At 45.1% G+C, this 115,343-nt stretch carries 100 protein-coding genes, 1 pseudogene and 3 riboswitches (2 of these 104 running past the window's edge); of the genes and pseudogenes, 71 read left to right on the top strand and 30 right to left on the bottom strand.

Annotation, left to right across the window (positions count from 1 at the left end; translation table 11 throughout):
- The 4 genes from ACINLD_RS10510 to ACINLD_RS10525 form a co-directional block, all read left to right on the top strand.
- Window positions 1-389, top strand: the 3' end of a protein-coding gene (locus ACINLD_RS10510; RefSeq protein WP_077735914.1) for an acyltransferase family protein. Its footprint begins 697 nt before the window's first position; 389 of the gene's 1,086 nt are visible here — the last part of the coding sequence; its start codon lies beyond the left edge, outside the window; it ends in the stop codon at window positions 387-389.
- A 163-nt stretch (window positions 390-552) separates the two neighbouring features.
- Complete coding sequence (locus tag ACINLD_RS10515) at window positions 553-780, top strand: ferrous iron transport protein A (protein ID WP_077735915.1); 228 nt, start codon at window positions 553-555, stop codon at window positions 778-780.
- Window positions 777-2,789, top strand: a complete 2,013-nt coding sequence (feoB, locus tag ACINLD_RS10520) for a ferrous iron transport protein B (RefSeq protein ID WP_077735916.1) — start codon at window positions 777-779, stop codon at window positions 2,787-2,789. The genes ACINLD_RS10515 and feoB overlap by 4 nt, the downstream gene beginning before the upstream one ends.
- A 17-nt stretch (window positions 2,790-2,806) precedes the next feature.
- Entirely contained in the window at window positions 2,807-2,956 is a 150-nt protein-coding gene (locus ACINLD_RS10525; protein ID WP_026589391.1) for a FeoB-associated Cys-rich membrane protein, read from the top strand.
- A 22-nt stretch (window positions 2,957-2,978) separates the two neighbouring features.
- Here the strand turns inward: ACINLD_RS10525 and ACINLD_RS10530 are convergent, their stop codons facing one another.
- Both ACINLD_RS10530 and ACINLD_RS10535 read right to left on the bottom strand, forming a co-directional pair.
- The gene (locus tag ACINLD_RS10530) at window positions 2,979-3,347 is read right to left on the bottom strand and encodes a VOC family protein (RefSeq protein ID WP_077735918.1); all 369 of its coding nucleotides are present in this window, start codon (window positions 3,345-3,347) and stop codon (window positions 2,979-2,981) included.
- 600 nt (window positions 3,348-3,947) lie between these two features.
- The gene (locus ACINLD_RS10535) at window positions 3,948-4,880 is read right to left on the bottom strand and encodes an iron-hydroxamate ABC transporter substrate-binding protein (protein WP_372708924.1); all 933 of its coding nucleotides are present in this window, start codon (window positions 4,878-4,880) and stop codon (window positions 3,948-3,950) included.
- A 194-nt stretch (window positions 4,881-5,074) separates the two neighbouring features.
- Here ACINLD_RS10535 and ACINLD_RS10540 point away from each other — a divergent pair, with 194 nt between their 5' ends.
- The 4 genes from ACINLD_RS10540 to yidA all read left to right on the top strand — a co-directional run bounded on the left by ACINLD_RS10540 (window position 5,075) and on the right by yidA (window position 8,317).
- Window positions 5,075-5,536 carry a DUF3052 family protein gene (locus tag ACINLD_RS10540; RefSeq protein WP_077735920.1) on the top strand — a complete coding sequence of 154 codons (462 nt, stop codon included), beginning with the start codon at window positions 5,075-5,077 and terminating at the stop codon, window positions 5,534-5,536.
- Window positions 5,537-5,664: 128 nt separating this feature from the next.
- Complete coding sequence (locus ACINLD_RS10545; RefSeq protein WP_077735921.1) at window positions 5,665-6,315, top strand: MtnX-like HAD-IB family phosphatase; 651 nt, start codon at window positions 5,665-5,667, stop codon at window positions 6,313-6,315.
- Window positions 6,315-7,364 (top strand): iron-containing alcohol dehydrogenase family protein, encoded by a 1,050-nt coding sequence (locus ACINLD_RS10550; protein ID WP_026589386.1) that lies wholly within the window; start codon window positions 6,315-6,317, stop codon window positions 7,362-7,364. The genes ACINLD_RS10545 and ACINLD_RS10550 overlap by 1 nt, the downstream gene beginning before the upstream one ends.
- A 140-nt stretch (window positions 7,365-7,504) precedes the next feature.
- On the top strand, window positions 7,505-8,317 hold the full coding sequence (gene yidA / locus ACINLD_RS10555) for a sugar-phosphatase (protein WP_077735922.1): 813 nt from the start codon (window positions 7,505-7,507) through the stop codon (window positions 8,315-8,317).
- 32 nt (window positions 8,318-8,349) lie between these two features.
- Here yidA and ACINLD_RS10560 read toward each other — a convergent pair whose 3' ends face one another.
- A complete protein-coding gene (locus ACINLD_RS10560; protein WP_410206986.1) occupies window positions 8,350-9,888 on the bottom strand; it encodes an ABC-F family ATP-binding cassette domain-containing protein in 1,539 nt (512 codons plus the stop codon).
- 415 nt (window positions 9,889-10,303) lie between these two features.
- Between ACINLD_RS10560 and htpG the strand changes: the two genes are divergently transcribed.
- On the top strand, window positions 10,304-12,184 hold the full coding sequence (htpG, locus tag ACINLD_RS10565; protein WP_409444416.1) for a molecular chaperone HtpG: 1,881 nt from the start codon (window positions 10,304-10,306) through the stop codon (window positions 12,182-12,184).
- Between the two features lie 97 nt (window positions 12,185-12,281).
- On the opposite strand, the gene ACINLD_RS10570 is transcribed toward htpG, so the two are convergent.
- The 5 genes from ACINLD_RS10570 to ACINLD_RS10590 form a co-directional block, all read right to left on the bottom strand.
- On the bottom strand, window positions 12,282-12,452 hold the full coding sequence (locus ACINLD_RS10570; protein WP_163170541.1) for a putative holin-like toxin: 171 nt from the start codon (window positions 12,450-12,452) through the stop codon (window positions 12,282-12,284).
- Window positions 12,453-12,792: 340 nt separating this feature from the next.
- Window positions 12,793-14,154 (bottom strand): glycerol-3-phosphate transporter, encoded by a 1,362-nt coding sequence (gene glpT, locus ACINLD_RS10575; protein ID WP_409444415.1) that lies wholly within the window; start codon window positions 14,152-14,154, stop codon window positions 12,793-12,795.
- A 21-nt stretch (window positions 14,155-14,175) separates the two neighbouring features.
- Window positions 14,176-15,066, bottom strand: a complete 891-nt coding sequence (locus ACINLD_RS10580; protein ID WP_409444414.1) for a glycerophosphodiester phosphodiesterase — start codon at window positions 15,064-15,066, stop codon at window positions 14,176-14,178.
- A 253-nt stretch (window positions 15,067-15,319) separates the two neighbouring features.
- Window positions 15,320-16,255 carry an aldo/keto reductase gene (locus ACINLD_RS10585; RefSeq protein WP_077736137.1) on the bottom strand — a complete coding sequence of 312 codons (936 nt, stop codon included), beginning with the start codon at window positions 16,253-16,255 and terminating at the stop codon, window positions 15,320-15,322.
- 80 nt (window positions 16,256-16,335) lie between these two features.
- On the bottom strand, window positions 16,336-17,091 hold the full coding sequence (locus tag ACINLD_RS10590; protein ID WP_026589379.1) for a DeoR/GlpR family DNA-binding transcription regulator: 756 nt from the start codon (window positions 17,089-17,091) through the stop codon (window positions 16,336-16,338).
- A 467-nt stretch (window positions 17,092-17,558) separates the two neighbouring features.
- Here ACINLD_RS10590 and iolA point away from each other — a divergent pair, with 467 nt between their 5' ends.
- From iolA to ACINLD_RS10665, 15 genes are all read left to right on the top strand, one after another.
- The gene (gene iolA, locus ACINLD_RS10595; RefSeq protein ID WP_026589378.1) at window positions 17,559-19,022 is read left to right on the top strand and encodes a methylmalonate-semialdehyde dehydrogenase; all 1,464 of its coding nucleotides are present in this window, start codon (window positions 17,559-17,561) and stop codon (window positions 19,020-19,022) included.
- Between the two features lie 81 nt (window positions 19,023-19,103).
- Window positions 19,104-19,919 carry a 5-deoxy-glucuronate isomerase gene (gene iolB, locus ACINLD_RS10600; protein WP_026589377.1) on the top strand — a complete coding sequence of 272 codons (816 nt, stop codon included), beginning with the start codon at window positions 19,104-19,106 and terminating at the stop codon, window positions 19,917-19,919.
- A gap of 27 nt (window positions 19,920-19,946) precedes the next feature.
- Window positions 19,947-20,924: a 5-dehydro-2-deoxygluconokinase gene (gene iolC, locus ACINLD_RS10605; RefSeq protein WP_026589376.1), complete on the top strand. Its 978-nt coding sequence runs from the start codon at window positions 19,947-19,949 to the stop codon at window positions 20,922-20,924.
- A gap of 28 nt (window positions 20,925-20,952) precedes the next feature.
- Window positions 20,953-22,866, top strand: coding sequence for a 3D-(3,5/4)-trihydroxycyclohexane-1,2-dione acylhydrolase (decyclizing) (gene iolD, locus ACINLD_RS10610; protein WP_026589375.1), 1,914 nt, complete (start codon window positions 20,953-20,955; stop codon window positions 22,864-22,866).
- 13 nt (window positions 22,867-22,879) lie between these two features.
- On the top strand, window positions 22,880-23,782 hold the full coding sequence (iolE, locus tag ACINLD_RS10615) for a myo-inosose-2 dehydratase (protein WP_409444413.1): 903 nt from the start codon (window positions 22,880-22,882) through the stop codon (window positions 23,780-23,782).
- 12 nt (window positions 23,783-23,794) lie between these two features.
- A complete protein-coding gene (locus tag ACINLD_RS10620) occupies window positions 23,795-25,099 on the top strand; it encodes an MFS transporter (protein WP_410206987.1) in 1,305 nt (434 codons plus the stop codon).
- Window positions 25,100-25,123: 24 nt separating this feature from the next.
- A complete protein-coding gene (locus tag ACINLD_RS10625) occupies window positions 25,124-26,158 on the top strand; it encodes a Gfo/Idh/MocA family protein (protein ID WP_026589372.1) in 1,035 nt (344 codons plus the stop codon).
- A gap of 23 nt (window positions 26,159-26,181) precedes the next feature.
- A complete protein-coding gene (locus ACINLD_RS10630) occupies window positions 26,182-27,048 on the top strand; it encodes a sugar phosphate isomerase/epimerase family protein (protein ID WP_026589371.1) in 867 nt (288 codons plus the stop codon).
- A 65-nt stretch (window positions 27,049-27,113) separates the two neighbouring features.
- Window positions 27,114-27,950, top strand: a complete 837-nt coding sequence (iolI, locus tag ACINLD_RS10635; protein WP_409444411.1) for a 2-keto-myo-inositol isomerase — start codon at window positions 27,114-27,116, stop codon at window positions 27,948-27,950.
- 21 nt (window positions 27,951-27,971) lie between these two features.
- Window positions 27,972-28,850, top strand: a complete 879-nt coding sequence (gene fba / locus ACINLD_RS10640) for a class II fructose-1,6-bisphosphate aldolase (protein WP_409444410.1) — start codon at window positions 27,972-27,974, stop codon at window positions 28,848-28,850.
- A 202-nt stretch (window positions 28,851-29,052) separates the two neighbouring features.
- Complete coding sequence (locus ACINLD_RS10645; protein ID WP_026589368.1) at window positions 29,053-29,991, top strand: DMT family transporter; 939 nt, start codon at window positions 29,053-29,055, stop codon at window positions 29,989-29,991.
- The gene (locus ACINLD_RS10650; protein WP_077735932.1) at window positions 29,948-31,219 is read left to right on the top strand and encodes an ATP-grasp domain-containing protein; all 1,272 of its coding nucleotides are present in this window, start codon (window positions 29,948-29,950) and stop codon (window positions 31,217-31,219) included. The genes ACINLD_RS10645 and ACINLD_RS10650 overlap by 44 nt, the downstream gene beginning before the upstream one ends.
- Before the next feature lies 1 nt (window position 31,220).
- Complete coding sequence (locus tag ACINLD_RS10655; RefSeq protein ID WP_077735933.1) at window positions 31,221-31,781, top strand: prephenate dehydratase domain-containing protein; 561 nt, start codon at window positions 31,221-31,223, stop codon at window positions 31,779-31,781.
- Complete coding sequence (locus tag ACINLD_RS10660) at window positions 31,775-33,016, top strand: DUF6421 family protein (RefSeq protein ID WP_026589365.1); 1,242 nt, start codon at window positions 31,775-31,777, stop codon at window positions 33,014-33,016. Before ACINLD_RS10655 ends, ACINLD_RS10660 begins: the two co-directional genes overlap by 7 nt.
- Window positions 33,013-34,296 (top strand): valine--pyruvate transaminase, encoded by a 1,284-nt coding sequence (locus tag ACINLD_RS10665; protein ID WP_409444409.1) that lies wholly within the window; start codon window positions 33,013-33,015, stop codon window positions 34,294-34,296. Before ACINLD_RS10660 ends, ACINLD_RS10665 begins: the two co-directional genes overlap by 4 nt.
- Before the next feature lie 30 nt (window positions 34,297-34,326).
- Here ACINLD_RS10665 and ACINLD_RS10670 read toward each other — a convergent pair whose 3' ends face one another.
- From ACINLD_RS10670 to ACINLD_RS10700, 7 genes are all read right to left on the bottom strand, one after another.
- The gene (locus ACINLD_RS10670) at window positions 34,327-36,444 is read right to left on the bottom strand and encodes a cellulose biosynthesis cyclic di-GMP-binding regulatory protein BcsB (protein WP_409444408.1); all 2,118 of its coding nucleotides are present in this window, start codon (window positions 36,442-36,444) and stop codon (window positions 34,327-34,329) included.
- Between the two features lie 5 nt (window positions 36,445-36,449).
- On the bottom strand, window positions 36,450-37,712 hold the full coding sequence (locus ACINLD_RS10675) for a glycosyltransferase family 2 protein (RefSeq protein WP_077735935.1): 1,263 nt from the start codon (window positions 37,710-37,712) through the stop codon (window positions 36,450-36,452).
- Complete coding sequence (locus ACINLD_RS10680; protein ID WP_410206988.1) at window positions 37,705-39,435, bottom strand: DUF2334 domain-containing protein; 1,731 nt, start codon at window positions 39,433-39,435, stop codon at window positions 37,705-37,707. Before ACINLD_RS10680 ends, ACINLD_RS10675 begins: the two co-directional genes overlap by 8 nt.
- The gene (locus ACINLD_RS10685; RefSeq protein ID WP_026589360.1) at window positions 39,425-40,276 is read right to left on the bottom strand and encodes a diguanylate cyclase domain-containing protein; all 852 of its coding nucleotides are present in this window, start codon (window positions 40,274-40,276) and stop codon (window positions 39,425-39,427) included. Before ACINLD_RS10685 ends, ACINLD_RS10680 begins: the two co-directional genes overlap by 11 nt.
- Window positions 40,257-41,339: a lipoprotein YdaJ gene (locus ACINLD_RS10690; RefSeq protein WP_077735937.1), complete on the bottom strand. Its 1,083-nt coding sequence runs from the start codon at window positions 41,337-41,339 to the stop codon at window positions 40,257-40,259. The genes ACINLD_RS10685 and ACINLD_RS10690 overlap by 20 nt, the downstream gene beginning before the upstream one ends.
- Window positions 41,340-42,076: 737 nt before the next feature.
- The gene (locus ACINLD_RS10695) at window positions 42,077-42,208 is read right to left on the bottom strand and encodes a Phr family secreted Rap phosphatase inhibitor (RefSeq protein ID WP_142246065.1); all 132 of its coding nucleotides are present in this window, start codon (window positions 42,206-42,208) and stop codon (window positions 42,077-42,079) included.
- A complete protein-coding gene (locus ACINLD_RS10700) occupies window positions 42,205-43,314 on the bottom strand; it encodes a Rap family tetratricopeptide repeat protein (protein ID WP_179115676.1) in 1,110 nt (369 codons plus the stop codon). Before ACINLD_RS10700 ends, ACINLD_RS10695 begins: the two co-directional genes overlap by 4 nt.
- Before the next feature lie 203 nt (window positions 43,315-43,517).
- Here ACINLD_RS10700 and ACINLD_RS10705 point away from each other — a divergent pair, with 203 nt between their 5' ends.
- From ACINLD_RS10705 to ACINLD_RS10760, 12 genes are all read left to right on the top strand, one after another.
- Entirely contained in the window at window positions 43,518-46,280 is a 2,763-nt protein-coding gene (locus ACINLD_RS10705; protein ID WP_077735938.1) for an AAA domain-containing protein, read from the top strand.
- A gap of 150 nt (window positions 46,281-46,430) precedes the next feature.
- Window positions 46,431-47,369 carry a sugar-binding transcriptional regulator gene (locus ACINLD_RS10710; protein ID WP_026589355.1) on the top strand — a complete coding sequence of 313 codons (939 nt, stop codon included), beginning with the start codon at window positions 46,431-46,433 and terminating at the stop codon, window positions 47,367-47,369.
- A gap of 126 nt (window positions 47,370-47,495) precedes the next feature.
- Window positions 47,496-48,167, top strand: coding sequence for a deoxyribose-phosphate aldolase (gene deoC, locus ACINLD_RS10715; RefSeq protein ID WP_077735939.1), 672 nt, complete (start codon window positions 47,496-47,498; stop codon window positions 48,165-48,167).
- 82 nt (window positions 48,168-48,249) lie between these two features.
- Window positions 48,250-49,431, top strand: coding sequence for a NupC/NupG family nucleoside CNT transporter (locus tag ACINLD_RS10720; RefSeq protein ID WP_026589353.1), 1,182 nt, complete (start codon window positions 48,250-48,252; stop codon window positions 49,429-49,431).
- A gap of 28 nt (window positions 49,432-49,459) precedes the next feature.
- Entirely contained in the window at window positions 49,460-50,761 is a 1,302-nt protein-coding gene (locus ACINLD_RS10725) for a pyrimidine-nucleoside phosphorylase (RefSeq protein ID WP_409444402.1), read from the top strand.
- Window positions 50,762-51,025: 264 nt separating this feature from the next.
- Window positions 51,026-51,265 (top strand): hypothetical protein, encoded by a 240-nt coding sequence (locus ACINLD_RS10730; protein ID WP_077735940.1) that lies wholly within the window; start codon window positions 51,026-51,028, stop codon window positions 51,263-51,265.
- A 121-nt stretch (window positions 51,266-51,386) separates the two neighbouring features.
- Complete coding sequence (locus ACINLD_RS10735) at window positions 51,387-51,983, top strand: hypothetical protein (protein WP_409444401.1); 597 nt, start codon at window positions 51,387-51,389, stop codon at window positions 51,981-51,983.
- A 254-nt stretch (window positions 51,984-52,237) separates the two neighbouring features.
- On the top strand, window positions 52,238-53,686 hold the full coding sequence (locus ACINLD_RS10740) for a DEAD/DEAH box helicase (RefSeq protein WP_077735942.1): 1,449 nt from the start codon (window positions 52,238-52,240) through the stop codon (window positions 53,684-53,686).
- A gap of 115 nt (window positions 53,687-53,801) precedes the next feature.
- On the top strand, window positions 53,802-55,208 hold the full coding sequence (locus ACINLD_RS10745; protein ID WP_026589348.1) for a glycoside hydrolase family 43 protein: 1,407 nt from the start codon (window positions 53,802-53,804) through the stop codon (window positions 55,206-55,208).
- A gap of 254 nt (window positions 55,209-55,462) precedes the next feature.
- Window positions 55,463-56,581 (top strand): hypothetical protein, encoded by a 1,119-nt coding sequence (locus tag ACINLD_RS10750; protein WP_077735943.1) that lies wholly within the window; start codon window positions 55,463-55,465, stop codon window positions 56,579-56,581.
- Between the two features lie 150 nt (window positions 56,582-56,731).
- Window positions 56,732-57,721: a choloylglycine hydrolase family protein gene (locus tag ACINLD_RS10755; RefSeq protein WP_409444400.1), complete on the top strand. Its 990-nt coding sequence runs from the start codon at window positions 56,732-56,734 to the stop codon at window positions 57,719-57,721.
- A 17-nt stretch (window positions 57,722-57,738) separates the two neighbouring features.
- Window positions 57,739-58,275, top strand: a complete 537-nt coding sequence (locus tag ACINLD_RS10760) for a hypothetical protein (protein WP_026589345.1) — start codon at window positions 57,739-57,741, stop codon at window positions 58,273-58,275.
- 36 nt (window positions 58,276-58,311) lie between these two features.
- On the opposite strand, the gene ACINLD_RS10765 is transcribed toward ACINLD_RS10760, so the two are convergent.
- Together ACINLD_RS10765 and ACINLD_RS10770 are read right to left on the bottom strand one after the other, a co-directional pair.
- Window positions 58,312-59,568, bottom strand: coding sequence for an MFS transporter (locus ACINLD_RS10765; RefSeq protein WP_077735945.1), 1,257 nt, complete (start codon window positions 59,566-59,568; stop codon window positions 58,312-58,314).
- Between the two features lie 29 nt (window positions 59,569-59,597).
- Complete coding sequence (locus tag ACINLD_RS10770; protein WP_026589343.1) at window positions 59,598-60,635, bottom strand: ThiF family adenylyltransferase; 1,038 nt, start codon at window positions 60,633-60,635, stop codon at window positions 59,598-59,600.
- Window positions 60,636-61,399: 764 nt separating this feature from the next.
- On the opposite strand from ACINLD_RS10770, the gene ACINLD_RS10775 reads away from it, so the two are divergent.
- From ACINLD_RS10775 to ACINLD_RS10800, 6 genes and pseudogenes are all read left to right on the top strand, one after another.
- The gene (locus ACINLD_RS10775) at window positions 61,400-63,244 is read left to right on the top strand and encodes a beta-glucoside-specific PTS transporter subunit IIABC (protein WP_026589342.1); all 1,845 of its coding nucleotides are present in this window, start codon (window positions 61,400-61,402) and stop codon (window positions 63,242-63,244) included.
- A 64-nt stretch (window positions 63,245-63,308) separates the two neighbouring features.
- Window positions 63,309-64,715: a glycoside hydrolase family 1 protein gene (locus ACINLD_RS10780; RefSeq protein WP_026589341.1), complete on the top strand. Its 1,407-nt coding sequence runs from the start codon at window positions 63,309-63,311 to the stop codon at window positions 64,713-64,715.
- A 114-nt stretch (window positions 64,716-64,829) separates the two neighbouring features.
- Window positions 64,830-65,519 (top strand): response regulator transcription factor, encoded by a 690-nt coding sequence (locus ACINLD_RS10785; RefSeq protein WP_026589340.1) that lies wholly within the window; start codon window positions 64,830-64,832, stop codon window positions 65,517-65,519.
- On the top strand, window positions 65,519-66,523 hold the full coding sequence (locus ACINLD_RS10790; RefSeq protein WP_026589339.1) for a sensor histidine kinase: 1,005 nt from the start codon (window positions 65,519-65,521) through the stop codon (window positions 66,521-66,523). Before ACINLD_RS10785 ends, ACINLD_RS10790 begins: the two co-directional genes overlap by 1 nt.
- 102 nt (window positions 66,524-66,625) lie before the next feature.
- Window positions 66,626-67,385, top strand: a pseudogene (locus ACINLD_RS10795) (ABC transporter ATP-binding protein); the annotation flags it as partial.
- Window positions 67,378-69,318 (top strand): FtsX-like permease family protein, encoded by a 1,941-nt coding sequence (locus ACINLD_RS10800; protein WP_026589337.1) that lies wholly within the window; start codon window positions 67,378-67,380, stop codon window positions 69,316-69,318. The pseudogene ACINLD_RS10795 and the gene ACINLD_RS10800, both read left to right, overlap by 8 nt.
- Window positions 69,319-69,362: 44 nt before the next feature.
- On the opposite strand, the gene ACINLD_RS10805 is transcribed toward ACINLD_RS10800, so the two are convergent.
- Window positions 69,363-71,462, bottom strand: a complete 2,100-nt coding sequence (locus ACINLD_RS10805; RefSeq protein WP_410206989.1) for an ArnT family glycosyltransferase — start codon at window positions 71,460-71,462, stop codon at window positions 69,363-69,365.
- 179 nt (window positions 71,463-71,641) lie between these two features.
- The gene (locus ACINLD_RS10810; protein WP_018705594.1) at window positions 71,642-73,000 is read right to left on the bottom strand and encodes an IS1182 family transposase; all 1,359 of its coding nucleotides are present in this window, start codon (window positions 72,998-73,000) and stop codon (window positions 71,642-71,644) included.
- 233 nt (window positions 73,001-73,233) lie between these two features.
- On the opposite strand from ACINLD_RS10810, the gene yhfH reads away from it, so the two are divergent.
- From yhfH to aceA, 3 genes are read left to right on the top strand one after another with little or no spacing between them, the layout of a single operon-like run.
- Window positions 73,234-73,371, top strand: a complete 138-nt coding sequence (yhfH, locus tag ACINLD_RS10815; RefSeq protein WP_077735948.1) for a protein YhfH — start codon at window positions 73,234-73,236, stop codon at window positions 73,369-73,371.
- Between the two features lie 46 nt (window positions 73,372-73,417).
- The gene (aceB, locus tag ACINLD_RS10820) at window positions 73,418-75,007 is read left to right on the top strand and encodes a malate synthase A (RefSeq protein WP_077735949.1); all 1,590 of its coding nucleotides are present in this window, start codon (window positions 73,418-73,420) and stop codon (window positions 75,005-75,007) included.
- Window positions 75,008-75,025: 18 nt separating this feature from the next.
- Complete coding sequence (aceA, locus tag ACINLD_RS10825; RefSeq protein WP_410206990.1) at window positions 75,026-76,303, top strand: isocitrate lyase; 1,278 nt, start codon at window positions 75,026-75,028, stop codon at window positions 76,301-76,303.
- Window positions 76,304-76,354: 51 nt separating this feature from the next.
- Here the strand turns inward: aceA and ACINLD_RS10830 are convergent, their stop codons facing one another.
- On the bottom strand, window positions 76,355-76,516 hold the full coding sequence (locus ACINLD_RS10830; RefSeq protein WP_179115677.1) for a hypothetical protein: 162 nt from the start codon (window positions 76,514-76,516) through the stop codon (window positions 76,355-76,357).
- Between the two features lie 181 nt (window positions 76,517-76,697).
- Window positions 76,698-76,802: riboswitch (TPP riboswitch) on the top strand.
- Window positions 76,803-76,915: 113 nt separating this feature from the next.
- On the opposite strand from ACINLD_RS10830, the gene tenA reads away from it, so the two are divergent.
- The 9 genes from tenA to ACINLD_RS10875 all read left to right on the top strand — a co-directional run bounded on the left by tenA (window position 76,916) and on the right by ACINLD_RS10875 (window position 87,951).
- Window positions 76,916-77,602: a thiaminase II gene (tenA, locus tag ACINLD_RS10835; protein ID WP_077735950.1), complete on the top strand. Its 687-nt coding sequence runs from the start codon at window positions 76,916-76,918 to the stop codon at window positions 77,600-77,602.
- A complete protein-coding gene (locus tag ACINLD_RS10840) occupies window positions 77,599-78,198 on the top strand; it encodes an ECF transporter S component (protein ID WP_026589331.1) in 600 nt (199 codons plus the stop codon). The genes tenA and ACINLD_RS10840 overlap by 4 nt, the downstream gene beginning before the upstream one ends.
- Complete coding sequence (locus tag ACINLD_RS10845; RefSeq protein ID WP_410206991.1) at window positions 78,173-79,762, top strand: ABC transporter ATP-binding protein; 1,590 nt, start codon at window positions 78,173-78,175, stop codon at window positions 79,760-79,762. The genes ACINLD_RS10840 and ACINLD_RS10845 overlap by 26 nt, the downstream gene beginning before the upstream one ends.
- Window positions 79,759-80,493 (top strand): energy-coupling factor transporter transmembrane component T family protein, encoded by a 735-nt coding sequence (locus ACINLD_RS10850; RefSeq protein WP_077735952.1) that lies wholly within the window; start codon window positions 79,759-79,761, stop codon window positions 80,491-80,493. Before ACINLD_RS10845 ends, ACINLD_RS10850 begins: the two co-directional genes overlap by 4 nt.
- Window positions 80,494-80,687: 194 nt before the next feature.
- Window positions 80,688-81,521, top strand: coding sequence for a BglG family transcription antiterminator LicT (licT, locus tag ACINLD_RS10855; RefSeq protein ID WP_026589328.1), 834 nt, complete (start codon window positions 80,688-80,690; stop codon window positions 81,519-81,521).
- 299 nt (window positions 81,522-81,820) lie between these two features.
- Entirely contained in the window at window positions 81,821-83,629 is a 1,809-nt protein-coding gene (locus ACINLD_RS10860; RefSeq protein WP_026589327.1) for a beta-glucoside-specific PTS transporter subunit IIABC, read from the top strand.
- Between the two features lie 18 nt (window positions 83,630-83,647).
- The gene (locus tag ACINLD_RS10865) at window positions 83,648-85,066 is read left to right on the top strand and encodes a glycoside hydrolase family 1 protein (RefSeq protein WP_026589326.1); all 1,419 of its coding nucleotides are present in this window, start codon (window positions 83,648-83,650) and stop codon (window positions 85,064-85,066) included.
- A 148-nt stretch (window positions 85,067-85,214) separates the two neighbouring features.
- The gene (locus tag ACINLD_RS10870) at window positions 85,215-85,667 is read left to right on the top strand and encodes a GyrI-like domain-containing protein (RefSeq protein ID WP_026589325.1); all 453 of its coding nucleotides are present in this window, start codon (window positions 85,215-85,217) and stop codon (window positions 85,665-85,667) included.
- Between the two features lie 199 nt (window positions 85,668-85,866).
- On the top strand, window positions 85,867-87,951 hold the full coding sequence (locus tag ACINLD_RS10875) for a catalase (protein ID WP_277692031.1): 2,085 nt from the start codon (window positions 85,867-85,869) through the stop codon (window positions 87,949-87,951).
- Window positions 87,952-87,985: 34 nt separating this feature from the next.
- Here the strand turns inward: ACINLD_RS10875 and ACINLD_RS10880 are convergent, their stop codons facing one another.
- The 3 genes from ACINLD_RS10880 to ACINLD_RS10890 all read right to left on the bottom strand — a co-directional run bounded on the left by ACINLD_RS10880 (window position 87,986) and on the right by ACINLD_RS10890 (window position 89,888).
- Window positions 87,986-88,360, bottom strand: a complete 375-nt coding sequence (locus ACINLD_RS10880) for a hypothetical protein (protein ID WP_410206992.1) — start codon at window positions 88,358-88,360, stop codon at window positions 87,986-87,988.
- 20 nt (window positions 88,361-88,380) lie between these two features.
- The gene (locus tag ACINLD_RS10885) at window positions 88,381-88,578 is read right to left on the bottom strand and encodes a helix-turn-helix transcriptional regulator (RefSeq protein WP_026589322.1); all 198 of its coding nucleotides are present in this window, start codon (window positions 88,576-88,578) and stop codon (window positions 88,381-88,383) included.
- Between the two features lie 116 nt (window positions 88,579-88,694).
- Window positions 88,695-89,888 carry a NupC/NupG family nucleoside CNT transporter gene (locus tag ACINLD_RS10890; protein ID WP_026589321.1) on the bottom strand — a complete coding sequence of 398 codons (1,194 nt, stop codon included), beginning with the start codon at window positions 89,886-89,888 and terminating at the stop codon, window positions 88,695-88,697.
- A 134-nt stretch (window positions 89,889-90,022) separates the two neighbouring features.
- Window positions 90,023-90,124, bottom strand: a riboswitch (purine riboswitch).
- 522 nt (window positions 90,125-90,646) lie between these two features.
- Here ACINLD_RS10890 and ACINLD_RS10895 point away from each other — a divergent pair.
- From ACINLD_RS10895 to ACINLD_RS10910, 4 genes are all read left to right on the top strand, one after another.
- Window positions 90,647-90,805: a DUF4176 domain-containing protein gene (locus tag ACINLD_RS10895; RefSeq protein ID WP_236251186.1), complete on the top strand. Its 159-nt coding sequence runs from the start codon at window positions 90,647-90,649 to the stop codon at window positions 90,803-90,805.
- Window positions 90,753-91,169 carry a hypothetical protein gene (locus ACINLD_RS10900; RefSeq protein WP_410206993.1) on the top strand — a complete coding sequence of 139 codons (417 nt, stop codon included), beginning with the start codon at window positions 90,753-90,755 and terminating at the stop codon, window positions 91,167-91,169. The genes ACINLD_RS10895 and ACINLD_RS10900 overlap by 53 nt, the downstream gene beginning before the upstream one ends.
- A 10-nt stretch (window positions 91,170-91,179) precedes the next feature.
- On the top strand, window positions 91,180-92,298 hold the full coding sequence (locus ACINLD_RS10905; protein ID WP_410206994.1) for a hypothetical protein: 1,119 nt from the start codon (window positions 91,180-91,182) through the stop codon (window positions 92,296-92,298).
- A 109-nt stretch (window positions 92,299-92,407) separates the two neighbouring features.
- Entirely contained in the window at window positions 92,408-93,505 is a 1,098-nt protein-coding gene (locus tag ACINLD_RS10910) for a hypothetical protein (RefSeq protein WP_410206995.1), read from the top strand.
- A 105-nt stretch (window positions 93,506-93,610) separates the two neighbouring features.
- On the opposite strand, the gene galE is transcribed toward ACINLD_RS10910, so the two are convergent.
- The 4 genes from galE to ACINLD_RS10930 form a co-directional block, all read right to left on the bottom strand.
- The gene (galE, locus tag ACINLD_RS10915; RefSeq protein ID WP_410206996.1) at window positions 93,611-94,591 is read right to left on the bottom strand and encodes a UDP-glucose 4-epimerase GalE; all 981 of its coding nucleotides are present in this window, start codon (window positions 94,589-94,591) and stop codon (window positions 93,611-93,613) included.
- A gap of 29 nt (window positions 94,592-94,620) precedes the next feature.
- On the bottom strand, window positions 94,621-95,619 hold the full coding sequence (locus ACINLD_RS10920) for a glycosyltransferase family 2 protein (RefSeq protein WP_077735956.1): 999 nt from the start codon (window positions 95,617-95,619) through the stop codon (window positions 94,621-94,623).
- Complete coding sequence (locus ACINLD_RS10925; protein ID WP_409444396.1) at window positions 95,619-97,823, bottom strand: glycosyltransferase family 39 protein; 2,205 nt, start codon at window positions 97,821-97,823, stop codon at window positions 95,619-95,621. The genes ACINLD_RS10920 and ACINLD_RS10925 overlap by 1 nt, the downstream gene beginning before the upstream one ends.
- Before the next feature lie 141 nt (window positions 97,824-97,964).
- Window positions 97,965-99,125, bottom strand: coding sequence for a 5-methyltetrahydropteroyltriglutamate--homocysteine S-methyltransferase (locus ACINLD_RS10930; protein WP_372708759.1), 1,161 nt, complete (start codon window positions 99,123-99,125; stop codon window positions 97,965-97,967).
- Window positions 99,126-99,169: 44 nt separating this feature from the next.
- A riboswitch (SAM riboswitch) is annotated at window positions 99,170-99,279 on the bottom strand.
- A 580-nt stretch (window positions 99,280-99,859) separates the two neighbouring features.
- On the opposite strand from ACINLD_RS10930, the gene ACINLD_RS10935 reads away from it, so the two are divergent.
- The 8 genes from ACINLD_RS10935 (at window position 99,860) to ACINLD_RS10970 (ending at window position 106,627) form a co-directional block, all read left to right on the top strand.
- A complete protein-coding gene (locus tag ACINLD_RS10935) occupies window positions 99,860-101,914 on the top strand; it encodes a BglG family transcription antiterminator (protein ID WP_051290444.1) in 2,055 nt (684 codons plus the stop codon).
- A complete protein-coding gene (locus tag ACINLD_RS10940) occupies window positions 101,911-102,378 on the top strand; it encodes a PTS sugar transporter subunit IIA (RefSeq protein WP_051290443.1) in 468 nt (155 codons plus the stop codon). The genes ACINLD_RS10935 and ACINLD_RS10940 overlap by 4 nt, the downstream gene beginning before the upstream one ends.
- 5 nt (window positions 102,379-102,383) lie before the next feature.
- Window positions 102,384-102,659 carry a PTS sugar transporter subunit IIB gene (locus ACINLD_RS10945; protein ID WP_026589314.1) on the top strand — a complete coding sequence of 92 codons (276 nt, stop codon included), beginning with the start codon at window positions 102,384-102,386 and terminating at the stop codon, window positions 102,657-102,659.
- A gap of 15 nt (window positions 102,660-102,674) precedes the next feature.
- A complete protein-coding gene (locus ACINLD_RS10950) occupies window positions 102,675-104,036 on the top strand; it encodes a PTS galactitol transporter subunit IIC (protein ID WP_026589313.1) in 1,362 nt (453 codons plus the stop codon).
- Between the two features lie 13 nt (window positions 104,037-104,049).
- Window positions 104,050-104,997: a 1-phosphofructokinase family hexose kinase gene (locus tag ACINLD_RS10955; protein WP_026589312.1), complete on the top strand. Its 948-nt coding sequence runs from the start codon at window positions 104,050-104,052 to the stop codon at window positions 104,995-104,997.
- On the top strand, window positions 104,984-105,631 hold the full coding sequence (locus tag ACINLD_RS10960) for a class II aldolase/adducin family protein (protein WP_409444395.1): 648 nt from the start codon (window positions 104,984-104,986) through the stop codon (window positions 105,629-105,631). The genes ACINLD_RS10955 and ACINLD_RS10960 overlap by 14 nt, the downstream gene beginning before the upstream one ends.
- Before the next feature lies 1 nt (window position 105,632).
- On the top strand, window positions 105,633-105,806 hold the full coding sequence (locus ACINLD_RS10965; protein WP_163170542.1) for a hypothetical protein: 174 nt from the start codon (window positions 105,633-105,635) through the stop codon (window positions 105,804-105,806).
- A gap of 137 nt (window positions 105,807-105,943) precedes the next feature.
- Complete coding sequence (locus ACINLD_RS10970; protein WP_026589310.1) at window positions 105,944-106,627, top strand: DUF3298 and DUF4163 domain-containing protein; 684 nt, start codon at window positions 105,944-105,946, stop codon at window positions 106,625-106,627.
- Window positions 106,628-106,705: 78 nt separating this feature from the next.
- On the opposite strand, the gene ACINLD_RS10975 is transcribed toward ACINLD_RS10970, so the two are convergent.
- Both ACINLD_RS10975 and ACINLD_RS10980 read right to left on the bottom strand, forming a co-directional pair.
- Complete coding sequence (locus ACINLD_RS10975) at window positions 106,706-107,236, bottom strand: chorismate--pyruvate lyase family protein (RefSeq protein ID WP_026589309.1); 531 nt, start codon at window positions 107,234-107,236, stop codon at window positions 106,706-106,708.
- Between the two features lie 196 nt (window positions 107,237-107,432).
- Entirely contained in the window at window positions 107,433-108,407 is a 975-nt protein-coding gene (locus tag ACINLD_RS10980; protein WP_026589308.1) for a LacI family DNA-binding transcriptional regulator, read from the bottom strand.
- 230 nt (window positions 108,408-108,637) lie between these two features.
- Between ACINLD_RS10980 and ACINLD_RS10985 the strand changes: the two genes are divergently transcribed.
- The 5 genes from ACINLD_RS10985 to ACINLD_RS11005 are packed head-to-tail and all read left to right on the top strand — an operon-like array spanning window position 108,638 to window position 114,494.
- Window positions 108,638-109,936: an ABC transporter substrate-binding protein gene (locus ACINLD_RS10985; protein WP_026589307.1), complete on the top strand. Its 1,299-nt coding sequence runs from the start codon at window positions 108,638-108,640 to the stop codon at window positions 109,934-109,936.
- Between the two features lie 11 nt (window positions 109,937-109,947).
- Window positions 109,948-110,886 carry a carbohydrate ABC transporter permease gene (locus ACINLD_RS10990; RefSeq protein ID WP_035428566.1) on the top strand — a complete coding sequence of 313 codons (939 nt, stop codon included), beginning with the start codon at window positions 109,948-109,950 and terminating at the stop codon, window positions 110,884-110,886.
- Window positions 110,883-111,731, top strand: a complete 849-nt coding sequence (locus ACINLD_RS10995) for a carbohydrate ABC transporter permease (RefSeq protein ID WP_026589305.1) — start codon at window positions 110,883-110,885, stop codon at window positions 111,729-111,731. Before ACINLD_RS10990 ends, ACINLD_RS10995 begins: the two co-directional genes overlap by 4 nt.
- Before the next feature lie 34 nt (window positions 111,732-111,765).
- Window positions 111,766-113,001 (top strand): MFS transporter, encoded by a 1,236-nt coding sequence (locus ACINLD_RS11000; protein WP_077735961.1) that lies wholly within the window; start codon window positions 111,766-111,768, stop codon window positions 112,999-113,001.
- Window positions 113,002-113,015: 14 nt separating this feature from the next.
- Window positions 113,016-114,494: a glycoside hydrolase family 32 protein gene (locus tag ACINLD_RS11005; RefSeq protein WP_077735962.1), complete on the top strand. Its 1,479-nt coding sequence runs from the start codon at window positions 113,016-113,018 to the stop codon at window positions 114,492-114,494.
- Window positions 114,495-114,632: 138 nt separating this feature from the next.
- Here ACINLD_RS11005 and pepT read toward each other — a convergent pair whose 3' ends face one another.
- Window positions 114,633-115,343, bottom strand: partial view of a peptidase T gene (gene pepT, locus ACINLD_RS11010; protein ID WP_409444394.1) — the 3' portion only. The gene runs 522 nt beyond the window's last position; 711 of the gene's 1,233 nt are visible here — the last part of the coding sequence; its start codon lies beyond the right edge, outside the window; its stop codon occupies window positions 114,633-114,635.

A 115,343-nucleotide genomic window follows, 5' to 3' on the forward strand; every position in this document is an offset into this window, starting at 1 on the left:
TTGCGATATCCTATTTCAGCGAAAACATCGCGATTACATCCAAGCGCCCGGATATTTTATTTTACTCAATAAGCATCATTTTCCTATGCTTCCATCTGTTTTCAAAGCTGACTGCAGTGCCGAGACTAATCATGTTCATCAGCAACTATTCTTTCTCTATTTATTTGCTGCACGCTTTTTTTCTGATTATCGGAATGGCCGTCTTAAGCGGGATCAACAGCATCAGTCCGGTGCCGGCTGTGGCGCTGCTTTTCTTTGGCGGCACAGGTGCAGCCATTTTCGTGTCCTGGTCTGTCAATAAATTGAAATATGGATATATGTTTGTCGGAAAAATATATCAGCCGAAGCGGCAGAGAACAGAGCCAAAAGTGCAGCACCATGCAGGCTAGGGGGGAAAGATCAGAGCCGGAAAAATACCCGGAGCTGATCTTTCGCTTTTTTGATTGGAAAAATTGTTCTGATTTTGACATATGTTCGTTTGGTGAAAAGGAAACTTATTACCTATAATCATAGTATGATAACGATTATCATTTTCAGACGGAGGCATCGATGATGGTTTTAGCCGATTTAAAACAAAAAGAGAGAGCAAGAATGATAGATTTTTCAGAGGTCAATGAATTGGTTCAGCGCCGGCTTATTCATCTCGGCATGAAAGAAAATGCTGAAATCTGCATCAAGCGGAAGCTGCCGTTTGGCGGCCCGTTCATGTTTGAGACAGACGGGCAGTCGGTCGGCATCCGGCTGCAGGATGCAAAAAAGATAAGGGTTGAAAAACTATGACCCGTCAGGAAATCGCACTTTTCGGGAATCCGAATACAGGTAAAACATCGCTGTTTAATGCATTAACAGGTTCCTATGAATACGTAGGAAACTGGAGCGGAGTGACCGTAGAGAAAAAAGTGGGAATGCTCCGCCATACAAAAGGAATGATGATCGACCTCCCGGGAGTTTATACGTTAAGCCCTCTATCGCGTGATGAAGGGGTCGTCACCGACTTTTTATTGAAGGAATCGTTTACAGAAATATTAAATATTGTCGATGCATCACAGCTGAAGCGCAATTTGCATTTGACGGTTCAGCTGCTTGAATTTGGACAGCCACTCACGATCGGTTTAAACATGACGGATGTAGCCAGACAGCGCGGCATGTTGATCAACCATGAGAAATTGTCGGAAGCGCTTGGCGTTTCGGTCATTCCAATTGTGGCCCGTAGCGGCAAAGGGTGTGATGAGCTGAGCCGCCATCTGTCAGCAAGCAAAGGGGAGCCGCCAAAGCCGCTGATGATCAACTACGGCGGTACACTGGAACAAGCGATCACCCGGATTGAAGCCGTCATTCCGGACCGCCCCGGCGTGCCGAAGCGCTGGATGGCCCTGCAATATTTAGAGGGCAACTCAAAAATGAAAGAACAGCTGGAAGCAACAGCTGACCGAACGAGATTACAAGACATTTCCAAGGAAGCCGAAGAGCGCCTTCAGCAAGAAGAAGCCGCCAAATCGCTGCATCAGCATATTTACAATGTCAGGGAGCAGTACATCGATCATGCTTTGTCATCTTCTGTGCAGCTTCGCTCAGGACAAAAACAGACTTTGACCGACCGCGTGGATGCGATTGTGACACATAAGGTGCTGGGGATTCCGATTTTTTTGGCGTTTATGTATCTCATGTTTATGCTGACATTTGACTGGCTCGGTGTACCGTTGTCTGATGCGCTTGACGGATTGATCGGCGGACCCGTGACAGATTGGACGACTTCAGCGTTGACGGCCATGGCTGCCAGTCCGTTTATCAAGGCGGTGATTCTTGACGGCATTATTGCCGGTGTAGGCGGTGTTTTAGTCTTCGTACCGCAAATCTTTATTTTATTCTTCTTTATTTCGCTGCTTGAAGATTCCGGATATATGGCGCGGGTGGCGATGGTAATGGACAGGCTGATGGAGGCGATCGGGTTAAACGGCAAAGCCTTTATTCCGCTGATCATCGGCTTTGGCTGCAATGTGCCTGGGGTTATGGCGGCCCGGACCGTTGAACAGCCGAAAGAACGGCTGCTGACGATCATGCTGACGCCTTTTATGTCTTGTTCGGCAAGGCTGCCGGTCTATGCGCTGTTTGCAGGCGCCTTCTTTGCGGCGCACCAGGCGCTGGTCGTGCTGTCATTATATGTTCTGGGGATCGCTGCGGCATTGGTGCTGGCAAAATTTTTGTCATCGTCGAAGCTGAAAGAAGAAACATCGTTTTTTGTGATTGAGCTGCCGCCGTACCGTTTGCCTCAAGCCCGTACATTATGGCGCTCGACTTGGGAAAAAGGAAAAGGATTCGTCCGCAAAGCCGGAACCTACATTTTTGGCGGATCTGTTCTCATTTGGCTTTTATCTTATACAGGGCCGGGCGGAACGGGCGTTGACATGGATGACAGCTTTTTGGCAATGATCGGCGGTGTGATCGCTCCGTTATTGATGCCGCTCGGATTTGGCACATGGCAGGCCGCCGCCTCGCTCTTAACAGGCTTTCTAGCAAAAGAAGTCGTCGTCGCTTCCATGAGCATTATTTATTTTGTACCTGAATCCCAGCTGCAAGGCATGATGGCACAGCAATTTACACCGCTGGCCGCCTACGGATTCATGGCGTTCGTTCTGCTATACGTTCCTTGCCTGGCAACGGTAGCCGTGATTAAAAAAGAAACGAACTCGAAAAAATGGATGTTCCTGTCGATTGTTTATGGGTTAATGATTGCTTATGCGATCACGTTCCTCATCTATCAGGGCGGGAAATTACTCGGATTATCATAAGGAAGGATGTGGCGGAGTTGTTTAATCTGATCATCGGGGGGCTCATCTTTGGCTATGCGGCATGGACGCTTGTTAAGCTTGTCAAAAGAAGCCGGAAGGGGAAATGCGCCGCCTGTGAACTCAATCGTTCTTGTCAATCCGCTTGTGAGAATGTGAAAAACAGCTGAGGTGTTCAGCTGTTTTTGTCTTTTAGACTTGCACTTCACTCATCAAAGCGAGGGTATTTCCTTCGGTATCTTCAAAGAAAGCCATCCAGGTTTCCGTTTGCTCCATTTTCGCCACCATATGCGGTTCTATCGGAAAAGAAACGCCTTTTGTTGCGATTTCATCATATACTGCCGGCAAATCTTCCACTTGAAAATAAATGACGGAGCTTTCATGAGCAAATTCGTCTTTTTCCGGGAGGCTGAGAAGAAGCCGCAGCCCACCGCATTCAAAGAAGGCCATGCGATCTGTCCGAAATAAAAGGGACAGGCCCAATACATCCTGATAAAATGCCGCAGCCCGCTCTAAGTCTTGAACCGGCACCCCGATTTGTCCAACCTTTTCGATTCCCATCATCATCTCTCCCTTTTTGTTATTATTGTTATTTTACACAATGAATCCCAATATATCGATTTTTTCGGTTTTTGTTTCACGTGAAACGGGAGCGGCGGTGTTCTTGTTCAATCATTGTTTTCATGGATGTTTATTGGTAATATGACTTCTATTGGCGTAAATGGAAAACAGTAGAAAGTGGGCGGAAGTCAGAGAGATCAGCAAAAGGCTGAGCAGGAACGAAAAATAGGAATGGAAGGGTTTGTGCTCCTTCTCTCACTGATCTTTATTTCCATCTTTATCACGACTGCATACGAGATATCGAAATCCTTTTTTTCATTGGCAACGGCTATTATTCTGTTAGACTCGTGAGTAAAGGTTTGTTAAGAAAGAAGAGGGGGCTTGGCTTAAAAGCGGTGTTTCCTATCTTTATCGTGTGGATGATGTTATCTTTTCTCCTTGGTGACATGTCATATCCATTTACTTTGAAAGGATTATTAAATCAAATATTGATGTTTATTCTATTCTTCGTTCCTTTCTGTTTCATCTTTAATTTTGCTTTTAAGTTGTCGAACATCCAGGACAGAAAACAATAAAAAAAGCTGGGATTCCCAGCTTTTTTTACTTATTCTCCTCTGCGCGCTTCACCAGCATCTCCGTGATCAAATCAACTTGCTTGCTGACAGAGATCGGATCGTATGGATAGTAGGTGTCGAAATCATTGATGAAGACGCGGTTGTTTTTGACGGCGTCTAAGTTTTTCCAGATGGAAGATTCCTTCAGTTTGTCGAGTGTTTTGCTGTCGCCGTTCGGGTTATAATCTGTGACGAACATGTAGTCGGCGGCATACTCAGGCAGGACTTCCATGGAGATTTCTTTCATTTCTCCTGTTTGAATAATGTCTTTTTCGATTTTTTCCGGCGCTTTTAAGCCGAGTGCGTTATAAATGGCTTGACCGCCGCGGCCGCCGTTGTCGTTGAATACCCACAGCTTGCCTTTGTCCGTGTTTTCATAAATGCCGAATGTGGCGTCTTTGTCGATCACCTTGGCGATTTTTTCCCTTGCGGCTTTTGCTTGCTCTTCAAAGTCGGCGAGGAATTGGTCGGCTTCTTTTTTGGCGCCTGCCACATCGCCGAACATCTTCACCGTTTCCTGCACATTTTTCCCCGTGTTATAAGGAATCACAACGGTTGGCGCAATTTTCGAGAGCTTATCGTAATTGTCATCTTTCATAACGACGATTAAATCAGGCTTGAGCTTCATGACTTTTTCCACATTGATCGGATCGCCCAGATCGGTGACATCTTTCAGCTTATCCTGCAAAAACGGATTGGTGAAACTCCATGAACCTGAACCGACCACATTTGCTCCGACAGTTAACAATTCACCGGCGTAATGGTCTGTCACGATGCGTTTTGGATGTGTCGGGATCTTCACGTCTCCGCGCGTCGACTTGTACGTTCTTGTCGTTTCTTCGGACGCTTTTTCATTGCCGCTGTTTCCGCTTGATTGCGATGCACTGCTGCATGCGCTGACCAATAAACATAACATCATAACAAAACCTATAATAAATGATCGTTTTTTCACTTGACCCTCCTGTGTATGTAAAGCATCTAGTTGATAATGATTCGCATTATCAAAGCAAATATAGCAAAAAAGCCCTCATTCGTCTATCACTTTTTTGCTTTGTATGATTACGGCTGCTTTGGATAATTTGTTACTATAAACATAAAAAGGACTGATAAGAGATGGCAGAAACACATCCGGTGATCAAAAAATTGCAGTTTAAGGACTTCGGGCAGCCCGTGCTCATTTTAAATGCGCCCGACTCTTACGGTGACATCACGGCAGCATTTCAAGGCGAAGTCCATCTGCAGGCTGAAGACGGAAAATATGACTTTGTTCAAGTTTTTGGCGTGACAAATGAAAAGCTCCAGGACTCCGCTATAAAAGCAGAGCAGCATCTGGCGGAGGATGGCTTGTTTTGGCTTTGCTATCCGAAAAAATCGTCCAAGGCTTACCATTCAGACTGCAGCCGTGATACGGTAGCCGGTCTGCTTGCCGATCAAGGCTATGAGCCCGTCCGTCAAATCGCCATTGATGAAGATTGGTCAGCGCTCAGGTTTCGGAAAGCGGAAAACATCAAGACAATGAAACGAACTTTTGCAGTAACGAAAAAAGGTAAACAGCGCACAGAGAAAGAATCATAACAAGGAAAAGGCATTTTTAAAATAATGTTCATCTTGTGTACACAAAAAAGAAATATTATTATGTTCAACACTTCACAAACTTTCTGTATAATGAATCTAATCTTTTAAATAGAAAAGAGGTATGCAGCATGAAGAAATGGGCATTTGTATCAGACTTTGATGGGACGATTTCCAAACAGGATTTTTACTGGATGGTGATTGATAAATATTTTCCTGAAGGCCGTGAATTGTATAAGAAGTGGAAATCCGGCGAATTGAAAGATATTGAATTTCTCAGCACCGTTTTTGCTTCAATCAATCAAAACGAACAAACCATCATTCATGACATCCACTCCATTCCGATTGACGAGTATGTGCCAGACTTCATTCAGCATGTCCAGGAAAACGGGGGCGACTTTTTCATCCTGAGCGCCGGCACCGATTATTATATTCATTATATTTTACAGAAATACGGCATTAAAGATGTCGAGGTGTATTCAAACAAAGGCTTTTTCCAAGAAGACAATGTTCATATGACCATTGATGAAAACCATTGGCACTACTCTGAACGCTACGGCATTGATAAATCAAAGGTGATCCGGAAGCTGAAAGAAGAGTATGAGACGATTTATTTTGCGGGTGACAGTGAACCGGACTCCCATCCGGCGAAGTTTGCGAATGTGACGTTTGCAAAAGATGCGCTTCAAGATCTTTTGGGGGATCAGGGTGTGCCGTTTGTAGCAGTTGATACATTTGCAGATATCGAGCAATATTTGAAAGAAAAGGGGCGCATCGTCTGATGCCGCGCCAAGTTACCAGTATAGCCATTCCCGCTGTATTGGACATTAGCGAAGGTGTGCTCGGCCGTTTGGATGAGATTCTGGAAAAGCAGCAATTTCAAAAGGCGATCATGTTTTTTGACGATTTTTCCTATCAGCAGTATAAGCATTCATTAAAAGCGACTTTTCAAAAGGTCGAAATCGAAGCCGTTCTGCTGGCTCCAAACCTGGACATCAAGGAGCTCTTAGAGCAGGCATTTTCCATTGGGAATGATGATGTCATCATTGCCATGGGCGGGGGATATGTCGTCGATTGCGGAAAATACATCGCGTTTTCCAAGCGTATCCCGTTTATCAGCATTCCGACGTCGGCATCCAATGACGGTTTTGCGAGCAGCAATTGTTCGCTTCAGGTTGAAGGGAAAAAAACGACGGTTCCGGCGCGGGTTCCATATGGAATTATTGCCGATTTAAAAATCATTCAACAGGCGCCGGAATGCTTTATTTTAGCAGGCATCGGCGACTTGATGTCCAATATTACTGCCCTTTATGACTGGGAGTTTGAAGAACGGCACGGTGTCGGCGATGTCAATGCTTTTGCGTCCATGCTCAGCAAGAAGGCGGTGAACAGCTTTGTCAGAACGCCGATGCAGGATATTAAACAGCCGATCTTTTTAAAAGAATTGGTCAGTTCATTGACGATGGGCGGCATCGCGACGGAAATCAGCGGAAACAGCGCGCCTATCAGCGGTTCTGAGCATCTCATCTCCCATGCGCTCGACAAAATTTCCAAAAAACCGCAGATGCACGGCATTCAAGTGGGAGTCGCCACCTACATCATGGCCCATGTCCAGAATCACCGCGCTGAGAGGATGGAAAAGGTGTTTACAAGGACAGGCTTTTTCCATTATGTGAAGTCACTTCAGCTTGATAAACAAGAGTTTCGCGAAGCGATCCGTCTTTCCCACACGATCAAGCCAAACCGGTTCACTTACCTGCATGAAGAGGCATATCGCGAAAAAGCGCTCCGCCTGCTTGATGAAGATCCGATTCTCCAGGACATATTTTAAGTGAAAACAGTCTCAAAAGAGACTGTTTTTTTAATGGGCAAGCCTTGAAGAAAAATGAAAGTGTCCAGCTGTGGTAAAATAGGGGTGAAATGGCCCAGATACATGAACGAAGTCACGAATTTAACCAGGGAGAGTGGAACATGTACAAACTAATCGCGATCGATATGGATGGAACATTATTGAATGACGTTCATGAAGTAACAGATGAAGTACGGAATGCGCTTCAAGAGGCGAAAGCGGAAGGCGTGAAGATCGTCCTTTGCACAGGGCGTCCTCTCGGCGGAGTGAGCCGCTACCTGGAAGAACTGAATTTAAATGAAGACGGCGATTATGTCATTGCCTATAACGGTGCATTTGTTCAAAATACGCATACACAGGAGGTTGTCTCAGAGCTGACGCTTGGCTATGAAGATCTCACATCTCTATATGAGCTCAGCGAAAAGCTGGATACGCCGATGCACTTTTTCGATTCGGCTTATCTCTATACGCCGAATCGGGATATCAGTCCGTATACCGTATATGAATCATATGTCACCCAAGTCCCGCTCCGTTTCCGGACGATGGAGGAGATACCGGAAGACATCATGGCGCCAAAAGCGATGTACATTGATGTGCCGGAAAAGCTGGACAGAACGATCGCCGCTATTCCGGCTGATGTCAAGGAGCGCTACACGATGGTCAAAAGCTCCCCGTTTTTTTATGAAATCCTTCATCCTGCCGCAAGTAAAGGAAACGCCGTTCAGCAGCTTGCCAACATATTAGGCATTGCGCAAGAAGAAGTGATTTGTATTGGAGACAACGGAAATGACATGTCCATGATCGAATGGGCGGGATGCGGAGTTGCTATGGGGAATGCGATCCCTGAGGTAAAAGCTTCGGCCGATTATGAAACGCTTACGAATAATGAAAACGGCGTTGCCCACGCCATTCATGAGCTTGTATTGTCCAAATAAAAAAGCCGGCCCTTCGAAAGGCCGGCTTTTACCTATTTGCGACACCATGCTTCAATCTGCCAGATATGAGTCACCCAGTCTTCATAAAAAGACGGTTCATGGGAAACGAGCAAAATCGTTCCCTTATAGTCGCAGAGCGCTTGCTTTAACGCATGCTTTGCCAATGCGTCAAGGTGATTTGTCGGTTCATCAAGAACGAGCAGATTGCTTTTGGTCAGCATCAGCTCCGCAAGGCGAACTTTTGCCTGTTCGCCTCCGCTCAGAGTGGAGAGCGGCTGTGCGATATATTCTCTTGTCAAGCCGGCTGCCGCAAGCTTGTGGCGAATGTCTTTTTCCGACGCATCGGGAAAGCGCGTCCGCATTTCTGTAAGCGGTGTGTTGGACGAACCGCTGCTTTCCTGTCTGAAATATGCGGCTCTTATATGCTGTCCGGCTGATACAGTGCCGCTTAAAGGCTTGAGGCCGCCGAGCAGCGTGTTGATCAATGTCGACTTTCCGCCGCCGTTTTCACCGATGACGGCGATTTTATCGCCCCGCTTCACGGTGAGGGAAAGCGGCATAAGCAACGGCTCAGCGTAGCCAATCTCCAGCTGTTTTGTCTCAAGAACGGTCATAGAAGGGTTGTTTTCCGTCCGGAATTCAAAGCGGGGGGCCGGACGGTCCTCCGGTTTTTCGATGCGTTGGATTTTGCTTAACGCTTTTTCGCGGCTTTTGGCCTGTTTTGCTTTCCGCACCCGGTTGCGATCAATGAAGGCCTCCAACTTCTCGATTTCTCTGCTCTGTTTGTCATAAGCCGCTTTGATCTGCGCTGTGTTTTGTTCATATTCCTTCAGGAAAAAACGATAGCCGCCGGAATACCGCTTAATGGTCTGATGTTCCAAGTGAAACGTAACATCTGTAATCTCGTATAAAAAGCGTTCGTCATGGGAGACGACGACAAAGGCATGCTCGTAATTTTTCAAATAGCCGGTCAGCCAGTCGATATGTCCGCGATCCAAGTAATTCGTCGGTTCATCCAATAAAAGAACTTCTGGTTCTTCCAGCAGCAGTTTGGCCAGAAGGAGCTTTGTTTTCTGGCCGCCGCTTAAATGTGAGACATCCCGGTCAAGTCCAATCTCAGTCAAGCCGAGGCCTTGTGCGGTGTCCTCAATTTTTGCGCCGATTTGGTAAAATCCCGACTTCTCCAATTCAGCCTGGAGATCACCGTACCTTTTCAGCAGGCCATCCAGGTTGCAAGCGGCATCTGCCATTTGTTCTGCTAGCAGATTCATTTCTATTTCCATGGCAAATAGGTGATGAAACGCCTTTTCCAAGTATTGAAGAACGGTCATGCCCTTCGTCAGTCCGGCATGTTGTTCAAGATAGCCGGGCCGTACGCTTGGCAGCCATTCAATGTTTCCCTTGTCGGGCAAAAGGCTTCCTGTCAAGAGGCGGAGAAAGGTCGACTTGCCGGCTCCGTTTCGACCGACGAGTCCGGCGTGTTCACCCCTCAGCAGGCGAAATCTGACGTTTTGAAGAATGATGCGATCCCCGTGCATATAAGTGAGATTCGCAGCTTGAACAATACTCATGATGATTCTCTCCTTTTGGCTTTTATAAGCCATCTAAAGAGAACAGCGTGAACCATCAATATCCTGTTGTATAAAAAAGCGGGTAAGGCGAATACACCTTACCCACTACATATCAAATATAGCAAGAAAGGATTTGAAACCGTATCAAACTGTTCACGAGATGGCTTTCTAAAAAAGGGCAGACTTCTCCCGTCTTAAGCCAAATCTCTAATAAGAACAGTTGATAAGATTTCCATTCCTTTCCACCTCATTTTAGTTAACATTTCCTTCACATCAAATTATATGAAGAAGGAGGCGGGATGTCAATCCGGCATACCTATATATTGACAACCGCTATGCGGTGTGATATTTAAGATGTGAACAAAAGAGCAACCATTGATCTACATATTCTTCAATTAAAAAGGAGAGAGAACAGGTGGCTAAAAAAGAATTTAAAGCAGAGTCTAAAAGATTGCTGGACATCATGATCAACTCGATTTATTCCCAAAGGGAGGTCTTCTTAAGAGAGCTTGTTTCAAATGGGAGCGATGCCATCGACAAAATTTACTATAAAGCGCTCACAGACGACGCTTTGACGTTTAACAAAGATGATTATTACATTAAAATCTCGGCCGACAAACAAAACAGAACACTGACCGTATCGGACACCGGGATCGGCATGACAAAGGAAGAGCTCGAGGAGCACCTTGGAACGATCGCCAAAAGCGGCTCCCTTGCGTTTAAACATGAAAATGAACCGAAAGACGGGCACGATATCATCGGCCAGTTCGGCGTCGGCTTTTACGCCGCTTTTATGGTGGCTGATGTTGTCACTGTCATCACAAAGGCGCTCGGCAGTGATGAGGCGTATAAATGGGAGTCCGCCGGGGCGGACGGCTACACGATTGAGCCGTGCACAAAGGAATCGGTCGGAACAGATGTCATTTTGAAGCTGAAAGAGAACACTGAGGATGAACAATATGATGAATACTTGGAAGTCCATCGGCTGAAAAACATCATCAAAACATACTCTGATTTCATCCGCTATCCGATCAAGATGGATGTCACCGTCAACAAGCCGAAAGAGGACGCCGAAAATGAATTTGAAGAAGTTCAGGAAGAACAGACGGTCAACAGCATGGTGCCGATTTGGCGAAAGAATAAAACCGAGCTGACAGATGAGGATTATGAAGCGTTTTATGCGGAAAAGCACTACGGATTTGACAAGCCTCTCGCCCATATCCATACGAGCGTCGACGGTGCGGTGAGATACCAGGCGATCCTGTTTATTCCGGAAAACATTCCGTTTAACTACTATTCAAAAGAATTCGAGAAGGGCTTGGAGCTGTACTCAAACGGCGTGTTGATCATGAACAAATGCCCGGAACTGCTTCCGGATCATTTCAGCTTTGTCAAGGGTATGGTCGATTCAGAGGATTTATCCCTCAACATCTCAAGAGAGATGCTCCAGCATGACAGGCAGCTGAAGCTGATCGCCAAAAACATCAGCAAGAAAATCAAAAACGAGCTGAAAAGCCTGCTGAAAAACAACCGCGACAAGTATGAGGCTTTTTACCAATCATTCGGCAGACAGCTTAAGTTCGGCATCTACAATGATTTCGGCGCCAACAAAGACGTGCTGAAGGACCTCTTAATGTTCTACTCGTCCAAAGAGAAAAAGCTTGTGACGCTTGATGAGTATGTGTCAAGAATGCCTGAGGATCAGAAATATATTTATTATGCGTCAGGCGAATCGTATGAGCGGATTGAAAAGCTTCCACAGACAGAGCTTGTGTCTGAGAAAGGCTATGAAATTTTATATTTCACGGAAGATATCGATGAATTTGCCATCAAAATGCTGGCGAATTACGAAGAAAAAGAATTTAAATCCGTATCAAGCGGAGACCTTGGTATTGAATCAGAAGATGATCAAAACCAATCAGATGCAGATGAGAACCAATATAAAGAGCTGTTTGAGGAAATGAAAAACATTTTATCAGGCAAGGTGAAAAACGTCAGGCCGTCAAAACGATTAAAAACCCATTCCGTATGTCTCGCGGCTGACGGCGAAGTCACCATTGAGATGGAAAAAATTCTAAATGCGATGCCTGATAATCAGCATGTCAAAGCGGATAAAGTGCTTGAGATCAATACAAATCACGAGGTATTTGACACATTGCAGGCCGCGTTTGAAAACGATAAAGAAAAGTTCAGCTTATACACCGGTCTTCTCTACAACCAAGCGCTGCTGATCGAAGGCCTGCCGATCGACGACCCTGTCGAGTTTACGAATGATATATGCAAAGTGATGGCCTAAAACGGCTGACCGGTTTTCTAAAATTCACGACAGCCTAATTTTGTTTTTGAACCTTATATATTGAATATGCTCCTGAGCATTATAGTAGCGGGAACATCTAACCGATCGACAATAGAATAGCTCCTGTAAAGGAGTCAGCTTCAGCCTGAAAGTAAGATCGTCTTCGTTTAGCGGCCAGGACGGTCTTACTTTTTTTGTCTGATGACATGATCGCCGCAATCAAAATGCCGAAAATAAGCATGAGTTGGATTGCGCTTTCAACTGCCATACTCTCACCCCCGCCCTTACGAAGCTGAATCTATTGTTCGTTTTACTTTGCTCGTATTCAGCAGAACATCCCAGAAGGAAACAATGAGCAGTCATTGCTTTCGTTTTTTATCGGCTGGGTGTACCGGGGCTGCTGCTGTCACCGGTGACTGATCCTTACGACAAAATGACTGTTCCAAGAAAAAGATATGGTCCAAGGGGAGAACGGCAAGTCCACAAGGAACAAAACAAGAACTGACTTAAATTGGTTGTCTTAAATAGCATGAATAAACCATAGAAACCATGGAAAGCACAAAAAAGATCCGTCTCAGGAGTTCAGAGACGGATCTTTTTTTGTGAAATTAATGTTTGACGACTTCTTGACCCCTTACATTCCAAGTCATGGCGAAGATGATGGCCGCGATGGCGCATGAAGCTGTGAGCAGAGTGAATCCCGCATCCCAGCCGGATGCATCAACGATAACCCCCATTAAGGCGTTTGCTGTCAGGGTTCCGCCCAAGTAGCCGAACAGGCCGGTTAATCCTGCCGCAGTCCCGGCGGCTTTTTTCGGAACAAAGTCAAGCGCCTGCAGACCGATCAGCATGACCGGGCCGTAGATGAGGAAGCCGATGGCAATTAATGAAGCCATGTCGATCATCGGATTGCCCGCCGGATTGAACCAGTAGACAAGCACGGCGATCAATACCCCGAGCATAAAGACAAAGCCAGCAGGCCCCCGGCGCCCCTTAAACCATTTATCCGAAATCCAGCCGCAAAGCAGGGTGCCCGGAATGCCTGCCCACTCATACAGAAAATAGGCGACACTGGATTTGCTCATATCAAATCCTTTTTCTTCGCTTAAATAGGTCGGCGCCCAGTCTAAGACGCCGTAGCGGACGAAGTAGACAAAAATGTTTGCGAGCGCGATCGCCCATACCCATTTGTTATTGAGCACATATTTGAAAAGGATGTCTTTTGTCGATAATTCCGTTTCAAACGTTTTTTTCTCTTTGCTTGAATAATCATTGCGATATTCTTCGATCGGCGGCAACCCGGCCGATTGCGGAGTGTCGCGAATCAGCAGGTAACTAATCAAGGCAACGACAATGGCGACGAGTGCCGGCAGAATAAAGACCCCTTCATAGCCTGTCACAGAGTTCCCCGCGATTCCGGAGAAGGCAGCCACGCCTGCGACGGCGATTGGCGCCATCAGCCCTCCGCCGACATTGTGGGCGACATTCCAGATCGCCGTTTTATTTCCCCTTTCACTGACACTAAACCAGTGAACAAGGACGCGTCCTGATGGCGGCCATCCCATTCCCTGAAACCAGCCATTTAAAAACAGCATGATAAACATAATGGCGATGGATGAGGTAAAGAACGGAACAAACCCCATCAGCAGGCTGATAACGGCGGAAAGAATCAGTCCCGCCGGCAGAAACATTCTCGGATTGCTTCTGTCCGATATGGTGGCCATCACAAATTTGCTGAGCCCGTAGGAAATCGAAAGTGCGGATAAAGCAAAACCGAGCGCCGATTTTGAAAATCCTTCTTCAATCAAATAAGGCATGGCAAGCGAGAAGTTTTTGCGAATCAAATAGTACGCCGCATAGCCAATGAAAATACCGAGAAACACTTGCAGTCTGAGTTTCTTGTATTCAGGATCAATTCTTTCTTCCGGCAATCTTTCAATCGGCGGAGCAGGTTTAAACAGTTTAAGCATGGTCTTTCTCCTTCTTATCGATTACTGGTTGTCATTTAAAACCTCTTGAAGACGGTCGGGGAAATTGGTGAACATTCCCGTCACGCCCCAATCGAGCAGTCTCTTCATGTCCTCTTTTTCATTCACGGTATACGGATGGATCAACAACCCGTGGCTCCGTACTTTTTGAACATACGCTTGATCGATGCGGTCATAGTTCATGCCGAGGCCGACGCTGTATGATTGATATGCCTCCAGTTCAGCATCCGTGATGGAAGCGGGTTTGTCATACCACAACAATTGCACAAGCGGAATGTTGGGGTTTGCTTGATGAATGATTTTTAAGCTTTCCGGACTAAAGGATTGTATGATGACTTTGCTTGAACGAAGATTAGGTCCTGTTAATTTGTACTGATCAAGGATATCCAGCAATTTTTCTTCCATGTGGTCGTAGACTTCGGGCGATTTCGTTTCAATATAATAACGCGCGCTTTTGCCGAACCTTTGGATCACTTCCTCGAGAGTAGGAACTTTGAGCCCGGCATATTCCGGCTTGGCCAGTTCAGGATACTTTTCATTAAACCAGGAGCCGGCATCAAGCTTTTTGATTTCCTCCAGCGTATAGTCTTTGACATACCCGGTTCCATTGGTGGTACGGTCCAATGTTTCATCATGCATCGCAACCAGTTCGCCGTCTTTTGTCATTTGCAGATCGATTTCTATGTAATCGCCTTTCATTTTTTGCCCAAGCTCATAAGCCAAGAGGGTATGTTCAGGCGCGTGCCCGGATGCACCGCGGTGGGCGACATTTAAAATGTGATTCGGGTTAAGCTGCTTGTGGGCCGGTGCGGCTGCTTCAGCATGAATCCCGGCGCCGAAACCCGCTCCAATCAGCGCGGCCGTCATGACAGCATTTCGGAAAAATCGTTTCATGATATCATCTCTCCTTTCAGATTGTTTTGCTGTTTGCACGTGAATTTGCTTTTTTACATGGCCGACTTCCCTCCTCTTCGGACAAAGAAAAAAGATCCACAAAAAAACCTCTCAATCTAAGGTTCTTGTAGTGGATCTCCTGTTTTCTCCGTCACTCTTATTAACTTCTTTCCTATCATATCAGAAATGGAAGCGCTGTCAATTGTTTTCGTGAAAAAAACCTATCTTAGCAGATAGGTTTTTTAACAGTGGTTTAGCGCGCAAACAATTGATCGATAAAGGCAAAATCATCTTCGGAAAGGTTGATTTTCGCCGTTTTTAAGTTGTTGATCAACTGATCGGCCCGTTTCGCACCAGGAATTAAAATATCGATTTCCGGTCTTGCCAAGTACCAAGCCAGCACGACATGAGCGATGCCGACATTGTGTTTTTCAGCAATTGGAGCGAGCTGATTCACTTTTTTGATGTTTTCTTTAAAACGGTCACCTTGGAAATTTTCCATTTCTCTTCGAAGGTCGCCTTCAGGGAATGTTGTATTTTCGGTGTATTTTCCAGCCAATAAACCGGATACGAGCGGGAAGAACGGAACGAACGAAATGTTGTGCTCCTGTGTATACGGGAAGAATGTCGTTTCAGCTTCCCTGTTTAGCAGGTTGTATTCACCCTGCAGAACATCGACCAGTCCGTCCTTGTTCGCTTCTTTCAGCTGTTCGAGTGAGAAATTGGAGACGCCGATCGATCTGATTTTTCCTTCCTGCTTCAGCTCGTGAAGGGCTCCGACGGCTTCGTCTTTCGGTGTTTTTTCATCAGGGAAATGGATATAGAAAAGGTCAATGTAGTCTGTTTGCAGACGTTTTAGGCTTTCGTCCACGGATTTCTTCAAAAATGCCGGAGAGTTGTCAAAGACAAAGTCGTCCCCTTCTTTTCTATGAGCGGCCTTTGTGGCGATGACCACATCTTCGCGGTTAAATTCGCGCAGGACTTCACCGATGAGCTCTTCAGAGCGGCCGATTCCATATATGTAGGCGGTGTCCAGGAAATTCACGCCATTCTTGATCGCTTCCCGCACCAGCTCTTTGCCCGTTTCTTCATTGAGATTCGGGTAAAGGTTGTGGCCTCCTACTGCATTCGTGCCTAAACCAATCGGAAATACTTGAAGATCTGACTTGCCAATTCTTACTTTTTGCACTTTTTTCCCCTCCTGAAAGATAAATGATTGGCCGGCCGTTTTCATCATGCCGGCCAAGCAGCTCACTTTTACTATAAATGCTACGCCAGATGAATTTCAATTTTATGCTCTTTGCAAAATTTGTTATATTCTTCATCGAGCGGTTTTGATGTTACAATGCAATGCAGCCTTTCGAAATGCGCATATGTCAGCAAAGTGGATTTGCCGAATTTGGTGTGATCGGCCAATAAATACACTTCTTTTGCTTTTTCGGAAATCTTTTTTTTGATTTCATATTCAAGCAGGTCGGAATTTGTCAGACCGTGGGTAAGTGTTGCTCCGGTGGCTGACATAAAAGCTTTGTTAATATTGTATTTATCCAAAGTGCTGGGGTCATCCATTCCCACAAACGACTGCGTTTTCCGTTTATAGTTGTTTCCGATGATGATCAAGTTGATGTTTTTCATGGCAGCGGCGGCATTGATGATATCCAGACTGTTCGTTAAAACGGTTACATTTTTATTTGGGTCAAGAGTTTCCAAAATAGATTGTGTCGTTGTTCCGGAATCGATGAAAATCAGGTCATGGTCCTCGATAAAACGGGAAGCATAGTGCGCTATTTTTGTTTTCGCATCTTTGTTTTGGATCGTCCGGTTTTCAAAAGGGACCAACGCCGTTTTTTCAATAGCTGTTACGCCGCCGTATACTTTTTTAATGACTCCTTTTTCGGTCAATTTGTTGATATCGCGTCTGACCGTGTTTTTAGAGACATTGAAGACCTGGCACAGTTCATCTAATGAAACGGTGCCATTAGTCAAAATGTATTCTTCCATCTCCTTTATCCGCATTAATTTCATATCAAAAATCTCCTTCTAGAAACTTTAATTTAGGTATGAAAAAACCAAAAGTTGACCAATAATTGCTTAAGAAATGATAACATTGGTGGTTATACTTTGCAAGATTTACCCTATTCTTTTTTATTATACAATGTTTATATAAATAGTTTTAAGGTTTTCTTCAAATATTATAAAAGAAAAAATTTATTTATTTGTGATTGACTTATGGGTAGGATCAGATTAGAATATAACCAAGAAATGACCAAAACGTGATAATATTAATCAAAACTTTTGGGGCCAGATAAAACGTCATGACGTTGCGGTTCTTTTGACGAAGCTGTATTGGTCAAGTTTTTGTAAGCGTTTAATTTAACTCTTTTTCAAAAAATCGGTTATGTAATGAAGGGATATTCCCGAGTTCATTCATAATGATTGGATCCTGCCCCATCTGTACCAGTGGATGTTTAATATTCAAGGAGGTTATAAGAATGGCAGAAGTCAGAAAGTTAAAAAACTATATCAATGGAGAATGGGTTGAAAGCAAAACCGATAAATATGAAGATGTTGTCAATCCTGCGACAAAAGAAGTGCTGTGTCAAGTGCCGATCTCGACGCGCGAGGATATAGAATATGCAGCGGAGAAAGCGGCTGAAGCGTTTAAAACATGGTCGAAGGTAGCCGTGCCGCGGAGAGCGAGAATTTTATTTAACTTTCAGCAGCTGTTGACTCAGCATAAAGAAGAGCTTGCCCGCCTCATTACAATTGAAAATGGAAAAAACACAAAAGAAGCGCTGGGCGAAGTGGGACGCGGAATCGAAAACGTCGAGTTTGCTGCGGGCGCTCCGTCTTTGATGATGGGCGATTCACTCGCGACGATTGCAACTGATGTCGAAGCTGCGAACTACCGCTACCCGATCGGAGTCGTCGGCGGAATCGCGCCTTTCAATTTCCCGATGATGGTTCCGTGCTGGATGTTCCCAATGGCCATCGCTTTAGGAAACACGTTTATACTGAAACCTTCCGAGCGTACACCGCTTTTGACGGAGAAGCTTGTTGAGCTGTTTGAAGAAGCCGGGCTTCCAAAAGGCGTATTTAATGTGGTATACGGCGCGCATGATGTGGTGAACGGCATTCTCGAACACCCTGAAATTAAAGCGATTTCATTCGTCGGCTCCAAACCGGTCGGAGAATATGTCTATAAAAAAGGAAGCGAAAATCTGAAACGCGTTCAATCGCTGACAGGCGCTAAAAACCACACCATCGTTCTGAACGATGCCAATCTTGAAGATACGGTAACAAATATCATCGGCGCGGCTTTCGGCTCTGCCGGCGAACGCTGCATGGCCTGTGCGGTTGTCACCGTGGAAGAAGGAATTGCCGATCAATTCATGGAGAAATTGCTTGAAAAAGCGGGCGAGGTCAAAATCGGAAACGGCCTTGATGACGGCGTCTTCTTAGGGCCGGTCATCCGCGAAGACAACAAAAAACGCACGCTCGGCTACATCCAAAAAGGAATTGAAGAAGGTGCGAGACTTGTTTGCGACGGGCGTGAAAACGTTACGGATGATGGCTATTTCGTCGGGCCGACAATCTTTGACAATGTCACAACAGATATGACGATTTGGAAAGATGAAATCTTTGCTCCGGTACTGTCCGTGATTCGTGTGAAAAACTTAAAAGAAGCTGTTGAGATCGCCAACCAATCCGAATTTGCAAACGGCGCGTGCCTTTTCACATCTAATTCGAATGCGATTCGCTATTTCCGCGAAAACATCGATGCGGGCATGCTCGGCATCAACCTGGGTGTACCGGCTCCGATGGCCTTCTTCCCATTCTCAGGCTGGAAGTCATCGTTCTTCGGTACATTGCATGCCAACGGAAAAGACAGCGTAGATTTCTACACGCGCAAAAAAGTCGTGACCGCAAGATATCCGGCGCCTGACTTTAACTAAAAGTGAAAACGTCCGAACGGCGTGGCCATCACGCTGTTCGGCCTATGTTTGAAAGATCGATTGAAAAAAGGAGGCTTTTCAATGAGTCATTTGTTGCGCAAACCGCAGGCGAATGAGCTATCAGAAGGCGTAAAACTTGTCCATGAAGTGAAGAAATCAAACTCCGACCTGAACTATGTTGAATTTAAAGTCATTGACCTTGCACCGGGTGCCCGTTATGAGGAGGCTTTAAGTAAACAGGAATGCTGCATCGTGGCTGTGACCGGGAAGATTACCGTCTCCGATCATGAACAGACGTTTGAAAATATCGGCACACGAGAAAGCGTTTTCGAGAAAAAACCGACCGACAGTGTTTATGTGTCAAATGACCGTTCTTTTGTGATCACCGCGCCTGCACAGGCAAGGGTTGCCCTTTGCTATTCTCCATCTGAAAAACAGCTGCCGACGAAGCTGATCAAAGCGGAAGACAACGGTGTTGAACATCGCGGGAAATTCAGCAACAAACGAACCGTCCATAACATTCTTCCGGACTCAGATCCTTCAGCGAACAGCCTTTTAGTCGTCGAAGTTTATACAGAAAGCGGAAACTGGTCCAGCTATCCGCCGCATAAACATGACCAAGACAATTTGCCTGAAGAATCCTTTTTAGAAGAAACGTACTATCATGAACTTGACCCTGCCCAAGGCTTTGTATTTCAGCGCGTCTACACAGACGACCGTTCAATTGACGAAACGATGACCGTCGAGAACGAAAACGTTGTGATCGTGCCGGCTGGATATCATCCGGTAGGCGTGCCTGACGGATACACGTCCTATTATTTAAATGTGATGGCAGGTCCGACGCGGAAGTGGAAGTTTCATAATGATCCTGACCATGAGTGGATCCTGGAACGCTAACAATTAGGTGAGGAGTGGCTGTTTAAGATGAAGTATACATTTAATGAAGAAAAAGAATTTGACATTGTGGCAATCGGCCGCGCATGCATTGATTTGAACGCGGTTGAATACAACCGGCCGATGGAGCAGACAATGACATTCTCAAAATATGTCGGCGGCTCGCCGGCCAATATCGCTATCGGCAGTTCAAAATTGGGTTTGAAAGCCGGTTTCATCGGCAAAATTCCTGATGACCAGCATGGAAGATTCATAGAAAGCTATATGAGAAATACGGGTGTCGACACATCGCAAATGGCGGTTGACAAAGAGGGGCATAAAGCAGGGCTTGCCTTTACGGAAATTTTAAGCCCTGAAGAATGCAGCATTTTAATGTACAGAGACGATGTTGCAGACCTATACCTTGAGCCTTCTGAAGTCGATGAAAATTACATTGCCAAAGCCAAAATGCTTTTAGTCTCAGGTACGGCGCTGGCTAAAAGCCCGTCCCGTGAAGCGGTGTTGAAGGCCGTACAGCTGGCAAAGAAGCATCAGGTGAAAGTGGTCTTTGAACTCGATTACCGTCCATATACGTGGACGTCTGCAGATGAAACAGCTGTTTACTACAGTCTCGTTGCCGAGCAATCCGACATTGTCATCGGGACCCGTGATGAATTTGATGTGATGGAAAACCGCACAGGCGGTATCAACAAGGAATCGGTTCAGCATTTGTTTGCGCATTCCGCAGATCTCGTCGTTATCAAACACGGTGTCGAAGGTTCATACGCATACAGCAAATCCGGGGACGTCTTCCGGGCTAAAGCATATAAGACGAAAGTGTTGAAAACATTTGGAGCAGGCGATTCATACGCTTCGGCCTTTTTATACGGGCTTGTCACAGGCAAACACATTGAAACGGCGTTGAAATATGGAAGCGCTTCAGCATCGATTGTTGTCTCCAAGCATAGCTCATCTGAAGCCATGCCTACTGTCGCTGAGATTGAAGAACTGATTGCGGCGCAGTCTTGAATGAAAACGAATAAAGGTGGGATCGTTTGTGGGCAAGAAAATACGGTTAACAACAGCACAAGCGTTAATCAAATTCTTAAATCAGCAATACATCCATGTTGACGGGGAAGAAACTCCATTTGTCGAGGGGATCTTCACAATTTTCGGGCACGGAAACGTCGTTGGAATCGGCCAGGCGCTTGAACAGGATGCCGGCCACTTAAAGGTGTTTCAAGGCAAGAATGAGCAAGGAATGGCGCATGCAGCAATGGCTTACAGCAAGCAGATGCTGAGAAGGAAGATCTATGCCGTCTCGACATCGGTCGGACCGGGAGCGGCCAATCTTGTGGCCGCTGCAGGTACAGCGCTTGCGAACAACATTCCCGTCCTCCTGATTCCGGCTGATACATTTGCGACAAGACAGCCTGATCCTGTTCTTCAGCAAGTGGAGCAAGAATACAGCGCGGCAATTACGACGAACGATGCATTGAAGCCGGTTTCGAGGTATTGGGACCGCATCACACGTCCTGAACAGTTAATGAGCAGTCTGATCCGCGCCTTTGAAGTGATGACAGATCCTGCAAAAGCGGGTCCGGCAACGATTTGCATTTCCCAAGACGTTGAAGGTGAAGCCTTTGATTTTGATGAAAGCTTCTTTGTGAAGCGCGTTCACTACATCGACCGCAAGCACCCGAGCGAGCGTGAACTTGAAGGTGCGGCTAAGCTGATCAAGTCAAGCAAAAAACCGCTCATCTTAGTCGGCGGCGGTGCGAAGTATTCCGGTGCGCGCGACGAATTAATCGCGATGTCTGAAGCTTACAACATTCCGCTGGTGGAAACCCAGGCCGGGAAATCAACGGTTGAAGCCGATTTTGCCAACAATTTGGGCGGTATGGGCATCACCGGTACGCTGGCAGCAAACAAAGCCGCCCGCGAGGCTGATTTGATCATCGGAATCGGCACGAGATACACCGATTTTGCAACATCCTCCAAAACGGCTTTTGACTTTGACAACGCAAAGTTTTTAAACATCAATGTCAGCAGAATGCAGGCGTATAAGCTGGATGCTTTCCAGGTTGTCGCGGATGCGAAAGTGACGCTCGGCAAGCTGCACGGCTTATTGGAAGGCTATAAGAGTGAGTTCGGTTCAACCATCAAGGAGCTGAAAGACGAATGGCTTGCTGAACGCGACCGCTTGAGCAAAGTCACATTTAAGCGCGAAAACTTCACGCCTGAAATTAAAGATCATTTTTCTCAGGAAGTGCTTAACGAATATGCGGATGCATTGAAAACGGAACTGCCGCAAACAACGGCATTGCTGGCCATCAATGAAACAGTTGATCCAGACAGCGTCGTCATTTGTTCAGCAGGCTCTCTTCCGGGCGACCTGCAGCGGCTCTGGCATTCCAACGTACCGAATACGTACCACTTGGAATACGGTTATTCCTGCATGGGATATGAAGTATCGGGAACGCTCGGCCTGAAATTGGCTCATCCGGACAGAGAGGTCTATTCACTGGTTGGGGACGGAAGCTTCCTGATGCTTCACTCCGAGCTGATTACAGCTATCCAGTACAACAAAAAGATCAATGTGCTGCTCTTTGACAACTCGGGCTTCGGCTGCATCAACAATCTGCAAATGGACCATGGAAGCGGCAGCTACTATTGTGAATTCAGAACGGATGATAACCAAATCCTCAACGTCGACTACGCAAAAGTTGCCGAAGGATACGGAGCCAAAACTTATAAGGCCAACACGATTGAAGAATTGAAAGCCGCGCTTGAAGATGCGAAGAAACAGGATGTTTCAACATTGATCGAAATGAAAGTGCTGCCGAAGACGATGACGGACGGCTATGACAGCTGGTGGCACGTTGGTGTTGCAGAGGTTTCAGAACAGGAAAGCGTTCAAAAAGCTTATGATGCAAAAGAAAAAATGCTGGAATCTGCAAAGCAGTATTAAAGGAGGCACCAGGATGGGCAAGGCGGAAATTCTATGGGGCATCGCCCCCATAGGATGGCGAAATGACGACATTCCGGAAATCGGAGCTGGCAACACGCTTCAACATTTGCTGAGCGATATCGTTGTTGCCGGCTTTCAAGGCACAGAGGTTGGAGGTTTTTTCCCGGAACCGGCGATTTTAAATAAAGAGCTTAAGTTAAGAAACTTAAAGATTGCAGGAAAGTGGTTCAGCAGCTTTATTCTCCGGGACGGCATCGAAGAAACCGCCAAAGAATTCAAGGCTCACTGTCAGTACCTGCAAGAGGTCGATGCGGATGTTGCGGTCGTGTCTGAACAAACGTACAGTGTGCAGGGCCTTGATAAAAATGTATTTACAGAAAAGCCGCACTTTACAGATGAGGAATGGCGAAAGCTTTGCGAAGGATTGAATCAGCTTGGCAAAATCGCAGACCAGTATGATCTGCAGCTGGTCTATCATCACCATCTGGGAACAGGGGTGCAGACGGAAGAAGAAGTCGACCGGCTTATGGCCGGGACTGATCCGGCATGTGTGCATCTCCTTTATGATACAGGGCACGCCTACATCTCTGATGGCAACTATATGAACATTCTGAAGAAGCATATCGGCCGAATTAAACATGTTCATTTTAAAGATGCGCGTCTTGATATCATGGAAAAGTGCAAAGCCGAAGGAAAATCGTTCAGGCAGGCGTTTTTACAAGGCATGTTCACGGTTCCCGGCGACGGCTGCATCGACTTTACGGAAGTGTATCAAACACTTTTACAGCATGACTATTCCGGCTGGATTGTTGTGGAAGCCGAACAGGATCCCGAAGTGGCAAACCCTCTAGAATACGCGCTGATCGCCAGAACATATATCGACCGTCACTTGTTGAATCCCGCAGCAACCAATTAAGGGGGGTTTACATTGAACAATGGAAATGCAGCAGTCTCACCATTCAATAAACGAACCATAGCAGCAGCATTGGCAAATTACATCGACGCGGGTTCCATTGTAGCAGGGGCAGCTGGTTTATCTTTATGGGTCAGTTATTTAAAGCTTTCGGATACACAGATCGGACTGCTCGGCGCCTTTAGCGCAAACGCCATCTCAGCCGCAATCGGCGCGCTGCTCGGAGGCTTTTTGGCCGACAAAATTGGCCGAAAGGCTGTCTATACGAACAGTATGCTGGTTTATGCACTGGGGATTTGTTTAGTATTGTTCGGCACCAGCTTTCCCTTTTTGTTAAGCGGTTACATTATTATCGGTTTATCGGTAGGAGCTGATATTACGGCTTCCTGGACGATCATCGCAGAGAACGCACCTAAGAAAAACAGGGCGCGTCATTGCGGAGTTGCACAGGTCGCATGGGCTGCGGGGGCGGTTGTGGTCCTGCTGCTGTCGGTCCTCCTTGGTGATTTAGGCTTATTGGGCAATAAAATCGTGTTTGGGCATTTGCTCGTTATCGCATTGATCACCTATGTTCTGCGGAAAAGGCTGCCGGAATCCGATGCCTGGCAGGATCAATCCGAAACGGCTCAAGCCGTTAGGAAGCCGAAGACGTCTTATCTCGATTTGCTTCAGCCTAAGTATTTGAAAAGCATTTTATTCTTAATGGGCGTGTACTTGGTTTGGAATCTGGCTGCAGGTGTCATGGGGTTTTTTATGCCTTACATTTATCAGCAGGTCGGCGGTGTATCAGCGACCATGGCAAACGTTTTGCAGATGGGGCTGTTTATTTTCACCGGGCTTGGCGTCGCTTTTATCTTCATGCCGTTTGCAGACAAATACAGGAAGACAGTGTTTGGGATCTCCGCGTTTGCGGCGGTGATCGGCTGGTCATTGTTTCTGCTTCCGGCAGAGGGCATGCCGATTCTCATCCTCTTTATCGTGATGATCGGCATAAACAACGGGGCAGGGCAACAGGCCAATTATCAACTATGGGCGAGTGAAATTTTCCCGACGGAATATCGTGCATCTGCACAAGGGTTGATGTTCTTCCTCGTTCGTATCTCAATCGGGGCTTGGAGCCTTTTCGTTCCAATGATCATCTCGAATTTTGGAATTGCATTCATGGCGGCCATACTCCTTGGATGTGTAACGGCCAGCATGCTGATCGGGCTCTTTTTTGCACCGAATACATCCGGTAAGTCGCTTGAACAAATTCAGGAAGAGTTGTATGGAACTCCTCCGGCTCAAGCGGGGCAAGTGCAAACAAGAAAAATTATGTAACTACATTTGAAGGAGTGGCTATCAATGAATTTACGCATAGGTGTTATTGGTACAGGAGCAATCGGAAAAGAACATATCAACCGCATCACAAATAAATTAGCCGGCGGCGAAATTGTCGCGGTTACCGATGTGAACCAGGAAGCAGCTCAGCAAGTCGTAACGGACTTCAGCTTGAATGCCAAAGTCTATCCGGACGACGACAGCCTGATCGCAGCGGAAAATGTCGACGCGGTGTTGGTCACAAGCTGGGGACCGGCTCATGAATCAAGTGTTTTGAAAGCGATTAAAGCAAACAAATTCGTATTTTGTGAAAAGCCTCTGGCGACGACTGCGGAAGGATGCATGCGGATCGTCAATGAAGAAATCAAAGCGGGCAAACGTCTCGTGCAAGTCGGCTTTATGCGCCGTTATGACAGCGGTTACGTACAGCTGAAAGAAGCGATCGACAACCGCGTCATCGGCGAGCCGCTCATGATCCACTGTGCGCACCGCAACCCGGCTGTCGGCGACAACTACACAACAGATATGGCTGTTGTCGATACCCTTGTCCATGAAATAGACGCCCTGCACTGGCTGATCAATGATGACTACGAATCTGTTCAGGTCATTTATCCGAAAAAATCGAAAAACGCGCTTCCTCATTTGCGTGATCCGCAAATCGTCATCATCGAAACGAAAGGCGGAGTCGTGATCAATGCGGAAATCTATGTCAATTGCAAATACGGATATGACATTCAGTGTGAAATCGTTGGTGAAGACGGCATCGTGAAGCTTCCTGAACCGTCCAGCATTTCTTTGAGAAAAGACGGAAAATTCTCTACAGATATCCTGATGGATTGGCAGCGCCGCTTCGTGGACGCCTACGATGTAGAAATCCAAGATTTCATTGACTCAATCCAACAGAAAGGCGAGGTCAGCGGGCCGACTGCATGGGACGGCTATATCGCCGCCGTAACGACGGACGCCTGTGTGAAAGCTCAGGAATCCGGACAGAAAGAACCTGTGGCGCTTCAGGAGAAACCGGAATTCTATCAAACGTTCACAACTGTTAAAAAATAAAAACTTTCCGAGGAGTGAAAAGTGTGAAATTAGCATTGGATCCATCGATGTATCGTGATGATTTAACTTTGGAGGAAACGGTCTATAAAACGGCGGAGCTTGGCTACGAATATATCGAACTATCGCCGCGCGAAGATTTTTGTCCATTCTATAAATATCCGAAAGTCGATTCAGCAAAAATCAAACAATTAAAGCGGCTTTTAAGAGATACCGGTGTTAAGCTTTCATCGCTCCTTCCGCTTTACCACTGGGCAGGTCCTGATGAAGATCGCCGTCAGGCAGCTGTGCGCAACTGGAAAAGGGCGATCGAAATTGCGGTCGAGCTTGAAGTCGATTTGATGAACAGCGAATTCAGCGGTTCAAAATACGATCCTTTAACAAGTGAAGAAAAATTTATCAAATCCATGGATGAGCTTCTGCCAGTCTTTGAAAAAGAAGGCATTAAACTCAATCTTCAAGCCCATCCATACGATTTTATCGAAACGCACAAAGGTGCGATGGATATGATCCGCGCGCTTGACAAGGATTGGATCAATCTTGTCTACTCGACTGCGCATACATTCTTCTATGATGACGGCAAAGGCGACATCGAGACAATGTTTGACGAAGCCGGCGACCGCCTCACACATGTTTTATTTGCAGATACCTATAATCATAAAGCGGCTCATGGCCTTCGCTACATTGTCAATCCGCCTGACGCGAAAGTAACGGTTCACCAGCATTTAGATATTGGTCAAGGCGAGGTCGATTTTGATACGATCTTCAGAAAGCTGAGAGAGATGAAGTTCGACGGAATTGCGACGAACGCCGTTTTTGCTTGGGTCGACGAAAGAGCGGATGAATCAAGCAGATTCATGCTTGAAAAATTGAAACAGGAACTATTAGGATAAGCCCCTGAGTTCGGCGCCAGGCCGAACTCTCTCTTCACAAGAATATCAGATAAGGAGAATCTAATATGAAGCTATGCTTTAATGAAGCAACGACGTTGGAAAATTCAAACCTTGCAAAGGATCTCGAATACTGTGAGAAGCATGGATACGATTATATCGAAATCCGGACGATGGATAAGCTGCCTGAGTATTTAAAAGACCATTCTCTATCAGAATTGGCCGAGTATTTTCAAACACTTCATATTAAACCGCTTGCATTAAATGCCTTAGTTTTCTTCAATAACCGTGATGAAGAGGGGTACAAGAGCATCATCACCGAATTCAAAGGCATGATGGAAACGTGCAAGGCGCTTGGCGTGAAATACGTAGTCGCCGTTCCGCTCGTTACAGAAGAGAAAATATTGAAAGAAGACATCAAAAAAAGCTCTGTCAGCGTCTTGACTGAGCTGTCCGATATCGCCGAGCCATACGGCGTGAAGATTGCTGTTGAATTTGTCGGGCATCCGGAATGTACCGTCAATACGTTCTCACAGGCTTACGATATCGTAAACACGGTCAACCGCGATAATGTCGGGCTTGTGTTTGACAGCTTCCACTTCCATGCTATGGGCTCAAATCTTGAAGACTTGAAGCAGGCGGATGGAAAGAAAATTTTTATTTATCACATTGATGATACGGAAGATTTCCCGATCGGCATTTTAAGAGATGAAGACCGTGTATGGCCGGGACAGGGAGCGATTGACTTGGATGCTCACCTATCCACTTTAAAGGAAATCGGTTTTTCAGACGTTGTGTCTGTTGAATTGTTCAGACCTGAATATTATAAGCTCAGTGCGGAAGAAACGATTAAAAAGGCAAAAGAAACAACGGTTGACGTTGTGTCAAAATACTTCAAGATGTAACACGAGATAGGAGGGGTGAACGTGGCTTTCGTTTCCATGAAGAATCTTCTTCGAGAAGCAAAGAAACAGCATTATGCAATCGGCCAGTTTAATATAAACGGCCTTCAATGGACAAAGGCGATTTTACAAGCGGCGGAAGAAGAGCGGTCACCTGTCATTGCGGCTGCCTCTGACCGGCTCATTGATTATTTGGGCGGATTTAAAACGGTTGCCGCCATGGTGGATGCACTGGTCAAAGAAATGTCAATCACCGTTCCGGTTGTCTTGCACCTCGACCACGGAAGAAGCCCTGAGCGCTGTAAAAAAGCGATTGACGCAGGCTTTAGTTCAGTGATGATTGACGGCTCCCACTCCCCGATTGACGACAATATCGCCATGACAAAAGAGGTCGTAGCTTATGCGCGGGCACACAATGTGTCTGTTGAAGCAGAGGTGGGCACAGTAGGCGGTATGGAAGACGGGCTCGTCGGCGGCGTGAAATACGCCGATATCGAGGAATGTGAACGCCTTGTCAAAGAAGCCGATATTGATGCGCTGGCTGCAGCTCTCGGCTCTGTCCATGGTAAATATCAAGGTGAGCCTAATTTAGGATTTAAAGAAATGGAAGAAATTTCACGGGTGACAGATATTCCGCTTGTTCTTCATGGGGCTTCGGGAATCCCGACTGACCAAATCGAAAGGGCGATCCGGCTCGGTCATGCAAAAATCAACATTAATACCGAATGCATGGTGGCCTGGACTGAGAAAACCCGCAGCATGTTTAAAGAAAATCCGGATCTGTATGAACCGCACGCCTATATGACGCCTGGGATCGAAGCCGTCAAGGAAACGGTCAAGCTGAAAATGAGAGAGTTTGGGTCCTCCGGAAAAGCCGCATACACCCAAGAAATCAAAGTCTGATTGAGATATAAAAACCTGCCGGCACTCACTTTCGATAGTGAGTGTTTTTTTATTGTAAAGGAATACTAAAAGTTCCAAATTTATATTGACTGTAATTGATATAATAGTTATAATTTCCTTCATAATCCATTTGGGTCAGAAAAGAGTATATTTTCTGACGAATCTGCACAGCAAGACGATAACAAAATAAGGTGAAGTGAATATGCTAGCAAACGTTTTGAAGTTTCGGGTTCACATTTTATTTGGCGTTTTATGTTTAATCGGCGGAACGACCTGGGCTTTTCAAAAGGTCGGGCTGAGCGACAGCCTTCCGTTTTGGTCCGCAGGCATGAGATTTATGATCGCAAGCGTCATCATTGCCATCGTTCTTTTCATGCGCCGACAATTTGTGTTTTCAAAAGAATTGCTTGTGCTCTCGGTTTTCAACGGCATCATGTATTTTTCCATCCCTTTTGGTTCGGTTTACTGGGCTTCTCTTTATTTGCCAAGCGGTTTGGTTTCCATCTTGGCAGCCAGCATCTCCGTTTTTGCCCTGATCATCAATCGTTTAGTCAAAGGAACGCCGGCAACCAAATTGCAAAAATGGGGGATATGCCTCGCTTTGCTAGGCATCACGGTTGTTTTTGGCAATCAGCTGTTGATTCAAGTCGATTTGATTGAAATCATTGCCATGGTCGTGATTTTGTGTGCGATGTTCGGCTCGGCTTTTATTCAAATTAAAGTGCAGCAGAAAATCCAGTCACTGCCGATTTTGAGTTTTAACTCTCTGTCGATGTTAAGCGGCGGAGTCATTTTACTCCTTAGCAGTTTAGTGCTGGAAAGCGGCACAAGGACGTTTTCCGGTGTCAGCCTGATTGCCTTGTTGTATTTGGCGGTTGTCGGTTCGATATTGGGATTTTGGATCAATATTTATTTACTGAAAAAGTGGCACATTTCAAAAGCGACTTCCCACCTGTTTATTTCCCCTGTCATCGCTCTCTATATCGGATTTTTATTTTTGGATGAAAAATTGAATGCCAATATTTATTTAGGGACATTGCTTGTTATATTCGGCGTGATGTTCATTAATCTAAAAAAAGAAGAGAGGATCGCGAAAATTGACGAAACGAAACAAACACTTGGCCATCATCTGTCAAAATAAGCACTTGCCTTTTATTTTTGAAGAAGCGGAAAGCTTAGGTGTCAAGATTACGTTTTTTTACAATGCCGCCGAAGACCATCCGGGAGCTCTTCCGGCTGTTGATCGCTGCATCGCCATTCCGCTGTTTGAAGACGAGCCGGCGGCCATGAGAATCGTTCGGCAGACATATATCGAATCTCCGTTTGACGGTGTGATGACATTGTTTGAGCCGGCATTGCCTTTCACGGCGAAAGCCGCGGCGGCCTTGAATCTGCCGGGCCTCCCATTAGAAGCGGTTGAAAACTGCCGCAACAAAAACCGAACGCGCAGCATCCTGAAGGAGAACGGGCTGAATACGCCGCTCTTCTATGAAGTGGATCAGCTTGACGACCTGGAAGGTGAAAAGCTCTCATACCCTTTAGTCGTCAAACCGATCAACGGCTTTTCCAGCCAGGGCGTCGTCCGGGTCGATGACTGGGAACAGCTCAATGCAGCTGTTCAGAAGGTCGAAGCGATTAACCGGGGGGATCTCAGCAAATTTGTTCGGGAACACAGCGGCATCGTCGTGGAGCAATTTATCGACGGCCCCGAATTCGTTGTGGAAACATTGTCGATTCAAGGAAAGGTGCATGTTTTGTCGATCGGCTATAAAGGGGACGGCAAAGGCCCGTTTTTTGAAGAAGGCGTCTATATCGCCCCGGCCAGACTGGATGAAGAGCAGCGGCTATCGATTATCAAGGAAGTCACGGGCGCCGTATTGGCGCTTGGCATTCACCAAGGTCCGGCCCATACGGAGTTGAGACTGAACGAGGACGGCAAGCCTTATGTCATTGAGGTGGGCGCAAGAATCGGCGGCTCTGGCGTTTCCCATTTTATTGTCAAGGAAAGCACAGGAATCAACTTTATGCAGTTGGTCATACAAAATGCTTTTCAACCGTTAGAACAATTAAAGAACGACATTCACCCGAAAAGGACAGCGGGCAATTACATCATTCCTGTTCAAGGATCGGGCGCTTTTGAGAAAATTGACGGACTTGAAGAGGTGAAAGAAAAACCGGAAGTCAAACGGGTCTTTCAATTTTTCGAATCCGGCGCCGAGGTTCTCCCATATCCGCATTTCTCCGGTTATCCGGGGTTTATTTTAACAAGCCATGACACCTACGGGGACTGTGAGGCATTTTATCGGGAGCTGGATGATGAACTGACCATCATATATCAACCTAATCCAACAGGTACAATAGGAGGCTAAGATGATTCCGAATCAAGTGCAGGAAGAGCAGGCAGTCATGATCGTCCACACACTGGGACCGCAGGGCACGAATTGCGAAAAAGCCGGTCTGCTGTGGCTGAAGAACCAGGGGCTCCGCGGAGAAGTCAGACTGTATGAAACGCTGGAAGAGGCTTTGCTTCAAGTGAAAATGACGGAAAATTCAGTCCTTTTGGGCTGTGCCGTTTATCCGTATTTGCATAACATCGTATTCGAGAATCTAGTGGATTTAAAAATTATCGACAGCTTTGTCATGCCTACATACAACATGGTTTTTGCCGCAAAACAGGGCGCGGAAAAATCGAAGATTCAAACAGTCGCTTCCCATCCTGCGCCGGCTCATCTTGCAAAGCTCTTCAGCGACGATGTCCAATTGGTCACCAGCAACGCCAAAGCTGCGCTGGCCTGTGCCTCAAATGAGGCTGACGGCTGTATCACGACGATAAAAGCAGCTGATGAACACAACTTGCAAGTCATGAAAGATTTCGGCGAAGTGCCGATGTGTTTTACCATACACGGACTTAAAGGAGGAAGCCAATGCTGACTTTGACGCGCGACATTGTAAACCTGGTGAACGAACAAATCGTACCGCAGATTCATGAATTGCAAACATACCAAAATGATAAAGGACAGGTTGTGGAACAGCAAAATAGAGCGGAAGAGCTGCTTTTGCACTTGATGAAGGATGTGAGGGTGATATATGAGGCGGTTCATTTACAAGAAGCCGCGGCCGCTTTTGAACAGGATGTTTTGGACTGGCTCAGCCGCGGATTGGCAGAGACGCCGTATTTTGACCGGTTATTGACGGCTTACCGTGCGCCGGAAAACGGGGATGTCACCTTTTTTGCCGCTCCGATCGTGACACCGAACGGCCCGCATGCCAAAGGCTGTTTTTTTGAAGCCTTTTTAGCTGTTCGAGAAGAGCCGTCTATGATGAAGCCGATCGAAGCAGAGATGCCGCACCCGGAAAACGGCTGCCAATCGCTGAAGCTGCTCGCCGGAACAAAAGGGTTTACAGAAGAGAAGTGCATCGTCTTTTTTCCGGAAAATGTGAAAACGAAAGAAAAAGTCACAACCCAGACATTTGCGATTTTCTACTTTAATAAGTTTTATCAAATCTATCATGAGGACACGCTGAAGAGAGCGCAGGCGATTTTTGAAAACGTTCCTTTTAAGTCTCGCCATCTGCACCCGGATCGGACATATGAGGCGAGGGTCCTTTGGGGTTATTTGCACGACTATTACCACCATTGCGGGAAAAAGCCGTTCCATGAGCACATTCAAGCGAAAATGAATTTTTTTGCGGGCATTCTCGAGGAAGTAAAAGTCGATTGCCAGTCGATCCTGGCTCTTGCGGAAAGACAGTACGACTATTGGGAAGAAATTATCGAGTTCGTGCTGTTTGAGCGGCTTTTACGGTATCCGAGCCAGCACAATGCCACACAAAACTTTGATTCAGGAACCGGGTTTTTCCTGTTTAGCTGGATCATTGAAAACGGCCGTTCCCTGCAAAGGGGAAGCGAGAAGCCTGTAGCGCTTGATCTTGCATTGTGCATGGAAGATTTGAAAAAGCTTGTTGCCGAAATCGAAAAACTGGAAGAGATAGAAGACGATTTGGCTTATAAAAAAGCGGCTGAGCATTATGTGAGGCGGTATTTGCCGCCCGGAAGCGAAGGTGAGCGCTTCAGCGTACCTGTTCAATATTTTATTCATGATCTCAACAACGGTATTGAAACATCCTATTTGCGATTTCAACACGATGAGGAGCTGAAACATTGAATCCGAAGCTAAGCAGCATTGGAGAGAAAATGAGTGAGAAGACAGGGGTTAGAGCGGTGATGGGGGACATTCAGGAAGTGCTGGCCGGGGGAAAGCGGCAATACATCAATTTAAGCGCGGGCAATCCTTTGATTCTTCCGGAAGCGGCTGCCATGTGGAAATCCGCTTTAGCAGGCTTATTAGAGGACGAGCGTTTTCCTTCAATCATCAGCCAATACGGGTCAAGCTACGGAACGGACGAACTGATTGAAAGTGTAGTCCGTTTCTTTTCCGAGAGGTATCATTTTGACATTCAAAAAGAAAATGTGCTGATTACGGCGGGAAGCCAGCAGTTATTTTTTCTGGCCGTCAATTCGTTTTGCGGAACCGGAAGCGATTCCGCCAAGAAGAAGGTCTTGATTCCCATGCTTCCGGACTATTCGGGATACAGCGGTGTCGCGCTTGAGAAAGACATCGTCCAAGGGATTCCTCCGATCGTTTCAATATTAGATGAACACACCTTCCGATACGAACTTGACCGGGAGCGATTTTTGCAAAGGATGGAGGCTGATCCGCACATCGGCGCTGTCATCCTCTCGCGCCCAAACAACCCTTGCGGAAATATTCTGTCTGCCGAGAATGTATTATTGATCTCAGACGCCTGCCGCAAAGCCAATGTGCCGCTGCTCATTGATTCCGCCTATGCTCCGCCGTTTCCGGCGATCAACTTCATCGACATGGAGCCTGTTTTCAATGACCAAATCATCCATTGCATGAGCCTTTCAAAAGCCGGGCTGCCCGGTGAAAGAATTGGCATCGCCATCGGCCCGTCCCGCTATATACAGGCAATGGAGGCGTTTCAGTCAAATGCGGCGATCCATTCTTCAAGGCTGGGGCAGTATATGGCGGCATCTGTTTTAAATAGCGGGCGTCTCGTTTCCATATCGGAAACGTGTGTGAGGCCATACTATAAGAGAAAATTTTCACTGTTGAACAGACTCCTTCACGAAAATATGGCGGATGGAATCAAGTGGTATATCCATAAAGGAGAGGGGTCGCTTTTTGGGTGGCTTTGGCTTGAAGGTTTCCCGGCGGCCGATCAAGAGCTGTATGAACATTTGAAAGCGAACGGTGTCATCATCGTTCCCGGCTCATCCTTCTTTCACCATGACATACGGCATATGCCTCATACGCACCAATGTATTCGGATCAGCCTTACGGCAGCGGATGAAGATCTAACAAGGGGAGTCGCTGTTTTGGCCAGCGTTGTGAAAGAAATGTGTCAGCAGAAAGTTGACTAAAAAAAGACAGGGGCTTAAATAACCCCTGTCTTATTCTTCAGCTCTTTCGGCGTCCGTTTTTCTCTTTCTGCGCCTTACCGTTATTAAAATCAGAATGACAGCTGCTGCGATGATTAAGACGAGAATTCCGAGATACAGCGTATTCTGCTGGCTGCTTTTCTTCGTCTTACTTGTTTCTGTTCCGCTCGTTTTGGATGCGAGCTGCTGGTGATTGGTGAACAGCTGCTGGCTGTCCGTTTCATTGATCACGGTCGCTGTGTTGTCATTGTTCTCCAAAAAGCTGATCATTTCTTTTGTGACTGCAGTGCCTTTTCCATGAAGCGGAGTGAAAACCGCCATCGAGTAATTTTCATCCCACAGCGATGTCTGGGTAAAAGCGACTCGTTTGCTTGTTTCATTCAGCATTTGAAAAGAAGATACATCCAGCGAGCTTTTCGTCATCGGTACTTCCAGTTCCGATGCTTTCTCCTGCAGAAGTGCAAACTGACCTATGCCTCCGATAAAAATGATGTTCCGGCCTTTTGCGTCTTTTGCATTCACTTCAGATGATTTTCTTACTGTGAATGACTGACCTGCTTCACCGCCGAGGGAATTCGTCACAAGCGACAGTTCTTGAAGCTTCGCCTGATCTGCGCTGTCGGGAAGGATGATCAGTGTTGCTTTGTCCTGGTTTCCCGCGTATGGAAGCGGCCAATCTTGAAAATCGGCAGCGGCTGACGCGCTTCTGACAGGATAAGACAGTGTGCTGCTTTTATCAATAAAAATCCATTTGTCTTCGTCCGTCGCATAGCATGGATTGTTTTCCTTCAAGCCTGATGCGGTAAATTGAATATCGATGTAGCGGTTTTTTTGCAAAAGCTTCGGATCGACTTTTAGTGTGACATGATAAAAGCCGTTTTTGTCTTCTTTTTCTAAAGCATCAACCGTGACGGAATGAGGCTGTCCATTGATCATGATCTTCAGCTCTGCCTTTTTGGCAGACATATCGCTTTGATCGGCGGATTTTTCAATCGTTTTTGATTTTTTCAATACAAGCGACAGCTTTGCAGATTGAGTCTTGTCCAAAATCGCCGGAGCAGGATAATAATAATGCTCTGAAGAGGTTTGATCAGAGCCGATCGTCAAATCCCCCGCCCCGAAATCCTCAAGTGACAGCTTATGGCGATCGCGATTTTGCCGCTGTTGAAGCTTGTCGATGGCCAGTGTTTCACCGCTCAGCTGGCCGGTGTACGTTTTATCGGTGATCACGCTGATTTTCTCTGACAGGATGTCATCCGATTTGGCGGTGACAAACAGTACAGGCTGCTCTCTGTCCTTTGCTTTAAGGACCCGTTCCGCAAGCAATAGCTGATCTTCTTGCGCTTCAAGGTTATCCTGTTTCAAAAGCTTTTTCACCTTGCCGTTCCAATGGTGCTGAACCCCGATCAAAATCGTCGGCTTGTCGATCTGCTTTACGTCGGATTCGTTCAAGTATGAAACGGTTATGCTGTTATCAACCGTCTTAAGATAGCTTTCCGTTTTGACCGCTGCTTCGATTTCCGCAGAACTCGGGTTATCCGGAATAACGATTGCGGTTTCTTCCGAGGTGTTTCCTGCTTGTGCGAAAGGATAAGGGTAATGTTCAAGTGCGGCCCCTTTTGCCAAGCTTTTGCTTCCCAATGTCAGACGGCTGTCCGGATAAATTTTGATCCAGTTGCCGGATGAGTCCTGTCTGACGCAGACGCCTTCTTTCACCACGCCGTAAAACTTCAAAGACAAGCTGTGGAAGCCTTGAGATGACTGGCTTTTGTTCAGCGAAAGCTTCAATTTCTTCCGTTTGGCATCCCCTTCAAGCTTTACCGTTTTAACCGGTTCACCATCAATCTCAACCGTCAGAGAGGAGGGGGCAATTAAAAGGTCTGACGCCTCATATTCAAGCACAAGCTGCTGAAGGGAAGAAGCGCCTGCAGGGATTTGATATGTCAGCTCTGATGAGTCTTTTGCGCCGTACATTGTGATGAGATCGTTCGTGAGCATTTGCTCTTTGGATTGTTTGCCGCTGTTTTCCCCCAGAATCGAGCCGTCTACTTCGATGTCCTTAGCCAAGGCCGCTTGTCCGGTCATCGCCGCCAGCATGAAACTTAAGAGACATATAAATGCATGTTTCAAAAAAGTCACCCGCTTTTCTTTTGATTATATCGCTCTGTTTTGTACCATTTCACTTCTTGCTTGAACAGACGGTGCTTGATTTCTACGAATAAAGAATAAATCACAAGGACGATCCACGCCTGCGAGTATGTAAAGTACATCAGAAAAACGATGAAAACGTTTTGCTTGTTCATTTCTGTTTTTTCAATGCTCAGTGTAATCATGACTTCTGTCATGAAGAGGAAGAAAGCCAAAATCCACAGGATCATTGACAAAAAACCAACCGAGAGATGCAGATCATAAAATAAATTGATAACAAAAATCGCATTTGACATGATCACGCCGAAGAAAAACAAAAAATACGTAAAGAAGAAATAAAACAGGTCAAAGATAATCCGCTTCCGTTTCAGCTTGAAAAACTGGGCTAAAAACTTCAGGACGACATATTGATTGCCGCGCGCCCATCTTGTCCGCTGGCGCCACCACACCTTCCACGTTTCCGGCTCCTGTTCCCATGTAACGGCGGCCGGAAAGAAACGGATGTGGTAGCCGAGGTTGTATACGCGGATCGTCAGCTCGGTATCTTCGGCCAGCGCATTATCATCCCATCCGCCGAGCTGTTCGATAATGCTCCGGCGGATGGCAAAGTTGGTGCCGGGGATCGTGGCGATTTTGAACCATTTCCATCTTCCGCCCTGCGCCATCCATTGAAAGCAAATGGTCTCAATGTTAATAAACTTTGTCAGCAATGTTTTCGCCGCATTGATGACGCGGAATTTTCCCACCACGGCACCCGCTTTCCGGTCGTTCATCAGACCGAGAACAAGGTAGTAAACAGCCATTTTCTCCGGTGTGTTGTCAGCATCATATACACAAATGACATCCCCGTTCGATTCGGCAAACCCGGAATTGAGCGCGGAGGATTTGCCTTTTCCCGCATGCGGCGGTTTGGTGACCACCATCTTAATGAAATCGTATTGTCTGGAAAACTCACCCACGATGTCACCCGTCCGGTCGGTCGAATTGTCGTTGATGACGATGATCTCCAGCCGGTCCTTCGGGTAATAGAGGTTGACCATCGCTTTCAGCGTCTGCCGAATCACGACTTCTTCATTGTGGGCTGGAATCAGAACGCTGACCTTCGGAAGGTCTTTCAAGTTCTCTTTCCACTTCGGGATGTTCAGCTCGTAGGTCATGTAGTGGCGAAATCCGCCCTGCATCAGAAACATGTGGTACAGCAGCATCACCCATATTAAGCTTAATGAGATAAAGAACAGAACATTACCCACGGCTTTTTCTCTCCTTAAAGATGCGTTTTTTTAATGTGGCTCTCAAGTAAAGGGTGTAGCTGAAAAACATGACGACAAATAAGAGCACGATGCTTGAGAGAATCCAAAGCGCCTTTTCCAGCGGGCTTTGCTGATGATGGTCGAAAAACTCTTCCATGGCATTCACCTTGCTATTGACGTGAATGGTGCCGTCTCCGCTCGTGCGAATGGTCACTTTGTCTGTTTGAACCGTTTGCTTTGTTTTCTTTAAATCAAGCCATTCGCTGTTCGGAATGTGTTCCATTTGATCAACCAGCTCGGGCAAATATTCCATGCCGAGATAGGGGTGGTAAAATGCTCCGGCTACTCCGCCTTCAAAATCGATCATTTGCGAGATATGGTCTTCGATATTGCCGAGCGGATTCGCATCTGACGCATCGACATAGCCCAGAGTTTCAGGATACAGCGTCATTCCATGCAGCATGGCTGGCTTCGTCACAAACGGTCCCGTACCGGAGGTTTTCCATGTTTCATCACTAAGCTGGACCTGGCCGACGATGCTTGAGAAATACTGTGAAGTGATCTGGTAACCATGCTCTGACATCGTGTAATGCGGCGCTTCAAATGCCAGCGGGTACAGTCCTTCCGCGGTTAAATCCTCAATAGCGTGCGTCAGCTTTTGTCGCGTATAGGTCTCTTCATTTTCTCTGAACGGCTTCAAATAACGGTTATAAGCCGCTTCATTCGGAAAATCCGCTTCTTTTTTTAAGAGGGACGGGTCATCCTCCGCATTTTGCGATGTGATCGGCTGATCAGCCTTGGCATCCCAAAATTCGAAGCCTTCCCCGGTTTCATCGTAGCGGTAGGCATGGGTATATCCATGAACAACCACACTGCCTCCCATGCTTTGCAGCTTCCGCAAAGCTTTGACCAGCTTCGGCTTGTCAGACAGATAGACCTTTTCGCCTGTTTTCGGGTTCAAATAAACCGGAATAACAGCCAAGATAAAAGGGATGTTTCTCTCATGCAGATAAGAACCCGCCTGCAGCAGCAATTTTTCATCTGACATCGGGCTGATGTCTTCCAGCCGCAAATATAAGAGTGTGTTCCCCCCCGCTATCCCGAATGCTTGTCTGAGCTGTTTGGCCAAGAGCAGGTTGTTGTTTAACAGGTTGGTTAAGCCGATATACACATTTGCCTTATCGGTTTCCCATACAAAAGGGTGTGCCTTCCCATCATCTGATGTGTATGTATACAATGCTTTCCCCTTCAAACCTGATACGCCGAGGACATTGAGCCCGCTTTTCAATGAGGCCGCACTGTTTTCACTCGTGCTGCGGACTTGGAAGACATTTTCTTCGTTTGTTAAAGAAAGGCCGGAAAATTGGCTGAATTGCCCGGCGTTAAAACCGATCGCAATCACGGGCGTTTCGCAGGCATTGATCTGTGACACAAGCTGCTTATTCAGCTTTCTTTTGGTTTGGCCGTAATAGATGATATGCTTTTTCTCTGCGAGATCCGTTTGCTTTATATCAGCATCTTTTTTGACAGTGACACGGGACGAGAAATGACCTGCGATCAGATCGAGCATTTTCACTTCTGACGATTCTTTTCCATCCAAGGTCGAATAGATGATGAGAATTCCGCCATTCTCCTGCGTCGCTGCCGCCGCGTCCGGGCGATAAAAAACGGCTGAGAGTATGAGTACAGCTGCGTATAGAAGAAAGCTTCGCTTACAGTTCATTCATCATCATCTCATTCTCCAGTTCTTCTAAAAATTGATCCGCCGTCTGCAAATCTTTGCGATATGTTAAGTAACATACGTGAAAGGTTAAGGTGATATATTTGCCATTTTGCAGCTGGTACGTGTCCAGTTGTTTTTTCAGCTTTGCCAGGACAGCGGGCATATGTTCAGCCGGCGTGTGGGTCAGAACGATCCCGAATCGTTCTTCAGAAGGACGGAATTTTTTGTCCGTTTCCCGTACACAGGATCTGATTTGGCTGCTGACAAATTGAAAGAGCCGATCGGTTTCTTTTTCTCCATACAAGGATTTAAACTCTTTGAAATAATGCATCTGCAGCAGCAAGAAAACAAATGAATTACCGTACCGCTCCGCGCGCTTCATTTCTTCTGACAGCTCCAGCTTCATTCTCTCTTTATTATCAAAGCCCGTCACTCTGTCAATCGCGACAAAGCTTTTGATTTCAGACTGAAGTCGTTTGACTGAATGCTGAAGTTCAACTGCAATATCGTGAATTCTTCCTGAGAAAAAGGAAAAGAGCAAGAGGGCCATTCCCCAGACGACGAGCATTTTCATGCCTTCTTCAGGCGGAAAAACCGCGGCCTGGCTCGCTTGCAAAACCATCATTAAGGTTCCGAGAACAAATAAAACGACGATGGTTCCCGCCAGCGCGTAAATCGGTCCAAGCCATATTCCCGCTCCGATGACGGCAAATGAAATACAAATGATCAAAACGGCTTCGGACTGCTCGGCTGAGACATAATAAATAAACAGAGAAAGAGCCGCTGCAAGCCCAGTCATGTAGGCAAACATTTTCTGTAAATCAGTGAATGATATTTTCATCAAAAAGCTTCCTTTCCGCCAGTAAAGGCAGCAGGTTGTCAAAAGAGTGCGTATTATCGCCGCTCATATATCCGCCATAATACGTTTCAGACGAATCAAGAATTTCAAACTCGATCATCTTTTCATAAAGCGCTTTGACCACGGCTTTGTCTTCATCTTGATTTATGAAAAACAAAATGGTCAAAGCGTAAACGGATGGCGACTCGTATTGAACGGCCGGTTTTTTCGTATCCGCCCAATACCGTCCATACAGCTTTCCATTCGCTTGAAACTCCTGTTTGATCCAATCCGCCAAAACAGCGGCTTTTTGATCCCCCTGCTGCAAATGCCATGCCGCATACAGCTGATCGATGAGGTTAATCTCGTTGTCATAGCTGTATTCCTTTGTCTCTGTGTTGTACAATTTCGGCAAAAAACCGTTTTTCAAAGGAGCGGTATAAAGAATATTGACATTCCGCTCTACGGTCTCTTCATCGATGGTTCCATTCTTTTTCAATACGGCTAACGCATCAGGCATAATATACGAAAGGGTGATATCCTTTGACGCCGCTTTGGAAGAAGAGTCATAGAAATCGGTAAAAATCCCGTTGTTCATGTTGTATGTTTTTAAAGCAGCGCCGATTTGTCGTGCTGTTTTCTTATACTTCCGGTTTCCCCACAGATCGGCTGCCTGATCCAGGGTCAGCATGATTCTGAGATCATCTATCAGGGCGTTCGCCCCGCTCGCTTGTCCATTTTCAATTTTCCATGTCACCAGGCCGCTGTTCATGAGAAACGATTCGGTCAAGTGCTGATATTGCTCTTGAAAATGAGTTCCGTCCTTTTTGTCAACTAAAAATTCCATCCACAAGCCGAGTGATTCGGATAAGTAAACAGGCTGATCCGAGAGACTTGTTTTCATAAGCCCCTCATCACTTATTAAATGATGAAAAATGAAATGCTCGGCAGGCTGCCGCGATTCATTGTCCTGCTCCGCGCTATGCTTGTTTCCGGCTTGGATAAAGCCGATGGAAAGACCAATGGTTAAAGCGCATAAGATGAAACCGATCAATACATACCTCACGGGGCGCCCCCCTCCTTTACATCACCTGAATGTCCAGCTTGCTGGGAAAAACCATGACATATTTCATTAATTATAAATGAAAAAATGGAGATTGCTAGGGGTTTTTTAATCTTTTTGAACTATTTTTATAAGGGGCTAAAGACTGCCGTTCGATTTTTTTAGCTATAGATATCATCTCATCATTTCCCTTTCATTTGGGAATGTAAAAATAACCAATTGGAGCGCCAGGGGTGAGGGAAGGAGGGCATCTTCTTTGGAAGACATTCGAAAAATTAAGGAGATCATCACGAGAGGCAAAAGGAAGGGGGGGCCCTTTATTTTCCTTGAGTGCATATTATATTTAAGTTTTTACAAATATCATAATTTTTATAACAGCCTATTAATCATCTTGATGTTTAATAGGAAAAAAATGAAAAAAGAAGTGTTTGAGTATGGGGAAATTCAAAAAGTCAGTGGGAACGGTTGCTGTTACAGCGGCAATTCTCTTCTCAGCGCTGCCTGCAAGCGCAGCTGAGTACGTGTGGGTCAGGGATGCATATCCAAACATGTACGATTATGTTTATGACTCAGTACACAAAAGAGTCCAAATTTGGAGAGACTCTAAAAACTACTTTTATGTGGATTGTGATTTAGTTGAATATGGAAAATGTTTTGTGAAAAGATAGTCAAATGTGGCAGAGAAAGTTGGGTGGCCGCCAACTTTCTCTGGTTTTTAACAGTTTGGTGCAATTCGTGGATTAACCGAACCAGCAGTTTTCAGTTGTTTTGAATTCACCTGCTGCAAATTCGGCATCGCCATGCGGAGCAAATTGGAGAGCGCCAGTGATGACAACGCCTGCAATCGCCAGGCCTAAAAGCCATTTCTTCATGGGGCAAGTTCCTCCTTTCTTGTTTGAATGTGGTCGAAGGCAATAATGCCTTCGTCAAAGTACTTTGCCGCTTGATTAAGACAATTCTTGCTTTTGAAGTATCTGGCCGCATTGATGGCCAGGTCTGCCGCGTCTGACCAAAGATTCTTGCTTCTAAGCATATCCAAGCCTTTGTCGAGCAGTGCTTCGTCTTGCTCTTTATAAATGGAATGAATCACCAGAAGCTTGGCTTTATATGTTTTTTCATCCAACTCTGCTGCAAGGCCGGCCGCTTTTTTGTACCATCCTGTTGCTTCTTCGATCAGACCTTTTTTGAATAAAACCCTTGCCAACATGTAGGAAGTTCTGAGTGTGGAGAGTTTGGAGTGAAGCTGTTCTAAGATGCCGAAGGCTGATGCGAACGCTTTTAGGGCCGGATCAAGCTTTTCCTGTCTTTCATAGCAGATTCCAAGGTTATGATATCCAAGGGCCTCTGCATACAGCTGCTTGGTGTCCGCCGCCATGTTGATCGCTTTTTGAAACAGCGCTTCAGCCGATTCATACTTGAATAGATCCAGCTTGTTCGCCGCGATGATCATTTGGGTGGAGGCGGCCCTGTGCTCGTAATGTTCAATCGCCAAAAAGCTTTCCAGCGCTTTTTCCGCGTGATTGATCGAGAAGAAGTTTTGTCTGATTTCATAGTAAGCAATGGACAGTTGATAGTGAAATTCGGCTATTTCGATTTCATCAGGGATTTTGTGGAGCGACTGCTCGGCGATTTTGTAAAAGTTAATGGCAGTGGTGAAATTTTTTTGATAAAACTCGTACATACCGCCGAAAAAGTAGAAATAGTATTGGAGCATATTGTCCGTTCCGATTTCTTCCGGTGTTTTTCTCATGTTTTGCAAAAGCGTCCCGGATTCCTCGTATCGTTCAGTCAACAGCTTAAATCGCGAATCAATGAGATTGAAGTACAAAAGCACATCCTGATTTTCTTCCATCGTTTCCAGCGTTCTTTTGATTTCTTCCCTCATCGCGGCCGCTTCGGCAATATGATTCTGCCTGATCAGCCCATACCATTGATTTAAGCTGTTTCCCACTGCTTCGAATGCAATTTTTGCCGCCACTCTAATACCCTCCGTTCACCAATATCATCTCCGTCCTACAATATCCATTTTATCATAATATTGGTATGTTGATAGTTATAAAGAGTACAAGTTTACTGTAGTCAACAAGTTACAGAAATAAGTTTGATGGGAAATTATGATCATTCAACTTAAATTTATAATATAATAGAGAATACCAATGAAAGGGAAAGATGGAGGGTTTTATGGAGATATCCACAACAATAATTAAAGACCATCAAGATTGGACAGATCGAATATCAGATTGGAAATTGGTTATACATCAAGAGAATAATGAACTCTACATTAAAGTGACTTTAAAAACAGGAGGATATCAGTACTGGAGTTTAGAAAGGTGCAGAATCAAACCTGTCCGTAAAATAACAATCGGAGAAAACGAACAGGTTTTTTTAAAGCAAGAGATCAAACAGGGAATTGAAAGTATAGTAGTTTACGGTGAAAAGTATGCGATTGTGACTTTTAAAAATAGTAAACGATCTTATATTTATCATTTAAAAGATGTTACAAAGGTTAAAACTGGTAATGAACGATTTAAGAGCTATATAGATTATTTTAGATATGTGGCTGAAGAAAAAGATAAAACGCCAAATGATATTCCTCCTCTAAAACGTCAATTTGAAGCGTTAAATATCAGATTAGATAGCGCTCTTTATGCGTATTTTGAAAAAAAGAGCAAGGTTCTTGGAGAAACTCATAACATTATTTTTCCATTCGGTCTGAATTTAAGTCAAATTCAAGCAATAGAGTCTGCTTTTTCTTCGCAGATTAGTGTCATAGAAGGGCCGCCCGGAACAGGTAAAACACAAACGATCTTAAACCTTATTGCTAACATCATGATGAAAGGTCAAACAGCAGCCGTTGTTTCAAACAATAATGCAGCTGTTTCTAATGTGAAGGAAAAGTTGGAGAAAGCAGGTTTCAGTTTTCTTATGGCTTCCTTAGGAAACAAAGAAAATCAGAAACAATTCTTCAATCAGTTATCTCAAGTCCCCGAGGATATTAATGATTGGTCAATTGAACCAGAAAAGGAAGCTGAGCTATTACATAATATTATTGAAGATACAGCACTTATTAAAGATCTTTTTCATCTTCAAAACCGACAAGCTATTTTAAAACAACAGATAAAAGATCTTAAAACGGAAAGAGTGTACTACAAAGAACACATGAGAACACAAGAACGTTTAGACCCTAAACTGCTCCCGTTCTATAGCTTTGATAATTCAAAGATCTTAAATTTTATGGTGGATGAGGTGATGAATAGTGAGAAGAGAATGACATTTTTTAAAAAGATGAAATATTTACTTTATTATGGTTTATATGATTTCAAACTGATGGGAGATAGTTTGCAAAAGCAGAAAGTACTCACAGAACTACAGTATAAATTCTATAATCAAAAATTAATAGAACTTGAAAGTGAACTTGAGCAAGTGAATAAAACATTGGGGACAAAAAACTTTAAAGAAATCAATAAGCGAATTCAGGATCATTCTGTTTTATATTTTAAGGGTAAAATCCACCAAGCTCAAAAAAGAGATTTTTTGCTTCATTTTGATCAAAAAAATTATAAACGTTCATCAAATTTTAATATCTTCAAAAAGAGGTTTCCAATTGTATTAAGTACTGCTTTTTCTTTAATGGATTCAATTCCAAGAGGTTTTTTATTTGATTATTTAATCATTGACGAAGCATCCCAGTTAGAGCTGGTTCCAGGTATTCTTGCATTAAGCTGTGCTAAAAATGTGATCATTGTCGGAGATACAAAACAGCTCCCACATATTCCAGATCAAAAAATCTCTTCCGGAACGATGGGAATTGAACCTTGCTTTGACTATGCAAAACATAGTATGCTTCACTCGGTTTTAGAAGTATTTAAAAAAAACATTCCTGTTACTTTGTTGAAAGAGCATTATCGATGTCATCCGATGATTATTAAGTTTTGTAACGAGCGGTATTATAATGGTGAGCTGATACCATTAACTAAAACTGATGATAAAAGTGAGCCATCAATTGTTCTTATTAAGACCGCTAAGGGGAATCATATGCGTTTTTATGGGAACGGAGGACGTTATAATGTACGTGAAATAGAGTCATTACAAGAAGAGGCAATAAGAGATTTGACTTTTTCAAACGATTATCAAGACATTGGTTTTATTGCGCCATACAATGGGCAAATCAATGCTGCAAATGAATATATGAAGAAAAAAATTATAAAAAACACCGTACATAAGTTTCAGGGGCGGGAATGTGACGGAATCATCTTTTCAACTGTTCTTGATAAAAAAGCCAGTAAAAAAGATATTGAATTTGTGGACGATGCTGCCTTAATCAATGTAGCTGTTTCTAGAGCAAAAAAGAGATTTGTTTTAGTTTCTAATGTTGATATTTTCAAAAGGAGCAATAAAGAAATTTCTGAGTTAATACGCTATATGGAATATTATACTGAGTTCAGTCTTTATCATGAGAGTCAAGTTATTTCAGTTTTTGATTTATTATACAAAGAGTTTTCTGAAGTCCTTCTTGATAGGGAAAGAAAGCTAAAGGACAGTGATTCTAAATTTAAATCTGAACGGATTATTGCCAGTCTGTTAAGGGACATATTTGACGAGGAAGATAAGTATAAAAAATTTAGTTTTAAAAGAGAGTATCGCTTGAAGGATTTGATCAGGAAGACATCCCATTTAAGTTCGGAAGAGCAAAAGTTTATACAAACTTCGGCACGCTGTGATTTCCTCATTCATTATAAAATGGGGAATGAACCTGCAGGAGTGATTGAAGTAGACGGTTCGGCATATCACAATAGATCGAATAAGGAGCAACTTAGACGAGATTCATTGAAGGATTCAGTTCTTAGAAAATCAGATATACCCCTCCTTAGATTAAAAACAATTGAGAGTGACGAAAATAATAAAATTAAAGAGTTTTTAAATTCAATTTTAACAAATGGCTAAAAAACAACTGTTAGTATTCGCGAGTTTTTTGAATTTTAGGCTACAGCAGTTTGGAAAAAGGGGAAGCTTTATTTAAAGTTCATCTGGATGAAAAAGGCCCTCAGCCTATATAATATGGATTAAAACGGTTCTCTAAAGGGGAGGCACGTGATGGACAAGGAAAAACAGCAATTGAGCATTGAAGCGGCCAGGCTTTACTATCAGTCGGATTATAGCCAGCAGCAAATCGCCGAGCAGCTTGAGATTTCAAGGCCGACTGTATCGAGGCTGCTTCAGTATGCAAAGGAAAAGGGGTATGTCCAGATTCGCGTCATGGATCCGTTTGAGGACATGAATGCGCTCGGTGCGATGCTTGAAGAAAAATACGGGCTGCTTGAAGCGCACGTCGTCTTTTCGCCGACCTCCGACTATACGACCATCACGCATTATCTGAGCCGCTTCGGCGCCGAATACATGCATGGAGCCGTCAAGGACGGCGACATCGTCGGCGTCAGCTGGGGAACGACGATGTATCAGATCGCGCAAAATCTCCACGCCAAGCAGGTGAAAGGCGTCGAAGTCGTTCAGCTGAAAGGCGGTATCAGCCACTCGAATGTCAATACCTATTCGTCTGAAACGATTCAGCTGTTTGCCGAGGCCTTTCAGACAATGCCGAGATACCTTCCGCTGCCGGTTGTGTTTGACAACGCCGAGGTCAAGCAGATGGTTGAGCAGGACAGGCATATCAAACGGATCATGGAAATGGGCAGGCAGGCGAACATCGCCATTTTTACGGTCGGGACGGTTCGGGATGAAGCCCTTTTGTTCAGGCTCGGCTACTTTAATGATCAGGAAAAAGAGCTCTTGAAATCATGCGGAGTCGGCGATATTTGCTCGCGCTTTTTTGATGCGGACGGAAAGATCTGCAGCGATGCGATCAATTCCCGGACAATCGGTGTCGAACTTGCTGATCTCAGGCAGAAAGAACGGTCGATTCTTGTTGCCGGCGGCATCCGCAAAACGGCCGCCATCCACGGCGCGCTCAATGGGAAATATGCCAATGTCCTGATTATCGATCAGCATACGGCAAAAGAACTGTTAAAAGATTGAATTGTCCAAGGTGAACAGCCTGGATTTTACTTTATTTTCTAGTGAACAAAAGTTCACATCATAATTTACATTTGTTCAGAAATCGGTTATGCTGAAACTATCTTAAAACAAAGGAAGTGCTTGTATATGGAGATTGCAAAAATCATTGATCATACAGCATTGAAACCGCATACACGAAAAGAAGAAATCAAAAAGCTGATCGAAGAAGCGAAAACGTACCAATTCGCTTCCGTCTGCGTCAATCCAACATGGGTCGAGTTCGCCGCGAAAGAGCTTGCGGGAACGGAAATTGACGTTTGCACTGTCATCGGTTTCCCGCTTGGCGCCAATACGACGGAAACAAAAGCGTTCGAGACAAAAGACGCGATTGCAAAAGGAGCGACAGAGGTTGACATGGTGATCAACATTGCCGCGTTAAAAGACGGTGACGATGATTTTGTACAAGCTGACATCCGCGGAGTGGTGGAAGCGGCCGCAGGAAAAGCGCTTGTCAAAGTGATTATTGAAACATGTCTGCTCACAGATGAAGAAAAAGAACGCGCATGCCGCTTGGCTGTCGCGGCCGGAGCCGATTTTGTGAAAACCTCAACCGGATTCTCCACAGGCGGTGCGACAGCGGAAGACATTGCTTTAATGCGGAAAACCGTCGGACCTGATATTGGGGTGAAAGCATCCGGAGGTATTCGCACTAAAGAGGATGTAGAAAACATGATCTCAGCCGGAGCAAGCCGAATCGGGGCGAGCGCAGGAGTTTCCATCGTCAGCGGAGCGGAAGGAAAAAGCGGAGACAACTATTAAGTTCGGGATAAGCGGGAAGCTTTAGCTTCCCGTATATTGATGCAAAGATTGTAAGCGAATTCATCCTCGGGAGGATCAACATATGAAGTATCTCATCGGGATCATAGGATTAATTGTTATTTTAGGTATGGCATGGCTGTTCAGCAACGGGAAAAAAGGAGTCAAGTATCGTCCGGTTATCGTCATGATCGTACTGCAATTTGTACTAGGATATATCTTGTTGAACACAGGCGTCGGAAACTACCTTGTCGGCGGATTTGCGAAAGGGTTCAGCTATTTGCTTGAATACGCAGCTGAAGGTGTGAACTTTGTGTTCGGCGGGCTTGTGAATGTGAATGAGTCCACATTCTTCATGAGCGTGCTGCTGCCTATTGTATTTATTTCTGCTTTAATTGGAATTCTGCAATATTGGAGAATCCTTCCGTTTATAATAAAATATATTGGTCTGGCGCTCAGCAAAGTCAACGGGATGGGAAAACTTGAATCCTACAATGCCGTGGCATCGGCGATTTTAGGCCAATCAGAAGTATTCATCTCATTAAAAAAACAATTGGGCATGCTGCCTAAGCACAGACTTTATACACTGTGCGCTTCAGCGATGTCCACCGTATCGATGTCTATCGTCGGCTCCTACATGACGATGCTGAAACCGGAGTATGTCGTCACAGCACTCGTTTTAAACTTGTTCGGCGGGTTTATCATCGCCTCGATCATAAATCCTTATGAGGTGGATCAAGAACATGATATGGTAGAAGTGCAGGAAGAGGAAAAGCAATCCTTTTTCGAGATGCTCGGCGAATATATTATGGACGGCTTTAAAGTTGCGGTTGTCGTGGCGGCCATGTTGATCGGCTTTGTGGCGATCATCGCAATGATCAACGGTATTTTCAATGCCGTACTGGGGATATCTTTCCAAGAACTGCTCGGATATGTGTTTGCGCCGTTTGCTTTCTTGATGGGTATTCCATGGAATGAAGCCGTGAATGCCGGAAGCATCATGGCGACGAAAATGGTATCGAACGAGTTTGTCGCCATGCAGACGCTCGCACAAGGCGGACTCCATTTCAGCGGCCGCACGGAAGCGATTGTTTCCGTATTCCTCGTCTCTTTTGCCAACTTCTCATCCATCGGCATCATTGCCGGCGCTGTGAAAGGGCTGAATGAGAAACAAGGAAATGTCGTTGCCCGCTTCGGGTTGAAGCTTTTGTACGGGGCCACACTCGTCAGTTTCTTAACAGCTACTGTTGTAGGTTTGATCTATTAAACATTGACGTAAAGGAATGGTGATCACAATGAGAATGGTCGATATCATCACTAAAAAACAAAACGGCAAAGAATTGACGACAGAAGAAATTCAATTCTTCGTCAAAGGCTATACAGATGGAAGCATTCCTGACTATCAAGCAAGCGCGCTTGCCATGGCCATTTATTTTCAAGACATGACAGACAGAGAGCGCGCCGATTTAACGATGGCGATGGTCAATTCCGGGGAGACGATCGACCTCTCCGCCATTGAAGGCATCAAGGTCGATAAGCACTCAACAGGAGGCGTCGGCGACACGACAACGCTTGTGCTCGCACCGCTTGTCGCCGCTCTCGGCGTACCGGTAGCCAAAATGTCAGGACGCGGCCTCGGGCATACAGGCGGGACAATTGACAAGCTGGAAGCGGTAGAAGGGTTTCACGTGGAACTTTCAAAAGACGAGTTCATTGATCTTGTCAACCGCGACAAGGTCGCCGTCATCGGACAAAGCGGGAACTTGACGCCTGCGGATAAAAAACTGTATGCTCTCCGCGATGTGACAGGGACGGTCAATTCAATTCCGCTGATCGCAAGCTCGATCATGAGCAAGAAAATTGCCGCCGGGGCAGACGCCATCGTCCTTGACGTCAAAACAGGCGCCGGCGCATTCATGAAGACGGACGAAGACGCCGTCAACCTTGCAAAAGCGATGGTCCGCATCGGAAACAATGTCGGCCGCCAAACGATGGCTGTCATCTCCGATATGTCTCAGCCGCTTGGATTTGCCATCGGAAACGCACTTGAAGTAAAAGAAGCGATCGACACATTAAAGGGAGAAGGACCGGACGACTTAACCGAGCTTGTCTTAACGTTGGGCAGCCAGATGGTCGTTCTCGCCAAAAAAGCCGAAACACTAGACGAAGCCAGAGAGCAGTTGCTGGAAGTGATGAAAAACGGCAAAGCCCTGCAAAAATTTAAAGGCTTCCTGCAAAACCAAGGCGGTGACAGCTCGGTTGCAGATGACCCGGCGAAGCTTCCGCAAGCCGCCTACAAAATCGACGTTCCTGCCAAAGAAGCGGGTGTCGTTTCTGAAATCGTCGCCGACCAAATCGGAGTCGCAGCCATGCTCTTAGGAGCGGGACGCGCTACAAAAGAAGACCAAATCGACCTTGCCGTCGGCATCATGCTCCGCAAAAAAGTCGGTGACACGGTCGAAAAAGGAGAACCTTTGGTCACACTTTACGCCAACCGCGAAAATGTTGATGACGTCATCGCCAAGGTGTACGAAAACATTAATATCGCGGAAAAAGCCGAAGCGCCGAAGCTGGTGCATACGGTGATTACCGAATAGAAGAACATGAGGACAGCACAGGCCTTAAGGGGATGTGCTGTTTTTTTATCTATTCAGCCCCCCACTCTAAAAAATGGATGCAAGATCAACCATTCAAGACAAGCCTTATTTCCTATTTACCTGTTTTGGTACATATTGTATTATGAAAAAGGTCTCGATTTATAGCTTGTGCAAGATCGGAATGTAGGGGAAATTTCACGAAAAAGTGGTCTTTCAACCTGAATGTTAAAAATTATGAACGACTTATGGCGGAGGAACAATTTTATGTTAACGGCGGCTTTTGCAAGTTTGATGATATTTATTCTTACAGGTGTCACATCTTTTTTTTTATATGCACTTCTCTCTTATTTTTTGCTCATGTTGTTGGCAACTGGTGATCCTGCAAGAGATGCCGGGCTGGGATTTGGTTATTTAGGCTTGTTGGGGATATCTTTCATTTTAGCCGTTATGACGGGATTTGTTTTCGCAGTTGTTTATTTTTGCAAACAGGATTTTAAACAATAGTTTAATTCATGAGGAAATCTTCATACCGGGGTGAATGATATGTCCAACCATGCTGCTAAAATCTCCTCTTTAGAAAGCGATATCTCTTCTCTTTTTAGGAAAAGAAAAGGATAACGGATTTATGTTTTCCATGAAAAAAAGCTGTATTTTTTTGTTGAGAAGCAATGCTTTACTCCTGTTGTTAGTGGCACTTTTACTGATAAATATTCCATATTGGAATCAAGATGACAGCGGTATTTCGTTATTTTTATTTATATTTTTTGCAGAATGTTTTTTGATTTTACTTTCTTTTGTTTATGGTTTTAAAACAAAAAAAATATATATTAGTCCGAGGACAAATATATTTAAAAAATCAAATCTAATAGTAGGCATTACTACATTCATTGTTTTAAGTTTATTTTTAAGTTTTGTTTTAAGAGAACATATTCCATATCTAAGCGCTTTATTGTATGTGTCGTTGACTATCAATTTTATCATGGCAATATTTTCATTGCTATTTCCTACATGGGTAATAAAACAGTATGAATTTAATATATATGAAGAACCGGGTGGATGGATAAACGATTTTTTACGATATTTCTTATTTTTTGCTTGGACAATAAATTACGAAGTTCAGGTTGTTTTAGCCCGTCTTCCTTTTCTTTTGCAGCGTTTAATGGGAATTATTTTCATCATAGTATTAATCTTTTCAATAGCTTCAATAGCCTCTATTTTTTAAACAATTATTTTATAGAAATACTTAAAGTTGTCGTCTCTATCGATTAATTTATTTCATGTTTAATTATCTGAAGTAGTTTGTTTAAGTTTGGACTCCACATTGTTGTAGAGCTTATGTTATTGCATTTTTAGGGGTTGTTTTTATCCAGCCTCTTTTTTAATGCCTTTTAAAATCAAGGAGCCTTAGCGTATAATCACATTCATATACATACGCCATCATTCACTGGAAAACATATGACCAAAAGGAGTCCATTTATGAGCAAAACCAGTTTTAAAAGCTTTAGGTTAAGCGGAGATATCGTGAAAGCCCTCGATCATCTAAGGTATAAGCATCCGACCGCGGTGCAGAGCGAAGTGATCCCCGCGGTGCTTAAAAGTCGGGATGTGATCGTGAAAGCACAGACGGGGAGCGGGAAGACGGCTGCGTTTGGAATTCCGGTTTGCGAGTTGTCGGACTGGGGAGAAAACAAGCCTCAAGCCCTGGTTTTGACACCGACGCGCGAGCTGGCCGCTCAGGTAAAAGAGGATTTGATCAACATCGGCCGCTATAAAAGAATAAAAGCAGCAGCTGTTTACGGAAAATCGTCCTTTGAGCGGCAAAAAACGGAGCTGAAACAAAAATGCCATGTGGTTGTCGGGACTCCGGGCCGTTTATTAGAGCACATTGAAAAAGGAACGCTTCCGCTGGAAAAACTGCAATACCTGATCATCGATGAAGCTGATGAAATGCTGAATATGGGATTTATCGACCAGGTTGAAGCGATCATCCGTCATCTGCCTGATGAACGGCTGACCATGCTGTTTTCAGCGACCTTTCCGGAGGATGTGGAGCACCTTGCCGATCAATATATGAAAAACCCTTTGAAAATCGAGATCAAAGCAAGCGGTATGACAACCGCGGACATTGATCATGCACTGATCATTGTAAACGAACATGACAAATTTTCACTTTTGCGGGATGTTTTAATTACTGAGAACCCGGACAGCTGCATCATGTTTTGCCGCACACAGGAACATGTGAACGAATTGCACCGGCGATTGGCCGGTTTAGGTTATCCCTGCATGAAAATCCATGGCGGAATGTCTCAAGAAGAACGTTTTGCCGTGATGAACCGCTTTAGGCGCGGAGCATTCCGCTATTTGATAGCCACCGATGTGGCGGCAAGGGGTATCGACATTGAGAACATGACACATGTGATCAACTATGACCTTCCATTAGATAAAGAAAGCTATGTGCACCGTACCGGAAGAACGGGACGAGCCGGCAGCCGGGGAAAAGCGGTCACCTTTGCCACACCGTCTGAAAAGAACATCGTGGCGGAAATTGAAGACTATATCGGTTTAGCCATTCCTGTCATCGAGGCTCCGTCAAAAAAAGAAGTGGCGCAAGCAAAAGCGGCGTTTCAACAGAATATCAATAAAAAACCCGAGCTTAAAAAAGATAAGAGTGAATCGTTAAATCAAGCAATCATGAAGCTCTATTTTAATGGGGGAAAGAAGAAGAAATTGAGAGCCGTTGATTTCGTCGGAACGATTGCTAAAATCGATGGTGTGTCTGCGGAAGATATCGGTATTATCACGATTCAAGAGCAATGTTCATTTGTTGAGATATTAAACGGAAAAGGCCCGCTCGTGTTAAATGCGATGAAAGAAACAACCGTCAAAGGGAAATTGTTGAAAGTGCATAAAGCAAGGAAGAGCTAATTTCAGGCTGTCGACTTTGTCGAGAGCCTTTTTGTTCGTAATAAACAACGGATAAGCGGCATATGATGGATTGTCAAAAATGAAAGCGTTTCAAAAGAGAGGAGAACAAATGAAGATGAGTAAGCGTTTCTTTCGGATTCTTGCATTGACTTTCATCATCACTGCCTGTTTAGTGCCAGGCACTGCATTTGCAACATTTCAAAAACCGATTTTTTCCGATGTGACCGTTCATGATCCATCCGTCATCAAGGTCGATGATACGTACTATGTATTCGGCTCGCATTTGGCTTCCGCCAAGTCAGACGACCTTATGCAATGGACGCAGATTTCTTCCAGTGTAAACAACAACAATCCCCTGATTCCGAATGTATATGAAGAATTAAAAGAAACCTTTGAATGGGCGGAAAGCGATACATTGTGGGCGCCGGATGTCACACAGCTTGAGGACGGCAAATTTTATATGTATTACAACGCCTGCCGCGGCGATTCGCCGCGATCGGCCCTCGGTCTGGCCGTCGCCGACGACATCGAAGGCCCGTACAAAAACAAAGGCATATTTTTAAAGTCGGGAATGGACGGAATCAGCAATGACGGCACCCTTTATGACGCGACAAAGCATCCGAATGTCGTCGATCCGCACACATTTTTTGACCGGGACGGAAAACTGTGGATGGTGTACGGCTCCTATTCAGGCGGGATTTTCATTTTAGAAATGGACCGGAAAACCGGACTCCCGCTTCCCGGCCAGGGGTACGGGAAAAAGCTGATTGGCGGCAACCACAGCCGGATTGAAGGTGCATACATTCTCTACAATCCTGAAACACAGTATTACTACCTGTACATGTCCTTCGGGGGACTTGCCGCTGACGGCGGGTACAACATCCGTGTCGCCCGCTCCAAACAGCCGGACGGCCCATACTATGATGCAGAAGGCAATGCGATGATCGATGTTCGCGGCAAAGAAGGCACGCTTTTTGATGACCGTTCCATTGAACCTTACGGCGTCAAGCTCATGGGGAACTTTCAGTTTGAAAATAAAAGCGGCTATGTCTCACCAGGGCATAATTCCGCTTTCTATGATGAAAAAAGCGGCCAATCCTACTTGATTTTCCACACCCGTTTCCCGGAAAGAGGCGAGGAGCATGAAGTCCGCGTCCATCAAATGCTGATGAACAAAGAGGGCTGGCCTGTCGTCGCGCCTCACCGCTATGCGGGAGAAAAGCCCGGGAAGGTGAAAAAAGCGGATGTGATTGGCGATTACGAATTGGTGCGGCACGGCAAAGACATCTCCGCAGACATCAAACAATCAACGGACATTCATTTACATCAGAATGGAAAAGTGTCTGGCGCGGCGACGGGAACATGGAAGAAAACAGGACACAACCGAATTGAACTCAAGATCGACGGAAAACAATACGACGGCGTGTTTCTGCGGCAGTGGGATGCGAGCGCCGGGCGGAAAGTAATGACATTTAGCGCGTTGTCTCGTGAAGGGGATGCGGTTTGGGGAAATAAGGATTAAGATTAGATAAAGTGAGGATAACAAAAAAGCATATACCTATTTAAGGTATGTGCTTTTTTAGATCGGCTTTTATATGGAAAAACCAAATGAATTATACGATAATTAAAGATAAAGTCTTTAAAATAAGTTAATTAAGGGGAATTATTTAAAACGTAATACATAGTTATTCTTATTAAATTCAATTTATTTCCGACATATCTAATGCTGTTGCCATGCATATAGACATTGTCTGAAGCAAGAGGAGTTTAGAATCTATGAAGAAAATAATAACTTTCTTGAAATATAATATAAATAAAATTATCAAAATTTCAAGTTTGGGTTTTTTTTATCTGGTTTTTACACCTTTTTTCTGTGTTCAATACTTAGATAGAAAATTAGGTAACTCTTTTATTGAAGAAATAATAAGAGTATCTTCTTACAGTATATTTTTTTTATTTTTTGTGAGTGTACTTTATTTTCGATTTCAATATTTATTTAAATGTTACAATAATAGTAATAAACTTTTTGATTATTATTACATTGATTATAAAAAAGATTACCATAACAGACTAAAAGAGTTTCAAAATGCTATTATTTCAGCAATATTAATGACAATAAGTATACCTATTCTATTTTTTTTTGATAGCAATGATTATATTGCCCAATTTCCTATATTCATTTTAATTATTTACCTGCTAGGTTCCTTTTGCATTCACCTCAAAAAAACACATAATATATTTGAAATCATTTTCGGTTATTTTTTGGAGTGGGGATTAAAAATTTCTATAATTACTCAAAGCATAAGTTTGATTTTATCCATTCAAGAAAGAGCGAAATATTGGTTATTTCCAACCGGATTATATAGAATAAATGATAAAAAACTATTGAACATACTACATGATTTATGGGGGTTACTTATATTTACCTTTCTATCATGTTGTTTGTTATTGATTTATATCCTTATATTCCAATCAACATTGAACTTAAAACAGTATCTCAATTATCTTAATATTGCAAGCTCAATTATAGTGATCTTTAATTTTTTAAACTTAGGGGTAAGTATGCTGAGCCACAATCATTTTATTTCTGGACAAGTATCTATATACATTGCTTTTATAAGCTTTCCTATTATATCAACAATACTGATAGCAAAACTAATATTAGAACATGTAAGCAAAAAGGTTGAAGAAAAGGCGATGAAGTATTTTTTAAAAGTTCAAAATTGTATATATGAAGATAATATGGTAACTGAATATGAAGATGACATTTTATTAAACATTAAAAAATCTTGTTTTTATGGAGGGGACTCTTATCGTATTTTATTTTACAACAATCAAAAAACTTATGACATAATTAGAAAGTTAGAATATAAAAAAGATAATACTTCTTTTTGACAGCTAGAGGAATATATTTAATTAACTAGCCGAGGTTTTTATCTCGGCTTTTTTCTATTACCCTTTCATTTTGACGAATCTTTTCCAATTCGGTAACATGAACATGAATTGTTCACTAAGTGTAATATCAAACAAAAAGGATGGAGCGCAATGTGTACAAGTATGACGCTGGCGACTGCCAGTCGGGAGCATTTGTTGGCAAGAACAATGGATTTTGCTTTTCAGCTAGATGGAGAAGTGCTGCTGCATCCGCGGCATTACAAATGGAAAAGCGAAGCGGACGGCAAGGAGCATGAGGGAGGCTATGCGTTTATCGGCATGGGCAGGAAGCTGAACAATGCTTTATTCGCCGATGGGGTGAATGAAAAAGGCTTGGCTTGTGCCGCACTTTATTTCCCGGGTTATGCCGTCTATGAAAAAGAGGCGCAGGATCAATATCATAACATCGCGCCGCATGAATTTGTGACATGGGTGCTGTCACAGTGCCGTGATGTGGAAGAAGTGAAAAAAGCTGCCGCTTCGCTTGCCATCGTGGAGAGAGAGGTTGCTTTGCTGAAGACGGTCACTCCGCTTCACTGGATATTATCCGACGGCTCCGGCCACAGTATCGTTGTTGAACCGACGGCAGCCGGCACCCAAATTCATGACAATCCGGTTGGCGTGCTGACGAACAGCCCGGAATTCCCATGGCATTTGACCAATTTGCGAAACTACATCGGGCTCCGCCCGGGCCAGTTTACCGCAAAAAAAGTGGGAAAGCTGACATTGTCGGCTTTTGGCCAAGGTTCGGGATTAGCGGGTCTGCCGGGAGACTTCACACCGCCATCTCGGTTTGTAAGGGCCGCGTATTTGAAGGAACATATTAAACCGGTTTCCGGCGAGACGGAAGGCGTATCGGCAGCATTTCATATTCTTTCCAATATGAATATCCCGAAAGGAATTGTCATCACAGAGCAGGGAGAAGACGACTATACCCAATACACGGCGGTCATGTGCAGTGAAACGTGCAGCTATTATTATCACCACTACCAAAACAGGCAGATTCAAAAGGTTTGCTTATTAGACGAAGACTTGGATCAGCGCGAATTAAAATCGTTTCCGGCAAACCATGAAGAGGCGATACATTCTCTTCAATCATGACAGAAAGAAGGAACGACATGCAAAACAAAGCAGCAAACAGACTCACCTTATTAGGCATCAGCTTACATATCATTTATTGGTTTATCATTTTATTCGCTTTTTTTCATATCAAACATCAGTTTGATTCTTATGCTGTTTGGAATCCAAATGTCACAGACGGATATGTGCAGGCTGCGACTTTCGTCGACATGCTGAAAATGATGGTTTACTCGGGCACTTTCTTTAATTTAGTCCTCCTTTTCATTTTGATCATGCTGATTGTGATATTAGCGCAGTCGCTTCTTTTTATTGCCCTGGAAATCACGGCCTATATAAAAATCAGAAACAACCCATTTTCTGGTTGGGGAGCTTTTATTTTAGCCATGGGGATTAAAAATATCTTCACAAATCTTTCAGGCATCCCTTTTTTAGTCGCGGGATTTATTCTTCAAAAGGAGAAGAAGCCGGAAGAGGATGAAACAAACGAGCAGCATTATAAAAAACGCCAGAGAACATTATATGCTCAAAGAGCGGTTGGTGTTCGGAAAAGATGGAAAAGAAGACATTATAGATAATTTTGAATAGGGGGGGACATGTGCCCCCTATTAGATTTAGTTGAAACTGTTTTCATGGTTAGCAGATAATTGAGGATGATCTTCAGAAACATCGCCTGGTGCAGGCAGTGCCCGTAATTTTGAAGTCAGCAGCCAATACGCTGCAATAAATAAGATTGCAAAACTCCCCAATCCATATATTAATTTAACTTCGATTTGAGTTGATAAAAAGCCTCCCAAAAGGGAACCTATCGGTAAAAACAATGCCGACAGGGAACCGACCAACGCAAATACCCTTCCTGTAAGCTCTTCAGGTACCAATGATTGAATCGTAGAAATTAATATAACGTTATGAATTCCAATGGGAATAAAAGCAAGTCCGAAATTGATTAAAATCATGAGAGGATGGCTTGATAAGTATGAGCAAAACCAAAAGAACGCTGAGAGAAAAAAGCAAGAAATGGTCGTATATCCTAAAGGTAATTTAGTTAGAATCTGGGATAATAGCGAACCCAGCAATAAAGAAATAGACATTGTACACAGAAAATAGCCGTAAAATGCTTCTCCTCCTATATGGCTTGAAAACTCAGGCATAATTGCTGTAATCATACCAAAAATGAAGTTTATAATTGTTAAAGGAATCAACATTTTAAGAATAATTGAGTTTTTAACGAAATCTTTTCCTTCTTTTAATTCACTGAAGTAAGATTTCTTGCTCTCTAATGATGAAGGGTTCGTGTCAGTTAGGGGAAATTTCATGAGCCCAAAGATGAGCGCAGCTAAAACAAATGTCAATACATCAATCAGATATATATTGATGACACCTATGTATACAATTAACATACCGGATAATCCAACCAAAACAATATCTGTTCCCTGATAAGCAAAAGTCATCAAAGAGTTGCCGGCTACAAGATCCTCTTTTTTCAATAGCTTCGGTAAAGCTGCTTGCTGTGCCGGATAGACGATTTGTTCAATAGAAGTAGCTATAAGCATGACAAAAATGACAAGCCATACATTTAAAAAACCGAGAAAGTATGAGAGGGGAACGGCCATGACAACAAAAGCCTGAATCCACTGAGTATAAATCAAGATTGATTTTAAACGCCATCTGTCAATTAAGGGCCCAACTAAAAACTCAAATATTCCCGGAAGCATGATCAGCATTCCCGCGAGACCGGTGTAAAAAGAGCTTCCGGTTAATTTAAATACAAGCCACATAGCCGCGACGCTATAGATGCTGTCCCCCAAATTCGTTAACAATCTGCCACTGAATAATAGAAAGAAATTTTTTATCTTTAGTACACTTATCATTCGAATACCCACCTATTTTTTAGGGTTCATTACAAAACAGTTTGATCGGTGAATCTGTGTTCATATTCTTCATGGATTTTGTATTCGTCCTCATTGCCGATAAAGTACCTGTTGTTGAGAAAGTCAGCTTTAGCAATTTTTGGAGAGTTTATGTTTAATACATGATCAAAAATGATTTTTGAAATCGAAATGGCTGAAAATAAAGAATCAAATATAACACCGCTATTTTCTACAATGACTTCATCCAGTTCGTTTAGCGTTCTGACATTTTGCTTAATCTCTTTTAAAATGGAAGCGTTTGTTTCTCTATCGATTAAATAACAATGCTGCTGGAAAACTGCATAACCGCTAATAATGATTTTGATGTTGGGGAAATCCAAAAATATATTTTCCAAAACATCTATGATTAAAGTGTTGTTATCTGCGCATAATGCCAGATAATCAATTTCTTCAAGAGCGACTGCATGCTTAAGATCTTCATAGTTGCTCAATTGTCGAATAATTGCCGTAATGTTGCTTGTTTTAAACTCATTTTCGTATTTATGTTTTAGAACTTCGACTTTATATCTTCCGACATCCCGAAAAGAGAAATTCTGGGCATATAAATTATTTTCCTCTACTTTATCAGGATCAATCAAAGTGAATCTATTTAATCCTAGCTTAATTAAGCATTCGGGTATATAACTTCCCGCGGTACCGGTACCAATGATACATATATGCGTCTTTTCGATGGAAAGGCTGTAGTCGTTATATGAAACATTTGGGATGCTGTCTACAAAACTGCGGACTCGATTTTCAACTTTCTGAACGTCTCTTTCTTGAACGGCAATATATCCTTTTGATAATAAATAAGAAAGAGTGGCATCTAAATTTTCTTTTTTTTCAAATGGGGCTGCTTCAACCAATTCAGAGTATGTTTTTGGTTCTGATAATATTGTGAGAAGCTGGAACAGCTTTTCATTATCGGAAGAACGAATCCCTTTTCTTAAACTGGAATTTGTGTAATAAACGATGATTTCATTCTCTTTTTTAGTCCAAAACATTCCTTTTTTTAAGTAGTACTTCATTAATTTGGCTCCTTCTTTTCAATAAAAATGATCGACTACAAGAGCCGTACAAAATGTATGGCTCTTGTATATAGTGTCAGCTCCTTCAATCTTTAAGTATTCTCTCTATTACTTATAAATACTAATGACAACTTTTCCATTTAGCTGGATATTTGAAGCGCTAACTTTATATTCTTCAAAATTCATAGTATCACCGCCTTTCACAATAATAGTTGGAAAGATTTGAATTTGCTGACATTTCCATTGTATTACTGAAGAAACCCATTTTCAAGGATAATTTAATATTTTTTGAATAAATATCCTTATTTAACAAAATATCCGGGACTTTTTGATTCGATTATTCCTGATTCTTTCAATCTACCTTTAAGGAAATGCCAATACTTTGGGAACCCTTGAATCTAATATACGGCAGGAAATAAACTGGAGAGCTGCCACACAGTGAGATCAAAGCAGTTAATTACACTTTTTATGAATCATACGTAATGAAAGCGTTGACATAAACAAACCCAGGTGCTAAAGTATAGTTACAAACTAATATCACCAAGTTCCTAAGGATTGTTACTGCTATGCAGGCAAAACCTAAGTTGCGCATCATTTTTGGGATATTGTCCCGAAAATGGCGGCGTAATTTAGGTTTTTTTTGTGCCTGAAATAAGGAGGTGAGGCGAAGCTATTAAAATCTTAAAAAAGAAATGCAATAAAAAAAGCCGGGTGAAGGCGGCCACCTTCAGTCCGGCAGATTCCCCCAAAGAGGAGGTACTCATATGGATTATAATAAAGTATCAAAAGACATTTTACAACTCGTCGGCGGTGAAGAGAACGTCCAGAGCGTGATTCACTGCATGACAAGACTGCGTTTCAACCTTTATGACAACACGAAGGCAGACCGGGCCCAACTGGAAAAAATGCCTGCCGTGATGGGCACGAACATCAGCGGTGAGCAATTTCAGATCATCATTGGAAATGATGTGCCGAACGTGTATAAAGCGATCATTGCCAACAGCGGGCTCAGCGATGAAAAAGCAAGCATGCAGCAAACCGGCAAAAAGAAAAATGTGCTGTCCGCCATCTTTGATGTGATCTCGGGCGTATTTACGCCGATTCTCCCGGCGATCGCCGGAGCGGGTATGATCAAGGGGATCATTGCGATCGCCGTCACGTTCGGCTGGATGAGCGAAAATAGTCAGGTCCACACCATTTTATCTGCCATCGGCGACGGAGCATTTTACTTCCTGCCGATTTTGCTGGCGGTCAGCGCCGCACGAAAATTCGGCAGCAACCCTTATGTTGCGGCCGCGATCGGGGCGGCGATTCTGCATCCCGATCTGACAGCGCTTCTCGGTTCAGGGAAAAGCATTTCCTTTGTCGGATTGCCTGTAACCGCTGCCACTTATTCGTCAACCGTCATTCCGATCCTGCTCGCGATTTGGATTGCATCTTACGTTGAGAAATGGATTGACAAAGTCACCCCGACTTCGTTGAAGATGATTTTTGTACCGACGCTGACGCTGCTGGTTGTCGTGCCTGTCACATTAATTACGGTCGGTCCGCTCGGTGCGATTGCAGGAAACTATCTGTCAATCGGTGTGAACGGTTTATTTGAAAATGCCGGTTTAATCACGATGATTCTTTTAGCCGGAACGTTTTCTTTGATCGTCATGACAGGAATGCACTATGCTTTCATTCCGGTTATGTTCAACAACATTACGCAAAACGGCTACGATTATTTGATACCTGCGATGTTTTTGGCGAATATGGGGCAGGCTGGCGCATCATTTGCCGTCTTCCTGCGGTCCAGAAATAAGAAATTCAAATCATTGTCGCTTACGACAAGCATCACGGCTTTGATGGGAATTACAGAGCCGGCGATGTACGGTGTCAATATGAGGCTGAAAAAGCCGTTTGTTTCCGCGCTTCTTGGCGCCGCTGTCGGTGGTGCTTTCTACGGCGTCACCGGTGTAGCCGCCTATATTATTGGCGGAAACGTCGGTTTGCCGGGAGTTACGACGTTTATCGGCCCGACTTTTATACAGGCGCTGATCGGTATCATCATCGCCTTCTTTGCGGCAACGGCAATCGCTTACTTATTGGGATTTGAAGACGTTCCGTCTGATGAAGCCGACGCTCCGGAAGCCGTTCCATCTGAAGCGGGCGCGGGAGAAATCATTCAAAGCCCGCTGAAAGGAGAAGTCAGAGCGTTAAGCGAAGTAGATGATGCGACATTTTCCGGAGAAGTGATGGGAAAAGGCGTAGCCATCGAGCCTGAAGAAGGCGAAGTCGTATCCCCGGTATCCGGCACGGTTACAACGGTTTTTCAAACAAAGCATGCGCTCGGTATCACGAGTGACAATGGAGCTGAGATTATTATCCATATCGGGATCGACACAGTGAAATTGAACGGTGAACATTTTACCGTACATGTGAATGCCGGAGATGTTGTCGCACCGGGCGACAGGCTTGCCTCATTTGACATGGAGGCGATCGAGAAAAAGGGCTTCCAGCTGATAACCCCCGTCATTGTCACAAATACGGACCGGTATCAATCAATCAAGCCGGTCAAAACAGCGGAAAGCGTGGATCCTTTGGAAGCGCTTATCGAGCTGTCGTAAATATAAAGATCACCCCTCTCCCCATCGGGAGGGGGACAAAAAAATCATTTTGAGGTGAAATCGTATGAGTGAAAATGCCAAAAGATTTCCTGATGGATTCCTATGGGGCGGTGCGGTTGCCGCAAACCAGGTGGAAGGTGCCTACAATGTCGGCGGGAAGGGGCTTTCTACGGCTGATGTGTCGCCGAACGGGGTGATGTATCCTTTTGATGAATCAATGGAGTCATTGAACTTGTATCACGAAGGCATTGATTTCTACCACCGCTACAAAGAAGACATCGCTTTATTCGCCGAAATGGGCTTTAAAGCGTTTCGGACATCGATTGCCTGGACGCGGATTTTTCCAAACGGTGATGAAAGCGAACCGAATGAGGAAGGTCTCAAATTTTACGATCAATTGTTTGATGAGCTGCTCAAATACAATATCGAGCCTGTCGTCACCATCTCCCACTACGAAATGCCGCTCGGTCTGATTAAAAACTACGGCGGCTGGAAAAACCGGAAAGTCATCGCGTTTTATGAGCGTTATGCGAGAACAGTCTTCAACCGCTACAAAGACAAAGTGAAATACTGGATGACCTTCAATGAAATCAACATGGTCCTGCACGCGCCGTTTACAGGCGGAGGCCTTGTGTTTGAAGAGGGTGAAAACAAATTAAATGCGATGTACCAAGCGGCGCATCATTTATTTGTCGCCAGCGCCCTTGCGGTAAAAGCGGGCAGAGAAATGATTCCGGACGCCAAAATCGGCTGCATGATCGCCGCCACGACGACATATCCGATGACACCGAATCCGGAAGATGTGCTTGCTGCAATGGAGAATGAGAGAAAAGCGCTGTTTTTCTCTGACGTTCAGGCGCGAGGGGCATATCCGGGTTATATGAAGCGCTTCTTGAAGGAAAACGGTATTACGATTGAAATGGCCGAAGGTGATGAAGACATTCTAAAAGAAAACACGGTCGATTACATTGGCTTCAGCTATTACATGTCAATGGTCGCCAGCACGGATGAGGAACTTGCCAAAACAGACGGCAACTTGCTCGGCGGCGTCAAAAATCCATACCTAGAGTCATCTGAATGGGGCTGGCAGATTGACCCCAAAGGGCTGCGGATTACCTTGAACACCCTGTATGACCGTTATCAAAAGCCGCTCTTCATTGTTGAAAATGGACTGGGCGCAGTCGATGTCGTCGAAGAGGATGGCTCGATCCAGGATGATTACAGAATCAATTATTTGCGCGATCATCTAAAAGAAGTAAGGGAAGCGATCGCAGACGGCGTCGACCTCATCGGCTACACATCATGGGGTCCGATCGACCTGGTCAGCGCCTCCACTGCGGAAATGAAAAAACGCTACGGCTATATTTATGTCGACCGGGACAATGAAGGAAAAGGGACGCTGAAGAGAACGAAGAAGAAGAGCTTTTACTGGTATAAGAATGTGATTGAAACGAATGGCGGGAGTTTATAAGATTGAGCTGTTCCCTTTGGGGGAGCAGCTTTTTTTGATTCTGTCCCTTCTCTGTAGCATGTGAAAACAATTTGCTATACACTTGACATAAAAAAGAAAAGCGCGGTGAGGTCCATGTTTAAACTGTTGCTGATTGAAGATGATGAATCGCTGTTTCAAGAAATAAAAGAACGCTTATCCGGCTGGTCCTATGATGTGTACGGCATCAGCGATTTCAGCGAAGTGACGCAGGAATTTGCGGCGGTCAAACCAGACTGCGTCATCATCGATATTCAGCTCCCTAAATTTGACGGGTTTCATTGGTGCCGGTTGATCCGTTCCCGTTCAAATGTTCCGATTCTTTTTTTATCCTCGCGCGACCATCCTGCTGATATGGTCATGTCCATGAAGCTGGGAGCGGATGATTTTATACAAAAACCGTTTCATTTTGATGTCCTGATCGCCAAAATCCAAGCGATTTTCCGTCGCGTGTATGACTATAATACAGAGCCTCACATCCTGAAAACGTGGTGTGGAGCGACCATTGACGTTGAACAAAATCGCGTCAGCAATGAAAAAGGAGCGATAGAACTGACGAAGAATGAAATGTTTATATTGAAGCAGCTGATAGACCAAAAAAATAAAATTGTCAGCCGGGAAGAGCTGATCAGAAGCTTGTGGAACGATGAGCGTTTTGTCAGCGATAATACGCTGACGGTCAATGTGAACCGGCTGAGAAAAAAACTGGATGCCTTGAACCTGGGACAATCTATCGAGACGAAAGTCGGCCAAGGCTATATGGCGAAAGAAGAAGGATCACGATGATGCTCAAAGCATTTTTAACTGAAAGGCGAAGCTGGATCGCCATATTTTTATGTCAGCAGCTTCTGATTGTGTTGATCGCTTTTGTCGATACGTCCATCCCATTGACGCCGATCCTTTACATCGTCTATTTATCGCTTTTGATATTGATGATTTTTATCTTTGTCCGCTTTCGGAAGGAAAGCAAATTTTACAAAAGCCTTGATGCATGGGAAAACAATCTTGATGTGACAAATATTCATGAAGCGGAAACACCGTTTGAAATGCTTGTTGAAAGAAATATTACCGGACAGACGGAGAAATTGAAGCAAGAGGCGAAGCGTCACCGCTTGGCGCTTGACAATGAAAAGGATGAACTGATGGCGTGGATCCACGAGGTCAAAACGCCGCTTTCCGCGATGCATTTGATCATTGAGACAATTGAAGACGAACCGCTAAAGTCGAGGCTCTCGTATGAATGGCTGCGCGTTCACCTGCTTCTCGACCGGCAGCTTCATCAAAAAAGGATATCCTTTATCGAAAATGACTTTTCACCGGAAGTCCTTGAACTGAAATCATTGATATTTAAAGAAATAAAAGATTTACAATCCTGGTGCATTCAAAAAGGGATCGGGTTTGAGATACAGCTTGAGGCGGGGGAAGTGCTCAGCGATTCGAAATGGCTGGCTTTTATCATTCGGCAGCTATTGACCAACGCAGTGAAATACAGTGAAGCGTCCGATATTATCGTGAAAAGCTATGAAGTGGACGGACGTGTGCATCTCGAAGTAAAAGACTTTGGGCGGGGCATTGATCCTAAAGATATACCGCGCGTGTTTGACAAAGGGTTTACATCAACAATGGAGCACCATGATCAAGCATCTACCGGAATGGGGCTTTATTTAGCAAAAAAAGCGGCCAAGTCGCTGCTGATCGATATTGAAATCGACTCAAAACCAGGAGCGGGTGCAACCTTTACATTAATTTTTCCGAAACGAAATGAATTTGTGCGTGTCATAGGCATGTGACAATAATGTCACATGCTTTTCTTTTTTGTTAGGTAAATCGAAGGAAAACGGCTGTCCGCCTTTTTATAATGAAAATGATCCAACAAAAAGGAGTTTTGCGACATGATGATATTAGAAGCGAATAAAATTCGAAAAAGCTACGGAAATAAATTCAATAAACAAGAAGTATTAAAGGGAATCGACCTCAATATCGAAAAGGGTGAATTTGTCGGCATTATGGGGCCTTCTGGTTCGGGTAAAACAACATTGCTGAATGTGCTGTCTTCCATTGATCAGGTAAGCGACGGAACGATTGCGATCAACCAGGTTGAGATGACCGGTATGAAGGAAAAACAGCTCGCTGAATTCCGGAAGCAGCATCTCGGATTTATCTTTCAAGAATACAACTTATTAGACACGCTGACGGTGAAAGAAAATATTCTGCTGCCGTTGTCGATTACGAAGATGTCTAAAAAAGAAGCCAATCAAAAGTTTGAGGAAGTGGCGAATGAACTGGGCATCTACGAGCTGAAAAATAAATATCCGAATGAAATTTCCGGCGGCCAAAAACAGCGGACTTCAGCCGCGAGGGCATTTATTCATGAACCGGACATTATTTTCGCAGATGAACCGACAGGTGCGCTTGATTCAAAATCCGCATCAGACTTATTAAACAAGCTGAGCCGATTAAATCAAAAGCGTCATGCTACGATCGTTATGGTCACCCACGACCCCGTCGCCGCCAGCTTCTGCAGCAGGGTTGTTTTTATAAAGGACGGCCAAATGTATTCGCAGCTCAATAAAGGCGGCCAGGACAGGCAGATGTTCTTCGAGGATATCATGAAGACGCAGGGTGTGTTAGGCGGGGTTTTAGCATGAGCATTCATCAGCTGATCTTTCGAAACTTAAGAAAAAACATCAGGAACTATTACCTCTATGTGTTTGCGCTAGTCTTCAGCGTGGCGCTTTATTTCTCATTTGTCACGCTTCAGTATGATCCTTCAATCAATGAAGTGAAATCTTCGATCAAAGGCGCGGCTGCATTAAAAACAGCCTCTATTTTGCTCGTGGCCGTTGTAGCGGTTTTTATTCTCTACGCCAATACGATTTTTATCAAGAGGCGGAGCCAAGAAATCGGCCTGTTTCAATTAATCGGCATGAGGAAGCAAAAAATCTTCCGCATCCTGAGCGCGGAAAATGTCATGCTGTATTTTGGCTCTTTAGTCATCGGTGTATTTGCCGGGTTTTCGATATCAAAACTCGTGCTGATGATTTTGTTCAAAATTGTCGATGTTCAAGCGAAAGCTAAACTGAATTTTTCCTGGGAAGCATTAATCCAAACCATCATTGTCTTCTGCGGAATCTACCTTTTGGTGATGATGATGAACTACGCGTTTATCAAAAAGCAAAGCATTTTATCTTTGTTTAAGGCAGCTTCATCTACAGAGGATCAAGTCAAACGAATATCCGTTTTCCAAATGATCATCGGTTTAATGGGGATCGTGTTCATTTTGTCGGGGTATTACATTTCCACCGAGCTGTTTGGCGGAAAATTCAAGACCATAAACGAATTGTTCTATGCGATGAGCTTGATTCTCGGGTCTGTCATGATCGGCACGTACCTGTTTTATAAAGGTTCAGTCAGCTTTGTCTCCAACATCATTCGCAAAAGCAAGGGAGGCTACTTAAATGTTTACGAAGTGTTATCCTTGTCGTCGATTATGTTTCGAATGAAATCAAACGCGCTGTTATTAACGATTATCACAGCTGTTTCGGCGCTGGCGATCAGTTTATTGTCCCTATGCTATATTGCGTACTATTCCGTAGAGAAAGTGGCTGAACAAAGTGTGGCGGCTGATTTTGCCATGACCAGTCAGAAGGATGCCAAGCGGTTTGCGGGGCTCTTAGACGAAAATGGCATTTCTTATAGCAAAGAAGAAATCCATGTTCTGCAAGCGTCCTTCAATCTGGAACAGGTTTTAGAGGGAGATCCTGAAGATATGGCTGGGGACCCGCGTAACCTCTCCCTTCCTGTTGTCAGCGATCAAGAGATTAACGGGATTGATATACCGAAGGGAGACGTGATTTTATCCGGATATAATGATCTTTTGCAAACCATGATGGTTTTTAAAGATTCCGGCACCATTCAAGTCAAGAGCAGACAGGAGACGGCATCGTTAAACTTTGTAGGGATAAGGAAGGAATTTCTCTTATCCTATGAGTTCACCAGTGGAGGATTGCCTGCTGTGGTTGTCGATGATGCGCTGTTTCAACGTCTAAACGATAATAAAGATCCAAACTTACAGCAAGAACCGAGTTTATTTATCGGGATCAATCTGAAAAATGAAGATCAGCTGCAGCAGGCAAATAAGCTGTTTGCAAAAGTGAATCAAAGCGATCGGCATTTGTCGCTCCTCGATGAACGCACGTCTCAAAAAGCGATTTACGGCCTTTTCATGTTTATCGTCGGCTTTTTAGGACTGACGTTCTTGATCACATCTGGATGCATCCTTTATTTTAAACAAATGGATGAAAGCGAAGATGAGAAACCGAATTACACGATACTGAGAAAACTCGGTTTTACAAGGGGGGACTTGCTGAAGGGCATACAGATCAAGCAAATCTACAACTTCGGCATTCCGTTGGTCATTGGTCTTTTTCACAGCTACTTTGCCGTCAAGTCCGGATGGTTCTTGTTCGGGGCAGAGCTGTGGACGCCGATGATTATCGTGATGGTGTTGTATACCGCTTTGTATTCTATTTTCGGTCTGTTGTCGGTACTTTATTATCGAAAGGTTATTAAGTCGGCGCTGTAGGATGTAAAACAAAAGCCCGCCGGATTCATCCGGCGGGCATTTTGTTATGTCGACAGCTCCACCTTATAGAGCGTCTGCTGCTGTCCGCCGCCCGGGCCGCCCCTCATGCCCTGTTGTGCGGTGCTGTCCGTGTTTGCGGTGCTGCTGTATTCGTCAGATGAAATGTTCGTGCCGTTTTCTTTGATCCAGGAGACAAGCTCACTGTTTCCTGAGTTGTCGCTTGTGATCAGGAAGTATTTCACTTTTCCTTCTTGGACGAGTTTTTTCAGCTCGCTGACCGAAAGGATCGGATCTGTGCCGTTGAAGCCGCCGAGCGCCATCACGTTTTCGTCGGCATTGATGATATACGGCGCTGCGGTCACTGTCGTCAAGGTAGCGAATAAATACTCTTCGCCCGTGTTATGTTCCCGAAGATATGAGAGCAGCCCTTCATCCACTTCTGAGCTGAACATTCCGCTTCCGCCCATTGAGCTTTGCAGCTGCGGTCCTGATTCAGGAAGGACGCTGTTGCCGCTGTATAGAAGCGGTGTCGCTGACCAATAGACAGGTGTCAGAAGAAGGATCAGCAAACTGATGATCGTCAGCTGCTTGCCGAATGGATGGCTTCGCTTGAGGATGAGAAGGGCGATGGTAAGGCCCAGTCCCAAGATCCCCAGGACATACATCCAGAGGGTGCCGATTTGCTCAGTATAGCCGCTTAAAATATAGACTTGGAATGCGGCCGTCGTCAGAACGGCTGCCGGCAGCAGATAGCTTGCCCAGTCCTTTTGATTTTTGTACAACCCGTACATCGCGTACCATCCGATTCCGGACAGTGCGGCGATCGGCGGTGCCAGCATGATCAAGTAGTAATCGTGGAAGAATCCTGCGATACTGAAAAATCCGGCGACAGGGAAGAGCCATGCTGCCCAGAAAAGGGTTTCCTTCATTTCACCCGCTTTTTCGCGGCGGTCGCGGAACCAGCTGATGAACGCTCCGAGCAGGCCGAACAGTGCGAATGGAAGCATCCAGCTGATCTGCCCGGATAGCGCCGACTGGAACAGTCTGAATGGGCCGGCTGATCCGATGCCGAATATGTTCATGCTCTGTCCTCCGCCATTGCCCCCTCCGGGACCTCCGTTTCCACCGCCAGGCCCGCCTTGTCCTCCGCCGTCGGGCTGCTGCCCGCCGCCCGGCATGTTGCCGTTTTGGCCATTAGAGCTGCCGTTTGCCGTATTTCCATCCTGTGCTTGGGAATTGTCGTCAGAAAAGCTTTTGCCGCCCGGCGGCTGCATGCCGCCATTTGGCCCGCCGTCAGATGAGTTATTTCCATTCTGTGTCGGCTGCTGCAAGCCGTTCATGTCTCCGCGCGCATTACCTGTCGTTTGCCCGAGCAGGCGCTCCGTACCGTTGTAGCCGAATGCCAGTTCAAGAACGGAATTGGTTTGGCTGCTTCCGACATACGGACGGCTGTCAGACGATGTGTAGTCGACGACAAGCGCCCATGAAAGCGAAATGCCTGTGAGCACAATGAGCGACAGTACAGCCGATACCATTTTTTTCTTCCATTTGGCCTTTGCCGCGATGAGATAAAACAATAGAAAGGCCGGGAGCACCATTAAGGCCTGAAGCATTTTCATATTGAATCCGAGACCGATGATTCCGAATGCGGTGAGAAGCCAGATGAGCTTCCCTTGTTTGACCGCCTTCATCAGGCAGCATGTGCCGAGAAGCAATGTGAATACAAGCATGCTGTCGATGTTGTTCGTCCGGCTGACCGCCACGGCGATCGGCGTCAGCGCCATCACAAGAGCTGAGATGCGGGCCGCGCCCTTGCCGAATCTCGGCTTGATGAGCCTGTAAAGCAGATAGACGGAGCCGGCCCCGGCCAGTGCCTGAGGAAGGATGACGCTCCAGGTGTGCACACCGAAAACTTTTGCAAAGATGGTCTGAATCCATAATACGACGGGCGGCTTATCAACTGATACAAAGCCGGAAGAGTCAAATGAAGCAAAGAAGAAATTGTGGAAGCTTTGCGTCATGCTTTTCACCGCCGCCAGGTAATACTGATTGGCGGCATCATCCTGCCAAATGTTATATGTATTCAGAATAAGTGCTGCAAGCAAAATGACTGTAAGTATCCAATCGGGTTTTTTCATTTTCATCATCATGTCACCTCTTTATGATCCCTATTCTAAAAGATAAATATGAACAAGTTATGAATAAAAAGAGAACATTCTTTTTTTATTTAGGCGAATCGATTTCATAATTGACGTTTTTGAAAATGGGTTGAGTTACCCTACGATGTTTTTTAATGTTTTTTTAAAAAGGTATTGCGATTTAATCACGCTGTTTTTAACGAATGTTGCTCCATTTCTAGTCTGATCCGGTCTGCGGCTAATTTTGAGGCATTGTAAACAAGCGTCACCAATTGGAAGTGAAGCCTGGCTTTCTTACCGGTCCGATGACGGACATTATTGAGTCCAAAGAATTCCTTTAAGTACGCATTAACCCGTTCAACAGCTGTGCGTTCCTTGTAAAGTTCATTCCACTTTTTCGAACCTCTAGCTGGATGTGTGTACTTGCGGATATCCGTCGATTGCCTGATCTTAAAGGTCATTTGACAAAGGGAATCGAGTCGCAATGGGCAAACTGTACATTCTTTTGGACGTGTGTATTTCAGTGTCTTGTACTTCTGGTCGAAGCTGTCGTAACGATAAGAATGTTCCCGGACGCATGTAGGTGCGAAATGTTCATCGTATCCAACTACTTCCCTTTCATTGCGCTGGTTATATGGGATGACAGCCTGTAGATTCTGATTGATTAATTGCTGATATATGGGCTCATAATCATAACCTGCATCGAAAAGACCGGCGGTAAATAAAGCTGGAAGATCCCGATCAATTTTCTTCAATAATGGGATGGCTGCCTTCCCATCATTGAGATTTCCTGACGTCATTATACCCGTTAGAATGTATTGACTCTTTGTGCTGACGGCTAAATGTCCTTTATAACCAAACCAGAAGGTATTTTTCCCATCACTGTTTTTCTTGATTCCCCATTTTGGTTCGATGGGAGCTTCTTTATACAACGTTTCCACTGATTCGGATAGCTGGTGAACAATCTCTTTCTCATAAATCGGGCGTGCGTTTTCGGCAGCCTGTTTTTCCTTTAACCATTGCTCTCGTTCCACCTTCGGCTTGCGTCCGCGCTTTTTCGGTGTCTGCTTTTCTTTCTTTTTGGAGGCTTGCGCACGATCTCTTGCCTCAAAATGCGTGGCATCGAAGGCGATGTTTTCATCGCTGATATGCCCCTCGTTGATGGCAAGTAGAATCAGTTCATCATGGATATGTGTCATCACATTTGATTCGCTGATGACAGTAATCATCCTTGAATAGGAGGCTTCAGATGGAATTTGGTCCGAGTGAAGAAACCCACAGTCATATCGAAAAACCGGGTCACGTTTTAACCGTTTGATTAGGTCCTTGATTGTCACGATACGCTCCACCACACGAGCGATAAGTGAATAGACCATGGCACCATAATTCAGTTCTCTTGGGGCACCTACTTTTTTTGGTTTATCGAAAAGATTCCAAAAAGGATTCAGATCGATTGTCGAAAAAACAGCCTCAAAGTGGTGGGTAGGTTCCAACTCATATAATTCATGCATGTCAAATAGGCTTGGTTGACGTATAATGGACATAGGGCATCTCTCCAGTCTGTTATGTTTGTGTGGTAACTTACATTATACAGGATTTGGGGAGGTGCCTATTTTTTTACGTCTTGAAAGCCTTGAGCCCCAAGGGCTCGGGATTATGAAATTAACTCAGGCAAAAAAATTTTGGAAAAAGTGTGTACATTTTCATCTTTGCACTGTATACTGTACTACAACAGAAAATAAAAACATAAAACTGTTTTATAAAAGGAGGGAGGCAAATGAGTATGAAAAGTCCGCTGGAATTTTTCCGGACGCTTCCGAAAAAAACGTGTCCTGAATGCGGAGAGCAGGTAGAGGAGCAGGCTGAATCTTATTTCATGGAATGTGAACGCTGTCTTGCCAAAAAGGGCGAATAAACCGCGGCTGTTTTATAACAAATGGGGAAAGGGGTAGGATCAACAAATGAAAACCGAAGAGATCGGGCTTAAAGTGACGGGAACGATGAATCAGCAATACGAAGAATTGTTAACAAAGGAAGCGCTTCAATTTATCGGGCGGCTTGAACGCCATTTTGGCGGGAGAAGGCGGGATTTACTGCATTTGCGGAAAATCGTTCAGGCGGAAATTGATCAAGGAAAGAATCCCGATTTTTTAAAAGAGACGAAATACATCAGGGAAAAAAACTGGACGGTCGCACCGCTGCCGCCGGATTTGGAAGACCGTCGGGTTGAAATCACCGGGCCAGTCGATAGAAAAATGGTGATCAATGCCTTGAATTCCGGAGCTAAGGTGTTTATGGCCGATTTTGAAGATGCCAATTCACCGACTTGGAAAAATTGTATTGAAGGCCAAATCAATTTGAGAGACGCGGTCAGGGGGACGATTTCGTTTACGAATGATGCCGGAAAACACTATCGGCTGAAGGAGAATCCGGCTGTGATCATGGTCAGGCCGCGGGGGTGGCATTTGGAGGAGAAACACGTGTTGGCCGACGGCAAGCCTGTGTCAGCGAGCCTGTTCGATTTTGGCCTTTATTTCTTTCATAACGCCAAAGCTTTGATCAAAAAAGGAAGCGGCCCTTATTTCTACCTCCCGAAAATCGAAAACCATCTGGAAGCAAGGCTTTGGAACGACGTGTTTGTCTATGCGCAAAACGACTTGCGCATTCCGCAGGGGACGATTAAAGCGACGGTCTTAATCGAAACGATTTTGGCGGCTTTTGAAATGGATGAAATATTGTACGAATTAAAGGAACACTCGGCAGGTCTCAACTGCGGCCGCTGGGATTACATCTTCAGCTTCATTAAGAAATTCAAGAACCGTGATGAGGTCATTCTTCCGGATCGTTCGGCGGTGACGATGACCGTTCCCAACATGAGAGCCTACTCGCTGCTCGCCATCAAAACGTGCCATAAACGGCGGGTCCACGCCATCGGAGGGATGGCCGCACAGATTCCCGCGAAAGACCAGCCGGAAATCAATGAGGCCGCTTTCGCCAAAATCCGCGAAGACAAGGAGCGTGAAGCAAAAGACGGCCATGACGGTACATGGATCGCACACCCCGGCATGATTCAAACAGCCCTTGATGTATTTAATGAGCATATGCCGACAGCCAACCAGATTCATAGAGAACGGGATGATATCAAGATTAAAGCGACGGATTTGCTTGAAGTGCCGAAGGGTCGGATTACAGAGGAAGGTGTCCGCACCAATATCAGCGCCGGCATCCGCTACATCGCTTCCTGGCTGTCGGGAAGAGGCGCTGCACCGATTGACCACTTAATGGAGGATGCGGCAACAGCGGAAATCTCAAGAGCGCAGCTATGGCAATGGATTCGCCATCCAAAGGGGATTCTTGATGACGGCAGGAAAGTGACGGCTGAGATGGTGAAAGCGATGAAAGAGGAAGAAATGCAGAAAATCATCGGTGAAGTCGGGAAGGAACAATATCAGCGCGACCGCTTCGAAGAGGCCGGACAGGTGTTTGAACAACTGATTTTGGATGATGAATTTGCGGAATTTCTCACGATTCCCGCTTATGAAAAAATATAAATGGGGAGGAATATGAAGATGATGTCAGAAAAGGCAAGGCAAATGGAGGAAAGCTGGGAGAAGGATAAACGCTGGGACGGAATCAATAGGCCGTATAAGGCATCAGACGTAATCCGCCTGAGGGGCTCGCTTGAGGTGGAATATACAATCGCAAGGCGGGGCGCGGAAAAGCTGTGGAAGCTATTGCATACAGAAGACTTCGTCCCGGCGCTCGGGGCTCTAACCGGAAATCAGGCGATGCAGCAAGTAAAGGCTGGGTTGAAAGCGGTTTATTTAAGCGGCTGGCAGGTGGCCGCCGATGCCAATCTCTCTGGAAGCATGTATCCCGATCAAAGCCTGTACCCGGCCAACAGTGTTCCGGATGTCGTGAAAAGAATCAATCGCGCTCTTCAGCGTGCCGACCAGATTCATTATATGGAAGGGAAAGAAGATATCGATTGGTATGCGCCGATCGTAGCCGATGCCGAAGCCGGCTTCGGCGGACAGCTCAATGTGTTCGAACTGATGAAAAGCATGATTGAGGCGGGCGCCGCAGGGGTTCATTTTGAAGACCAGCTTTCCTCCGAAAAAAAATGCGGCCATTTGGGGGGCAAAGTTTTGCTGCCGACACAGACGGCGGTTCGCAATCTGATTGCCGCGCGCTTTGCCGCAGACGTCATGGGCGTGCCGACCATTCTGATCGCACGGACGGACGCCAATGCGGCCGATCTCATCACAAGTGATATTGATCCGTATGATGCGCCGTTTTTAACGGGTGAACGCACCTCAGAAGGGTTTTATAAGACGAAATCGGGCCTTGACCAGGCGATTGCCAGAGGCCTGGCCTATGCGCCATACGCCGACTTGATCTGGTGTGAGACATCTGAACCGAACATTGAGGAAGCGCGCAGGTTTAGGCAGGCGATTCATGAAAAATTCCCGGGGAAACTTCTCGCATATAACTGCTCTCCTTCGTTCAACTGGAAGGCCAAACTGGATGATGCCAGCATCTTGAATTTCCAAAAAGAACTCGGTGAAATGGGGTATAAGTTCCAATTTGTAACACTTGCCGGTTTCCATGCATTGAACCACGGCATGTTTGAGCTGGCCCGCCAGTATAAGAACCGCGGAATGGCGGCGTATTCCGAGCTGCAGCAGGCTGAGTTCGCCAGTGAAAAATACGGCTATACTGCGACACGGCACCAGCGTGAGGTCGGAACAAGCTATTTTGATGAGGTGGCACAGGTCGTCTCAGGCGGCACATCCTCTACAACAGCGCTGAAAGGGTCAACCGAAGCGGAGCAGTTTCAGCCGTAACACAACGAAACAGCCGCCTTGCGGGCGGCTGTTTTGATTATTCATGTTCAATTAACAGTTGGCATCATTGGAAGGGGCTGTCAAAGGACGTTCCCGAAGCACAGTCAGTTTAGGCTGCCGAGGTTTTTGTCTTCTTTTGGCCGGCCGGTTGTCTCTGCTGAAAGAGTAAAACAAATATCCGGTCATCGTCAAAATCAAGATCAACATCATCATCAATATCCCCTCCAAATGGTTTTGACTTCTATATATTAGACGGATGACCGCAAGAAAAAGTTTCAGAAAATTAATATTTTTCTATAAATGTTTTAAAATGGTGTTCATCATCTTTACAATTGACGCGGCGCAGGTTGACATCAAGGCCATTGATGTGTAGAGTAAAAGTTAATGTTAATAGGAAGTCCACTAGGGGAGCCACATGCTGGCTGAGACAAGAAGCGATCTTGGACCCTTTGAACCTGATCTAGTTCATACTAGCGTAGGGAAGTGGAGTCGGTTTCTTTTTGATGTGATTATGTCAAAGCCGCTCCATGTCGGGGCGGCTTTTTTGCATAACAGCCGCTCTTACATCCCCCTGTGCCTTCCTTTTAAAACCGATGAAGGAGGCTTTCTGTCATGAGTTTTTCAGCACAACTTCGCCGAGAGGCAGACCCCATTTTTGAAGCGATTTTTCAGCACCCGTTTGTTCAGGGACTGGCTGCAGGCCGCCTGGAAAAGGAACAGCTGATCCATTATGTGAAACAAGATGTCGAGTATTTGAATTCCTTTATCCAAATCTATGGAATCGCCATTTCCAAGTGTGATAACCGCCAAGATATGGAGATGTTTCATCAGCAGATTTCCTTTGTTTTAAACAGCGAAGTACACCCGCATCATAATCTGTGCCGGGCTGCGGGCGCAGACTATGAATCTCTGCAGGGCTATCCATTGGCCCCGTCCGCCCATCATTATATCCGCCACATGCTGACGGCGGCGCACGAAGGGACGCTTGGAGAGATTTTAGCTGTCTTGCTGCCTTGTCCATGGACATATTGGGAAATCGGCAAAAAGCTCCTTGAAGAAGTACAGCCTGATTCGTCACATCCGTTCTATGACTGGATCCATTTTTATGGGGGCAGAACCGACTCCATCACCACGAAGTTCTGCGCCCGTTTGGATGAATGGGCGAAAGAAGCGGGCGCAGCAGAGAAGAAGAAAATGAAAGAGCTCTTTTTGCAAAGCTGCCAGCTGGAATACGGTTTTTGGGAAATGGCCTATACAGTGGAAGACTGGCCGGTTGAAATGGAGGCGGTGACTCGATGAATTGGAATATAAAAGAAGTCGTGATGATGGTGATTTTGTCCGTTGCGTGCGGTGTCATTTATTTGGGCTGGTCAACGCTGTGGCTGCCGATCTCGGCCATTGTCGGGCCTGTCGGCGCCAACTTTATGTTCGGCATTTGGGTGATTGCTAGCCCGATTGTTGCCTATATCATCCGCAAGCCCGGGGCGGCGCTGATTGCCGAAACGGCAGCGGCCTCGGTTGAGCTGCTGACAGGCAGCCATTTCGGCTTGTCCGCATTGCTGATCGGCGTTTTTCAAGGGGCCGGTGCGGAAATCGCGTTTGCGATATTTCGCTATAAGCGCTACAACCTGTTTACCCTGATGCTGTCCGGTGCACTTGCAGCTGTCGGCAGCATGACCTACAGCCTGATCGCGAACGGATTTGCCTACTATACGACAGAAACCCTGATTCTGACTTTTGTCATTCAAGTCATAAGCGGCATGATTCTGGGCGGCTGGCTGGCCAAAGCCGTTGTCGGCGCCCTCGCAAAAACCGGCGTCCTTGACCAGTATGACATCATGAAGGAACACCGGAAAAAGGATGAATCAAATGACTTCATTTCTAGGCTGCAATAATCTTTCCGTGCGCTTTTACAACCGGTCTGACACGATTTTGGACCGTGTGACCTTATCGATTCACAGGGGTGAGAAGGTGTTGATCCTCGGTCCGAGCGGAAGCGGGAAATCGACGCTGATTTCCGCTCTTTCCGGCATCATCCCTCAACACATTGAAGCCGAAGTCACAGGCGAGATCGACCGCAGAAGAAGCGCAGGGGTTATGTTTCAGGACCCTGACACACAATTTTGTATGCTTCGTGTTGATGAAGAGATCGCGTTCAGCCTTGAAAATCGCTCCGTTCCCCCGGAGCAGATGAATGAGATCATCGACAATGTCATGGAGCAAGTCGGACTGAATATTGACAGAAAGACGCCGATCGAAGCCCTGTCAGGCGGAATGAAGCAGCGTCTCGCATTAGCGTGTCTTTTGGCACTGGAGCCGGAAGTGCTGTTTTTTGATGAACCGACGGCACAGCTTGATCCGGCGAGCAGGAAGGAAATATTTGCTTTACTGAAAGACCTTTCCGCAAAAAACGGCCAGACGATGGTGTTTGTCGAACATGTCTTGGATGGCTGCATCGAATGGATGGACCGCGTCGTCCTGTTGGACAATAACGGGCGGATTATAGCCGACGGGAAGCCGGAAGACATTCTCGTCCGCTATCGACAGCAAATGAAAGCTGCGGGGATTTGGCAGCCAAAGCTGTATCCGGCGGCATGGCATGAAGTCGTCGAAGACGAACAGCACCCGCTTGCCGTCAAGCTTTCCGCCAGGCTGAAAAGGAAGGAGCTTGCTGAAAAAAGCGACCCGAAGAAGAGCGATGCTTTGATCAGGATCGAAGATGCGGCGATCGGCTACCTGAAAAAAACGGTGGCCGACGGTATCAACCTCCGGATTCCAAAAGGAGGATGGGTATCGGTTATCGGTGCAAACGGCAGCGGAAAAAGCACCTTTTTAAAAAGTTTGATCAGGCTGGAAGCAGTCAAGAAAGGCCGGATTTATCTGGAGGATTGCGAGCTGAAAAAATGGCCTGACCGTCTATTGTACGAAAAAACCGGCTTTGTCTTTCAAAACCCGGAGCTCCAATTTATTCAGGATACGGTATTTGAGGAAATCGCTTTTGGCGCAAGACAGAGAGGTTGGTCAGAAGAACTTGTTCAGCGGAAGACGGCAGAATTGCTGGAGGAATTCGGACTCGTCTCACATGCGCAGGCCCATCCCTTTACACTGAGTCTGGGGCAGAAACGGCGCTTGAGCGTGGCGACGATGCTTTTGTTCGATCAGGATCTGCTGCTGCTTGATGAACCGACATTCGGCCAGGACGAAAAAACGGCGGGGGAACTGATCAGACGGTTAAAAGAGCGGCAGGAACGGGGAACGACGATCGTCATGGTAACTCATGACATGGATATCGTTGATGAGCATTCGGATCAAGTCATCGTCTTCCATCAAGGAAAAGCCGCTTTTCAAGGAACCCCGTCCCGGTTATTCTCCGATCAACGGTTGGTGCGGACATTTTCATTGCTGCCGCCGCTTCACTACCAGCTGCTGCACGCCAGAAAGGAGCAGGTGCCGGTATGAAAAGCAATCAATCGCTTCTGTCAACACTGAACCCCAGTGCAAAGCTCTTTTCCAATCTGCTTGTGATGTGCATCTTAATGGCTGTAACAAATCCGAAAGCAACATTTTTGATTTGGCTGCTCGCGTTATTGATCGGCATCTTTCTCGGCGGCTGGACATTGGCTTATTTGCTGAAACGTTTTTTGCCTTATCTCATGTTTTTCATTCTCGTCTTTTGGATGATGGCCGCTTTCGGAAAAGGCGAAGAAACGCTGTGGCAATGGGCCTGGTTTCATGTGACCAAGGAAAGCGCCAGCCATGGCCTGACGATTGCACTAAGGATGCTCGGGTTTGTTACATACGGCCTGCTGTTTACGTCGACAACCGATTTAACGCGGTTTATCATGAGCTTGATCCATCAATGCAGAATGCCGCCAAAATGGGCGTACGGTCTGTTGGCTGGTTTCCGGTTCATTCCGTTGTTTCAATCAGAGCTGGCGCAGATGAAAGCAGCCCATAAAATCAGGGGCTATAAGCAAAAAAACAGCTGGAAAGCTTTTATCCGCTATGCGCTGCCGCTGTTCTCGCAAGGTATCCGCAAATCTGAAAGAATCGCGGTGGCCATGGAAGCGCGCGGTTTTACGGGTACGAAAAACAGGACATATTATCAAACGACACGGCTTTACGCAAAAGATGCTGTTTATTTGGCAGGGCTGCTCTTGGCCGTGGCGGTCATTTTACGGATAACATAATGGGATAAAATAACATTTTCATGATGTCAGAGCCGAAAACGGCTCTTTTTTTATTAGAAATCAGAAACTTTCAGGGGACGATTGACTGAAAATCATTGACCCAATTTAAAAAGGTTGTACAATCAATGTGTAAAGATAAGAAAAAAGCAACATAAAAAATCCCCTTAGTTTATATGAGATGGGAGTGGCGCGATGTGAAAATTGCCAAAGTGATCAATAATAATGTGATCAGCGTTTGGAATGAACAAGGTCAGGAATTAGTGGTCATGGGCAGGGGAATCGCTTTTCAAAAAAAGCCCGGCGAGCCGGTCGATGAAACGAGGATCGAAAAGATTTTCAGGCTTGACAATAAAGATGTATCAGAACGGTTTAAGACGCTGTTGGACGAAATTCCGATCGAATTTATGGAAATATCGGAAGAGATCATCAGCTATGCGAAAATGAAGCTCGGCAAAAAACTGAATGACAGCATCTATGTATCGCTGACAGACCATATTCATTTTGCGGTCGAAAGGCAGCAAAAGGGTCTTGAGATTAAAAACGCCTTGCTCTGGGAGACAAAGCGGCTTTATAAAGACGAGTTTGCCATTGGCAGAGAGGCCTTGCAGATCATTGAAGATAAGACGGGGATCGCTCTTCCTGAAGACGAAGCCGCTTTTATCGCGCTCCATATTGTGAACGCCGAGCTGAATGAAGAAATGCCGAACATTGTCAACATCACAAAAGTGATGCAGGAAATATTAAGCATCGTCAAATATCATTTTCATATCGATTTTGATGAAGAATCGCTCCATTATTACCGATTCATCACCCATTTAAAGTTTTTTGCGCAGCGGCTGTTCAGCGGCACCTATATGAAAAGCAAAGACGACTTTTTGTTTGATACTGTGAAAAATAAATACCGTGATGCTTATGTATGCACCGAAAAAATCAGGCAGTACATTCAAAAGGAATACGGTCATGAACTAACAAGCGAAGAACTGTTGTATTTAACGATTCACATCGAGAGAGTCGTTCATCAAGGATAGAGGGATTATACGAAAAATGAAAGCGTTGACAACCTGTTGCAGGTATGCTAATTTGGACTTAAATCAAAAAATATCAATCTATTATTTAGGATTGTTACTGGTCATGCAGGCAAAACCTAAATTACTGTGATGCGGGACGTGTGCGCCTGTTTATCATGAGTAATTTAGGTTTTTTTATGTTTATCATACTTCAGCATAAGGATTGTTACTGTTCGGCAGGCAAAACCTAAGCAAAGCCTTTTTTGACGGGCTTTGTTTAGGTTTTTTATTTTTTAAAGATGCGGGAGGGATGGTCACGGATGGATGTGCAAACTTTAGCCAAGAATATTTTAAGACTTGTAGGGGGAGAAAAAAATGTCGCTTCTTTAGTTCATTGTGCAACAAGGCTGCGTTTTACATTAAAGGATCGCTCAAGGGCGGATCAAAAAGCGCTTGAAGAGACCGACGGAGTTGTGACGGTGGTGGAGAGCGGGGGCCAGTTTCAGGTCGTCATCGGCAACCATGTTCCCGAGGTCTACAAAGAGATCGGCCGGATATCGAATATCTTGGCAGAGCCGGCGGCTGATTCCGGTGAAAAAGGGAATCTTGCTGGAAGATTAGTAGATATCGTATCCAGCATCTTCACGCCCCTGCTTGGCGTCATGGCGGGAGCCGGGATTTTAAAAGGGCTGCTTTTGATTTGCACAAACGCCGGCTGGCTGACGGCCGAGGAGACGACTTACACGATTCTGTACGCGGCAGCCGACAGTTTATTTTACTTTCTGCCTCTTCTATTGGCCGTCACGGCAGCCAGAAAATTCGGCGCGAACATTTTTGTGGCGCTGACGATTGCGGGAGCTTTAATTTATCCATCCATCCTTGAATTGAAAAACAGCGGGGCAGATCCGGTGTTTTTCGGAATTCCCGTCGTTTTGATGAATTACACTTCGACGGTGATCCCGATCATTCTTGCCGTCTATGTGATGAGCTGGCTTGAAAAGTACTGCATGCATGTCATTCATGAAAGCGTTAAAAATTTTATCACCCCTTTAATCTGTCTGGTGGTGATGGTGCCGCTGACCTTAATCATTTTCGGACCGCTTGGCGTATATGCGGGAAATGGTATCGCAGCTGCGATTTTATCCGTTTTTGATGTCAGTCCGGTTCTGGCCGGGGCGATCATTGCGGCGCTGTGGCAAATCCTTGTCATCTTCGGGATTCACTGGGGCATCGTTCCGGTGATTCTCAATAACATTGCCGTCCATGGAAAGGATTATATCAAGCCTGCGACGGCCGCCGCCGTGTTTGCCCAAACAGGGGCGGCATTCGGGGTCATGCTCAAGACGAAAAACAAGAAGCTGAAGGCTTTGGCAGGATCAACCGCCATAACGGGGATGTTCGGCATCACTGAGCCGGCTGTCTACGGTGTCACTCTGAGGCTGAAAAAGCCGTTTGTATGCGGTGTCATCAGCGCCGCTGTCGGCGGAGCGATCATCGGCTATTCCCACAGCATTGCCATCGCTTCGGGTGCGCCGGGGTTGCTGACGATTCCGATTTTTTACGGACCGGGGTTTCTCGGCTTTATCACCGGGATATCAGTCTCTTTTGTTTTATCGATTGCACTCACATATATTGTCGGCTTTGATGATCCTGCAGAAGAGAAAAAGCAGCGGCATTCCGGTGAACAGATTTTCAGCCCTTTGCAGGGAGATGTGCTGCCGCTGGCGGAAGTATCCGACAACGTTTTTTCATCGGGAGCGATCGGGGAAGGCATTGCTGTGCTGCCGGCAAAGGGGATCGCTGCTGCCCCGGCGGACGGGGTTGTGACAACCGTTTTTCCGTCAGGGCATGCATACGGCATCACAACCGAACATCAAGCCGAAATCCTCATTCATATCGGTATCGATACTGTCAAACTGGAAGGGAAGCATTTTGATCCAAAAGTCGTTCAAGGGCAAAAAGTGAAACGGGGTGATATTCTCGCGGAATTCGATTTGGAAGCGCTAAAACAGGAGGGCTTTGATGTCACAACACCGGTTGTGGTGACAAATCCGCACCAATACAGTGATATTGAGAAAACCGGCCAAAACCGGGTCGAAACAGGAAAATGGATCATCACATTAAGGTAATCAGGGGAGGAACATAAGATGAAATACAGCAAATTAGCCAAATTTCCAGATCAATTTTTATGGGGAGCTTCAACATCGGCCTATCAGGTGGAAGGCGCTTGGAATGAAGACGGAAAAGGACCTTCTGTCATTGATACGCGCGACAGCTATCCTGAAGGCACGACCGATTTTAAAGTGGGCAGTGACCACTATCACCGCTATCAAGAAGATATCGCACTGTTTGCGGAAATGGGATTTAAAGCTTACCGTTTCTCAATCGCCTGGACGCGGATCATTCCCGACGGCGATGGAAGCGTCAATCCAAAAGGGATCGAGTTTTACAGCCGTTTGATCGACGAACTGCTGAAATATCAGATTGAACCGATTGTGACGATGTATCACTTTGACCTGCCGAACGCTTTGCAGGAAAAGGGGGGCTGGTCGAACAGAGCGACGATCGACGCCTTTGAAAAGTATGCGAACATCCTTTTTGAAAACTACGGAGACCGGGTCAAATACTGGCTGACCATCAATGAACAAAACATGATGATTCTCCACGGATCTGCCTTGGGGACCCTTGACCCGAATTTGGAAAACCCGAAAAAAGAGTTGTACCAGCAAAACCATCACATGCTTGTCGCACAGGCGAAAGCGATTCGCCTTTGCCATGATATGCTGCCGGAAGCAAAAATCGGGCCCGCACCAAATATCGCGCTCATCTATCCGGCTTCATCCAAACCCGAGGATGTCGTAGCGGCCTTTAACTATAACGCGATCAGAAACTGGCTTTACTTGGATATGGCCGTATACGGACGGTACAATACAACGGCATGGGCGTATATGAAAGAAAAAGGCTGCACACCTGCCATTGCTGAAGGGGATATGGACATTTTGAAGTCTGCCAAACCGGACTTCATCGCATTCAACTATTATACGTCGCAAACGGCCGAAGCAAGCAAAGATGACGGCAGCGATACATCCGCACGAGGCGGCGATCAGCATTTACAAACAGGGGAGGAAGGCGTGTACAGAGGAAGCGGCAATCCTTATTTGCAGAAAAATGATTTCGGCTGGGAAATCGATCCTGTCGGCTTCCGTTCGACACTCCGTGAGATTTATGACCGCTACCAGCTGCCGCTTATCATTACGGAAAACGGCCTCGGGGCCTTTGATGAGCTTGAGGACGGAGATGTCGTCAATGATGATTACCGCATCGAGTATTTAAAACAGCATATCAAGCAAATTCAGCTGGCGATTACAGATGGCGTCGATGTGTTCGGCTACTCGCCATGGTCAGCGATCGATTTGATTTCGACCCACCAAGGCTGTTCAAAACGCTACGGATTTATTTATGTGAATCGCGATGAATTTGACTTGAAAGACTTGCGCCGCATTCGCAAAAAAAGCTTTTACTGGTATAAAGACTTGATTGCTTCAAACGGCGAAACACTAGATTAAACAAAGAAAGAGGATGTTCAGATGATCTCTGAATATCCTCTTTTTTAAATAAATGACAGAAAATTTTAAAAATATAAATGTATATATTTTTAAACCGTGTTACATTCGAAACGGAACGAACAACAATGAGGAAAGGAAGAAAGAACCTATGACATTCAAAATCGAAACACTTCCAAACTATCGCATTGCTTATATGCGAAGAGTTGGTCCCTACGGTCCTGCCAATATTGATGTCATGGAGGCGTTAAAAAAATGGGCTAAGAAAAAAGGTCTTCTTGAGTCTGCCATTCTGTTTGCGATTCCACAGGATAACCCGGAAACAACACCTCCTGATCAGTGTAGATTTGATGCTTGTATCGTGATACCGCATGATTATCAAGTCGATGATTCAGTACTTGAAGGGGACATTTCTGGCGGAAAATACCTGATGTACGATGTTAAACATACAGCAGAGGATATTCAAAAAGCATATTCTGATATTTTTTCATCTCTGCAAAACAATGAATTTCAACTGGACAATAGACCAATGATGGAAAAATACATGGGTGATATGGTGAGCAACCCGTATTGCGAAATATGTGTACCTTTAAAATCGGTTTAATTCGTTTTCTTGTGTAGGTGTCACAGGGAGGAGAGGACAAGAAGTTATCAGCAGATCGCTTCTTGTCCAAACTTTGAATGTATTAAAATGACAATTCCCTTTAACGAGCGTTGCGTTTAACTCGCTGGCAGACAGGGTAAATCATAAAATAGCAATCCAGATCAACTACATAGGAAATAAGAATGGGGAGGGATGACAAGTGAATCACAATGATGGCCGCCGTAAAGTCAATGAACACAGCAAGGATCAACAACTTGAACAGTACCGGTCTGACAACCGGGGCAAAAAAATGACGACGAACCAAGGATTGCGCGTGTCTGAAGACGAACACTCCTTAAAAGCAGGCGTGCGCGGTCCGACGCTGATGGAGGATTTTCATTTCCGCGAAAAAATGACCCATTTTGACCATGAACGGATACCGGAACGCGTCGTCCATGCCCGGGGATTCGGCGCGCATGGCTACTTCCAGGTTTACGAACCGATGACAGAGTATACGAAAGCGAAGTTTCTTCAAGATCCGTCGGTGAAAACACCGGTGTTTGTCAGGTTTTCGACTGTAGCCGGTTCGAGGGGATCGGGTGATACGGTCCGGGATGTCAGAGGGTTTGCCACAAAGTTTTACACAGAGGAAGGGAACTATGATCTCGTCGGGAACAACATGCCTGTTTTCTTTATTCAGGATGCCATCAAGTTCCCCGATTTGGTGCACGCGTTTAAACCTGAGCCTCATCACGAGATGCCGCAAGCTTCTACGGCTCACGATACGTTCTGGGACTTTGTTGCCAATAACGAAGAAACAGCCCACATGATCATGTGGATTATGTCAGACAGGGCGATTCCGCGCAGCTACCGGATGATGGAAGGCTTCGGCGTGCATACGTTCAGGTTTGTTAATGAAGAAGGCAAGGCGCGTTTTGTTAAATTTCACTGGAAGCCCGTCCTCGGTGTCCATTCGCTCGTCTGGGACGAAGCGCAGACAATCGCCGGGAAAGACCCCGATTATCACCGCCGCGATCTCTGGGAAGCGATCGAAAGAGGCGATGAAGTGGAGTATGAGCTCGGCGTGCAAATGATTGAGGAAGAAGATGAGTTCAAATTTGATTTCGATATCCTCGACCCGACAAAGCTCTGGCCGGAAGAGGCGGTTCCTGTCAAAATTATCGGCAAAATGACGCTGAATCGAAACCAGGACAACGTGTTTGCGGAGACGGAACAGGCGGCCTTCCATCCGGGCAATGTCGTTCCGGGAATCGACTTTACGAACGATCCGCTACTCCAGGGACGTCTCTTTTCATATACGGATACACAGCTGATCCGGTTAGGCGGTCCGAACTTTCATGAAATTCCGATCAACCGGCCGGTCTGCCCGTTCCATAACAACCAGTATGACGGCTACCACCGGATGACGATCAATCAGGGGCCTGTCGCCTATCATCAAAACTCGCTGCAAAACAACGATCCGGCTCCCGCGTCAGCGGAAGAAGGCGGATATGTCCATTATCAGGAAAAAGTCGAGGGCAAAAAAATCCGCCAGCGCAGCGACAGCTTTCAAGACTTTTACTCACAGGCGAAGCTGTTTTGGAACAGCATGTCCCCGGTCGAAAAAGAACATATCATTGCCGCGTTTCACTTTGAAGTCGGGAAGGTGAAAAGCAAAGACGTCCGCCGCCAGGTCGTTGAAATGTTCAACCGTGTCGACGGTGATTTGGCCAAGCAAATCGCCGCCGGAGTAGGTGTTGAGCCGCCGGAAAAAGACGAAGGTTCTGACGTCACGCTCAAGTCGCCGGCCTTAAACCAGGAAAATACGGTGAAAACACCGCTGACAAGAACGGTCGCCATTATAGCCGAAGCCGGTTTCGATGAGTCCGAAGTCAGCCGGGCGGTAAAAGCCTTCAGAAAAGCGGGTGTCATCCCGGACATCATCAGCACCGCTTTAGGAGCGGTCAAAGGGGCCGGCGGCCGAGAATTAGAAGCGGTTCACTCATTGCGGACGGTTGATTCGGTTCTGTATGACGCCGTCTATATTCCAAGCGGACAAGAAAGCGTTGAGCGGTTGAAAAAGGAAAAAGCCGCTTTGGATTTTATTCGTGAAGCCTTCGGACATTATAAAACGATCGGAGCTTCAGGTGAGGCAGTCGATCTGCTATTGTCAGCCGCCGGAACAGATGCCGCTCAAGAGCCGGGCATTATCACGGCGTGCGGCGGCAAAACAATCGATGCATTCACGAAAGAGCTGCTTGAAGCAATCGCCCTGGACCGCCATTGGGATCGGACCGTTAAATAGCACCCTGTCTCAAGGGTGCTAATTTAATTGACCACTATAATTTCTTTGATAATACAATCCATGATGAAAATACTGTAATCACCTGTAAAGAAACCAAAATCCGAACAACATCAACTCCCGCTAATGTAATATAGCTGAGCTGCATTCCGAAAATGAGCACAAGCAAGTAAACGGATAAAGCGATCATGGAATACTGCATTCCTTTTTGTCTGATGTGCTGTGACCTTTCATCTTTTTGTTTGAATTGCGGATAGAGGTAGCCTGCTGCAAAACTTAAAAAAGCCAGACCGCCCCACATGAAAAGTTCGATTAAAGATAAAGAATCACCGGCTATGCCGAAGATCATTTTCACAAGAAATATAAAGACAAACAGTCCGCCAATGATATAGTATGCTTTTCGCAATGCCATAAAATCTCCTCCTTGCCAATCTATTCATCATCTAAAAAGAAGATGTTTTCCACCTGTGTATGAAATGTACGGGCAATTTGAAGCGCCAGGGGAAGAGACGGATTATACTTCCCTTTTTCGATTGAGATAATTGTCTGCCGGCTGACGCCAAGAATTTCGGCCAATTTATCCTGTGAATACTTCTTCTGTTTTCGAAATTCAGCTAATTTGTTTTTCAAGGATTCAAATCTCCTTCGCTGTTATTCATATCCATTATAAAGTAAAGTAAGCTTTACGTAAAGCTTACTTTACAAAATAAATAAAAAAGAGCTTGCCATTAATATGGCAAGCCGATTTACCAGACAAACAGTCCGACAATCCCCGCGCTCAGCAGTGAAACAGCCATACCGCTGACAAGGAGCTTCCAGACGTTTTTGCCGATGATCGCTGACTTTTCTCCATTGAATAAGGAGTTGTACGTTCCATAGATCATGCCGATCGTGCTGAAGTTTGCAAACGATGTTAAAAACGTCGTTGCAACGGCGGCAGTGTGGGGCGAAATCGTTTTTAACTGTGTTTTCAAATCCATCATCGCGACGAACTCATTTGTGGCGAGTTTCATACCCATCAGCTGTGCGACATACATCGTATCATGCGCGGGCAGTCCGAGCAGAAAGGCAAACGGACTGAAGATGTAAGAAAAGATTTTTTGGATGGTCAGCCCGTCCATGATCAGCCCCAGAAGGCCGTTTAAGCATGACGTTAGGGCAACATAGCCGATCACCATGGCCAGAATGACAATCACCATGTTCATTCCGACCAGCATGCTGTTGGAAATCGTTGAGAAAAAATCTTTCTTTTCTTCTTTGGGCGGTACATAAATGATGTCTTCGTCTTTTTTGACATCCACCGGATTTAAGATGCTTGCTAAAATGAGCGCGTTCAAGCAGTTTAACGGGATCGCTGTAAAGACATAGGTTGCGGGAACCATAGTTAAATAGGAGCCGAGGATCGAGCCGCTGATGCTGCTCATGCTCATGATGCCGAATGTCAGCAGGCGGTTGTCCTTTAAAACGGCCAGCTGCTGGCGAATGACAGCGAGCGCTTCTGTATTGCCCAAAAACATCATTTGAATGGAGAAGAAGCTTTCTAATTTGGGCAGACGCGACACTTTTGAAATCACCCAGCCGATCTTATCGATCAACCACGTTAAAATCCCAAAATAAGCAAGAATGTCAAAAAATGTGACGACAAAGATGATCGGCAATAGAGCGCTGAAGAAAAAGTCTACGGTCTCATTGCTCATAACGGAAGGAAATGCAAAGGCGATTCCATCGCTTGCACAGGCGATCAGCCAAGAAAAGAAAGCAGCGATCTGGTTGATGACCCATCCGCCTACTTTCGTGCCAAGCATGAACCATGTCACCAAAAGCTCAACGACAAAAAGCGAAAGAATCGGCCGCCATTTGATTGATTTCTTTTGCGGGGAACAGAGAAAAACGACGGCCATGACAATGAACAGGCCTAAAATATTAATGAGAAAATACATGATTTCAACTCCCGAATGTTTTTTGAAAATAAAAAAGCTCTTATTTTTCATGGGTTCCGATAAAGAAAGCATGAAAAATAAGAGCAAATGAAAAATAGATATATTGTTTGCGCAATACACTTTTTACATGATCAAATCTATTCAAACTTCCTTGTAGTCTGGCGATTTACGGTTGCCAGGTAGAAACAATCAGACCCTATTACTGATTATATACAAGAAGTGAGCTTCTATTATTTTGACTGTATTTTATCTCGAGATTGTTTAAAATTCAAGCTAAAAATATATTTTCACAATAATTTTTCATATGAAATCATGTCTAGGGAAGGGGCAGGGCGCTTGTTTCTTAGTCTTTGAAAGCCGGCTTTCAAGCGGGAAAAATGATAGAAGTGACGCTCCAGAACAAAAGACGAAAAGTGGAAGTTGAATCTGTAAGGTGGCGAAAATGGAGATTACTTCTTCAACTTGATCAAAGGTAAATCTTAAGTTGATTGCGCTTTATATCTTTTTCGAAATCCAAAGCAGCCTATATGGTGGTTTTTTGTCCCCGTAAGGTTGATGAATCTCTCCAGTGACAAACAACATACTAATGACACCGACAAACCCTTTGCAAAGAGCAAACATTAAATCAAAAGTCTCTGGGTATAATTTCACGGTACTTTAGTTTGTTGAATGAAATGAAACTTTTTTGCTATGATTTTCCTATGTTTTTACAACTTGTATATACGTCCAATTTCAGAGAAAAAGAGGGATAATGAATTATGCTGTTAAAAAAGAACTATCTTCCTGTCGGCAGTGTTGTCGGCTTACATAATGATTCAAGACGTCTGCTTGTCATTGGACGGCAAATGTTTTCTGAGACGAACCATGTCATCAGAGATTATGCAGCTGTCGACTATCCAAACTACGGACACGAGTGACTATTTAGATTTTAATGAAGAGAACAGAAACAATGATAATGGAAAAGATTACAGCAATGCTTACACAGATATGGACAGTGAGGCGATGACTGAAGACATTAATCATTTAAAATCCGCCAATCCTGAAGTCTATGAAAAGCTTCAGAAAATGGATATTACCGCTGCGGCAGGAGCAGGCCCTTACACTAAATATAGTGATGATATCGTTTCGGTAGAGAGTCAGAATGGAGAAATACTGGATGATCTCATTGATAATAAGCCTCAGTTTGAAATAGAGGAGTCTGGCCTTAAACATCTTTATGAAGTTGAAGATTCTGATTTTGTGGATTTGATACAAGATGTTAACAAAAAAGAAGCGGAATAGGAGCAGTTCAATGATGAAATATAGACTTTTAAGTTTAAGTGTATTAATAGTGCTTTTAGTTGTGATCACCGGATGCGGAAAAGATGATTATCAAGAAGTCGTCTATAAAAAAGGCTTACCAAAAGAAAACAGCCCTGCATTTAAAGAATTTATGAGACATGAACTTGATTTAGTGAGTGATGCGACCTTGAATTATCAAAATCATACTTATACGATTATGCGCAGTGATGTAGATGGACTACGCTATTATCAATATACGAGTAAAGAGCTTGAGGACTTTTACAATCCTTTATTTTCTGAAAAATATCCCGGAGCAAAACTGTATGATTTACAAACAACTAACTTTCTAACGAAAGAAAAGCTTATTCGCAATAAAATAGAACATCATCTGCCGGAAATGACTTTAGATAAAAAGAATGTTCTCAAGGTGAAAACAAAATTCGGAGAAAAAAAGTATGAGTTACCATCAGCCAGAGGTAAGAAAGTAATTCTGGCTCTTGAAGCTGTTAGCAAAGACAACATGAAGATAAAAGTGGTGGTAAATGGAAAAAAAGGAGACGGACAAACATATTATTTGTTTTTAAAACAAGATCTTTCAAAACATCAGCTAGTGAAAGAAGAAGAATTACATACAACACTTGAGTCTGGAAAGTTAAATGATTACCTTTCAGTATTTCAAAAAGTAACAGAGGATGGATCATATCTTAAGTTATTCGACAACTATATTTTCGAAAAAAAGACGAACAAAGTCAGAAAAATCAAAGACACTGATATTCTAAGCGAAGATGGTAAGTATGTCTATATTAACGGAGCAAAAGAAGAAGAAAACTTTGTAATTTCCGATGGTGTTCAACAGATACAAACAGTGGACAACTATTTAAAAGGAAATGAAAAATATGAAGCTCAATTTAAGATTGACTTCAAACAAATTGCAAAAGAGATGGAATTTAACGCGGGCGATGCAAGGATAGCCAATATTCATTATTTTAATAAAGATTATGTAGTTTTGTATATTTCCTATCATGGGAAGACAATTGGCACAGCAGGCTCTGTTAATGTACTGATTGACTTACAAAAAAACAAAAAACAGCCAACTGCTTACTTAGTTGATTTAGGAATTGAATCATAGAGGGACTGAAGAGTTTTTATTCATTTGACACAGGTCACAAAGCTGGGATAATCATATAGAATTTTTTGGAAGTTAAATAAATAGGAACATAAAGGATAGAAATATTTCAATGAAAAAAAGATGGTTTATATACTTAGGAATTTTCACAATATGTTTGTTGGCGATCACCAACTGTGGAAAAGACGATGATGCATTCACATATCAAAAAGGATATCCAAAAGAAGACAGTCCGGCATTTAAAGAGTATATGCGAATTGAAAGTGGATTAGCGGGCGATGCGACGTTAAGGCATGAAAATCATAAGTATACGATTATGCGCGGTGATAAGGGTGGGCTTCGTTATTATCAATATACAGATAAAGAGCTTCAGGATTCATATGCGTCAATTTTTTCACCTGATCAAATGTTTTACTCTCACCACATAAACAATAGCAAGTTTTTGGATGCCAAAGGCCCCCTTAGCTATATAATAGAACGTCAGCTGCCTGAATTGCGGTTGGATCATAAAAATATGCTGCAAGTGAAAACGGAATTAGGTGAAAAGAAGATAAAACTGCCCATAAAGGCAACAGCTGATTCTGAAGATATTTATCTCTATCTTTATGCTATTGATAAAAAAAACATGCTGATCGGAGTAGAGGATTATACAGGCGATGGAGATACGAAGACATATTATATATTTTTAAAACAAAATCTTTTAAAATACCAGATTGTCAATAAAGATGAATTGCCCGCAACAATCGAGTCAGGAAAACTAAATGATTACCTGTCTGTTTTTCCAAAGGTGACGGAGGATGGATCCTATCTGCACTTATTTGACAAATACATTTTCGAAAAAAAGACAAACCTAGTCAGAAAAATCAGTGACGATGATTATTTAAGCGAAGACGGCAAATATGTATATCTCAACGGGGCTGAAGACAAGGATATCATATCTGAAGGTGTCCAGCGCATTCAAACTGTGGAAAATTATCTAAAAAGAAATCATAAGGATGAAGTGCAATTTAATTTGGATTTTGAAAAGGCTTTTGACGGAGCAGGTTTGAAAGTGAAAAAAGTCAATTCAGCTGAAATTAAATATTTTAATAAAAATTTTGTGGCTATCCAATTTTCATATGATTTCATCTGGTATGGCTCGGGATATATTAATATGCTGATTGATTTGCAGGACAAAAAACACCCGACTGCTTACTTGATAGATTATTAGGATGATTGGGTAGTCGACTAGATTTACAGTAGATATTCATCACGGAGAAAAAAACTGCACCTCCACCGTTAGACACTATCTAACTATAGGGGGGCAGTTCATTTTTCACCCTTGCCCCACCTTCTCCGATGCATATCCATTCGGATTCGCAGAATGCCAGTTCCAGGCGTCGCGGATGATGGCGATCAGGCTGTTGTGTTTCGGGATCCAGCCTAATTCCTTTCTGGCGCGGGAAGAGGAAGCGATCAAGGCATCCGGGGTGTCTGTGCTGTCAACAGGTGTGACGGGAATGAGGCCGATGCCTGTGACATATTGGGCGGCCTGGATGACTTGTTCGGCTGAATAGCCTTCGCCATAGCCGAGATTGAATGTCCGGCTCCCCTTGCCTTGCCGTAAATGGTTGATGGCGAGAACGTGGGCTTCGGCGAGATCCTGTACGTGGACATAATCGCGAATTCCTGCTGTGCATGCGGTCCTGTCATGTTTTGTTCCGATAGCAGCACGCAAAACATTTGAAATCAGATGCGCATCATCCGTACGGTCTTCGCCGATCGCTGCGGATGGGTGGGCCCCGCCGACATTGAAGGAGCGGAGAATCACATAGTTGAGACCGCAGGCTTTTTCCGCTTCCATCAGCATATTCTCCATCAGCCATTTGACTTTTCCGTGGGGATGGACAGGCTGCGGTTTTGATTCCTCTGTAATCGGCACATCTTTTGTGCTGCCGTAGACGGCCGCGCTTGAGGCGAAGACGATCTGCTTAACGGCGAATTCTTTCATGACGTCAAGCAGTGTTTCCAATCCTGAGATGTTTTCATTGAAAGAAGAAAACACGCGATTTGACTCGGTTGAAATAGGAGAAGCTGCGAAATGCATCACCGTTTCGATGTCCTCGTTTTCGAATACCTGCCTGAGAAAATGCCGGTCCCGGATGTCTCCTTTGTAAAAAACGGCTTCAGGGTGAACGGCTTCAGCATGTCCGGTTGCCAGGGAGTCGACAACGACGGCTTTTTCATTTTTCTCAATTAATGTGTAAACGGCATGGGAACCGATATAACCGGCTCCCCCGACAACGAGTATACTCATCGAAATCTCTCCTTTTTGGTTCATTTTGGCTACATGATATGACGCTGCGGTGCGACAGCCCGCCTTTGTTCTTCAAATCCGTATTTTTCATCTACAATGTAGAGCGGCCGGTCCTTCACTTCATCATAAATGCGGCCGATATATTCGCCGATGGCTCCGAGGATGATCAGGATGAAGCCGCTGAACAGACATTGCAGAATAATCATCGATGACCAGCCGGTAATGGTGCTTGTCGTAAACAGCTTCAGGCAGACGACGATGAAAGCGTATATAAAGCCGATCGCTGACAGCGCGATTCCTGAGTAGCTTGCCAGCTTCAAAGGCTGAAAGGAAAATGAAGTGATGCCGTCGAGCGACAGCTTCAGCATTTTTTTGAGCGGATACTTCGTTTCCCCTGCAAGCCGTTCGTGGCGCTCGTAATAGACGGCCGTCTGCTTGAAGCCGAGCCAGCTGACAAGCCCGCGGACAAACGGGTTTTTCTCTTTCAGCTTGTTCATTTCATTGACGACTTTGCGGTCCATGAGCCGGAAATCTCCAGTATCGACCGGAATGTCGACATCTGTGAGACGTCTTAGCATGCGGTAAAACATGGAGGCCGTCTGCTTTTTGAAAAATGTCTCTCCCTCGCGCTTCGTTCGGACGGCGTAGACCACGTCAAAGCCTTGGCGCCATTTTTCAGCCATTTCCAAAATCAGTTCAGGAGGATCCTGAAGATCGGCGTCGATGACGACGATCGCCTTGCCGGCAGCATAGTCCGTGCCGGCGGTGATCGCAATCTGGTGGCCGAAGTTTCTTGAGAAATTGATGCATTTGACAGCCGGATCGGCCTGAGCCAGCGACTTCAGCATATGGATGCTGTTATCGCTGGAGCCGTCATTTACAAAAATCAGCTCATATGGTTCTCCGGTTGAATCCATGACGCTTTTCAGTCTTTCATAGGTGCTGTCGAGGACTTCCGCCTCGTTAAAGACGGGAACAACAATTGAAAATGTGACGGGTTCGTTCATATTGATCACCTTTCCTTTCATCAATCCAGCTCCACTTTATAGAGCGTCTGATTTCCACCAGGTCCGCCCGACTGAGAACTGTTATCTGAAGAAGAGCTGCTGTATTCGCTTTTGGAAACCTTCGTGCCGTTTTCTTTAATCCAGTTGGTGAGTTCCGAATGATCTCGGCCTCTGCCATCGCCAATCATGAAGTATTTGACTTCACCGTTTTTGACAAGCTTTTCGAGTTTTTCAACGGTCAAAATCGGGTCGCTTCCTGAGAATCCGCCCATCGCCATCACAGCTTTGCCTGTTTTGATGATGTAAGATTGAGCTGAAGTTGCGCTGGAGACTGCAAATAAATATTTTTCTCCAGTGTTGTTCTTTTCCAGGTAGCTCAACAGTTCTTCATCGACTGATTCGCCGCTGCCCCGTCTGCCTTGCTGAAACTGGCCGGAGCTGTCAGGGCTCATGCCTGCTGGAGCTTCATTGGCGTTTTGGCTGTTTTGCTTGGAGTCGGAATCTGTTGACCCGTTATTATCGTTGTTTTCATTATTGTCTGTTTGGCCATTTTGGCTGCCGAATCCAGGAGGTCCGCCGCTGTTGTTCATCTTGCCGCCTCCCCCGCCGCCAAATGATTGTGCGGATGTAGGTCCGGCTTGCGGGATCATCCCGTTCACCCCGTCAGCGAGGGTCGCGGCAGTCCAGTAGAAAGGACCGATCAGCATGCCGAGAAGCGCTGCAACTGAAACGTAGTAGCTGAACGACTTTCCTTTTTTGACAAAGATGAGCAGACAGCTTGTGACGACTCCGAAAGCGCCGATCGCGATGCTCCAGCCGATTCCGATCTCGCTGAGATAAGGGCTGAAGATATACAATTCAAACGCGGTTGTCAGCAGAACACCGCTCGGAAGAAGCCATTTTTTCCAGCCGTTTTCATCCTGATAGAGGCGGACTAATGCCGTCCATCCCGCACCTGACAAGGCGGCAATCGGTGCTGCCAGCATGATCAGATAGTAGTGGTGGAAGAATCCGGCGACACTGAAGAATCCAGCGACCGGCAACAGCCACATTGTCCAGAAAATCGTTTCATTCGTTGTCTCATTGAATTTTCGTTGACCGCGAAGGCCTGTAATTAGTAAACCGATGATGCCGAAGAAGACGAACGGAATCAGCCAGCTTGCCTGTCCGGAAAGCTCAGATTGGAACAATCTCAGTGGCCCGGGTGTTCCTGTGCCGAAAGAACCTGCACCGTTTCCGCCGCCTCCGGGACCGCCGCCGTTTTGGACATCGCCCATTTGGCCGCCAGGTCCGCCTGAAGGCATCTCGCTTCCGCTTGGCGGAGTCATTTGTTCAGTTTCTGAGTCCGAACTGTTATCGGAACTATCGTTTTGTTGCTGTGGTGTTTCCTGCTGCTGGTTCTTTTGCTCTTGATCAGAAGCAGCTCCTCCGCCTGAACCGTTTTGTCCGGTAAGACGCTGGATTCCGTTGTAGCCAAAAGCGAGCTCCAGTACCGAGTTGGTTTGGCTGCTTCCGATATAAGGCCGCGAACTTTCCGGCTGGCTGTCGACGATGACCGCCCAGGAAACGGAAACACCTGCCAGAACGATAACTGCTGTGATAAGGGAAACGATTTTTTTGCGAATCGTCGTCTTTGCTGCCATCAGGTAAAATAGCATGAATGCAGGCAATACCATATAAGCTTGCAGCATTTTGACGTTAAAGCCGACGCCGACCATACAGAAGGCTCCGAGCAGCCATCCGATTTTTCCTTTGCGGACGGCTTTAAACAACATCCATGTTGCGATCATCAAACAAAGGACGAGAATGCTGTCAACGTTGTTTGTATGGCTGACGGCAACGGCAATCGGTGTACATGCCATCACGAGAGCCGCTATTCTTGCCGCCGTTTTTCCGAAGGTCGGTTTTACAATAAAGTACAAGAGTGATACAGAGATCACTTCAGCAATCGCTTCGGGCAGAACGACGCTCCAGCCGTGCACGCCGAATACGAGAGCGAACAGTGTTTGAATCCATAATGCGACAGGCGGTTTATCAACCGTTACAAAGCCTGCCGGGTCAAAAGATGCGTAAAAGAAATTATGAAAGCTTTGGGTCATACTCTCAACGGCCGCCGTATAGTAGGCGTTGTCTGTGTCGTTATTCCAGATGCCGTAAAGGTTTAAACATGCAGATAATGCGAGAATCAATACAAGAAAGATATCAATTTTCCTTTTCTTTTCCATTATTCGGTCACCTCACTTACATGCATTATAGAAGCCAAATATGATCAAACTATGAACAAATCAAGAAGGATTTTTAAATTGTAAAAACGCGGGCAAAAAAAAAGAGACATACCGATTACGGTATGTCTCAAACGCGTGTTTTTATTTCCACACATCTTCTGCAATGTCAATTACATGGCGCAGTTTTTCCCACTGCTGTTCTTCCGTTAAAAGGTTTCCCTCTTCCGTTGAAGCGAAGCCGCACTGCGGACTCAGGCAGAGCTGGCTCAGATCAACATAGCGGGAAGCTTCTTCAATACGGCGCTTGACGGCTGCAGGGTCTTCAAGCTCTCCAAACTTAGAAGTAATTAAGCCGAGGACGATCTGTAAATCTTTCCGTTTGACGTAACGAAGCGGTTCAAACCCGCCGGAGCGTTCATCGTCAAATTCCAGGAAGAGTCCGTCAAGGTTCAGTCCGTCGAAAATCGTTTCCGCGGCCGCGTCGTAGCCGCCTGAGGCCACATATGTCGAACGGAAGTTTCCGCGGCAAATATGCATGGTGACGGTCAAATCATCAGGGCGTCCGTCAAGCGCTTCATTGATCGTTTTGGCGAAGGATTCACGCAGTTCATCAGGCTGGCGTCCGAACGCTTTGATTTGTTCGTGTCCCTTTTCAGAGAAAAATACGGACCAAGCTGTGTCGTCAAGCTGCAGATAGCGGCAGCCTGCATCATAAAACGCGTCGATCGCTTTTTTGTAAGCTTGGGCCACATCATGATGGAACTCATCCAGATCCGCGTACGGGCTTTCATCAAGCTTTCCTCTGAAAAACAGCATATTCGGGCTCGGAATTGTCATTTTCGCCGTATGGTCTCCGGCAATACGATGAAGAAAACGATAATCGTCAAGCATTGGATGATTCGTAAAATCGACTTTGCCGGTCACTTTTATGCCGCGCGGTTTTGTTACTACATTGTGAAATTGAATTCCCTTGTCCGCTGTATAACCCTCTACACCGTCAAGGCCCTCCAGAAAGTCGAAGTGCCACCATGAGCGGCGGAATTCGCCGTCTGTCACGGCTTGAAGCCCAATCTCTTTTTGTTTTTCAACGATGCGCTTGATCTCTTCGTTCTCGACTTCGCGCAATTGTTCAGCGGTGATTTCACCGGACGCTTTTTGAAGGCGCGCTCTTTTCACAGGTTCTGACCGCAAAAGGCTGCCCACTTGATCAGCCCGGTACGGCCCCTTTTTTTGATTTGGCGTTTGTGACAGTTCAGCTGCTGGATTTGTCATGATTGATCCCTCTTTCTGTTTTGGTAACATAAAAAAGCTCTTCCTGATAAGGAAGAGCTTGATAGACAATCTCCTCCTTATCTTCAAGAACGCGAATACGCTCTTAAGGATTTAGCACCATTCTGTCATAGACAGCGGTTGCCGGGTTTCACAGGGCCAGTCCCTCCACCACTCTTGATAAGGAAAACCTTTTTTATGCGATTTTTATAATAATTTTAATATTAATACTTTTTATGAAAATGTCAATGGTATTTGGCAAAAATCTCTCTGTTTAGGTATTTTTCCATACCGTTTGATATTTTTCATTTTCCTCTGCAGCCATTCGTTCCATTCGAGGTTTGCTTGATGTCTTCGGATTGGACAGCATCGTATAAATGTCTATGGCCTTGAATGATATTAAATCGACTCAAGGTGTGATTTTTTCTGAAAAGCAGTTGTGAGAACGTTCAACAAGGTGATGCATCAAAGGCTTCATATTGAAGTGTGTTATCTTTCAATTCCAGGTTTGCAAAATACGTATGAATCAAATGGTCCATTTTAAACATCTTTGATTTATAGATTGTGGGAAAAACACCGGATCAATGGGTTTTCGACAAACTGCCTTCAGGCGGTATTTCTTCAGATATTTATCATATCCCGGAAACAGAAAAAGATGATCACAATCGATATTTGAAAGCGTTTTCTAAATTGTGTTCAACTACCATATTTCCGGTCGCTTTAAAAATATAATAGAACTAAGGTCTCGGGATAGAAGGGGGGATTAGATGAAAAATAAATTAAAAGACGTTGTTCAGCATTTAGTGATGAATCGTTCTTCTACGGTCGATTGGATCGAAAAAGAGATCAGCCAAAATAAAAGTGCAATTTGCAGCCATATTAGACAGCTGAATGACTACATTGGCAAGCAGAAGCTGGATTTGATTCAAATTACCCGAGAAGACGGCCGCATTTTGATCTCTGACAAAACGCGGGAATACCTTTATATCATGCTGAAAAAGGCAACATTTGTTGAACTGGACTACATTCCGCCGGAACTGAGAACGGGCCTGATCGTCATTAAACTCTCCACAAATCCGGCCCGTGATTCTTTAAAAGAGCTGGCTGACTTTGCAGCGGTCAGCAAAAATACGATGCTCCATGATATGAAGGCCGTCAAGGAATCTTTGCGAAACGAATCGCTGGATTTGCAATATTCGAGAAAAGACGGTTATCAGTTGATCGGCTCTGAGTATCGCATTCGCAAAAAGCTGGTCATTGAGACGAAAAAACTGCTGACTCGCGATGCCGGCGCCGCCTTATTGGAGCGGAAAGGGCTGATCGATCAAAATGAGCTGTTCCTTTTAAAAGAACGCTTAATGAAAGCGGAAAAAGAATTGAAGATTTCGCTGACTGACGAACAAATTGAAGATTTACCGATCGTCCTCTACTTGCTGATCAGGCGGATCAAGGAATGCAGGCGGGAGTGGACGCTTGAATTTGAAGAGGCGGACCTCATCCATACAAAGGAATATCAGTGTCTTAAAAATATATTTTGGGGTATGACCGAGCTGAGTGAAAACGATAAATTGTATTTGTCTCTTCAGGTGCTGTCATCCAACAAGCTTGAATCTGCACTTGATCTTTCAAGCGGCGGGGATCTGGTGAATTGCGTCCATGAATTCCTCGATGTGCTTGAAGGACAGCTGGCGACAGATTTAATGAAGAAAGAAGAGCTTAAACATAGGCTGCTTCTCCATTTGCGGCCTGCGGTTTACAGAATAAAGATGGGGCTGAACATCGACAATCCATTAAAGGATCAATTTATCGGCGAATTTCCATCCGTCTATTCCATCGTCAGCAATTCCGTTTTTCCGATCGAAAAGGTTATCGGGCTGCCGCTCTCGCAGGAAGAGGTCGCTTATCTTGCGATGATTGTACAGGCCTGGATTCATCAGACAGAAGGAGAAGCGGATTTTGTCTTTAAAGCTTTGGTTGTATGCCGGAACGGAATTTCTGTATCAAAGCTTCTCCTTGAAACATTAAAAGGAATGTTTCCCCATTTTCAGTTCATTGGCGCATATGCGGAGCGGAATTTTAAAGAACACGAACAAAAGGTGGATTTTATTTTTTCAACCGTCCCTTTAAATACTGTGAAAAAAACGTTTTTAGTCGATCCGATTTTAAATGAGAAAGATCGCTTCTTATTAAAAAAAGAGATTCAAAAATATATAGAACAAGATAGTGAAAAAAAGGCGCGCGAATTATTATTTCATTTGAAAGATTATATCGATCAAAAGGATTATCCGGCTGTGCAAGAGAAACTCATGTCTTTCTTTAATCAATCATCTTCTTCTGCATGTGCAAACGACGATCGCATTAAAGGTGAAAAGCTGTTCCCATTTTCAGAAGACCATATCGGTTTTACTGAAAGGGACATGAGTTGGGAAGAAGCGCTTGAACAAGCGATTAAGCCCATGAAGTTAAGGGGGTCCATCAATGAAAATTATAAGCGGCGGCTGACGGAACTGTTTGCGGAGGAAAGCCGCAGAATGATGATTGGCCCGTTCATCTATCTCCCGCACGCGAAGCCGGACGATGGGGTGGTGCATGAGGATTTCAGCATTTTGATATGCAGGCACCGTGTGGTCATGCCTGACGGAAATGCTGCAAAAGCGATTGTCGTGCTGGCTCCCGAAGATGAACATCATCATGTACCTACTCTTCTGCATTTGAACGATTTGTTTTTGAATGACTCAGCGAAGATATGGAAGGCACAGACAAAAAGAGATGTCCTCGATCGTATCTGCCTGTCTTCTGAGGGAAGGGGGTGGAGAAGGTGAATGAAGCTGATTTATTCAAGGAAGAACTCATTTTTACCGATATCCATGCACAAACGCCGTCTGAACTGCTAACAGAAATCGGTTGTGCATTAGAGCAATTGGGATATGTCGAAAAGTCGTTTACAGGCGCGATCATAGAGAGGGAACGGCAATATCCGACAGGGCTGGCGCTTCCGGAATTTAGCATCGGTCTTCCCCATACCGATGCCAGGCACGTGAAGCAGGCCTTTATCGCGGTTGTGAAAAATGACCAAAAATTGCCGTTCATCCATATGGGGACAGAAGATCAGGAAGTGGATATCGATTGTTTTTTTGTACTGGGGGTGAAAGATCCCTGCAAACAGGTCAAAGTGCTGCAACTTCTGATCGAAAAGTTGAATGACAGCCGCTTTGTCAGACGTTTGAAGACGATGGATGAGAAAAAACAATTGTTCACCTTTCTAAAACAAACTGTGCAGGAGTGATGAAAATGAAAAAAGTGATCGTAGCGTGCGGGTCGGGAGTGGCGACAAGCCAGACTGTTGCTTCAAAAGTAAAAAGGATATTGGAGGAAAACGGCATCCGTGCAAGCGTGGACGCGGTCGATATTAAATCATTGGAGCAGTACATCGGCTCAAGCGATGTTTATATCGCCATTACAAAAACCAAAAAAGAATATGCCATTCCGACATTAAATGGTATCGCTTTTTTAACGGGGATGGGGCTTCAGGAAGAAACGGATAGGCTGATTCAATTATTAACATAAGCGGAGGTGGCCCGGATGGAGCTATTGCAAAGCATTATTCAGTATGTATTGGATCTCGGGGCAGCTGTATTTGTGCCGCTTCTTATGTTTCTTGTCGGCATCGCTTCCAGAATGAAATGGAAGGATGCCGTCAATGCAGCGGTCATACTCGGCGTTGCCTTTGTCGGAATGAACATTGTCATCGGATTTATGCTGGATGCACTGACACCCGCTGCTCAAGCTCTCGTCAAAAGAACGGGTATACAGCTCAATACGATCGATGGGGGCTGGACATCGCTGGCCACCCTGGCCTGGGCATGGCCGCTCGCGTTTCTGATGTTTCCGCTGCAAATGCTGATTAATGCCATCATGCTTTTTTTCAATCAAACGAAGACATTAAACGTTGATTTATGGAATGTGTGGGGGAAGATCTTAACAGCCGTCCTTGTGATCGGTGTCACCGGGAATCTTTATATCGCCTTTTTGGTCGCTGCCGTTCAAATGGTAATTGAGCTGATCCTGGCCGATGTGAACCAAAAACAAATTGAAAGGATAACGGGAATCCCCGGCGTCACCGTCTCGCACAGTATGATGCTGTTTGCTGTGTTTTTGCTTCCGTTCAACTGGGTCATCAGCAAGATACCGTTGTTTGACCGGCATGTTGACGCCGATACATTAAAAGAAAAAATGGGTGTTTTTGCGGAGAATCATGTGATGGGCTTCATCATCGGCCTGCTGCTTGGGATGACAGCCGGCTATTCCGTCCCCGACATGCTGATGCTCGCCGTACAGGCTGCTGCTGCCTTAACATTGTTTCCGATGGTTGCCAAGCTCTTCATGCAAGCGCTCTCTCCATTGTCGGATGCCATTTCTGAGTTTATGAAAAACAAATTTAAAAACCGGAAGCTGTTCATCGGTCTCGATTGGCCGATTTTGGCGGGAAGCAGTGAAGCATGGGTAGCGATGATCTTGATGGTTCCCGTTACGTTAATCTATGCCGTCCTTTTGCCCGGCAATGCGATTTTGCCGTTCGCCGGGATCATTAATATTTCATTAGCCGTGCCGGCACTGATCATTACCGGAGGCAACCTCCTGCGCATGCTGCTTTTGGGCATCATTACGACACCTGTATTTCTGTATATTGCCACCGGTTTTGCACCATCCATCACACAGCTGGCAAAGGATACAAACGCGGTGAAGATCGGTGAAGGCCAGATGCTGTCTTGGAGTACGCTGGAATACCCGGTGTTTCGCTATATTTTTGCAAAAGCGGGTGAATTGTTGCAAGGCCATGTCGCCGGCCTTATTCTCGCCGCCGTATGGCTCCTTTTCTTCGCCTTGTATTGCCGGATGATGAAGAAGCGGACGAAAGAACTGGAAAAGGAAGAAACGGTATAAGGAGGCAACCGCTATGATATATACGATTACACTGAATCCTGCCATTGACCGGCTGATAAAGACAACTGGACGTTTGACTAGGAAAAAAACGAACCGGGTGGCCGAAACGGAATACGACTTGGGAGGCAAAGGGCTCCACGTTTCACATGCCTTATCCAAGTTCGGTGTCGTCAATCAAGCGCTCGGCTTTATCGGATCAGGAAACCGCACATTAATGGAAGCGATTCTGACCGACAAAAAGGTCAGTCACCATCTTTTTGTTGAAGAGGGGGCGTCGACCAGGGAGTGTATCGTTTTGCTTGATGAAACGGATGAAGGCAGTTTGATGATCACCGGAGACGGCTTTCCCGTTTCAGAGGAGAATCACCAAAGGCTCATTCGTTTTATCGATCGGCATGTCACCCCCAACGATTCCGTTGTGATGGCCGGATCTCTGCCTCCCGGCTATACGAATGCAAAGCTGAAGGAAATTCTCGCTGCATTGAAAAGGAAAGGCTGCTTTATTGCCTGTGATCTCTCAGGGGAGGCGCTATGTTTGGCTGTTGAGCTGGGAGTGGATTTTATAAAGCCGAATCAGCATGAGGCTGAGGAATTGTTTAGCGGACAGCGGCTGTCTTTATTGGAGAAGCTGCGCCTTCTGGCCGACAAAATCGATTATGTCGTCATATCGCTCGGACGCGACGGGTGCTATGCCTCCCGCAACGGCCGGATATACCGCGTGACATCGGCGGCCGTTCATGAGCGGAATGATACAGGTGCCGGAGATGTGTTTGTCGGGGCATTCATGGCTCAATTGGTGCAAAAAGCCGATTTCCAAACGATGCTGCGCTATGCTGTGGCTTGTGCAGCATCCAAAGCGGCAAAGCAAAATTGCACAGATTTTGATATGTCTGAAGCCGAAAGCTTGTTTTCGCAAATCATCATTACAGAATTGGGAGATGATCATCGTGTTATATCGTAAAGAACGAGAGGACCTGTGCAAAGTTGTCAAGCTGATGTTTACCCGTTTTGAAACGAACGCCGCAGGCGGAAATGTGAGCGTCAGAATGAACGAGCATCATATCATCATGACACCGACCTTAATGTCCCAGCAAAAGTTTTGCGATCTCAAACCATTTGAAATCCTTGTCGTTGATATGGATGAGCAGAAAATCGAAGGAGAAGGAAACATCACAAGGGAAATCAATATGCACATGGCCTGTTATCAAGAAAGGGAAGACATCGGCTGTGTTCTCCATGCGCATCCGAAGGAATCTTTGGTGTTCGCTTCATTGGGCATGGATCTCCCGAACATCACTGAGGCTACGCAAAAGCTTGGCCGCATTAGGTCGCTCACCTTTGCCCCGGCCACTTCAAAGGAGCTGGCGGAAACGGTCAGAGCCGATGTTAACAGCAAAAAAGAACAGCCTTTGCCCCAGGCCATGCTGCTGAACAAACACGGGATTCTCGTGCTTGACCGAACATTGCACAAGGCGTACGACATGCTGGAGAGAATTGAATACAATGCGTATGCCGCCGCGAAAGCGCTCGTGTTTGATGCGTTAAATATAAGGAAAATGCGAGATGAGAAATTAAGTTTTAATCTGGAGGAATAACATGAAGGCGTCCGTTCAAGCATGGATTTTCATCAGCGCGCTCTGTTTAATGATCGGCCTGCTCAAGGCTTCCTTGTTGATGTCCGCGGCTTCCCTGGTATTTGCCGTTTTCGCCAACAGGCAATATCAAAAAGAGAAAGGAAACGGCAGTCAACCGGCTTCATTAAAAAAATGAAGCCGGTTTTTAATTGGGATATTTTAAAAATATTTAACTTAAAATAGAAACTTTTTTTCGTGATCCTCAGTCTTAAAATGTGTACCTGTTTTAAAAACGGGTAATATAAAAAATGACACTTTTAAGGAGGCTAAATGATGAACAAAAAATCATTTTTTAAAGCGGCAGCCATTCTGCTCACAGGGCTTTTGGTATTGCTGGTGTACGGCGGGTCTGCGATTCCTTCGGCTTATGCTGTGAATGGGCAAAAACCGACGGTGACAAGCCATACATATAAAAATGTCAAGGAGCTTGTCTATCCCCAGGTTCAGAATATAAGCAGCAAATCTCTGCAAAACAAGATCAACAATGACTTTAAGCGTTATATTGAACAGTCTTACAAAGACTATTTGAAAAATAAACAAGACGGTGAACAGCACGGTTATCAAACCGCTTATCAAACGGCGTTCAGCGTGAAATATCTGAACGACAAAAAGCTGAGCATCTTAACGGAGAACTATGTATATTCAGGGGGAGCACACGGCAATACAGCTGTCCGCTCGTTCAACTATGATCTGAAAGCGAAAAAGCGCGTCTATTTGACAGATATTTTGAATACGAAAAAAAAGGTTGATAAAGCAAAAGACCATATCCTCAGCTACATTCGTAAACATCAGGATGTTTTCTTCCCGGACGTGAAGAAGAAAGATATCGTCCTTGATAAACAGACAGCCTTCTATTTTACAAAAGACGGCATTACTATTGTATTCCAACAGTATGACGTTGCACCGTATGTCGCCGGAAACCCTGTCGTACATGTGCCGAAGTCGGTTTACCAATAAAAGTTTGCAAGCCCCTGTCCTCAGGGGTTTTTTGTTGGAAAAAGGCGGGAAAAGCGCTTGGGAAGGGCGGGCAAAAGATCAGCCCGGCGTCAGTTCGCAGATTTTTTCTAGATCGAACAGCTCGCAGACATAGAACATGCACTGCCGGCCGCTGATGATCTGATATTTTTTAAAAGCATATGTCCGATCTGCCGAAACAGGTACAAGGTGTGTGAAATGTTTTCCCAGGCAGTCGCCCGTGCTGAAAATTTCACGCCTTGACTCCAGTTCTGCAATGATTTTCCCGATGGGAAGCCTTTCTTCCTGCAAATCTTGTTTGATGGCGGGCGGCAGTAAATTTGTTTTGACATAGACATAATTATAGGATAAGTAATCATTGCCTGTTTTCAAAGAGGAGGTCCTAAACAAGATTTCATCATCGCGTTGAAACAGTCTCGCTTCTTCAGGTGACAGCTTGTCATAATCAATATCATTTTGCTGAAAAACTTCGATTTCGACTTTGCCGCCGATCAGCGTTTCAATCGCTTTGGTTGTTGAACCATCGGTTTTGGTTAACATGTCTTTTACAAGAGAAACAAGAGTTTCAGGAAAAAAGTGGCTTACATTCAACTAAAGGCACCTCCATACAAAATTAGAATTTTTTGAAAACTTGTCTTTAAATCTATCATGTGGAGGTGAGTTTGTCTAGAAATATAAGTTAAATTTTAGGTTTGTAATGTAAATTTTATCTTTTTTACAATTGGATAGATCAGGATATGTCATGAAGAAAGGAGACATCCATTGTCTCCTTTTTTGTGCCGTGATTTTAAGTCGTCTCGCCTTCTAAAAGCTGTACGGGCAAATAGGTTTCCAGCGGCAAATCATCGAATTCACCTTCAATGGCTTTGGACAAAATCTCGATGGCCGTCTTGGAAATGAGTTCGATCGGCTGCTGGATGGTTGTCAATTCCGGAAGGATGGACTGAACCGCTTCCGTTCCGTCGTAGCCGATCACCTTTAATTGCCCCGGGATGTCTTTTCCGCGTTTTTTCGCTTCGGTGATGACTGTAGCGGCCATGAGATCATCGCTGGCAAAAATGCCGTCAGCTGCAGGCTGTTCATCAAACAGCTTTGAGATGATTTCCCGGTAATTTTGATGAAAGGGAACTTCATATGTAATCGGCTGTCTCCCGTGTTGTTGCATCACATCTTCATATGCTTTTCTTCTAAGATTTGCCGGTGTTTTCAGCTCAATTGGTCCGTTGATATGGATGATGTGCCGGCAGCCTTTTGCAATTAACAGTTCCGTCGCTTTTTTTCCTCCGTTATAGTTGTCGGAGCCGATGACGGGAATCGTTTCCGATAAGTAATGGTCGATGGCGACAATCGGCAGGTTTTGCCGATGATAATTTAAAATGCCCCTGTTGTAAGTCACGGCGATGACGCCGTCCACTTGATTTCGCATCAGCATTTCCAAGTATTTTTCTTCTTTGTCTTTGCGATTTAAGCTGTTGCAAAGCAGCAGTTTGTAGCCCATGGAAGCGCAGATGCTCTCAATATGAAAGGCCAGTTCGCCGAAAAACGGGTTGCTGGAGTTTGGGATGATGAGCCCTATTAAATTGGTTCGTTTACGAAATAAAGAGCGGGCCAAATCGTTTGGAAAGTAATTGATTTCTTCCATCGCTCTGTAGACTTTTTCTTTTGTTTTTTCGCTAATATAGCCGCGGTTATTTAATACCCGCGAAACGGTTGTTGATGAAACTCCCGCTTTTTTTGCAACGTCGTGAATGCTAGGCTTCATTCCCTTGTCCCCCTGCTTTTTACTGAAATGGCTTACAATTCTCGTCACGCACTTATTTTAGAGAATCGGGCCGATATGTGCAAGAAAATACCATGATTCTGAGAAATGTACCGAGAAGAATAAATTGAAAAATATATGTCAACCGGTTGACATATGAAATCGGTTGACATAAAATTCATTTGAAAGCGCTTTTATTTATTGATTGATGATAAATGGGGGGAGTGACAAAGATGAAAAGGTGGCTCTTCGGAGTTTTATCGTTGTTGTTGATGTTTGCGATGTGGGGCTGCAGCAATAGCAAAAATGCAAATAGCCATGATGGGAAAACGCTTACGGTGTGGGTGCACGTATCTGATGATAGTGAAGAAGGAAAGGTCTATCAAAAGCGGGTGGACGCTTTCAACAAAAAGTATGCTTCTGAAAATGTCGAGGCTAAAATTGATTTCATCCCCAGAAGCGGAAACGGCGGCGGATATGAAGACAAAGTGAACGCGGCGCTGACGACGAACACGCTGCCGGATGTGATCACTTTGGACGGACCGAATACGGCGGCTTATGCGAAATCGGGTGTTATTGCGCCATTGGATGAGTATATCAAAGGACAGGATGATTTATTGCCGAGCATTAAGCAGCAGGGAACTTACCAGGGAAAACTGTATGCGATCGGCGTCAGCGAATCGTCGGTCGGCATTTACTATAACAAAAAAATGCTGAAGGACGCCGGCGTTGATTTGAAAACGCTGCCAACGGTTGAGAATCCATGGACATGGGACGAATTTCTTGAGCTTTGCAAAAAGCTGAAAAATCAATATGACAAACCGGCCATCGATATGCAATTACAGTCAAAAGACGAAATGCTGACGTATGCGCTTTTGCCGTTTGTTTGGTCGGCTGGCGGCGATATCCTTTCAAAAGACGGCAAGAAAGCGGAGGGTGTTTTTAACGATAAACCGACCGTTGAAGCGATGACATTTATTCAAACAATGCTGAAGGAGGGCTATACGACCCGGACTCCGGTTAAGCAGGCGTTTGAAACGGAAAAATATCCGCTGAAAATGAGCGGTGTCTGGACGGTAACCGACATGGAAACAAATTTTCCTAATGTCGATTATGGTGTGATGCCGTATCCTGTTTCGCCAAAAACAAAAAAGCTTGTCTCCCCTTCAGGAAGCTGGCAGTTCGCCATGACACAGACGTCTGAAAACAAGGAGTGGGCGGCAAAATTGGTCGATTGGATGACAAACAAAGAATCCAACCTGGAATTGAGCCGTTCAATCGCCGCGCTGCCTGTGCGCTATTCATCAGAGAAAGTGCTGACAAAAGAATTCTCGGATGAAATGAATGTCTTCATGCAGCAGCTGAAAGAAACGGGGCACGCACGACCGGTAACACCGGCTTATCCACAGGTGACACGCGCATTTCAGCAAGCGATCGATGACATCAGCTTCTTTGATCAGAATCAGGATATTCAACAAGTGCTGGATACGCGTGCAAAAGAAATGCAATCAGCCATCGATAAGGCAAATTAGTAGGTGGAGCCATGAATAAAATTCCGTTGAAAGAAGCAAGGCCGGCCTTTCCGCTGAAAAAAGCCGCGGGCAATAAAATAGGGTGGCGGGAGAATGCGTTGGCTTATACATTTTTAGGTCCGGCCTTGCTGATTTTGTCAGTGTTTCTCGTGATTCCTTCGATTATGGCTGTGTACTACGCATTTACAGATTATTATTTGTTAACACCTGACCTGCGCAAGTTTGTCGGTTTTGACAACTTTATTAAATTGTTCAAAGACCCTATTTTCTTGAAAAGTTTGAGCAACACATTGAAATTTGTTGTCCTTGTGATTCCGTTACAGATCGGGGCCGCTCTCGGGCTGGCCCTTTTGTTGAATAAAAAGCGTAAGGCCAATACGTTTTTCAAAGTCGCATACTTTAGCCCCGTCGTCATGTCGCTTGTTGTCATCTCCGTTTTGTGGCTGTACTTGCTGAATCCGAATGAAGGAATGATCAATAACGTTCTGACACATGTCGGTCTGCCGCCACAGCCGTTTTTGACAAGTCCTAAGCAGGCGATCTTTACAATTGTTGTCGTTTCCGCCTGGCAGGGAGCCGGATTTCAGATGCTGATTTTTTTAGCGGGTCTGCAAAACATCCCCGGAGATGTCTACGAGGCGGCGCAATTGGATGGTATGAATAAATGGCAGCGGTTTATTTATATTACATTGCCATTGTTGAAGCCAACGTCGGTTTTTATCTTTATTACGACGCTGATCAGTGCGTTTAAGCTCCTTGTGCAACCCATGGTGATGACCCAGGGGGGACCGGTCAATTCAACGATGACGGTTGTCTATTATATTTATCAAACGGGATTTACCGATCGGATGGTCGGCTATGCAAGTTCGATTGCGCTCTTGTTTGGCACGATGATTGGATTGGTGACGCTGGCACAGCGCAAGTTGGTGAAGGAGGATGAAGGCGAATGAGACGGAAATTCGGACCTTTGACGATACTGGAATATATATGCCTTGTTTTGCTGGCGGTTCTGTTTATATTTCCGCTGATTTGGATGGTCGCTTCATCGATGAAACCGGAAGCCGATATTTACAACAATATCAGCAGCATTAAAGCGTTTCTCCCGTCTTTTCATCCGTCGGAATGGTTTCAATCCTACAGGGAAGTGCTGTCACGGTTTGATTTGCTGATGTATATCGGTAACAGTCTGTTTTACGGTTTGTGTGTGGCAGCGGGAGCTGTCGTCATCAACGGAATGGCGGGCTTCGCATTCGCCAAGCTGCGATTCACAGGCAAAAAAGTGCTGTTTGCCATATTGCTGGCGCTTTTAATCGTGCCGCTGGAAACGATTTTAATCTCTCAGTTTACTATCGTTCATAAGCTCGGACTTGTTGATACGCGCCTTGCCGTGATTTTGCCGGCGCTTGCCGGGGCCTTCAATATTTATTTGTTCCGGAACTTTTTCATGGCGATTCCGGGGGAGATGATTGAGTCGGCTAAGCTAGACGGCGCCAATACATGGCAGATTTTCTGGCGGGTGATGCTGCCGATGTCCAAGCCGGCCGTTGCTACGGTGGGGACATTGGCCTTTATCGGCAGCTGGAATGACTATATTTGGCCGCTGATGGTTTTGACGGATAAGTCGAAATTTCCGATCCAGGTGGCGATTACAGCCATCAACAGCACCGAGCCGGTTTATACGAATCAGGTCATGGCTGTCTTGACGATTTCGACGATTCCGCTGATTCTGATCTACATTGTCGCCCAGCGCTACATTTTAGAAGGCATTGGCGGTTCAGGGACAGGCATCAAATAGATACATCCAAATCGGGTTAAAGGAGCAAATGAAAATGAAAAGCTCAAACAGTTTGTATTGGAAACTAAGCGCTTATTTTTTCTTTTTCTTTTTTACGTGGTCTTCCAGCTACTCTTTATTTGCGATTTGGTTGGGGCAAGAAATCAATTTGAACGGGTCTGCGACGGGCATTATCTTTTCTGTCAATGCGATCTTTACTTTGTGCATGCAGCCTTTGTACGGTTTTATCTCTGATAAGCTCGGGCTGAAGAAAAACATTTTATTTATGATCAGTTTGCTTCTCGTATTTACAGGTCCCTTTTATATTTTCGTTTACGGACCGCTTTTGCAATACAATGTCTTTCTTGGGGCTATCGTCGGGGGAATTTATTTGGGAACTGCTTTTCTCGCTGGAATCGGCGCGATTGAAACTTTTATTGAAAAGGTCAGCCGTAAATATCAATTTGAATATGGGAGAACAAGGATGTGGGGTTCCCTCGGCTGGGCTGCGGCGACATTTTTTGCAGGTCAGCTGTTCAATATCGATCCGAATATCAACTTCTGGGTTGCGTCCGTTTCAGCAGTCATATTGGTGGCCATTATTGTTTCCGTAAAAATTGAGATGACAGATGATGAAAAGGAAAGAGCAGACTCGGTCGGATTAAAAGACGTAGGAGGACTTTTTCTCTTAAAAGATTTCTGGTTTTTGATGTTGTACGTGATCGGCGTAACTTGCGTATACGGCGTCTATGACCAGCAGTTTCCGCTTTACTACGCTTCCTTATTTCCGAATCCGGCCTTGGGGAACCAAATATTTGGATACCTTAATTCATTCCAAGTATTTATTGAAGCGGGCATGATGTTTCTTGCGCCTTTCATCGTCAATAAGCTCGGTCCTAAAAAAAGTTTGATTTTAGCGGGGCTATTAATGGCTTTCCGCATTATCGGTTCCGGACTTGTCAGCGGACCGGTCGGAATTTCATCGATGAAACTCATTCATGCTTTAGAATTGCCGATTATGCTGATTGCGGTGTTTAAATATTTGGCGATTAACTTTGATAATCGTCTTTCATCCGTACTTTATCTTGTCGGCTTTCAATTCGCATCCCAGGTAGGCACGTCGATTTTTTCGCCGCTTGCGGGAGGTTTATACGACAGCATCGGATTTCGCCAGACTTATCTCATCATGGGAGCAATGGTCCTTTGTTTCACCCTTATTTCGATTTTTACCTTGCTAGATTCAAAGAAAGACGTTGAATTTGCTCAAAGTCTACAAAGAAAGCATATATAGAGAGGATGTCACAGATGAACAGAATTCAGCAGGCAGAAGAAGCATTGAAAAAAGCCGGGAAAAAAGTGAATCACCGATACCGAATGGGCTATCACATGATGCCTCGGGCAAACTGGATAAATGATCCAAACGGACTGATTCAATATAAAGGGGAGTATCATGTCTTTTATCAGCACCATCCGTATGATGAGAATTGGGGGCCGATGCATTGGGGCCATTTGAAGAGCAAGGATCTCATTCACTGGGAGCACTTGCCGATCGCTTTAGCGCCTGGCGATGCATTTGATGAGAGCGGCTGTTTCTCAGGAAGCGCAGTCGAATATAACGGCGACCTCGCTTTAATCTATACAGGGCATAATATGATAGATGAAGAGAAAGACGATTTCTACCAAAATCAGAATATAGCAGTCAGCAAAGACGGTATCGTTTTTGAAAAACTGAAAGAAAACCCTGTCATTGCAGAGCCGCCGGAAGACAGCTCCCGCCACTTTCGCGATCCGAAAGTATGGAGGCATGGTGAGAACTGGTATATGGTGATCGGAAACGCCTCAAAAGAAAATGTCGGGCGGGTCATTTTATACCGCTCGCCTAACTTTGTAGATTGGGAGTACGCAGGCGTTCTCGCCCAAAGCGACGGAAATCTCGGCTTTATGTGGGAATGTCCGGATTTCTTTGAACTGGACGGCAAACACATTTTGCTGATTTCCCCTCAGGGTATAGAGGCGGATGGTGATTCATATCAAAATCTGTATCAAACAGGCTATTTGATTGGAGACTATGATGAAGAAACGAATGAGTTTGTACATGGCTCCTTTAAAGAGTTGGATCACGGCCATGACTTTTATGCCGTGCAAACTTTATTGGATGACAAAGGGCGCAGAATTGCGATTGGCTGGATGGATATGTGGGAATCAGAGATGCCGACGAAAGCAGACGGATGGTGCGGGGCATTAACTTTGCCGCGGGAATTGACGTTGAAGGATGATCACAAAATTTTAATGAATCCCGTCGAGGAGACTCAATTACTTCGTGAATCGGAACATCATGAATGTGACAATCAATCGATTTCTAGCAGCTATTTTATAAACACAACTGAAAAGCTTCTTGAAGTGATGGTCGTTTTTGATTTGACAATTTGCAGTGCCGAAACGGTTGGCTTAAAGATCCGGGGAATTGAACAGGAAGAGACAATCATCCAGTACAGCTTGGTTGATCAAAAGCTGACGCTCGACTGTTCAAAGTCCGGCAAAGCGCGGGACGGTGTGAGAAACGTACGGCTTGAAGCGGAGGAGAAGCTCACTTTGCATCTGTTTCTTGACAGATCGTCTATTGAAGTATTTGCAAACCATGGTGAAGCGACAATGACCAGCCGCATATATCCCAAAGAAGAAAGAGCAGGGATTGAGCTGTTTTCTGAGAAAGGCAATGTACGAGTTGACGAGTTCACTTACTGGACGTTGAAAGATATTTGGAAAGGCGATGAAGCGAAATGAGCGGAATTTTTTGCATCGGTGAGACGTTAATCGGCTTTATGCCGAAACATGTTCTTATTTCGGCAAAACACAGATAAAAATTGATCTGGCAAAAAAGCGGCTGTCGTGCCTTGCAGCCGCTTTCCGCTTTTTTTCGTATTACGCCCTATCTTCAAACAGCTTCGCAATTTCCACGATGACATTCGCGGCTTTTACCATATTGTCGGCGGAAATATACTCGTATTTTCCGTGAAAGTTTTCCCCGCCTGTAAAAATGTTTGGACAAGGAAGCCCCATGTATGAGAGCTGGGAGCCGTCTGTACCGCCGCGAATCGGTTTCACAACCGGCTCGATATCCAGGTTTTTCATCGCTTCATAGGCAATGTCGACAATCTCTTTGACCGGTTCGATTTTTTCCCTCATGTTGTAATATTGATCATTCATGTCCACTGTGACGCTGTTTTCGCCGTATTTGGCTGTAAGGTCGTTTGCGATTTTTTGGACGGTTTCTTTTCTCTCGTTAAATCGGTCTCTGTCAAAATCCCTGATGATATAGGAGAGATTCGTTTCAGAGACATCGCCATTGATCGAAAGCAGATGATAGAAGCCTTCATAACCTTCTGTAAATTCAGGAGCTTCGTTTTCCGGCAGTCCGGCGTGAAACTGCATCGCGATTTTGGCGGCATTGACCATTTTCCCTTTTGCTGTGCCCGGGTGGACGTTCGTTCCTTTACAAGTGATTTTCGCTGCTGCGGCATTGAAGCTTTCGTACTGCAGTTCGCCGAGGGGCCCGCCGTCAACCGTATACGCGAATTTGGCGTTAAACGCCTCGACGTCAAACTTGTGCGGCCCTCTGCCAATCTCTTCATC

This window comes from Bacillus sp. z60-11, from assembly GCF_046464135.1.
Classification (GTDB): Bacteria; Bacillota; Bacilli; order Bacillales; family Bacillaceae; genus Bacillus; species Bacillus sonorensis_A.

Coding starts and splice junctions, on each gene's coding strand:
- ACINLD_RS10515 (WP_077735915.1), top strand. CDS start 553: ATGGTTTTAGCCGATTTAAAACAAAAAGAGAGAGCAAGAATGATAGAT.
- feoB (WP_077735916.1), top strand. CDS start 777: ATGACCCGTCAGGAAATCGCACTTTTCGGGAATCCGAATACAGGTAAA.
- ACINLD_RS10530 (WP_077735918.1), bottom strand. CDS start 3,347: ATGGGAATCGAAAAGGTTGGACAAATCGGGGTGCCGGTTCAAGACTTA.
- ACINLD_RS10535 (WP_372708924.1), bottom strand. CDS start 4,880: ATGATGTTATGTTTATTGGTCAGCGCATGCAGCAGTGCATCGCAATCA.
- ACINLD_RS10540 (WP_077735920.1), top strand. CDS start 5,075: ATGGCAGAAACACATCCGGTGATCAAAAAATTGCAGTTTAAGGACTTC.
- ACINLD_RS10545 (WP_077735921.1), top strand. CDS start 5,665: ATGAAGAAATGGGCATTTGTATCAGACTTTGATGGGACGATTTCCAAA.
- ACINLD_RS10550 (WP_026589386.1), top strand. CDS start 6,315: ATGCCGCGCCAAGTTACCAGTATAGCCATTCCCGCTGTATTGGACATT.
- yidA (WP_077735922.1), top strand. CDS start 7,505: ATGTACAAACTAATCGCGATCGATATGGATGGAACATTATTGAATGAC.
- ACINLD_RS10560 (WP_410206986.1), bottom strand. CDS start 9,888: ATGAGTATTGTTCAAGCTGCGAATCTCACTTATATGCACGGGGATCGC.
- ACINLD_RS10570 (WP_163170541.1), bottom strand. CDS start 12,452: ATGGCAGTTGAAAGCGCAATCCAACTCATGCTTATTTTCGGCATTTTG.
- glpT (WP_409444415.1), bottom strand. CDS start 14,154: ATGCTTAAACTGTTTAAACCTGCTCCGCCGATTGAAAGATTGCCGGAA.
- ACINLD_RS10580 (WP_409444414.1), bottom strand. CDS start 15,066: ATGAAACGATTTTTCCGAAATGCTGTCATGACGGCCGCGCTGATTGGA.
- ACINLD_RS10590 (WP_026589379.1), bottom strand. CDS start 17,091: ATGAAATTAATGCGGATAAAGGAGATGGAAGAATACATTTTGACTAAT.
- iolA (WP_026589378.1), top strand. CDS start 17,559: ATGGCAGAAGTCAGAAAGTTAAAAAACTATATCAATGGAGAATGGGTT.
- iolB (WP_026589377.1), top strand. CDS start 19,104: ATGAGTCATTTGTTGCGCAAACCGCAGGCGAATGAGCTATCAGAAGGC.
- iolC (WP_026589376.1), top strand. CDS start 19,947: ATGAAGTATACATTTAATGAAGAAAAAGAATTTGACATTGTGGCAATC.
- iolE (WP_409444413.1), top strand. CDS start 22,880: ATGGGCAAGGCGGAAATTCTATGGGGCATCGCCCCCATAGGATGGCGA.
- ACINLD_RS10625 (WP_026589372.1), top strand. CDS start 25,124: ATGAATTTACGCATAGGTGTTATTGGTACAGGAGCAATCGGAAAAGAA.
- iolI (WP_409444411.1), top strand. CDS start 27,114: ATGAAGCTATGCTTTAATGAAGCAACGACGTTGGAAAATTCAAACCTT.
- ACINLD_RS10645 (WP_026589368.1), top strand. CDS start 29,053: ATGCTAGCAAACGTTTTGAAGTTTCGGGTTCACATTTTATTTGGCGTT.
- ACINLD_RS10655 (WP_077735933.1), top strand. CDS start 31,221: ATGATTCCGAATCAAGTGCAGGAAGAGCAGGCAGTCATGATCGTCCAC.
- ACINLD_RS10660 (WP_026589365.1), top strand. CDS start 31,775: ATGCTGACTTTGACGCGCGACATTGTAAACCTGGTGAACGAACAAATC.
- ACINLD_RS10680 (WP_410206988.1), bottom strand. CDS start 39,435: ATGAACTGTAAGCGAAGCTTTCTTCTATACGCAGCTGTACTCATACTC.
- ACINLD_RS10685 (WP_026589360.1), bottom strand. CDS start 40,276: ATGAAAATATCATTCACTGATTTACAGAAAATGTTTGCCTACATGACT.
- ACINLD_RS10695 (WP_142246065.1), bottom strand. CDS start 42,208: ATGAAGAAATGGCTTTTAGGCCTGGCGATTGCAGGCGTTGTCATCACT.
- ACINLD_RS10705 (WP_077735938.1), top strand. CDS start 43,518: ATGGAGATATCCACAACAATAATTAAAGACCATCAAGATTGGACAGAT.
- ACINLD_RS10710 (WP_026589355.1), top strand. CDS start 46,431: ATGGACAAGGAAAAACAGCAATTGAGCATTGAAGCGGCCAGGCTTTAC.
- deoC (WP_077735939.1), top strand. CDS start 47,496: ATGGAGATTGCAAAAATCATTGATCATACAGCATTGAAACCGCATACA.
- ACINLD_RS10720 (WP_026589353.1), top strand. CDS start 48,250: ATGAAGTATCTCATCGGGATCATAGGATTAATTGTTATTTTAGGTATG.
- ACINLD_RS10725 (WP_409444402.1), top strand. CDS start 49,460: ATGAGAATGGTCGATATCATCACTAAAAAACAAAACGGCAAAGAATTG.
- ACINLD_RS10730 (WP_077735940.1), top strand. CDS start 51,026: ATGTTAACGGCGGCTTTTGCAAGTTTGATGATATTTATTCTTACAGGT.
- ACINLD_RS10735 (WP_409444401.1), top strand. CDS start 51,387: ATGTTTTCCATGAAAAAAAGCTGTATTTTTTTGTTGAGAAGCAATGCT.
- ACINLD_RS10740 (WP_077735942.1), top strand. CDS start 52,238: ATGAGCAAAACCAGTTTTAAAAGCTTTAGGTTAAGCGGAGATATCGTG.
- ACINLD_RS10745 (WP_026589348.1), top strand. CDS start 53,802: ATGAGTAAGCGTTTCTTTCGGATTCTTGCATTGACTTTCATCATCACT.
- ACINLD_RS10750 (WP_077735943.1), top strand. CDS start 55,463: ATGAAGAAAATAATAACTTTCTTGAAATATAATATAAATAAAATTATC.
- ACINLD_RS10755 (WP_409444400.1), top strand. CDS start 56,732: ATGTGTACAAGTATGACGCTGGCGACTGCCAGTCGGGAGCATTTGTTG.
- ACINLD_RS10760 (WP_026589345.1), top strand. CDS start 57,739: ATGCAAAACAAAGCAGCAAACAGACTCACCTTATTAGGCATCAGCTTA.
- ACINLD_RS10765 (WP_077735945.1), bottom strand. CDS start 59,568: ATGATAAGTGTACTAAAGATAAAAAATTTCTTTCTATTATTCAGTGGC.
- ACINLD_RS10770 (WP_026589343.1), bottom strand. CDS start 60,635: ATGAAGTACTACTTAAAAAAAGGAATGTTTTGGACTAAAAAAGAGAAT.
- ACINLD_RS10775 (WP_026589342.1), top strand. CDS start 61,400: ATGGATTATAATAAAGTATCAAAAGACATTTTACAACTCGTCGGCGGT.
- ACINLD_RS10780 (WP_026589341.1), top strand. CDS start 63,309: ATGAGTGAAAATGCCAAAAGATTTCCTGATGGATTCCTATGGGGCGGT.
- ACINLD_RS10785 (WP_026589340.1), top strand. CDS start 64,830: ATGTTTAAACTGTTGCTGATTGAAGATGATGAATCGCTGTTTCAAGAA.
- ACINLD_RS10790 (WP_026589339.1), top strand. CDS start 65,519: ATGCTCAAAGCATTTTTAACTGAAAGGCGAAGCTGGATCGCCATATTT.
- ACINLD_RS10800 (WP_026589337.1), top strand. CDS start 67,378: ATGAGCATTCATCAGCTGATCTTTCGAAACTTAAGAAAAAACATCAGG.
- ACINLD_RS10805 (WP_410206989.1), bottom strand. CDS start 71,462: ATGAAAATGAAAAAACCCGATTGGATACTTACAGTCATTTTGCTTGCA.
- ACINLD_RS10810 (WP_018705594.1), bottom strand. CDS start 73,000: ATGTCCATTATACGTCAACCAAGCCTATTTGACATGCATGAATTATAT.
- yhfH (WP_077735948.1), top strand. CDS start 73,234: ATGAGTATGAAAAGTCCGCTGGAATTTTTCCGGACGCTTCCGAAAAAA.
- aceB (WP_077735949.1), top strand. CDS start 73,418: ATGAAAACCGAAGAGATCGGGCTTAAAGTGACGGGAACGATGAATCAG.
- aceA (WP_410206990.1), top strand. CDS start 75,026: ATGATGTCAGAAAAGGCAAGGCAAATGGAGGAAAGCTGGGAGAAGGAT.
- ACINLD_RS10830 (WP_179115677.1), bottom strand. CDS start 76,516: ATGATGATGTTGATCTTGATTTTGACGATGACCGGATATTTGTTTTAC.
- tenA (WP_077735950.1), top strand. CDS start 76,916: ATGAGTTTTTCAGCACAACTTCGCCGAGAGGCAGACCCCATTTTTGAA.
- ACINLD_RS10840 (WP_026589331.1), top strand. CDS start 77,599: ATGAATTGGAATATAAAAGAAGTCGTGATGATGGTGATTTTGTCCGTT.
- ACINLD_RS10845 (WP_410206991.1), top strand. CDS start 78,173: ATGACTTCATTTCTAGGCTGCAATAATCTTTCCGTGCGCTTTTACAAC.
- ACINLD_RS10850 (WP_077735952.1), top strand. CDS start 79,759: ATGAAAAGCAATCAATCGCTTCTGTCAACACTGAACCCCAGTGCAAAG.
- ACINLD_RS10860 (WP_026589327.1), top strand. CDS start 81,821: ATGGATGTGCAAACTTTAGCCAAGAATATTTTAAGACTTGTAGGGGGA.
- ACINLD_RS10865 (WP_026589326.1), top strand. CDS start 83,648: ATGAAATACAGCAAATTAGCCAAATTTCCAGATCAATTTTTATGGGGA.
- ACINLD_RS10870 (WP_026589325.1), top strand. CDS start 85,215: ATGACATTCAAAATCGAAACACTTCCAAACTATCGCATTGCTTATATG.
- ACINLD_RS10880 (WP_410206992.1), bottom strand. CDS start 88,360: ATGGCATTGCGAAAAGCATACTATATCATTGGCGGACTGTTTGTCTTT.
- ACINLD_RS10890 (WP_026589321.1), bottom strand. CDS start 89,888: ATGTATTTTCTCATTAATATTTTAGGCCTGTTCATTGTCATGGCCGTC.
- ACINLD_RS10895 (WP_236251186.1), top strand. CDS start 90,647: ATGCTGTTAAAAAAGAACTATCTTCCTGTCGGCAGTGTTGTCGGCTTA.
- ACINLD_RS10900 (WP_410206993.1), top strand. CDS start 90,753: ATGTCATCAGAGATTATGCAGCTGTCGACTATCCAAACTACGGACACG.
- ACINLD_RS10905 (WP_410206994.1), top strand. CDS start 91,180: ATGATGAAATATAGACTTTTAAGTTTAAGTGTATTAATAGTGCTTTTA.
- ACINLD_RS10910 (WP_410206995.1), top strand. CDS start 92,408: ATGAAAAAAAGATGGTTTATATACTTAGGAATTTTCACAATATGTTTG.
- galE (WP_410206996.1), bottom strand. CDS start 94,591: ATGAGTATACTCGTTGTCGGGGGAGCCGGTTATATCGGTTCCCATGCC.
- ACINLD_RS10920 (WP_077735956.1), bottom strand. CDS start 95,619: ATGAAAGGAAAGGTGATCAATATGAACGAACCCGTCACATTTTCAATT.
- ACINLD_RS10925 (WP_409444396.1), bottom strand. CDS start 97,823: ATGGAAAAGAAAAGGAAAATTGATATCTTTCTTGTATTGATTCTCGCA.
- ACINLD_RS10930 (WP_372708759.1), bottom strand. CDS start 99,125: ATGTTACCAAAACAGAAAGAGGGATCAATCATGACAAATCCAGCAGCT.
- ACINLD_RS10935 (WP_051290444.1), top strand. CDS start 99,860: ATGAAAAATAAATTAAAAGACGTTGTTCAGCATTTAGTGATGAATCGT.
- ACINLD_RS10945 (WP_026589314.1), top strand. CDS start 102,384: ATGAAAAAAGTGATCGTAGCGTGCGGGTCGGGAGTGGCGACAAGCCAG.
- ACINLD_RS10950 (WP_026589313.1), top strand. CDS start 102,675: ATGGAGCTATTGCAAAGCATTATTCAGTATGTATTGGATCTCGGGGCA.
- ACINLD_RS10955 (WP_026589312.1), top strand. CDS start 104,050: ATGATATATACGATTACACTGAATCCTGCCATTGACCGGCTGATAAAG.
- ACINLD_RS10965 (WP_163170542.1), top strand. CDS start 105,633: ATGAAGGCGTCCGTTCAAGCATGGATTTTCATCAGCGCGCTCTGTTTA.
- ACINLD_RS10970 (WP_026589310.1), top strand. CDS start 105,944: ATGAACAAAAAATCATTTTTTAAAGCGGCAGCCATTCTGCTCACAGGG.
- ACINLD_RS10980 (WP_026589308.1), bottom strand. CDS start 108,407: ATGAAGCCTAGCATTCACGACGTTGCAAAAAAAGCGGGAGTTTCATCA.
- ACINLD_RS10985 (WP_026589307.1), top strand. CDS start 108,638: ATGAAAAGGTGGCTCTTCGGAGTTTTATCGTTGTTGTTGATGTTTGCG.
- ACINLD_RS10990 (WP_035428566.1), top strand. CDS start 109,948: ATGAATAAAATTCCGTTGAAAGAAGCAAGGCCGGCCTTTCCGCTGAAA.
- ACINLD_RS10995 (WP_026589305.1), top strand. CDS start 110,883: ATGAGACGGAAATTCGGACCTTTGACGATACTGGAATATATATGCCTT.
- ACINLD_RS11000 (WP_077735961.1), top strand. CDS start 111,766: ATGAAAAGCTCAAACAGTTTGTATTGGAAACTAAGCGCTTATTTTTTC.
- ACINLD_RS11005 (WP_077735962.1), top strand. CDS start 113,016: ATGAACAGAATTCAGCAGGCAGAAGAAGCATTGAAAAAAGCCGGGAAA.